Below are 114,058 nucleotides of genomic sequence, written 5' to 3'. Positions count from 1 at the left end.
CTGGGGCACCAGCACGACCTCGGCACCCAGGGCTTCCAGCATCCGTGCCCGCTGGGGACTGTTCCCGGACGACATCGTGACCACGAGCGGATGCCCCAGCGCCGCGCAGGTCACGGCGAGGCCGGCGCCCATGTTGCCGCTGGTCATCTCCACGACGGAGGCTCCCGGGGCCAGCCGTCCGTCCTCACGCGCGGCGAGGATGATGGCGCGGGCCGCCCGATCCTTGACGCTCCCGCCCGGCTGCATGAACTCGGCCTTCGCCAGGATGCGGCCGGGTCCACGGTAGGCGCGATCGAGCGCGAGCAACGGCGTGTTGCCGATCAGGCCAAGGGCGGACGGCGTGACCTTCGCGGCCGAGGATGCAGCCGAGGATGCTTGGCGTGGCGACGATGGATGCATCGCGCGATTTTAGCAGGTCATCGTTCCGCCGGGAGGGGCGCGGTTCCGCCCAGGCCCGGGAGCCGACCAAGTTCTGACCTCGTCGCCTCATCCTATGCGCCGGCGGTGCCGGACCTTCGGCATAACCCGCCCAGTCGCCTGCCCTGCGAGAGGGGGCCACCGCCACGACCGGCCGCGCGGGATATCCTACGCACTCCCCTTCAACCGCCGCGCCGCGCCGAACCGGTTGAGGAAGCGCGGCTCCTTCTCCGGCGCGACCCGGACCACCAGATGCAGCGTCCCCGACGCGTCCTCGCGCCGGTCCAACACCTCGGCGTTCTCGTAGAGCCAGTGCAGCTCCGCGCCCTGCGCCGGCTCGAGGATCACCGCGAAGCTCGTGCGGGCAGCCGCGATCCGCGCCTCGATCCGGCTCATCAGCCGGTCGATGCCCTCGCCGGTCAGCGCCGAGAGCAGCACGGGCTTGGGCGCATCCTTCACCCCGTTCGGCCGGCTCAGGTTGAGCAGGCGCTCGCGCTCGGCCTCGTCGAGGAGGTCGGCCTTGTTCCAGACCTCGATGATCCGGTCGGCGTCGGGCTCGATGCCGAGCTCAGCGAGCACCTGCGCCACGTCGGCGCCTTGCGCCTCCGCGTCCTCGTGGGCGATGTCGCGGACGTGGAGCAGGATGTCGGCCTCGATCACGTCCTCCAGCGTCGCCCGGAAGGCGGCGATCAGCATCGTCGGCAGGTCGGAGATGAAGCCGACCGTGTCGGACAGGATCGCGGTCTCGCCGTGCGGCAGCTTGATGGCGCGGGCGGTCGGGTCGAGGGTCGCGAACAGCATGTTCTCCGCCAGGACCTCGGCCCGGGTCAGGCGGTTGAACAGGGTCGACTTGCCCGCATTGGTGTAGCCGACCAGCGCCACGATCGGGTACGGCACCCGGCGCCGGGAGCGGCGGTGCAGGCCGCGGGTGCGGGTGACGGTCTCGAGCTCGCGCTCGATCCGGGTCATGCGCTCCTGGATCATCCGCCGGTCGGCCTCGATCTGGGTCTCGCCCGGGCCGCCGAGGAAGCCGAAGCCGCCGCGCTGGCGCTCGAGGTGGGTCCAGGACCGCACCAGCCGGCTGCGCTGGTAGGCGAGATGGGCGTGCTCGACCTGCAGCGTGCCCTCGCGGGTCGAGGCGCGGCGCCCGAAGATCTCCAGGATCAGCCCGGTGCGGTCGATGACCTTGACGCCCCAGGCCTTCTCCAGGTTGCGCTGCTGCACCGGCGAGAGCGCGCAATCCATCACCACGAGGCGGATGCCGTCGGCTTCGATCCGCCCGGCGATCTCCTCGACCCGGCCCTTGCCGAGATAGGTCGAGGGCCGGATCTGCTGGACGGTGACGAGCAGCCTGTCGGCCACGTCGAGCTCGATCGCGGCGGCGAGGCCCACCGCCTCGTCGAGGCGGGCGAGCGGCGGGCGGGGTTCGCCGCCGGCATCGCGCCGGGTCTGATAGGGGCCGATCACCAGCGTGCGGGTCTCGGCCGCGATCGCGGCCTCCGGCTCGGCCTGGCGCTGCAGGCGGATCTCGCCCGGTATCCGCGGTTCCATCGTGTCTCCGGCTGCTCCCGTATCGTCGGTCGGGAGTCCATCGGACAGAGGTTGGACGAGGGCTCGAGAGAATCAAGCGGCCGGGTACGCCCGCGGGCCGGGATTCGGCGGCTTCGCCGTCAAAAGACACGCTGCAAAAGACACGCTGCAAAAATCAGGCAGCCGGAAGGCGCACCGGCAAAAAACAGGCCGCAATCGTGCGGCCTGGACACTGGCATGGGCGCGCCTGCGGGGCCCGGGTCGTGGGTCCCGTCTCCTGGGCGCAGGTGCTTCTCGCGCCGGTCCCGCGAAGACGGGATCAGGCCTTCTCGGCCCCCTCCTCGCCCTGCTCGAACAACTGCACGGGATGGCCCGGCATGATCGTCGAGATCGCGTGCTTGTAGACGAGCTGCGAGTGGCCGTCGCGCCGCAGCAGCACGCAAAAGTTGTCGAACCAGGTCACGACACCCTGCAACTTCACGCCGTTGACCAGGAAGATCGTCAGCGGAATCTTGTTCTTGCGAACGTGATTGAGGAAGGTGTCCTGCAGATTCTGAGCGCGTTCGCCCGCCATTCTTCTTGTCCTTTGAACCCGCTGCCAGTCCTGTCGACGGGTCGGTCCGTGTTGTCGTGTTGCGGGAGGCGCGGCGCGCCGCCCCGGGAACCGGCCGCCCCATTACACGGTGAAGCTCGTCCGGGCGCAAGTGCAGACTGGCCGCAGGGGAAATCCCCGGGCCGCCGAACCTGCCGCATCCGGCCGTGCCCGCGATCCTGTCGCGCTCCGGCCACAGGCCGCCCTAGCAGAAAGACCCGAGCTTGGCACTCACAAATGTGCGGCCAAGCGGATCCAAGGCGGGCCCGGTTCCAAGCGGATCCCGATCTCCTGCGTCGCCGTCAGGCGCCGATGCCGAGCGACTTGAGCTTCCGGTGCAGGGCCGAGCGCTCCATGCCGATGAACTCGGCGGTGCGGGAGATGTTGCCGGAGAAGCGGGCGATCTGCGCCACAAGGTACTCGCGCTCGAAGATCTCGCGCGCCTCGCGGAGCGCCAGGCTCATCAGCTTCTCGCCGCCGGCGCCGCTCGGGGTGGTCGGCACGAGCGCCCCGACCTCGCTCGGCAGCATCTCGGTCGTCACCTCGGTCTCGGGGTCCCCTTGCGTCAGGATCATCAGCCGCTCGACGTTGTTGCGTAGCTGGCGGACGTTGCCGGGCCAGTCGTGCGACTGCAGCACCGCCATGGCGTCGGCGGCGATGCGCCGCTGCGGCAGGCCGGTGGCGGCCGAGATCTGCTCCATGAAGAACGCGATCAGCTCCGGCACGTCCTCGCGCCGCTCGGCGAGCGAGGGGATCCGGATCGGCACCACGCTGAGGCGGTGAAAGAGGTCCTCGCGGAAGCGGCCGCCCGCGATCTCCTCGGCGAGGTCGCGGGAGGAGGACGAGATGATCCGCACATCGACATGGACCCGGGTGGTGCCGCCGACGCGCTGGAAGTTCTGGTCGACGAGGACCCGCAGGATGCGGTTCTGGGTCTCGCGGGGCATGTCCGCGACCTCGTCGATGTAGAGGCTGCCGCCATGGGCCTCCTCGAGCGCCCCGACCCGGCGCGGCCTGCCGTCCTGGGCCTCGACCCCGAACAACTCGGCCTCCATCGTCTCCGGGGTGATCGTGGCGGCGTTGATCACCACGAAGGGCCCGTTCGCCCGCGACGAGGCGGCGTGGATGGTGCGGGCCGAGAGCTCCTTGCCGGAGCCCGGCGCGCCCGAGATCATCACCCGGGCGTTGGTGGGGGCGACGCGCTCGACGGTCTGGCGCAGCTGGTTGGCCGCCACCGAGGCGCCGACGATGCGGCTCGCCTGGCCGGAGCGCGCCTTGAGGTCGCGCACCTCGCGCTTGAGGCGCGAGGCCTCCAGCGCCCGCTCGGCGACCAGGATCAGCCGGTCGGCCTTGAACGGCTTCTCGATGAAGTCGTAGGCGCCCGCCTTGATCGCCGAGACCGCGGTCTCGATGTTGCCGTGGCCCGAGATCATCACCACCGGCAGGTCCGGGGCCTGGGCCTTGATCACGTCGAGCACCTGCAGCCCGTCGAGGCGCGAGCCCTGGAGCCAGATGTCGAGGAAGACGAGGTGCGGGCGGCGCGCCTCGATCGCCGCCAGCGCCTCGTCGGAGGAGCCGGCGGTGCGGGTGCGGTGGCCCTCGTCGTCGAGGATGCCGGCGACGAGCTCGCGGATGTCGGCCTCGTCATCGACGATCAGAATGTCGGCGCTCATGGCTCAGGGCCTCCCCGCGATGCGGGTGGCGGTCCTGACGGCTCCGCAGCACCCCGTGCTGTGACGAAATCGGCTGTATCGACGATGGCTGCGACGAAGGCGGCCGGATGGACGGCGCCGCTCCCGGCAAGGACGGTCCCGCGTCACGCGGCGGGCTCCGGGGACGTTTCCGGCGTCTGGGCCGGCCGCGCGGGCCTGCCCGATCCGGCCGCCGCCGGCTCGTCGCGTCGCACTTCCCTGAGGACCCGCATCCGCACCTGCCCGCCGCGCCCGCGCGGGTTGTCGTTCAGCTCGATGCCGCCGCCGTGCTCTTCCAAGACCTTGCTCACGATCGCCAATCCGAGGCCCGTGCCCCCCTCGCGGGTGGTCATATAGGGTTCGAGTAGCCGCTGGCGCCCTTCCTGGGGGAATCCCTTGCCGGTATCGGTGATCTCGATCACCGCGGCCTCGCCCTCCTCGTAGAGGCGCACCGCGATCAGGCTCTCGCCCCGGACGTCCTCCGGCACCGCCTGCACCGCCTCGACGGCGTTCTTGAGGATGTTGGTGATCGCCTGCGACAGGAGCCGGGTGTCGAAGGCGGCGCTGACCCGGGCCGCCCCCTCCTCCAGCGTGAAGGTCACGTCGGGATGGGCCACCCGCATCATGAACAGGTTCTGCTTCACGATCTCGGTCAGGTCGTTGCGGGCGATCGCGGGCTTCGGCATCCTGGCGAAGGACGAGAACTCGTCCACCATCCGCTTGATGTCGTCGACCTGGCGCACGATCGTGGCGACGCACTGCTCGAACACCTCCTTGTCGGTGGTGATCACCTTGCCGTACTTGCGCCGGATGCGCTCGGCCGAGAGCTGGATCGGGGTCAGCGGGTTCTTGATCTCGTGGGCGATGCGGCGGGCGACGTCGGCCCAGGCCGAGGTGCGCTGCGCCGTGACGAGGTCGGTGATGTCGTCGAGGGTGACGACGTAGCCGCGGTCGCCGTCCTGCGACTGCTCGCTCGTCGTGCGCACGTCGATGGTGCGCTCGCGCCCGTTGCGGGCGATCTGGATCTGCTGCTGGGTCGGGCGGGCGCGGGAATCCCCCGGCAGCCCGCCGAGCTCCGGCATCACCGCCTCCAGGGGCTGGCCGACGAGGTCGGCGACGCTGCGCCCGAGCATCCGCTCGGCGGACGGGTTCGCGATGGTGATGACCCCGCGTCCGTCGACGCCGATCACCCCGGCCGGCACCCCGGCCAGCACCGCCTCGGTGAAGCGGCGGCGGCTGTCGATCTGCTCGCTCTGCTCGATCAGGGTGGCGCGCTGGCGGCTGAGCTCCTGCGTCATCTTGTTGAAGCTCTCGCCCAGGTGCTGCAGGTCGCCTTCCGTCTTCCGGAACGGGACCTGGGCGTAGTAATTGCCGGACGCCACCTGGTCGGCGGCGTTGATCAGCCGGCGGATCGGCGCCACGAAGCGGTTGGCGAAGTTGAGCCCGAACCACACCGCCGAGAGCAGCGCGATCAGCGCGATCAGCGCGAACATCGTCGCGAAGGCGATCTGCACGCTGCGCCGCCCGGCATCGATGGTCAGGAACTCGGTCGCGGCGGCCCGCGACACGCCCGGGAACTCGACCGCGAGCCGCGTCACCTCGCGCTCGACCAGCAGGAAGGCGTCGTCATAGGCCGGCAGCTTCATCAGCGTGCCGAACACCCGCCCCTCCCGCGGCAGCAGGCACGTGGCGTCGGCGGATTTCGCCGCCTCCTCGAAGTCGCTGGCCGAGGGGAGCGGAGGGTCCTTGAGGATGTCGATATTGGCCCGCGCCACGGTCTCGGTGGGCGAGCGCATGATCCGGGCGATCGGCAAGCCGAGCGAGGCGGCCCGGGCGGTGAGGAAGTTCTCGAACCAGGCCCGCTCGACGTCGAAGGCAGGGCGTGCCCGGGTGAGGTCGTCGGAGAGGATGCGGGCCTCGCGGGCGATGCTCTGGCACTGGTTGGTCAGGTAGGCGTCGGCGACGTCGACCGACATCAGCACGACGTTGCGCATCCGGTCCGAGAACCAGGGCGACAGGCCGCGCTCCAGGGTGATCGACGCCACCACGGCGAGCAGCACCGTCGGCAGGGTCGCGATGAGGCTGAACAGGCCGACGATGCGGGTGTGGAGCCGGGCGGCGGCCGCGTTGGTCTGCCGGGCGCGCAGGAAGACCCGCGCCTCCCAGGCGATGACCACGACGAGCAGCAGCACCAGGGCGACGTTGCTCAACAGCAGCGCCACCACCACCGTATGGGTCGGCGCGATCGCGGTCGCGCCGACCAGGATCAGGAAGGTGGCGAGCGCCAGCGCCAGGGCGACGATGACCGCCACGGCACCGAACCAGCCCGGACCCCGCGGCGCGGCGTCCTGGACGACCCTGGACGGGATCGGCCTGGACGGGTGGCCGGCCGCGCCGGAGGAGGGCGCCGAAGCCCGGGGGCGACGTGTGAACAGCATCCGTGGTGCAAGGCCACTACAGTGTGGCGAAATTAATACGGATGCCGGCGCGGCGGCAATCGGAGCCGGCGGCTCGCGCCGGGTCGATCCTTAGGGTGATCCTCGGATCGAACCTCGGAATCGCCCCTCAGGCGGCCTGGTTCGAGCGCGGGCGGCGGACCACCGGCTTCTGGCCGAGGCCGATGCTCTTGGCGAGCTCGGAGCGCTGGGCGGCGTAGTTGGCGGCGACCATCGGGTAGTCCGGCGGCAGGCCCCACTTCTGGCGGTAGGCTTCCGGGGTGAGCCCGCGCCCGGCCAGGTGACGCTTCAGCGTCCGGTACCGGCGCCCGTCCTCCAGGCTGATCAGGTAGTCGGGCGTGACGGTCTTCTTGATCGGCACCGGCGGGGTCAGCCGCTCGGGCTCGGCCGGGGTGGCCGAGCCGAGCCGGGCCACCGCCTCGTGGACGCTGCGGATCAGGCTCGACAGCTCGCCCACGGGCACGCTGTTGTTCGACACGTAGGCCGACACAATATCGGACACCAGGCCGATCATCTGAGGCGTTTCGACGTGGTCAGCTGAGCTCATTGCGGTCCTCGAGAAGTGCGGCCCCCGTCCGAGGTGATGGATGTTACGCCAGTCTCCGTCAACTGCAAGGTGTCTCGATCAACACAAGAGACGGCACTGCATTAGCTCTGTCTTTTTTCCCAAGGTCATCCGCATCGGCCGGTGCAGTGAACCGTTCTTCACGGCGGCCCACCCGGCGGGACGCGACCATGCGGAAAAAACTCTTATTCGTCATGGGTTTGTCGAGGCGGGTAGGTCCGCATGGCGGGGCGGTCGCCGGACGGGTGGGCCGTCCAAGTCATCAATTAATAATTGATAAAAACTACGATCCGACACCTTGCGGGCCGACCGATCCACCCGCAGAGGTCCAATCCAGACATCCGCTCTCCCGCCGTCGCGACGGGGCTTGATCGGTCGAGATCGTACCGCGGCGCCGGAAGATCGGCAGAACTCCCCATGACCCGCAATCGCGCGATGTCTTCACACGATCAGGCGGAATACTTCGACGGAGAGGAATGCCGTTCCGACTTCGGGTTGCGTGATACGACGGCAGAAGCAACCAAGCTTCATTGTGCGGCGCCGCTGCGGAAACGCGGATGGAACAATGTCGGCGTCGATTCGGCGTGGTCTCCCGGCGTTTCGGGAGGCGGAGAGGCGCGACGCGCGCGAGGCCAAAACGGGCCAGGCCGGCCCGTTCGCCGTCCGGTCTTGCCGGATTATCCCGCCCCGCACCCTCGCATGCGCGACGAGGCACCCGAATGCGTCGGAATGCCACAGGAGGACGGGCCCGTTGTCCACGGGCGCGTCGGTCTCAGCGCGGGGTGCGGAAGACCTGGAGGTCGAGGTCGCGGACCTTCTTGCGCAGGGTGTTGCGGTTCACGCCGAGCAGCTCGGCGGCGCGGATCTGGTTGCCGCGGGTCGCCGCGAGCGCCGCGCCGATCAGCGGGCCCTCGATCTCGCGCAGGATGCGGTGGTAGAGGCCGGGCGGCGGCAGGGTATCCCGGTAGCCGGAGAAATACTCCGACAGGTGCCGCTCCACCGCCGCCGACAGGCCCTCGGATTCCGTCCCGCCCTTGCGGGTTCCTCCTTGCGCCGGCGTGGCGAGCGGCAGGGTGTCGAGCTCGGCCTCGATCACCGGGCCGGTGATCGTCTCCTGCGGGTAGAGGGCCGCGAGGCGCCGCACCAGGTTCTCGAGCTCGCGCACGTTGCCGGGCCAGCGGTAGCGCTTGAGCTTCTCCATCGCGTCGCCGTCGAGCTGCTTGCGCGTCAGGCCCTCGCGCTCGACCAGCACGAAGAAGTGGCGCACCAGGTCGGGCACGTCCTCCGAGCGCTCGCGCAGGGCCGGCAGGCGCAACGGCACGACGTTGAGTCGGAAGAACAGGTCCTCGCGGAAGATGCCCTGCTGGATCGAGACCCGCAGGTCCTTGTTGGTCGCCGCGATGATGCGGACGTTGGTCTTGATCGGCACGCGGCCGCCGACGGTGGTGTACTCGCCTTGCTGCAGCACCCGCAGGAGCCGGGTCTGGGCCTCCATCGGCATGTCGCCGATCTCGTCGAGGAACAGCGTTCCGCCCTCGGCCTGCTCGAAGCGGCCGGCCGAGCGCGCGGTGGCGCCCGTGAAGGCGCCCTTCTCGTGGCCGAACAGCTCGGATTCGATCAGGTCGCGGGGGATCGCCGCCATGTTGACCGGCACGAACGGCCCCGACCGGCGCCGGCCGTAATCGTGCAGCGCGCGGGCCACCAGCTCCTTGCCGGTGCCGGATTCGCCCGTGATCATCACGGTGAGATCCGTCGGCATCAGGCGGGCGAGCGAGCGGTAGATCTCCTGCATCGCCGGCGAGCGGCCGACGAGCGGGATGTCCTCGTTCTCGGGCGCGGCGCCGGGGGCCGCGTTGCCGCGAGGGCGCGACAGGGCGCGGCCGACGATCGCGGTCAGCTCCTTCAGGTCGAAGGGCTTCGGCAGGTACTCGTAGGCGCCCCGCTCGGAGGCGCGGATCGCTGTCATGAAGGTGTTCTGCGCGCTCATCACGATGATCGGCAGGTCCGGCCGCACCCGCTTGATGCGAGGCAGGAGGTCGAAGGCGTTCTCGTCCGGCATCACCACGTCGGTGATGACGAGATCGCCCTCGCCCTGCGCCACCCAGCGCCACAGGGTGGCGGCGTTGCCGGTCGAGCGGACCTCGTAGCCGGCGCGCGACAGCGCCTGGTTGAGCACGGTGCGGATGGCGGCGTCGTCGTCCGCCACGATGATGTGTCCGTTCGGCATGCGCTCACTCGGTCTCGACGGAGGATTCGCGCCCGTCGCGGGCGTGCGACATCGGCAGGAGGACGCGGAAGGTGGTACGGCGGGGGGCGGGGTCGCACTCGACGATGCCGCCGTGGTCGCCGACGATCTTGGCCACCAGCGCGAGGCCGAGGCCCGACCCTTGCGCCTTGGTGGTGACGAAGGGATCGAACAGGTCCGGCAGGAGCTCGGCCGAGACGCCCGGGCCGTTGTCGCGCACCGCGACCTCGATCGGCAGGCTGACCCGCTCGCGCGAGCCCGGCACCTGGAGGCGAAGCCCGGTGCGGAAAGCGGTCGACAGGATGATCTCGCCGTCGACCGCGTCGGCGCCGATCGCCTCGGCGGCGTTCTTGACCAGGTTGAGGATGACCTGGATCAGCTGGTCGCGGTTGCCGAGTACCGGCGGCAGCGACGGATCGTAGTTCTCGACGAAGCGGATGTGCCGGGCGAAGCCCGACTGGGCCGAGCGCTTCACCTGGTCGAGGACGCCGTGGACGTTGACCGGGCCACGCTCGACCGGGCGCTCGTCGCCGAACAGCTCCATCCGCTCGACGATGCGCACGATCCGGTCGGATTCGTCGCAGATCAGCCGGGTCAGCAGCCGGTCGTCCTCGGCGGCGGACTGCTCGAGGAGCTGGGCCGCGCCGCGGATGCCGGCGAGCGGGTTCTTGATCTCGTGGGCGAGCATCGCGCCGAGCGCCACCATCGAGCGGGCGGCGCCGCGATGGGTGAGCTGGCGGTTCATCTTGTCGGCGATGGTGCGCTCCTGGAGCATCAGCACCACGAGGTCGTCGTCGAGATGGGTCGCGAACACGTCGACGCTGCGCTCGACGCCGGTGCGCGGCGAGGCCAGCTCGACCCGGTACTCGCTGACGCTGGCCCGGCGCCGCCGCACCTCGTTCACCAGGGCGATGATCGGCGAGGAGAACGGGATGATGTCGCGCAGGCGCTGGCGCTGCATCATCCGGCGCGAGTAGTCGAAGAAGTGCTCCGCCGCCATGTTGACCTGGAGGATGCGCTCGTCCGGGCCGATGGTCAGGACGGGCAGCGGCAGGGCGTTGATGATCATCTCGCTCGTCGGGGCGTTCATGGCCGACATTCTCCCGGTGCGGGCGCGGGAGGCAGGGGGTGCGGGCGCATCGCTCATCCTCATGCGGCCTGATCCTCAGGCCGTGCGGCCGGGGCCTCGAAGGCGCGCCGCAACAGCCGCGCGGCCTCCTCCGGGTCGGTGGTGGTGACGAGCCGGGTCCGCTCGGACGGGATGAGCCCGCCGGCATGGTCGGCATAGGCTGCCAGGTGCTTGCGGGCGTGGCGCACGCCCATCCGGGCGCCGTAGAGCCTCAGCAGGCCGTCGTAATGCTCGGCCGCCAGCTCCGCCCGCGTGGCGGCGTCCGGCTCCCCGGGCACCTCGCCGGCGAGCCCCGCCGCGACCGCGCCGACGAGCCAGGGCCGTCCGACCGCCGCCCGCCCGATCATCACCGCGTCGGCCCCGGAGGCGTCGAGGCAGGCCCGGGCATCCTTGAGGCTCGCGACGTCGCCGTTGGCGACGACCGGGATCGTCACGGCCTCGCGCACGGCCCGGATCGCCGCCCAGTCGGCACGGCCGGTGTAGAATTGCTGCCTCGTGCGGCCATGCACCGTGACGGCGGCGTAGCCGAGCCGCTCGGCGCGCCTGGCGAGGTCCGGGGCGTTGCGGGTGGCGTCGTCCCAGCCGAGCCGCATCTTGACGGTGACCGGCACCGACACCGCCTCCCGCACCGCGGCGAGCAGGCGCTCGGCATGGTCGAGGTCGCGCATCAGGGCCGAGCCGGCCTGGCCGCCGGTCACGGCCTTGGCCGGGCAGCCCATGTTGACGTCGATCACGTCGGCGCCGTTCGCCTCGGCGAGGCGCGCGCCCTCCGCCATCCAGCGCGGGTCGCAGCCGGCGAGCTGCACCACGTGGGGCAGCACGCCTTCCCCCTCGGCTCGCAGCCGTGCCTCCTCGGTGCCGCGGGCGAAATCCTCCGCCGCCACCATCTCGGATACGGTCGCGGTGGCGCCGAGCCGGCGGGCGATGCGGCGCATGTGCAGGTCGGTCACGCCCGAAAGGGGCGCGAGCAGCGCCCCGTGCACGCCCGAAAGGGGCGCGAGCAGCGCCCCGTGCACGCCGGAGAGCGGCGCCAGCAGCGCCCCTCCTGCCAGCAGCGGCGCGGCGGACTTCCGTTCCGTTGGCAGCGCTGCCGGCACGGCCCCCGGCGCCTTGGCGCTCAAATAATGGTCAGTCGTCATTGTGCACAGCAAATAGCCAAAACCCGGTCATACGCAAGCGCGTTCGGGCTTCGCTCCCCGAATTGCCCACGAATTGGCTGATGGGTGGGCCTGTCCCGGACCGGTGGCCCGTGCACGGTGGCGTTCCGTGTCGGCTCTAGCCTGGGCGGGGCAGGATAGCGGGGCATCGCGGCGGAATGGAAGCGACGGGGGCCGGGCTTTGCTGCGATGCGGGATGGCTGCTGAAGCCGAGCCGCAGCAAGGCGAATGTCGACCACTCGCGCCGTCGGTGGGGGACGTCATGGGGTCCGGGAGTTGCGGAGAATTCGTCGTCTCTCGCTCTGATTCTCAAAGGAGAGCGCCTTTCCCTCTCCCGTGTGGGAGACGGGTCAGGGGTGAGGGTGGCACGCTTCAATGCGGAGCTGGGAGCGTCGTGCTGGTAGCGCGATGTCCAGTGCTTGATTCTGAACCGTCCCGCCCTCACGCGATCTTCGATCGCCCCTACCCCTCGCCCGCGCGGGAGAGAGGATGGAGAGAGGATCCTGCGCCTTTCTCGTATCGTGAGAATGTGAGACGGATTCGGCATCATGCACCCTGCGCAACCCGGGATCCCGAGCATCGCGGCGGCAAGCGCCGGCGGGTCCGGAAGAACCTGCCCGCATCTCCTTCCCGCGCGGCACCGCCCTTCCCCTGGTGCATTTGCCTCGTCGGGCCGCCGCCGCTAAGGAGCGGGCATTCCGGGAGCGACCTCTTTGACACTTCCTCAGATCGCCGCGGTCGTCGTCGCCGCGGGGCGCGGCATCCGCGTCGGCGGCGACACGCCCAAGCAGTATCGCCGCGTCGGCGGCCAGGCGGTCCTGACCCGGACCTTGGCGGCGCTGGCCGCCCATCCGGGCGTCGCGCGGATCCAGGTGGTGATCGCCGCGGACGCCGCCTCCTTCTACGACGAGTGCCTCGGCGACCTCGCGTCGGAGGCGCGGCAAAAACTCGCCCGGCCGGTCGAGGGCGGCGCCACCCGGCAGGCCTCCGTCCGGGCCGGGCTCACGGCCCTGGCCCGGGACGGTGATCCCGACCTGGTGCTGGTGCACGACGCCGCCCGCCCCTTCGTCGACGACGCGCTGATCGACCGGGCGATCGCGGCGGCCCAAAGCCACGGCGCCGCCGTGCCGGGGGTGCCGGTGAGCGACACGATCAAGGTGGTCGAGCCGGACGGCCGGGTGCGCGAGACCCCGGAGCGGGAATCCTTGCGCGCGGTGCAGACCCCGCAGGCGTTCCGCTTCTCTCTTCTCCACGAGGCGCATGGGCGGGCCGCGGCGGAAGGACTCGACGGCTTCACCGATGACGGCGCGCTCGCCGAATGGGCCGGCCTGCCGGTGGCGGTCTTTCCCGGAGACCTGCGCAACCGCAAGATCACCCAGGCCGCCGACCTCGTCGAGGCCGACCGCGCCTTCTCGCCGGAGCTTCTCTCCGAGTCGGGGTCCGCCCCCGCCGCCCAGGATGATGCCATGACCCTTCTGACCCGCCTCGGCACCGGCTTCGACGTGCACGCCTTCACGGAGGGCGACCACGTGTGGCTCGGCGGCGTGCGCATCCCGGCCGATCGCGGCGTGCTCGCCCATTCGGACGGCGACGTGGTGCTGCACGCGCTCACCGACGCGATCCTGGGCGCGCTCGCCGACGGCGATATCGGCGTGCACTTCCCGCCGAGCGACCCGCGCTGGCGCGGCGCCTCCTCTGACCAGTTCCTGGCCGACGCGGTGCGGCGGGTGACCGAGCGCGGCGGGGTGATCGACCACCTCGACATCACGGTCCTGGCCGAGGCGCCCCGCATCGGCGCCCATCGCGAGGCGATCCGGAGCCGGATCGCCGAGATCGCCGGCGTGCCGCTCTCGGCGGTCTCGATCAAGGCGACCACGACGGAGAAGCTCGGCTTCGTCGGCCGGGCCGAGGGCCTCGCCGCCCAGGCCGCGGCCACGATCCGGCTTCCCGAGGAGGCGCGCGCATGATCGGCGATCCCGCCCTCATCACCCGGGCGAGCGTGCTGATCGCCGCCTATCGCGAGCGCCAGGCCCGCCTCGTCACGGCCGAATCCTGCACCGGCGGCCTCGTCGCCGCCCTGCTCACCGAGGTGGCGGGCTCCTCGCTGGTGGTGGAGCGCGGCTTCGTCACCTACTCGAACGAGGCCAAGGCCGAGATCCTCGGCGTCGACTTCAACCTCATCTCGGCCCACGGCGCGGTGAGCGAGCCGGTGGCCCGGGCGATGGCCGAAGGCGCCCTCGCCCATTCCCGCGCCGACGTGGCCTTGGCCATCACCGGCATCGCGGGCCCCGGCGGCGCCACGCCGACGAAGCCCGTGGGCCTCGTCCATTTCGGACTCGTCGCCGCCGGCCGGGCGACCCGGCACATCGAGCGCCGCTACGGCGATCTCGGCCGCTCCGAGGTCCGCCGCTGCGCCGTCGAGGACGCGCTCGGCTTCCTGGAGATGGGGTTGGAGAAGGTGTGAGGGTCCGCGCCCCTCACAAATCCAGCATCCAGGTCTCCCCCACCAGGTCCTGCCCGAAGGAGCGGTGCGGCGCCGAGTCGACCAGGCGGAAGCCCGCATCGCGGTAGATCCGCCGAGCGGCTCCCAGCACGTCGTTGGTCCAGAGCGTCAGCTGACGGTAGCCGCGCGCGCGGGCGCCGGCGATGCAGGCCGCGGTGAGCCGCCGGCCGAGGCCCTGGCCCCGGGCGGAGGGCTCGACGTAGAGCAGGCGCAGCTTTCCCACCGTCTCGGAGGCGGGCGCCAGGAACACGCTGCCCAAGATCTCTCCCCTGAAGATCTCTCTGCCCAAGATCTCTCCCTTCAAGATCTCGGCACCTTGCTCGCCCCCCGGCTCGGCGATCCAGGCCCCGGCCCGGGCCGGGTCGAAGTCGCGCACGAACCCGGCCAGGATCTCCGCCACCAGGGCTTCGAAGGTGAGGTCGAAGCCGTACTCGGCGGCGTAGAGCACGCCCTGGCGGTGGGTGATCCAGCCGATGTCGCCGGGCCGCAGGTCGCGCAGCAGGATCGCGCCCGCCTCCCCCAGGCTCTCCGACGGATCGCCGAGCAGGCGGCGCACCCGCGCCATCGCGCCGACGAGGGCCGCCCGATCCGTCGCCGGGAGCCGCGCGAGCAGCGCCTCGACTTCCGCCCGTGAGGCCTCGTCGAGCGGCGCGAAGGCCGCCTGCCCCTCGGGCGTCAGGGCGAGGACCTGGCGCCGCCCGTCGCCCGCGGAGGTCCGGCGGGTCAGAAGGCCCTGGTCCTCGAAGCGCTTGAGCAGGCGGCTGAGATAGCCGGCATCGAGGCCGAGATCCTGGCCGAGGATCGAGGCGGTCAGCCCGTCGCGAAGGGCGAGCTCGTAGAGCACCCGCGCCTCGGTGAGCGAGAAGGCGCTGCGGTGCAGCCCCTCCTCCAGGAGTCCGATCTGCCGGGTGTAGAACCGGCCGAAGGCCCGCACCGCCGCGACCATCGCCGCATCGACCTCACCGTCGCGCATCATCGGCTTAGCCCCTGTCCACCTGTGGCAGGATCGCCGAAATAGTTGACTCCGTCAATGATCGCTGCCACCTCCCGCCAGCAGCGTCGCCACGAGGTCGTGCACCTGCCTGATCCGGAAGGGCTTGCGCAGGAAGGCGGCCTGGCCGGTCGCGCGCTCCCGCACGGTGTCTTCCGGCATCGAGCTCATCAGCACGACCGGGATCCCGCGCGTCTCCGGATCGGCCGCGAGGGCGGCCAGCATCGCCGGCCCGTCCATCACCGGCATCATGAAGTCGAGGAAGATCAGGTCGGGCCGGCCGGCTTCGACGCGGGCGAGGCCTTGCCGCCCGTTGGCGGCGGTGACCACCGTGTGGCCGTCGTCGGAGAGGACGGCGTCCAGCAACTCGGCGATGCCGAACTCGTCGTCCACGATGAGCACCGTCGCCACAGGCCTACTCTCCGCCGTGGTCCGCGGCGTCGCGATCGGCCAGGATCGCCTCGGCCCGTTCGGGGCCGTCGTCGATCGACAGGCCGCCCGGCCGGATGTCGAAGACGCGCATCCGGGGATCGATCCGGGCGTCCCGGGCCTTCGCGACGGCGATCAGGCGGTGGACGCCGGAGCGCAGGGCGCAGGAGCGCATCAGCACCACGTTCTCGGCGACGCTGGAGGTCTGCCGCAGGGAGGGCTCGCCGGAGGGTGCGTCGAGGAAGGTGCCGCGCAGGTCGGTCTCCCGGGTGTACATCGCCGTCACGCCCAGCGCCCTGAACTCCGCCGTGAGGGCGGCGAAGATACGGACGATCCGGTCCTGATCCCCTGCGATCCGGCACATCGCGTCCAGACCGTCGATGAACACGCGCCGGACCCCCCGGTTCCGGATCGTCCCCAGCAGATCGGTGCAGATCTCGTCGATCAGCCCCTCGGTCGCGGGCTGCCACATCACCCCGACCCGGCCGTCCTCGATCAGGCCGGCGACGGGCAGGTCGAGCGCCCGCGCCTTCGCGCGGATCGCCGCCTCGCTCTCGTAGAAGCCGCAGAGCAGGCCCGGCGCCTCCGGGTCGGCGCCGAGGAATTGCAGGCCGAGCGTGGTCTTGCCGATGCCGGAGGGACCGCCGACGAGGGTGGTGGAGTGGTTCGGCAGGCCGCCGCCCAGCATCGCGTCGAGGGCGGGCGACCCGGTGGTGAGCGGCGCCCCCTCGACGTGGTCGCGCCGGCTCGGCAGCCGGAGGCGCGCCTCGATGCGCGGAAACACCCGGATGCCGTCATCGGTGATGCGGAAGCTGTGGCGCCCGCGCAGGAAGCCGCTGCCGCGGAACTTGCGCACCTCCAGCTCGCGCTCGGCCCGCCATCCGCTGAGCCGGCTCGACAGGGCGATGAGGCCGTCGACCATCGTGTGCTCGGCCGCCACCATGTCGGCCCCGGCCGAGGCGCTGGTGAGGAGGAGGGCGGTGGCGCCGGTCGCGGCGGCCTGGGTCTGCAATTCGTGGATGAAGGTCTTGAACTCGAGGGTCGAGGCGGCGGTCTCCTCCGCCGCCACCAGGCCGTCGAGGACGAGCAGGCTCGCCTCGCGGATGGCGGTCTCCCGGCGCAGCAGGGTCAGGAGCCCGGCGAGCCCCTCGTCCTGCAGGGTGCGGAAGGCGCTCAAGTACGTGATCCGGTCGGGGATCAGCTCAGGGACGAAGAAGCCGAGGGGCGCGATGTGGCCGAGCATCCGCGAATGGCTCTCGGCCAGCAGCGTGACGTAGAGCGCCCGGTGCTCGGGCGAGGCACCCGCAGAGGATCCGGCGGAGGATCCGGCATGCGTGTAGCAGGCGTGGTTGCCGAAGATGGTTTTGCCCGAGCCCGGCGTGCCCTGGACGATGTAGACGCCGCCGCGAAACAGCCCGCCGCCGAGGATCTCGTCGAGGCCGGCGATGCCGGTCGGAACCCGCTCCAGCTCACCGTAGGCACCCGCCTGTCCCATGCTGGGTTCCGCCCCCGTCATCCTGTGCTCTCGGTTGCTGCGATCGTCGGCTCGTCGATCGTCTACGCGTGAAGGGGAAGCGTTACCGTGAAGGTCGCGCCTTCGCCAGGGCGACTGTCGAGCGCGACGCCGCCGCCCATCGCCTCGGCGAGGCGGCGCACCAGCCACAGGCCGACCCCGAAGCCGACCGGTGCGGTGCTCGGATCGCCCACGGCGCGCTCGAAGCGCTCGAAGATGCGGGCCTGGTCGGTCTCGGCGATGCCGATGCCGCGATCGCTCACCCGAATCCGCGCCGTCCCCGCCTCCCGGGTCGCCGAGACCGCGATCGCGCCGCCATCGCCGTACTTGATCGCGTTGGTGACGAGGTTGTCGAGGATCTGATCGAGGGCGAGGCGCTCGCAGGACAGCACCAGGTCGTCCGGTACCGCGACCGTGACCGTGCTGCCGGCATGGGCCGCCATCGGGCTCAAGGACGCCACCACCTCCTCCACCACCTCGGCGAGGGGCACCGGGGCGGCGAGCAGCGCGAGCTGCCCGGTCTGCGCCCGGGAGACGTCGAGGAGGGTCGTGGCGCGGCGGACGTAGCGCTCGACGAGCCAGCGCAGCTGCGCCAGCCCCTGCGCCACCCGGCCCTCCGGCGCCTCGCGCGCGGCGGCGCCGGTCAGGCGCTCGACCTGGCCGAGGATCGGGGTCATCGGGTTGCGCAATTCGTGCGCGACGCCGGCCAGGAACGCGTCGCGCTCGGCCAAGGCCCGGCGCAGGGCGGCGACTTCCCGGCGTAAGGCGGCAGTCTCGTCGCCGAGGTCCGCCGAGCCGTCGAGGCCCGCCGGACCGGCGGGCGGGATCGCGTCGATCCTCGCCTCCGGTCCGCTCATGCGCCCGACCGCCCGCGCCCGGCGCGGGTCCGGCGGTGCAGCGTCGGCGACGCGGGAGGTGAGGTCTGTGTCACCGGGAGACCATAACAAATCATATCTCGGCAGGCGAGCACCGACCGCCCGGCCGCAAACCTCATCCCGTACCGGGTGGCTGCGAGCAAAAGTCGCGGTCGGGCGCTCTCCTAGCGCCGCGGTGCCTCGACCGGGACCACCCGGGCGCCGCCGACCGGCCGCTGGCCACCATTGATGACGTAGAGCACCGGATCGGCCTTCGGCTGGGCCGGGATGCCGGAGACGGTCGGGATGCCGTAGGTGCCCTCGCCCCAGGCGGAGGGGACGAGCTCGCTCGGGCGCGGCAGCTTGAAGTAGGGTTCGGCGACGAGGCCCGGCTCGAGGACGCCGGCTCCACCGTAGAGGCCGAGGGGGGCCGCGAAGGTGGTGCCGCCATAGGCCGCGAACCGCCGACCGTGGAATCCTCCGCCCCGGCCGTGCCGCCCGCGGACATCGTAGATGGCGGCGCGACCGTGATGGGCCGGCGCGACGTGGGCACGCCCGCCCTGCCCCGGGGTTCCGGGGCCGCGCAGCGGCTGCGCCTCGGCGCCGGCGCCCACCAGGGTGACGGCGAGGGTGAGGACGATCAGGTCGCGACGCATCGTGTGTCTTCCCGGCTCCCGGCACTCGCAGGGGTCAATGCCGGGGCGCCATCCTCGTTCCCGTCGGGGGGCCGCGCCAGCCGTGGCAGAGTGCGGATATGCTGGGTCGAGGCTCAGTCGGCTGTCCTGTCGCGACCAGCCCGCTCTACAAATCCTCCCGTCAGTCAGGTGCCGGCGTGGTGCTCTGGGGTCAACGATCAGGCAAACTGATCGGCTCCAAATATGCGACGGTGTGCAGGCAGCTCCCAGACCGTCTCGATGAACGCTAATTTTGCCGCTCTCTCCGAATCGAGCGCTGCAGATCGGGCCGCATCACAGGTGAACCAAGCATCCACCTCGACGATATCGCCATCAAAATGATCGACGGGTATGATTTTGCGCAATGCAAGCCCGAAACGGTTCAGCAGCCGCACGAGATCGTGCAAAAGTTTCTGTCCTTCATAGATAGGATAGAGATGTGCTTCTAGTTTGATGCCAAGGCAGTTAAATAGGGTGTCTCCAAATCCTTCAAGAACTTCGTACTCAAACCCCTGGACGTCGATTTTGATAGCGTCGGGTAGGGGTACCTCGCCGCGACCGACGAGGGAATCATAGCGCACACAATCAACCTGGACCGTGTGAGTGATTCGAAATGCTGGCTCGATCGAATAGCGCCAGAGCAAGCTGCTGTTTGGTGTGAGCAACGATGTGCATCCGAGGCTCTTGGCGACGTTGAGCGTGCGCTGCTCTCGGCGGTTGCTCAGCGCCCGCTCGACGATCAATGCGCCCCTGACGCTGCCCATACGCTCCCGGATGGCGGCTGCTTCGGGCGGGTTCGGCTCGAATATGACTGGACGGATCCGGTCGAGATAGGGCTGCCATTCAGCGCCAATACCGCCTAACCCGCCGACATCGATCAGATTGATAGGTGCAAATTTCGGCTTGAGCGCCAGATCTGGCGGAAGATCGGGGAATGTGCGAGTGATTTTTCCCATCCACAGGTCTGCTACTGCGCCGATATCAATGACAACGGCACCGCTCTGCTTTAGCTTGTGTGCATAGATCTTTCCAAGTATTCCAGCCGCTACTAGAAACAGCTGCCCGCGCCGATCGATTGGTCGGTCAAGCTCAGCGCACAACTCGCGGAATCGATGCGGCCAGTGCGCGCCTTCGACCGAGCGGTCGCCGAGAGTCGCCCGGTGGCTTTGCTCGCCGGGCACCTTGAAGTGCTCGACCTCACCGATCCCGTAGGTGCGTTGAAGCGCCTCGGGGAGGTCATCGTGGCAGCTGATGAGCCCGATTTTGGCACGGCCGCGCAGAACGCGCGCCAGGGTTCCACTGAGCACCAAGTCGTAGTGCAATACCAGGCTATGCACCGAGGTTCGTGCAGCCCAGGCCGGGTCGTGGGTGGACAGTGCCAAGGCTTTCCGCATCGTGTTAACAACCCACGCGATGCCACGCCGCGAGCCGATCCCATATTCGTGGTCGATTGCCTCCGCGTAGATGCCGCCCAAGCAGTCTGCCGCAGGAATGGCGTCGTTAAATGCTTTTATCGCTCCCAAAAATTCATGATCATCGACTATGGATGGATTTTTGAACCAGATTTCTGTAAATTCTTTTCGATTTGCTCTATAATAATCGCGGTACTCGTTTTCATCCTCGTCGCTGACAATGGTGCACGATCCTTCTCCGTCACCGAGACGGAGGAGTAGATAGGGCGTGCCTGTGTCCAGGGCTCGGATGATTTCCTTTTCGACATCGACGATGCTGGCATTGGAAAACCGCCGCTTGATTTCTGCCAGCATTCGAATTGCCTCGTCATATCCAAAACGAGACAGCAAATTGATAAATTGGCTGTGTATTTGTGTTTCTGCTGCCATCTCTGGGAAACGAGAGCTCGTCTCTGTAATCAAATCAAACGCTGGATCCATTTCGCCAACGCGCGCGTGTTGTACGGCGGAAAAAAGCATCATCTCGCCGGAAAGTTTTCCGGCGCGACGCGCAGCATCTAGATGCGGAACGGCTTTTCCGGGAGAATTGCAATATATACTTACATTGTAGGACAGGTCTTTGATGCAATGGTCCCAAAAATCGGGATACGACATAAAACGTTCTGACACGCGCAAAAGAGACGCAAAATCGTTGCACTTGTGAATAAAATATGTAATCCGCAGAGGAACATGCCAGAAATCTTCGCTTTCAGAATTGGAATTTATGTAATCATATATTTTATTGTTGTCAGATTCATTTTCAGTCTGAAGAGCAAGCGACCATTGTTTGATGATTTCATCCGCAATCATCGCAATCCGTGCTCTCTGGGACGATACAGAAACACGGCTTATGCGAAGAATCTTCAGTTTGCAATCTCTTGCAAGCCATATTGTGAGCGGTCTCGCCCAACCATGCCTTCCGCTTCGTCAAGGCTATGGACGGGCAGGCTCCGATCTCCTGAAGCGCCACATGACCCTGGCGGCCGATCCACGCAAAGCAAAGCCGGCCATCGCCTTCGACGGAATCCCAAACGGCTTGGGTGGGGTGACGACGGCCTCCGCTTCGGGTTTCGGCATGGACCCGTCGGTCCGCGCCCTGGTTCCGGCGCGGCGGCGATCCTCCTGCGGCCATCGGCCGGAAGATCGCCGAGCTTGCCGCTGGCGAGCTGGGCCGAGGACGGGCGTGGTCGGAGGTTCGAGAATGGCGGCGTCAGAACCGCGGCGGTCCGTCACGCCGATCGGGATCAGGTTCGGCCCCCCGACGGAAGTCTCACGACCTAAGTCTCACGACGAATTGTCGGATGGGCCGCGGCGCAGGGCTGGCTTAACGATTCGTGTCAGCGGCGGATCACGCGCGAGCGGGTGGTTTCAATCCCCTCGCCCGGCGGAAGGCGCCGCCGGACACCCGGTTCACACTCCAACGCGGATTCCGACGCGGCGAAGATTCGCGCGGACGATGCGTGCCGTCCCTCAAGGAAACGCTCCCCAAGGAGGACACACCCTATGGCAAGCTCAGCCGCCCTCGGGCAAGCCGGCGATGCCGCGCGCCCGATGACGCGGGAGGAGAAGAAGGTCATCCTGGCCTCCTCCCTCGGCACCGTCTTCGAGTGGTACGACTTCTACCTCTACGGCTCGCTCGCCGGCATCATCGGCGCGCAGTTCTTCTCGTCCTACCCGCCGGCGACCCGGGACATCTTCGCGCTGCTCGCCTTCGCGGCGGGCTTCCTGGTGCGGCCGTTCGGCGCCCTGGTGTTCGGACGCGTCGGCGACATCGTCGGGCGCAAGTACACCTTCCTCGTCACCATCCTGCTGATGGGCCTGTCGACCTTCATCGTCGGCATCCTGCCCAACGCCGCGCAGATCGGCATCGCGGCGCCGATCATCCTGATCATCCTGCGCCTGGCGCAGGGCCTGGCGCTCGGCGGCGAGTACGGGGGTGCGGCGACCTACGTCGCCGAGCACGCGCCGATGGGCCGGCGCGGCTTCTACACCAGCTGGATCCAGACCACCGCGACGCTCGGCCTGTTCCTGTCGCTGATCGTGATCCTGACGGTGCGGACCGTCACCGGCGAGGCCGCCTTCGCCGAGTGGGGCTGGCGCATCCCGTTCCTGGTCTCGGTGCTGCTGCTCGGCATCTCGCTCTGGATCCGTCTGCAGCTCAACGAGTCGCCGGCCTTCCAGCGCATGAAGGAGGAGGGCAAGACCTCGAAGGCTCCGCTCACCGAGGCCTTCGGCCAGTGGCGCAACGCCAAGATCGCGCTGATCGCGCTGCTCGGCCTCGTCGCCGGCCAGGGCGTGGTCTGGTACACTGGCCAGTTCTACGCCCTGTTCTTCCTGCAATCGATCCTGAAGGTCGACGGCTACACGGCCAACCTCCTGATCGCCTGGGCGCTGCTCCTCGGCACCGGCTTCTTCGTGGTGTTCGGCTGGCTCTCGGACAAGATCGGCCGCAAGCCGATCATCCTGGCCGGCTGCCTGATCGCGGCGCTCAGCTTCTTCCCGGTGTTCAAGCAGATCACCACCCTGGCCAACCCCGCCCTCGAGAAGGCGATCGAGACCGTCAAGGTGACGGTGGTGGCCGATCCGGCCCAGTGCGGCAGCCTGTTCAACCCCGTCGGCACACGGGTGTTCTCGGCCCCCTGCGACCTCGCCCGCGACTACCTCGCCAAGTCCTCGGTGCGCTACAGCACCGAGGCCGCGCCCGCCGGCCAGCCGACCGTGGTGCGGGTCAACGGCACCGAGGTCCCCTTCGCGGCAGGATCCCCGGCGGCGGAGTTCAACAAGGCCGCGGCCTCCGCCCTCCAGGCGGCAGGCTACCCGAAGGCGGGCGATGCCCAGGTGGTCAAGATGTCGAACCCGTTCGACATCTTCCGGCCGCAGGTCGCCGGGGTGATCGGGCTCCTGTTCGTCCTCGTGCTCTTCGTCACGATGGTCTACGGCCCGATCGCCGCGGCCCTGGTCGAGCTGTTCCCGACCCGGATCCGCTACACCTCGATGTCCCTGCCCTACCACATCGGCAACGGCTGGTTCGGCGGCCTGCTCCCCGCCACCGCCTTCGCGATGGTGGCCCAGACCGGCGACATCTATTACGGCCTCTGGTACCCGATCGTCATCGCCCTGATGACCTTCGTGCTCGGCCTGCTCTTCGTGCCCGAGACCAAGGACCGGGACATCTTCGACGAGCGGGATACCGCGCACTGAGTTGAGGATGATGTGATCAAGAGGGGCGCCCGCGGCGGAAGCTGCGGGCGCCTCGTCTCGTTCGGGCCGACGCTGTTCTCATCCCGCTCCGTCATCACCTCAGTCGCGCTCCCGACGCGAGACTGAATTGATGACGAGGAGGGGAGCCAAGACCGTCGCGTGACGCCGGACTGGTGCCGAACCGGACCTCGTTGCCAAACAGCCCCCTTCTGCCGCACGAGAAAGGCCCGCCTCACCGAGACGGGCCCCGACGCTCACCGATGCCGGACGAGTCACCGGCAGGTCGTCACCCGGCGCACGATCCAGCCTTCGCCATCGACGAAGAGCTTCTTGCGGGAGGTGGAGCACTGGGCGTCGTCGGCCTCCGCGGCGGGCGCGGCGACGCTCGACGTCGCTGCGACGTCGCGGGTGGTGCCCGGTCCGGCCTTCGGCGCCTTGTCGACCGCGGGGGCGGCGCTCGCGCAGAGCGGGGCGCCGGCCGTGGCCAGGGCGGCCAGGAGCGCGAGCAGGGGCAGTCGGGCGCAGGGACGCGCACGCATGGTCGGTGATCCCATCGGTTGAATGCCGAGCGGCAACGTCCGGCGAAGTGGCTCTGGACCGCTCTCTCTTGCCATGGATAAGTCGCGAGCGCCCGAAGAGTTGCGCCGCCCAGGCGGGCCCATTGCGAAAACGGTAAACATGCCGACGCGCCGCCGCGGTGACATTCCGCACCACGGCGTGGGATTGCCGGAGTGGCCGCACCGAGGCTGTCCTTGATTGGTCCCGTATTCTGCCGGGACTGCAACGGACTTCAAACGGCCGAAATCCCGGCCGGTTCCTGCCGCAGCGTCGCGCAGATGATCCGGGCCCCGCGAGCCGGGCCTCGACTGCGCCCGATCGCGCCTCAGGCCGGCAGCGCCCGCCCCTGCCCCGCCCGGCGCTGCACCAGCCACAGGGTGATGGCGACGTTGAGGAGGTTCCAGCCGATCCCGTTGGCGAAGGCCGCCGCGTAGGAGCCGCTGAGGTCGAAGATCACGCCGGAGAGCCAGCCGCCGAGCGCCATGCCGAACAGCGTCGCCATGATGACCACGCCGACCCGGCCCCCGGCCTCGCTGGCGGGAAACAGCTCGCGCACGATGATCGCGTAGGCCGGCACGATGCCGCCCTGGAACAGGCCGAACAGGGCCGAGATCACGTAGAGCGAGGTCAGCCCGTCGAAGGCGAGGTAGAGGAGGAGCGCGACGCCCTGGAGCACCGAGCCGACGAGGAGCGTCGGCAGGCCGCCGATCCGGTCGGCGAGGAAGCCGGAGGCGACCCGGCTGACGATGCCGAAGCCGAGCATCAGGGACAGCATCTCGGCGCCGCGGGCGACACCGTAGCCGAGGTCGCCGCAATAGGCGACGATGTGGACCTGCGGCATCGACATCGCGACGCAGCAGGCGAGCCCCGCGACGACGAGCAGGCCCTGGAGGACGTTGGGCGGCAGGCCGAGCGTGCCGCCCGCCCCCGCGAGCCCGCCGCGCTCGACCGTCGCGACCGGCGGGCGCCGGCGCATCAGGAACGCCAGGGGCAGCATGGTGGCGAGGCAGAACAGGCCGATGCCCGCTTGCGTGGCGCGCCAGCCGTAAGCCGACACCGCGTGCTGGACCAGCGGCGGCCACAGGGTGCCGGCGAGGTAGTTGCCCGCGGCGCAGACCGAGACCGCGATGCCGCGCCGGCGCGCGAACCACAGCGAGATGTCGGCCATCAGCGGCCCGAAGGCGGCGCTGGAGCCGAGGAGCCCGATCAGGATCCCGTGGGCGAGGGCGAACTGCCACAGGCTGGTCGAGAGCGCGGTCGCGCCGTAGCCGAGGAAGAGGCAGACCCCGCCGAGCACCAGCGGTGCCAGGATGCCGAACCGGTCGGCGAGGCGTCCCATCAGCACGCCGCCGAAGGCGAAGCCGACCATGGTGAGGGTGTAGGGCAAGGATGCGGCGCCGCGGGCGGCGCCGAACTCCGCCTGCACGGCGGGCAGCACCACCACCACCGACCACATGCCGACGCCGCCGATGGTGGTCAGCAGCACGGAGACGGCGAGGCGGCGCCAGGCGGCGGCGGAATCGAGCCCGTCGGCGGGCAGCGGGCGGGTCACGGGCGGTTTCCTCGAATCCTTGGTTCCCACCGCTGTAGCAGCCGGGCCGGTGTCCGAGGAGCGTTTCCGGCGCAACCCCCTGCCTCGCTGTGCGACGAGACCCATCCGGATCCAGTTCTGCGCAGGGGTGTCCGGTGAAACGACGAGGTGCGGGGTCAGCCCTCCGCCACCGTCTCGGGGTATCTCGCCGCGAGGTCCCGGCGCATCGCCTCGGCCCAGTCCCGGCCGCGCTCCGCCCGCTTCGTCCGGATCGGCACCTCCGCCACCAGGCTCGCCGGCCGGCCGGAGAGGAGCAGCAGCCGGTCGGCCACCGCCAGGGCCTCGGGCACGTTGTGGGTCACCATCAGCACCGCCGCGCCGCGGGACGCCGCGCTGCCGAACACCGCGGCGCGCAGGGAGGAGGCCGCCGCGTCGTCGAGGGAGACGAAGGGCTCGTCGAGGACGAGGAGGCCCGGCGCCAGGGCGAGCGCCCGAGCGAGCGCGACCCGCCGGGCCATGCCGAGCGAGAGCGCCCGGGGATAGCGCCCGCGCCAGGGACTGAGGCCGAGCTCGTCGAAGAGCGCGTCGAGGGATTGCCCGCGCTCCGGCCTCGGCAGGGACAGGCGCACGTTCTCCTCGACCGTCCGCCAGGGCAGGAGCCGCGGCTCCTGGAACACCATGCCGATGCGCAGGGCCGGACGGGCGGTCAGCGTGCCCTCGAAATCGCGGTCGAGGCCGAGCAGGATGCGCAAGGTGGTGGTCTTGCCCGCCCCCGACGGGCCGATCAGGCACAGGGTCTCAGCCGTCCGGACCGAGACAGCGAGGTCGCGCACCGCCTCGACCGGCTCGGATCCGGCCGGACGGTAGACCTTGCGGCGGACCGTCAGGGTGAGGAGGGCGGAGTCTTCAGCGCCAGCGGCGGTCGACTTATCGCCAGCGGCGGGCATGGGCGTCGAGGGGCTGGAGCAGCAGGGCGTCGACCGCCAGCATCACGGCGCTGAACACGAGGCTGTAGCCGATCAGTGCCGCGACGTCGAAGAGCTGGAAGTAGTACGAGATGGCGTAGCCGACGCCGTTGGGCCGGCCGAGCAGCTCGACCACCAGCACGATCTTCCAGGCGAGCGAGACTCCTGAGCGCGCCGCCGCCACCGCGAAGGGTTCGAGCTGGGGCAGCAGCACGTGGCGGATCCAGGTGCGGCGGTCGTACCGGAAGGCCTCGGCCATCTCCTCGAGGCCCGGGTCGAGCCCGCGGGCGCCCTCGCGCAGGATCACCGCGACGTTCGGCATCTTGTTGAGGGCGACCGCCAGGATCGCCGCGGTCTCGGTCAGCCCGAGCCAGATATAGGCCAGCACGGTGATGATCAGCGCCGGGGTGTTGAGCAGCACCAGGAGCGGCGTATCGAGGAGCCGGTCGGCGGTCCGCGAGCGGCCGAGCGCGATGCCGAGCACCGCCCCCGTCGCCATGGCGAGGCAGAACGAGGCCGCGACCCGCCACAGCGTGATGCCGATGTTGCGCAGGAGGTCGCCGGAAGCGGCCTCCCGCACCACGAACGCCGCCACCGCCTCCGGCGACGGCAGGGTGCGGGGATCGGTGGTGCGGCTCGCCAGCCACCAGCAGGCGACGAGCAGGGCGACCGATCCGAGGCGGGCGAGGAGGGCCATCAGGCGATGGGCGCGCGGGGACCGCTCAGCCATTCGGCCCGCCGTCCCAGTACAGCCCCTCCGGCAGGGTCGTGGCCGCCCCGACCAGGCGCTCGCCGCCGAGCCGCGCCAGCACCGCGTAGAGGCGCTCGGCATCGGCCCGCTCGGCGGAGGCCTTCCGGCGCGGGATGCCCTCCAGGAAGGCGCGCTTGAGCGTGGCGTAGGTCGCCTCGTCCTCCGCCGCCATCAGGGGGCGCACGGGAGCCCAGGCCGCCTCCCCGGCCGCCAGCGCGCGCTTGGCCCGGGACGAGGCGCGGGCGAAGCCCGCGACGGTCTGCGGCGCGCGCTGCAGCAGCGCCTCGTCGAAGACGTAGCCGAGGAGCGCGATCGGGCCCTCGACCCCGAACGAAGCGGCGATGCCGTCGGCGCCGATCAGGCGGCGGAAGCCCCGCGCCTCGAGCCGCGCGCAGAAGGTCCAGTACAGCAGGCCTGCGTCGAGCTCGCCCGCTTCGAGCTTGCGCATCAGGAGCGGCGGCGCGCCGAAGACGGGCCTCGCCTCGCGCTCGAGGTCGAGCCCGTCCTGCTCGCGGGCGCGGGCGCGCAGGAGCAGCCAGTTCTTGTCGAGCGGTCCCCCCGCCACCCCGAGGCGCTTGCCCGCGAGGTCGGCGACGGAGCGCAAGGGGCTGTCGCCTGCAACCATCAGGGCGCCCTCGGTGGAGGAATAGGGCAGGAACTTCACCGCCCGCCCCTCCGCCCGCAGGCGCGCGGCCCAGAGCAGGTCGGACACGATGGTGTCGACCTGGCCCCCCTGGAAGGCGATGCGGGCGGCGTCGCTCCCGGCGAGGCGCACGCCCTCGAGCGACAGCCCTTCCGCCGCGTCGATCCCCTCCGCCTTGATGACCGCCGCCTCCCAGGCGACGGTCCCGAACGGCAGGAGCCCGATCTTCAGGGTGGCGGCCTGGGGCGAGGCCGGCTGCGCTCCGGCGGCACGGAGCTGCGCGATCGGCCACAGCCCGGCCGCCGCCATCAATCCGCGCCGTGAGAGCATGGGCGCCTCTCCCTGTTGCCCGGCTTATGCCCGGCCGGTTCATCCGGCCGTTGTCGCCCGGCCATGTCGCCCATGAGAGGTAGGCGGCGGGGCCGGCGGCGTCCACCGCTCACGCGCGGGGGTGCGAGGTCGCACCCTGGGCGGCCCCGCCGCCGCGGTCACTTGTACTATCGTCGGGCCGACTTCAGAGCCCATGGTCTTGCCGGGCGTGCTCGCCGGCGGAGACATTCTCGACAGCGCGTATCCGCGCGGGAGCAGGCCAGCCTCGCACATCGACGCGCGTCGCTCGAACCGCTCGACGGTGGCAGGTCAGAAGGCTGCGATGATCCGGACATGCTGGACGATCGTGTCATCGAATCTGTCGCTTGAAAGATGTGACGTCCGCAAACTGCTGTCGCTTCGCGCGCTTGGCCGAATGATGTCTGGACCAGGTGCGGGAGATGCGGCGCAGGCGGATGCAACACCGTGCGCCATCAGAAGGTTTGACAACTTCGTCTCCAGGATTTACCAGAACGTTATGATTTGGAGGCATTTATGTTGGCGCAGTCACGCAGAATTTGCCTGAACATGATCGTCAAAAACGAAGCCGACAAGATAGAAAAGTGCCTGCTTGCTGTCGCGGATTACCTCTCCTGCTGGGTCATCGCCGATACGGGTTCGACGGACGGCACTCAGGATATCATAAGTAATTTTTTTCGATCGCGTGCCATTGCCGGAGAATTGCACAGTTTTACATTCAAGACCTTCGACCAGGCCAGAAATGCAGCGCTCGACCTGGCCTCGAAATCGTGCCTCGAGTATGATTATCTTTTATTTATCGACGCGGATATGGAGCTTGTCGTCGACGACAAGGATTTCGCAAAAAAACTGAAAGCCGATGTCTATCAAGTCATACAAAAATCAGGCGTGGCCTATTGGAACAGCCGCTTGCTGCGGCGAGGCGCGGATGCGCGGTATGTTGGCGTCACCCATGAATACTTGAGTCTCAGAGAGGGGACGACCGAGCAATTGGAAGGGGTCAGCTTCATCGATCATGCGTCGGGCACGAATCGCTCGGGTAAGTTCGCACGCGATGCCGCCTTGCTCCGCGACGGGCTCGCGACCGAGGCCGACCCGTTCCTTCGCACGCGCTACACGTTCTACTTGGCCAACAGCCTGCGCGACAATGGCGATTATTCCGAAGCTCTGGCGCAATATGAAGCGCGCGCCGGCATGGGCTATTGGCACGAAGAGATCTTCATCAGCCTCCTGAACGCGGCGAAGCTAAAAGCACTCCTGAAATATCCCGCTGACGACGTCATCGAGACTTTCGAGGCAGCGGCCACCGCCTGTCCTTCACGTCTTGCCGAAGCGATGCACGACGCGGCCCGGTTCTGCCGCGACAACACCTTGTACGCGAGAGGCTACCAGCTCGCCCGCAAGGGCGAAAATGCCGCCATTCCGAAATCCGGGTTGTTCGTCTCGGAGTGGATCTATCGCTACGGCTTGCTCGATGAAATGGCAATCGCCGCCTGTTGGACCGACCGGCATGCCGAAGCGGTCATGCTGATCGATAAGATCCTGGGAATGGATGACATCCCGAGCGACTATGTCGGCAGGTTGAGGAGCAATCGGCAATTGTCGATTGAAAGAATTACTGAGATGCAAAATTCTCCTGACGGCAAGGGATCGGACGTCGCGAGTTTGCTGGAGCAGGCACGACGCAGCGAGAGCCTCGCGCTGCCAGACGAACAGGTCATCTCCGCCTACTTGCGCGTGGCCGAGGTGGATCCGACCTGCGCCGAAGCCTTCCACGATGCGTCCCGCTTCTGCCGTTACAAGAGGCTGCACGAGAGAGGGTATTACCTGGCGGATCGCGGCCTGCGGGCGGCAGAGTCCAGGAACAACGCAGGACATGACGACGCTTGGATCGACGATTATGGCCTGTTGGACGAACTCTCCGTGCACGCGTACTGGACCGGGCGCTACGACGAGGCGATTCGCGCCTGCAATCGTCTCTTGAGCGAGAGCAAGATCCCGGAGAGCATGATCGAGCGAGTTGCCAACAACCTTCGCTTCAGCTCGGAGGCTCTGGCAAAGGCGAAGAGGAAATCATTGCAAATTCCAAGAATATTTCACTTCATCATCGCGTCACACGATCCGCACGAGGCACCACGCTTCTCACTCATCAACTATCTGGCGGTGCGATCCGCTCTTGATCTGAACGAGGGCTTCAAGGCGAACATTCACTGCGCTCCGGAACCGCACGGCCCGTACTGGGACATGCTGAAGGGCAGCGTTGAAATCGTTCAAACAACATTGCCGAGCACGGTTTTCGACCGGCCGGTGGATCTCATCGCGCATCGCGTCGATGTACTGAGAATGCAAATACTTCTGGAGCATGGAGGGATCTATCTCGATTTCGACACGATCTGCCAGAAGTCGTTCGCGCCGCTGCTTGACGGCAGCGTCATCCTCGGACGCGAAGAAATCCCGGACGGAGCTGGCGGGCGCAGGCCGGTCGGCCTGTGCAACGCCACGATCATTGCGCCACCCGGCGCGGAATTCATGCAGTTATGGTATGACGAGTACCGGTCGTTCGTCGGCGGTCCGAGCGGCGACGCCTGGAACAAGTTCTCGGTCCAGGTACCCCTGGCCCTCGCGAACGCGAATCCCCATCTTGTCAAGATCGAGCCTGCCACGTCGTTTTTCTGGCCGAGCTGGGACGATCACGGCATCGAAGCGCTGTTCAAGCACGATTTGGAATTTCCCGACGCATTCTGTTTCCATTTGTGGCAGGTCAAATCCTCGAAATGGATCGAAGGGCTCGATCCCAAGACGATCGTCAGAGAAAACACGACCTATAACAGAATCGCTCGTCGCTTCTTGCCGCAACCGGCTGCCAGGGCCACGACCGACGTCTCGCCCGGTGACGCAGTCACGCAGCGCTTCGATGCTCAGCCCGAGCTCGATCCCATCATCAGCTCGGGCAAGCCGTGCTTCAATATCTGCTTCATGAGCTACAATGAGCACGACAGGATCTATGACGATAGTGTGCGGGTCCTGCGTGCATCTTTGCGCGATCTGGGCTACGGCTGCACCCTGACGGAAAACAAGCCCGCTCATGGTTCGGTCAACATCGTCGTGGGCAACCTTCTCTACCCGGTCCAGGACGACCGGCGCGTGGACCCCTTCCGTTCAGGGCCGTTCATCGTCTACCAGATGGAGCAGCTCGATATCATCCGGCACCGGCGAGAGGGCGAGAAGTATCTTGAATTTCTCGATTTGTCGTCTCATATTCTTGAGTATTCCCGCTCCGGCCTCGCCGTGCTCCGTTCAAGGCCGGACACGCCAAGCGTATCGTTTCTGCCGCCGGGATTTCACCGGTGCCTGGAGGTTGCTTACCCTGCGCCGGAGCAGGAGATCGACGTCCTGTTCTACGGATCGTATTCCGAGCGGCGCGTGCAGGTTCTGGAGGCCGTCCGGTCTCATGGCCTGAAAGCCGTTCATCTCTTCAACGTGTATGGCGAGCCGCTGTGGGACGCCATCCGGCGGTCGAAAATCATCCTGAACATCCATTCCACACCGGGATTCAGGACGCTGGAGACCGTCCGCATCGTTCCTCTCCTGGCCAACCGGTGCTTCGTCGTGTCGGAGGCGAGCGATGACAACCCGTTCGGGTCGGGTGTCGTCTTCTGTGCGCTCGAGGACATGGCGGAGGTCTGTCGTTCACATCTCTCGGCCGAAGCCCCGCTCATGCAATCCGTCGCCACGGAAGGCTATCTCGCCGTCCGCCGGACCGATTTTGCCACGCAGCTGCGCGACGTCTTGAAAAATCTCGACCTCGTGCAACTTGTCTTCCGGGAGTGAAGAGACCCGGCGACGCTGACGCCGCGACGGCAAGCGACGGCGATCGGGAGCGCCGCGAGGGACACGCACCAGGCTCTCAGGGAGATGGACGCCATGCCGAGGGACGAAGTCCTCAGCCCCGACGCGGTCGCCGCGCGCCTCGCCGACCTGCCGGCCTGGAAGGAGGCCGACGGCTGGATCACCCGCACCTACCGGACGAGCGGCTGGAAGGGCACCCTGATGGTGATCAACACCGTCGGGCACCTCGCCGAGGCGGCCTGGCACCATCCCGACCTCACCGCCTCCTATGCCTGGGTCGAGGTGCGGCTGACCACCCACTCGGCCAAGGGCCTGACCGAGAAGGACTTCGCCCTGGCGGGTAAGATCGAGGAGGTGGTCGGCTGGCAGCCGGGGCTCGAGGGCGGCGCGCTGGAGGGCACGCCCACGGATCCGCGCTTCGCCTACATCAAGTACGGGCGATAGGGCGGGATGCGCCATCACCCCCCGCCTGCCTTCACCCGCCGGCACTGCGTCTTGAGATAGGTCGTCTGCCCCACCCCGGCGCGGATCCCGGAGCGGGCAACGATCTCCTGCCAGCCGGTGGCACAGCCGATCTCGCTCGCGACCCGGGTCTTGAACACGTCGGTGGCGGTGGCCTCGTCGCAATCCTGCACCGGAACCGTGCCGGCGCAGACCAGCACCAGAGCCAGGAAGCCGTTCATCGCCCATCCCTCCGCGGATAAACCGGGAGGATGGTGCACGGCGCAGCCTCGCCAACCCGTACCCTCGTCCGGGCCGTCAGGCCGGAACCTCGACCACCAGCTCAGGATCGAAGGTCCGGCCCTCGACGGGGTTGGCGAGGCAGCGCGTGCCGTGGAGATGGAGGTCGTGGCCGGCATGGAAGTGGCCGGAGATCCAGAGGGCCGGCCGGTGGGCGGCCGGCAGGTCGGCGAGCAGCGTGGTGGCGTAGAAGGCCGGCACCCACCAGGGCACGCCGGGCGCATCGCGAAACCGGTCGGCGGCCTCGGGGATCGGCGGGTGGTGGGTGACCGCGACGGTCGGGCCCGGATGCACCTTAGCAAGCGCGTCCGTCATCGCCGCCCGGTCGGCGGCGTGGGCCGCCATCGCGGCCTCGGGCGTCCAGGGCGTGCCGTCGCCCTGGCGGATCGCCCGGTACTCGCGCGAGCCGGTCGCCGGATCGGTCATGCGGGCGGCGGCGACCGCGACCGGGTCGTCGGGCCGGTCCGGCGCATCCGCCGCGAGCCAGCGCCCGGCCAGCTGCCAATCGCTCCACAGGGTCGCGCCGACGAAGCGCACGCCGCCGATCACGCGGGTTCCGCCGCCGTCGAGCAGCATCACCCGCTCGCGGCCGGCCGCGCGGTTGATCGCCGCCACCTCCGCCCGGAGCGCCGCCAGCAGCTCCGAAGCGGTGCGGAGATCGCCCGACGGCGCGTAACGCTCGTGGTTGCCCGGCACCAGCACCACCGGCCGCTCGCCGGCGAGCTGCAGGAGCGCATGAAGCCCCCGCTCCGGCTCCCCCTCCCAGACGTCGCCGGCGCAGACCAGGAGATCGAAGGATTGCGTCGGGATCGGCACGGCGGCGAGGGGCCGGCGCTCGAGATGCAGGTCGGAGAGCGGGAAGAGGCGCATCGCTCGTGTCACGTCGCTCCGGTCGCTTCGATCCGAGCGCTTGGGTCAGGCGCCGAACAGCGACAGCACCACCGGCCGCCGGTCGAGGTTGTAGATCTGCGTCTCCCGGGCGGCCCTGGCGGCGCGCTCGGCGGCGTCGGCGAGCGCAGCGAGGCGGGCCGGCGGCTCGCCCTGGCGGCGCTCGATCTCGGCGGCCAGGCGGCGCTGCACCGTGTCGAGGGCGGTGGCGTAGAGCGCGTCGGCGTCGCGGCCGGCGAGGCGCTCGGCCAGCCGCAGGGCCCGGCGCCAGTCCGGCCGGTCGCCCTGGTCCAGCAGCGCCTCGACCTCGTCGACGACTCCGATCGTGTCGGGATCGAGGAGGTCGAGGGCGCGGGCGACCGAGCCTTCGCTCAAGGCCGCCGCCCGCTCGATCAGCTCGGGTGGGTGTCCCGCCTGCGCCGGCCAGAGGCTCCGCAGCACCCGGGCCACCTCCCCGGCCGGGAGAGGCTTCAGGGCGAGGCGGCGGCAGCGCGAGCGGATGGTCGGCAGCAGTCGGCCGGGGGCGTGGCTGACGATCAGGAACAGCGAGCGCGGCGGGGGCTCCTCGATGACCTTGAGGAGCGCGTTGGCGCTGGCGAGGTTCAATTCGTCGGCGCAGTCGACGACGCAGATCCGGTAGCCCGCATCCGCCGAGGTCGCGGCAAAGAGATGGAGCGCGCGCCGCGCCGCGTCGACGCCGATCTGGGTCGGGATCGTCTTCGAGCCCGGCGCCTTCTGGCGCCGCAGCAGCACGAGGTTGGGATGCGACAGGCCCGCGACCTGGCGCGCCACCGGGTGGCCGGGGGACAGGTCCAGGCTGTCCGGCACGCCCGCGCCATCACCGCGGGCGAGCAGGTGGCGGGCGACCCGGAACGCGAGCGTCGCCTTGCCGATGCCCTTCGGGCCTCCGAGGAGCCAGGCATGGTGCAGCCGCCCGGCGCCGATCGCCTCGCGGAAGGCGCGCTCCGCCGCCTCCTGGCCGAGGAGATCCTGCCGCTCGCGCGGGCGCGGCACGCCCGGGATCTCGCCCGGTTCGAGCTCGTCGTCACCCTTCTCAGGCGGCATCGGATGCCTCCCGGACGAGGTGCGGCAGCCGTGCGGCCACCGTGGAGCGCACCGCCTGCGCGACGCGGTCGGGCCCTCCTTGCGCGTCGACGATCGCGCAGCGCGCCGGCTCGGCCTCGGCGATGGCGAGGTAGGCCGCCCGCAGGCGCTCGTGGAAGCCCAGGGCCTCGGCCTCGAACCGGTCGGGGCCGCGGGCGGCGGCGCGGTCGCGCTGGCGGGCGCGGGCGAGGCCGATCTCCGGCGGCAGGTCGAGGATCAGGGTCAGGTCCGGCCGGGTCGCCCCCACCACCACCCGCTCCAGCGCCGCGAGCGTCTCAGGCTCGACCCCGCCCGCCGCGCCCTGATAGGCCCGGGTCGAGTCGCTGAAGCGGTCGCACAGCACGATGGCGCCCCGGGCGAGGCTCGGGCGGATCAGGGTCGCGAGGTGGTCGAGGCGGGCGGCGGCGAAGAGCAGAGCCTCGGCGAAGGGGCCGTGGGGCTTGGCGACGCCGGCCAGCACCGCGGCGCGGATCCGCTCGGCCCGCGGCGAGCCGCCGGGCTCGCGGGTGGTCACCACCTCGCGGGCCTCCGCCAGTCCGTCCGTGCCGGCGCGAAGCCAGGCCGCCAGACGGGCGATCTGGGTCGACTTGCCGGCGCCCTCGCCGCCCTCGAAGGTGATGAAGCAGCCGGGACGCCGGGGGGCGGCGCTCGCGGCCACCATGGAAGCGTCGCTCACGACTTGCTGGTGATCCGGCTGAGGGCCTGGCGGAACCAGCCGGTGCCGACCTCGAGCGCCGCGTCGAGGGCGCGCTGGGTCATGGTGCCGGCCGGCACCGACTCGGCGGTGTAGAGCGGCATGTCGAGCACCACCTGCTCGCCGCGGGTGACCTTGAGCCGGCCGACCTCGCGCCCCTCCTCCACCGGCGCGGTCAGCGGGCCCTGGTAGGTGGCGCGCGCCACCAGCCGGTCGCTGTTGCCCCGCGGCAGCAGGAGCCGCACCGGCTTCTTCGTGACGAGCGGCACCCGGCCCTTCTCGCCCCCGAAGGTCTCGGCCTCCGCCACGGCCTCGCCGGCGGCGAAGACCTGGCGCGCCTCGAAGGCGCGAAAGCCCCATTCGATCAGCTTGCGCGATTCCGCGGCGCGGTCGCGGGCGGTCTTGAGGCCGCTCACCACCAGGACCAGGCGCTGGCCGTTCTGCACCGCCGAGCCGGTCAGGCCGTAGCCGGATTCCTCGAGGTAGCCGGTCTTCAGCCCGTCGGCGCCGATATCGAGGGTGAGCAGCGGGTTGCGGTTCTGCTGGCGGATCTTGTTCCAGGTGAACTCGCGCTCGGCGAAGAGCTTGTAGTTCTCCGGATAGGCCTCGATCAGGTGGATGGCGAGCTTGGCGAGATCGCGGGCCGTCACCTTCTGGTCCGGGGCCGAGTAGCCGGTGGCGTTGCGGAAGGTCGAGCGCTCGAGGCCGATCTCCTTCGCGTGCCGGTTCATGATCTGGGAGAAATTGTCCTCGGTGCCGGCGACGCCCTCGGCGGCCGCGATCGCCGCGTCGTTGCCGGACTGCACGATGATGCCGCGGAGAAGATCGGGCAGCTTCACCTTGCTGTTGAGCTGGGCGAACATCGACGACCCGCCGCCCCCGGCGCCGCCGCGGCGCCAGGCGTTCTCGCTGATCGTGAACTCGGTGTCCGGGCCGAGCTTGCCCTTGCGCATCTCGTCGAAGAGCACCTCGACGGTCATCAGCTTGGCCATGCTGGCGGGCGAGAACGGCTCGTCCGCGCCCTTCTCGAACAGGACCGCGCCGGTATCGGCGTCGATCAGGATCGCGTGCGGCGCCAGGGTCTGGAAGCCTTGCGCGCGCGCATCGGAGACCGCCACGGCAGCCCCGAGAATGGCTGCCAGAGCTAGTCCCGCGGCGCGGCGCGCGAGCGCCCTGCCCGCTCCGGTGGTCGCTGTCACACGCATATCCCTACCGCTCGAAACCCCGGCCGACCGGGAGACCTGCCGCACTTTGCCGCCCTGCCGAAGGACACGCAACCGCGCCTGTGCCGCAGTGCGGGAGGCGGAACCGTTTCGGAGACGGGCCACGGCGGTTCGACCGCATGCTTGCGCGTCGCCGCCGATCCGGCAGAACCGAGGCGTCCGGCCGCCGCCATCGCCCATCCCACCCACGACCTCAGTCTGAGGTCGCGGGTGGGAGGTCGGAGACCTCCACAACACCGTGCCCGGAAGCCGGGCCGGCCCTCAATACATCCCCGCCACCTTCGACCGCGGCGGCATGCCGGGCTTGTGGCCGGTATTCTTGCTATCCTCCCTGTCGCCCTTCTGGGCGCCGGCGAGGCGGAGCGGCGGCGCGATCGGCAGCGGGCCGCTCTTCGCGATCACGGTCGTCTTCGGCGCGGCCCTGCCCCCGGCCGGCAGCGAGGCGGCGTGCATCGCCTGGGCCAGGGAGGCGCGATCCGTCGCCGGATGGCTTGCGAAGGCCAGGGCCTGGCTCGGCGGGGCCGGCCGGCGGGACGCGGCGGCGGAAGGCTGGGCCGAAGCCGGCTTGGCCGCGCGGGGCGCGGCGAGGCCAGGGTTCAGGCCCTCGACGGCGGCCATACGGACGGGCGCCGGGGCCGGCAGCCGGGCCGGCGCCGCGGGAGGCATGGACCGCGCCTCGGCCACCTGGACCGGCGCGCGCGGCGCGGCGCGCACCGGCGCCGGGCGGCGGATCTCCGGCTCGGCCTCGGCGACCTGCACCGGCGCGACGACCCGCGGCCTCTCGACGATCGGGCGCACCGGCTCCGGCTCGGGCTGGCGGAACGCGAAGGGCCTGGAATCGACCTTGGCGTCGTCGCCGGCATCCGCCACCATGATGTTGGCGCCGAAGGGCGAGCCGGCCGGCTGCCCGTCGGTGCGCAGGGTCGCCATCAGCTTGCGGTCGTCGCTGCCGCCGACCGAGGCCTTGCCGACATACTCGACCCGGACCTTCGTGGTGCCGCGACGGCGGAAATCGAGGGCCTCGGCCACCGCCTGCGACACGTCCATCAGCCGGTCGGCGTGATAGGGCCCGCGGTCGTTGACCCGCACCACCATCGAGTGGCCGTTCGCCATGTTGGTGACCCGGGCATAGCTCGGCAGCGGCAGGGTCGGATGCGCCGCCGCCACCGAGAAGCGGTCGAAGATCTCGCCGTTGGCGGTCTGGCGGCCGTGGAAGGCGGTGCCGTACCAGGAGGCCAGGCCCTCGCGCACGTAGCCGCGCGCGTCCTGGCGCGGCACGTAGGTGCGGCCGGCGACCACGTAGGGCTTGCCGGTCATCTGCCGGCCGCCGCCCTTCGGGATCTTGTCGTTCTCGCCGTAGAGCCGCGGGCTCGCGGCGACGCCGTATTTCGGATCGATCTCGCGGCCGCCGCTCCTCACTGCCAGCTGCTTGGGCGTCGGCCCGGCGCAATTGGCCGCCGCCAGCGCGATTCCCGCCACCGCGGCCCACCGCACGACCGGCATCGGCCGGAGGGACCCCCGCTCCGTCTCCGGACGCGGGCGACCGCTCTTCGAAGATCCCGCCATCGACCCCTCGGATCCCGTGCCGCCCGCGGCCGCCACCCGGCCCGGAGGGCTGGGAGGGCGGGCCCCGGGGCCGCACAGGGTTACGCTGCACTCGTCGAAGACCCTGCCGGCCGTGCGTAAATGAAAGCTCAACGGGTGCTCCCGCGCGAGTCCCCTCCACCGCCGTCCACAGGCACGTGCGCCGGCCTCGCACCGGGACGGCGGCGGAAACGCTCGCTGCGTACCCGGCGGGCGACAGGGGCGATCAGGGGCGATCGGGACTCGCGGGCGTTTCGTGACAGGCGCTTAACCCCGGATGACTTGGATTCCCGGACGGATCGGGCAGGCTCGATCCCGCGTGGGGCCGGCTGCCGTCGCGCGGCGGCCCGTGAGCGTGCCCCAACCCGGGAGGAACGCCATGCGACACGCCATGAGGAACGCCTTGTCGAGGCCGCTCGCCGCTCCGCTGCTCGCCGCCATGCTGGCCCAGCCCGTCCCCGCCCTCGCGCAGCAGGCCCCCGCCGATCCCGGAGCGGGCCCGGGCGTCCCGGCCGGCTGGTCGCAGGAGGTGCGGACGGTCGTCGCCCTCGCGGTGCCGGAGGAGAAGGCCCAGGCGCTGCTGCCGGCAGGCTGGACCGTCAACCCGGCCCAGCAGGGGCCGAGCCGGGGCGCCAACCTCTCGGTGGTCTTCCGCGAGCAGCTCGCGGCGACGGGGCCGGACGGCAAGCCCGCGGGCGGCGAGGAGCGGGCCGCCGTGCTGGCGGTGCCGGCCCGCCGCGGCGACGAGACCGGCTTCGTGATCGTGCACACCTTCGCCGATGCCCGGTCCGGGCCGGGCTACTACAAGGTCGGCGTGCCGGCGAGCGTCACGCTCGAGCGGCGCGGCAGCGCCACCGCGCTCGCGGGCCAGGCCGAGGAAGCCTGGAGCGTGACCGCCGAGAGCGGCGAGCGGCTGGGCTTACGGGTCGCCTATGCGCGCGGCACGCCGGCCCGGCTCCAGCCCACCGCCCTCAACCTCTCGGCCGCCGATCCACGGATCCGGCGGACCTACCGGGTCGACCAGGGCGTCGATCCGGTCCTGAGCCGGCCCGCCAGCATCGACCGGACCACCTCCCTCTCCTTCACCGCCTCGGGCGGCGCGCTCGCCCGGGTCTTCGACGGCCGGGAGCAGGTGGTCGCCGTCCTGTCCCTGCCCTGGTACGCGCGCCAGATGTCCGCGCCCGCCGCGATTGACTGAAACTCCGCGACCGAGCCTCGCGCGCCGCCGCCTATTCCGCCGGCTGCGGCGCGCCGGGCCCCGGCGCCGCCTTGCCGGGTCCCTTCCGGCCGGGCTCCTCCTTCTTCCGGCCGGCCACCAGCCGCTCGGCCGCGACGTAGAAGACCGGGGTGACGAACAGGGTGAGCAGGGTCGCCACCAGCAGGCCGCCGATCACCACCGTGCCCATCGAGATCCGGGCATTGGCGCTGGCGCCGCTGGCGATGGCGAGGGGCACCGAGCCGAGGATGAAGGCGAAGGAGGTCATCAGGATCGGCCGCAGCCGCAGCCGCACCGCGTCCTGTGCCGCCGTGACCGCGTCCTCGCCTTTGTCGCGCAGGTCGCGGGCGAAGGAGACGAGCAGGATCGCGTTCTTGGCGGCCAAGCCCACGAGGAGCAGCAGCCCGATCTGCCCGAAGATGTCGAGGGGCAGGTCGCGCAAGGCGAGCGCCCCCACGGCGCCGAACAGGGCGAGCGGCGTCACCAGAATCACCACGAAGGGCAGCCGCAGGCTCTCGTATTGTCCGGCGAGCAGCAGCACGATCATCACCACGCCGAGGCCGAAGATCAGCGGCGCCCAGCCGCCGGCGATCTTCTCCTGGTAGGCGACCTCGGTCCACTCCACCGCGTAGTCGGTCGGAAGCGCCGTCCCGGCCAGGCGCTCGACGGCGGCGATCGCCGCGCCCGAACTCGCCGTCTCGGCGGTGTCGAGGGCGATCTCGATCGCCGGATAGGTGTTGTAGGACAACACCGCCGTCGGCCCGCTGACGAAGCGCGGCGTGACGAGCGCGCCGATCTGCACCGGCTCGCCTCGGTTGTTCGGCACCGTCAGGCGCGACAGGTCCTCGATCGTCCGCCGTCCTTGCGACTCGCTCTGGACGTAGACCTGGTAGACGAAGCCGAACTTGTTGAACAGGTTGACGAACGACGAGCCGACATAGGTGCCGAGCGCGTCGAACAGCGATTGCAGGCTGACGCCGAACTGCTCGGCCTTGGCCCGGTCGATGTCGAGGCGCAGCTGCGGCACGCCGTAGCTCGTGGTGGCGGTGGCGCCGCCGATCTCGGGTAACTTCTTGAGTTGCGCGATGAAGCCCTCGGCGGTCTTGGCGAGCTTGAGCCCGCCCTCGCCGCTGCGGTCCTGCAATTCGAGGGTCAAGCCGCCGCGGGAGCCGAGGCCCGGCAGCGGCGAGGGATCGACGATGCGCAGGACCCCGTCCGGGTGGTTCTTGAACTGCTTGCGCAGCCGTCCGATCACGTCGTTGACCGTCTCCTCGCGCTGATCCCAGGGCTTCAGGGTCGGGATCTGGAAGCCGTAGAACGGCGCGGTGACGTCGGCCAGGATGCCGCGCCCGGCGACCCCGATCGTGCCGGCGACCGAGGGCTCGGCCAGGGCCGCGCGGCCGACCTCCTCCACCATCGCGGCGGTGCGGCTGACGGAGGCGCCCTTCGGCATCGCGATGTCGGCGAAGAAGTAGCCCTGGTCCTCCTGCGGCACGAAGGCGCTCGGGCGGCTCGTGACCATCCAGGCGGTCAGCCCGGCGAAGACCAGGAACACGAGCCCGGTGGCGACGAGGTGGTGCGACAGCCGCCCGGCCGAGCCGACCGCGAACCCGGTCGCCCGGTCGAGGGCGGCGTTGAACCAGCGCAACGGTGCCCGCCAGCGGCTCTGGTGTGCCTCCTTGTCGTGGGGCTTCAGCAGCAGGGCGCAGAGCGCCGGCGTGAGCGTGAGCGAGACGAGGGCCGAGATCAGCACCGAGATCGCGATGGTGAGGGCGAACTGGTTGTAGAGCTGGCCCGTCAGCCCCGGGATGAAGGCGACCGGCACGAACAGGGCGGCGAGCACCAGGGTGGTGGCGATGACCGGGCCCGCCACTTCGTTCACCGCCTCGCGGGCGGCCTCGCGGGGCTCCTGCCCCTCCTCCATCAGCCGCTCGGTGTTCTCGACCACGATGATCGCGTCGTCGACCACGAGCCCCACCGCCAGCACCAGGCCGAGCAGGCTCAAGGTATTGAACGAGAAGCCGAGCAGAGCCATCGGCCCGAAGGTGCCGACGAGGGCGACGGGGACCGCGATCGCCGGGATCAGGGTCGCGCGCCAGCTCTGGAGAAACAGGTAGGTGATGACGACGACCAGCACGATCGCCTCGATCAGGGTCTTGATCACCTCGTGGATCGACGCGGTGACGAACTCGGTGCGGTCGAGGGCGATCTTGTACTGGAGGCCCGGCGGGAAGCGCTTCGCCAGATCCTTCATCGTGGCGTGCACGCCCTTCATCACCTCGACGGCGTTGGCCTCCGGGTTCTGGTACAGGCCGAGCGAGGCGGCGGGCTTGTTGTCGTAGGTCGAGCGGCTGCCATACTGCTCCGAGCCGAGCTCGACCCGGCCGACGTCGCGGATGCGCACCACCGAACCGTCCGGGTTGGCCCGGATCACGATGTCGGCGAATTCCCGGACCTCGGTGAGGCGGCCCTTGGTGACGATCTGGAGTTCAAAGGCGGGGGCGTCGCGCACCGGCTCCTTGCCGAGGGACCCCACCGTGATCTGGGCGTTCTGCTGCTCCACGGCCTGGACGATCTGGCCCGGGCTCAATCCCAGCGATTCCATCCGGGCCGGGTCGAGCCAGACCCGCATCGCGTAGCGCTTGTTGGAGAAGTTGACGATGCGGCCCATGCCGGTGACCCGGCGCAGGGGCTTGATCACCTGGGTCTCGGCCCAGTTCGACAGGAAGAGTTCGTCGTAGCGGTTGTCGTCGCTGTAGAGCACCACGTTGCCGAGGCGCTGGCGGGACGATTTCACGATCTCGAGACCCTGATCGCGCACCGCCTGCGGCAGGCGCGCCTCGGCCCGCTGGGCCCGGGTCAGCACGTCGGCGGCGGCGGCGTTGAGGTCGGAGCCGACCTCGAAGGTCGCGTCCATGTTGACGCTGCCGTCGGCGTTGCTGGTCGAGCTGATGTAGATCAGGTCCTGGGCGCCGTTGATCTCCTGCTCGAGCGGGATCGCGATCGCCTCGTAGGCCTGCTGCGCGGTGGCGCCCGGATAGGTCGCCTGGATGTTGATGATCGGCGGCGCGATCTCGGGGAACTGGGCGATCGGCAGGGCGAAGCCGGCCACCGCCCCGATCAACGTGATGAGCACCGAGATCACGCCCGCCAGGACGGGCCGGTCGACGAAATAGGCGAACATCCCGCGTCCCGGTGGCCGCCGGGGAAGCCGCCGCGAGCCGGGGCTCCGGAAGCCGGCCCTGTCGGGGCCTGCGACGGTGTGGTGAAAAGCTCACGTGCAACGCCATCGCGTCCGAGAGAGTTCCCCCTGCGGGAGACCGGCTGCCGCCCTGCGCGGATCGGTTCCGGAGCCTGCCATCGGAGGAGACCAGCATCGTGCGCGCAGGGTTTCGCTACGGCCTCGTCGGGGTTGCCGGCATCGCGGCCGGGGCCGGTCTGTGGTGGACCCTCGGCCACCCGCTGCCTGACGGCGCCGCCGGCATCCTGCCCGGCCCGGTGGCGCAACTCCTGGCGCCGCAACCGCCGCCGACGCGCGAGCCCGAGGCCCCCGAATTCGACGTGGCCGTGGCGAAGGCCGCCTCCGAGACCGTGCCGGTCGCCTTCTCGTATACCGGCACGGTGATCTCGCCGAAGGACGCCGCGCTCCAGCCCCGGGTCACCGGCGTGGTGGTGGAGCGGCCCTTCGAGCCGGGCGGCCACGTCAAGCAGGGCCAGGTGCTGTTCCGCATCGATCCGCGGCCCTTCGAGGTGGCCCTGCGCACGGCGGAGGCGCAGCGCGAGCAGGCGGTGGCGCAACTCTCCTTCGCGGATGCCGAGGTCGACCGCACCCAGACGCTCGCCGACAAGGGCTACGCCTCCGAGCAGCGCTTCCAGCAGCTCGAGAGCAACCGGCAGGTCGCCCGCAGCCGGGTCCAGGAGGCCGAGGCCGCGATCGCGCGCCAGAAGCTCAACCTCGAATACGCGGTGATCCGCGCGCCCTTCGACGGGCGCTCCAGCCTCTCCGACGTCAATATCGGCGACCACGTCAACGAGAACGCGACCCAGCTCGTCAGCGTGGTCCAGGTCGACCCGATCGAGGTGCAGGTGGCACTCTCGGCCGAGGATTCGGAGGCGGTGCGCGCCGCCCTCAAGGAGGACCGCGCCGTCATCCAGACCCTCGACGCACAGGGCAAGCCAGAGCGCAAGGCGACGATCTACAAGCTCGACAACCGCTTCGATCCCCGCACCGCCCGCCGCCTGGTCCGGGCCTGGCTGCCCAACGCCGACGAGCGCTACCTGCCGGGGGAGTTCGTGCGCACCCGGGTGCAGGTCGGCACCGAGGAGCGCCTGCTGGTGCCGACCATCGCGCTGTCGTCCCAGCTCGACCAGCGCATCGTCTGGCGCGTGAGCGACGAGGGCAAGGTGTCGATGATTCCGGTCACGACCGGCGAGGAATTCGGCGACCGCACGGCGATCCTCAAGGGCCTCAAGGCCGGCGACCGGATCGCCACCGACCACCTCCAGCTCCTGCGCCAGGACCAGCGGGTCGGGATCAAGCGGGAGGCCGAGCCGGCGCGGCAGGCCGCGAACGAGCCCGGCGCCAGCGTGCGGTAACGCACCGGCAGTCACGCTCCGTCAGTGCTTGCCGGAAGGGAGACCGGGACGCTACGCTCAAGGATGCCACCCCGCCACGGCACGCGAGCGACGGGCCATGACCTCTCCCGAGACCGCGCCGGCCGAGACGGCGGCCTCCGACGCCGCACCCGGCGCCGATCTGCGCTTCTCGGTCGTCACAGCCGGGCGGGACGGGCTCGAGCTCGTGGTGGCGTTCGGGCCACGGGACTACGCGGTCCGGCTGACCCCCGCGGAGGCCGCCGAGCTCGGCCTGGCTCTCCTCGCCACCGCCTCGGTCGCGGCGGATGCCGCGCAGGACGTGCCGGCGGGCACGCGGGTGGAGAACTGCTTCTTCCCGGTCCTCGGCTGGACGGCCGGCGAGGTCACCCCGGGCGTGCCGGCCCTCGCCCTCCGGCTCGCCGAGGGCGCCGAGATCGCCTTCCAGTTCGACCGCGCCGGGGCCTGCGCCTGCGGCCGCGACCTCGCCCGCAGCGGCCGGGTTCCGTTTCGGGAACGCCTGCGGCGCGTCTTCCGTCGGCGCCCCGCCCCGCCCACCTCGCCCGGGGCCCGGAACTGAGGAGGCGCGACGCCGAGCCCGCCCCGCGCCTCTGCCGGACCACCGCACCGCCGGGCCGCACGGAAACGTGCGGGCCGGCGCCTGCCTCAGCCCTGGGTGCCGTAGCCGGAGATGGTGTCGCCGAAGGCGCCTGCGGCCCTCGTAGAGCCCGTATTGCAGGTAGTGCTGCATCGGGTCGAGGCCCGCGTCACGCCGAAGAAGGCGAGGTCGGCTGGACATGCCGCATCGTCGGTTCGTCTCGAGGCCGGGCGACAGGACGATCGTCTCATCAGGTGATCGTCGGATCCGTCAATCGACGGAGGCTCGTTCGAGTGCGACGCCTCGCAAGGAAGACTGGGCCGCGGCTTCGCGCCCGAAGAGGCTACCGGGCGCGTGCCGGCGCGCGCCACGCGAGATCGAGGGCGAGGCCCTGCGGCAGGGTGTCGAGGAGCGGCGTGACGGGCAAGCCCGCTTCGTTGAGGAGCCCGGCGCTCCAGTGATTGCAGACGTTGAGCAGGCTGAAGCGCCCCTCCGCTTCGTAGAACAGGCTCGGGCCGTAGAGGCCGGGCCCCGCCTCGACCGGGTGTCCGTCGCGCAGGGTGAAGGCGTGGCCGAGCGCGGTGGCGAGACGCCGGAAGCCGGCCCGCGACAGAGGCAGCGTCATGATCTCGGCCCCCGGGAAGGCCGTGCCGGGCTCGGCCGCGACCCCGACCACGTGCAGCACCGCTGGGCGGCCGCCCGGGGTGAACAGGGCCTTGAGCGCCAGGCGCCAGTCGAGGGCGTCGATCGTCGGCACCGCGCGGTAGAAGCCGGCATCGCCCCAGCCGATCTCGAGGGCCGGATAGGCGCCGAAGCGCTCAGTCACCTCCAGAAGCGTCCCGGACCCGATCTTGCCGGCCGCCCGGGAGAGGTCGTCGCGCGGCAGCAGCAGGCCGGAATGCCAGGCCCGGGCGACGAGCCGCACAATGACCGCCTCTTCGACCGCCTCTTCGACCGCCTCGTCGCCCGGGGCCGGCGGGTAGAGGGCCGGGTCGCCCGGCCGGGCGGTGAGCCAGGCCGCCGCGACCAGGGTGATGGCGGGAGCGACGACGAGGAGCGCCGTTCGCCGGGCGAAGCGGCGCAAGGCGGTTCAGGCCGCCACGGCGAGAAGCCGCAGGTCCTGGTCGGCCGCCAGCCGCTCCGAGGAGGCATCGAGGATCTCGATCGCCGCGACGTCCCCGGCGGCATCGTAGGCGACGACGATGCCCGGCCGTATCTCCCGGCTCTCCACCACCTCGGCATCGGTGAAGCGGACGGACAGCACGTCGGTCTCGGCGTCGTAGCGGCCCTTCACGGCGCGGGTCTCCGGGCGGGCCAGGTCGTGCGGGAGTCGTCGGGGACGGGCTTCGGGCTCATGCCTGTGCGGATATCCGGGCAAAGGGTGACGGATCGCCTCCGGGAGCGTGCCCGTCCAGTCACCCTGGATCGGGCGGTGCCGCAAGCATCCCTGCCCGGATTTTCTTGTTATCCCGCTCCCCGGGCGGCGCAGGAGCCGCCCGCAGGAGGGTACCGATGGCGAGCGAGCCCGACGCATCCATTCCGGCGAGCCGGACTGTCCACGACGTCGCGCTGCTGCGGGCGGAACCGGCGCAGCGGCTGCTGATCGCGCAGCTGCTCCAGCTCTACCTGCACGACTTCTCGCAGCGCCTGCCGCGGGACAGTCCCTGGGGCGAGGTGAGCGAGGCCGGGCTCTTCGCCTACCCGCCCGGCCTCGACGGCTACTGGCAGGAGCCCGACCGGATCCCGTACCTGATCCGGGCCGACGGGCGCGTCGCCGGGTTCGTGCTGCTGCACGCCTGGTCGGCTCTCGATCTGCCCGTCGACCACGCGGTCGCCGAGTTCTTCGTGATGCGCAAGTATCACCGCGTCGGCGTCGGCACCCGGGCGGCCCATCTCGCGATCCGGCGCCATCCGGGGCGCTGGGAGGCGGCGGTGAGCCGGTTCAACCCGGATGCCCTGCCGTTCTGGCGCCGGACCGTCGCCGCGCTGCCGCCGACCGACCTGGAGGAGCGGGCCGGCGACGGCGGACGCACGGTGCTGCGCTTCGTCGTCCCGGGCTGACGGGGTCAGCCCTGCAGCCGCGCCAGCGCCTCCCGCACCTTCTCGCGGCGGGCGATGGCCGCCTCGCGGCGCTCGCGCTGCTCCTCCACCACCTCCTCGGGGGCGCGGGCGAGGAAGTCGGCATTGCCGAGCTTGGCGTCGATCTTCCCGATCTCGCCGCCGAGCTTGGCGTCCTCCTTGGTCAGCCGCGCCACCTCGGCGGTCAGGTCGACCACGCCCTCGAGCGGCAGCGCCGCGACCTCGCCGCGCACGATCAGCTGCACGGCGTTGCGCGGGCTTCCCTCGGCGATCTCGATCGAGGCGATGCGGCCGAGGCGGCGCACGGTGTCGCCCCATCGCGACACGCGCTCGCGCACCGCCTCGCTCGGCGCCACCAGCACCAGCGGGATCTGGGCCCCGGCCGGCACGTTCGTCTCCGAGCGGGCCGAGCGGATCTCCGAGACGAGGTCGACGACCCAGCCGATCTCGGCCTCGGCCTCGGGCCGGGCGAGCGCGCCGAGATCCGGCCAGGACGCCAGCGCCAGCAGCCCGCGCTCGATTCCGGCCTCGCGCGCCTTCGTCGCCCACAATTCCTCGGTGAGGAACGGCATGAACGGGTGAAGCAGCACGCAGATCTGGTCGATCAGGGTCGCGATCGTCCGGCGCGTCTCCTCCTTCGCCGGGCCGTCCTCGCCCTGGAGCACGGGCTTGGCCAGCTCCAGGTACCAGTCGCAGAAGACGTTCCAGACGAAGCGGTAGGCGGCGTTGGCCGCATCGTTGAAGCGGTAGGCCTCGATGGCACCGGTCACCTCGGCGACGGCGCGAGCGGCCTCGCCGAGAGCCCAGGCGTTGAGGGTCTGGGTCACGCCCTCGGGCGCGAAGGCGGGATCGAGCCGGCAGCCGTTCATCTCGGCGAAGCGGGCGGCGTTCCAGAGCTTCGTGGCGAAGTTCCGGTATCCCTCGACGCGTTGCACCGAGAGCTTGATGTCGCGTCCCTGCGCCGCCATGGCCGCGAGGGTGAAGCGCAGGGCGTCGGCGCCGTAGCGGTCGACGAGGTCGAGGGGGTCGACCACGTTGCCCTTCGACTTCGACATCTTGGCGCCCTTCTCGTCGCGGACGAGGGCGTGGATGTAGACGGTCCGGAACGGCACCTCGTCCAGCGCGTGAAGGCCGAGCATCATCATCCTGGCAACCCAGAAGAAAATGATGTCGAAGCCCGTCACCAGGGCGGAGGTCGGGTAGTAGCGGGCGAGTTCCGGCGTCTCCTCCGGCCAGCCGAGCGTCGAGAACGGCCACAGCCCCGAGGAGAACCAGGTGTCGAGCACGTCCTCGTCGCGGCGCAAGGAAACCGGGCGGCCGTGCTTCGCCGCCGCCTGGGCCAGGGCCTCCTCCTCGCTGCCGGCGACGAAGCAGTTCCCGTCGGCGTCGTACCAGGCCGGGATCTGGTGACCCCACCACAGCTGGCGCGAGATGCACCACGGCTCGATGTTCTCGAGCCACTGGAAGTAGGTCTTCTCGTAGGTCTCGGGCACGAAGCGGGTGCGGCCGTCGCGCACCGCCTGCAGGGCCCGCTCGGCCAGCGGCTTGACGTTCACGTACCACTGATCGGTCAGGTAGGGCTCGATCACCACGCCCGAGCGGTCGCCATGCGGCACCGCGTGGGTGTTGGGCTCGATTCCCGCCAAGCGGCCGCGCTCCTCCATCAGGGCGACGACCTTCGCGCGAGCGGCGAAGCGGTCGAGGCCGTGCAGCGCCAGCGCCTCCGGCTCCGGGCTCGCCTCCGCCAGGAAGTCCGCGTTGCCCTCGAGGCTTATGCGGGCTTCCTCATCCAGGATGTTGATCTGGACGAGACCGTGCCGGCGGCCGACCTCGAAGTCGTTGAAGTCGTGCGCCGGGGTGATCTTGACCGCGCCGGTGCCCTTCTCGGGGTCGGAATACTCGTCGGCGACGATCGGGATCAGCCGGCCGACGAGCGGCAGGCGCAGGCGCTTGCCGACGAGCGCGCGGTAGCGCTCGTCCTCCGGGTGCACCGCGACGGCGGTGTCGCCCAGCATCGTCTCGGGCCGGGTCGTCGCGACGGTGATGGTCTCAGCCGTCTCGGTCCCGGCCTCGTCCACCACCGGATAGGCGAAGTGCCAGAGATGGCCCTTCACCTCGACCTGCTGCACCTCGAGGTCGGAGATCGCGGTCTGGAACTTCGGGTCCCAGTTCACCAGGCGCTTGTCGCGGTAGATCAGCCCCTGGGCGTGCAGGTCGACGAAGACCTTCAGGACGGCCTTCGACAGGCCCTCGTCCATGGTGAAGCGCTCCCGCGACCAGTCGCAGGAGGCGCCCAGGCGCTTGAGCTGGTTGACGATGGTGCCGCCCGATTCCGCCTTCCACTCCCAGACCCGGCGGACGAATTCCGACCGGCCGAGGGTGCGCCGGTCGGGCTGCTGCTGCTCGGCGAGGCGGCGCTCCACCACCATCTGGGTCGCGATGCCGGCATGGTCGGTGCCGGGCTGCCACAGCACGTCCTTGCCGCGCAGGCGCTCGAAGCGGGCGAGCACGTCCTGAAGCGTGTTGTTGAGGGCGTGGCCCATATGCAGCGAGCCCGTCACGTTCGGCGGCGGGATCATGATGCTGTAGGGCTCGGCACCGGCCCGGTCCGGGCGCCCGGCCCGGAAAGCCTGCGCCTCCTCCCACTCGGCGGCGATGCGCGCCTCGACGGCGGCGGGATCGAAGGTCTTGTCCATCATCGCGAAAGCGCCACTCGCACGCCGCTCGGGCGCACGTCCCCGGCGGGACGCGCGCCTCACGGGCGCCGGAACCAGAAACGAAAAAGGCCGGCCGCGCGAGCGGCCGGCCCCCGAGCCCGCTTTCAAGCGGACGCGGGCGGTTCCGTCAACTGGAGCCGTCGCGCGATCGGCGACCCGGGGATCACCGCCAGGGAATCACCGTCCTCTTGCGACGCGCTCGATCTCGGCCCGGACCAGGCGCTCGACCATGACCGGCAGGTTGTCGTCGAGCCAGGCCTTCAGCATCGGGCGCAGCATGTCCTGCACCAGGTCCTCGATGGTGCGGGCGTTGCGGGTCAGCACCGTGCTGGCCAGAAGGTCGAAGGCGTGGCCGACCGTGGCGTCCGTCGCCTGGGACAGGAGCCGGTCCTCCATCGCCGGGCGGGGCGGCTCCGGCGGCGCGGCAGGCGGCGGGGCGACGGCCTTCGGGGGCTCCGGCTCGATCTCGATCGCGTCGAAATCCATCGGCTCGTCGCGGAACGCGATCTCCGGCATCGGGTCGAACGTGTCGTCGAAGCTCGGCTCGGGCTCGGGCTTCGGGGGCGGCGCCTTGGCGACCGGCTCCTTGGCGACCGGCTCCGGCTTCGGGGCGGGCATGGGTGCGGGGGACATGGGTGCGGCGGGCTTGGGCGCGGGCTTGGCCACCATCGCGAGGTCGAGCACGTCGTCCTCCTCCGGCTCAGGCGTCGGCACCGCCACCGGCCGCGATCCGGCGGCAGGCGGCTCGGCCGGCTTCTGGTCGTCGGCGATGATGCGCCGGATGGAGGCGAGGATCTCCTCCATCGAGGGTTCCTGCGTCTTGTCCTGCGTCTTGGGGCTCGCGGCGCTCATCCGGCTCAACGCTCGAGTGCAGAGGATCGGGGGGTCGGGATACGCAGTATTCCACAGGGCCGGCCCCGCACAAGCGAGGCGGCCCGCGCAACTCACAGGAAGGCGGCGCGGGGCCTCCCCGCGCCCGCCACGGTCAGCGGCCGTCCGGCGTGCGCACGCCGTACCAGAGGTCCTTGACTTGGTCGTAATGCTGCTTGGCGCTGTACTGGGCCACCGGCACGGCGATGAAGCGGGTGGTGAGGCGGCCGACAGTCTGCACCACCTGGTAGGAGCCCACCACCCGGTCGCGCTGGGCGGCGATCAGGCTGACGCGGGCGGTCAGCAACTCCTGCTGGGCGTTCAGCACGTCGAGGGTCGTGCGCTGGCCGACCCGGGCCTCCTCGCGCACGCCGTTCAGCGCCACTTCGTTGGCCTGGACCTGGGCCTGCGAGGCGATGACGCGGGCCTTGGCCGCCTCGAGGGCGCCCCAGGCGGTGACGATGCCGGCGCGGACCTGGTCGCGGGTCAGCTCGGCCTGGAGCCGGGCCTGGCCGACCTGCTCCTTGGCCTGGCGGATCTGCGCGTACTCGGTGCCGCCCTGGTAGAGCGGGACCGTGAGCTGCCCGATGATCGAGCCCTGGAAGTAGCGGGTATTGGCGATCTGCTGGTCGAAGACCTGCGCGGCGTTGCCGCTCAACGAGACCGTCGGATAGAGGGCCGATTCGGCGATCTTGACCTGCGCCTCGGCCGCGTCGACCGAGTGGAGGGCTGAGAGGATCGCCGGGTGCTCGGTGAGGCCGATCTCGACCGCTGCCGTCAGGGTCCCGGGCACGTAGCGGTCGATCGGGCGGCCGGGGGCGAGCTGGCGCGGCTCGACGCCGATCACCTGCCGGTAGGTCGCGATGCTGGTGCGCAGGTTCGCCTCGGCCAGGCTGACCTGGGCCCGGGCGCCGGCGAGCCGCGCCTCGGCCTGGGCGACGTCGGTGCGCGTCACCTCGCCGACGTTGAAGCGGTCGCGGGTCTGGCGGAGCTGCTCCTCCAGCACCTCGACGTTGTTGCGGTTCAGCTCCAGCGTGGCGGTGTCCGCCAGCACGTTCATGTAGGCCTGCGCCGCCGAGAACAGCGTCTGCATCTCGGTGTTGCGCAGGGTCTCGCGCCCGCCCAGCACCTGCGACTCGGCCTGCCGGGTCTGGTTGTCGGTCCGGAAGCCGTTGAACAGGGTCTGGTTGACGGTGAGGCCGGCCGAGCCCGGGATCAGGGTCTGCGAGGCGTCGCCGCCGCCGATTTCCCCGCGCGCGGCGCCGAGGCGCCCCGACACGTTGCTGACGCCGACGCTGGCCGCCGCGCTCACGGTCGGACGATAGCCCGCCAGCGCCCGCGGCACGTTCTCGTCGTTGGCGCGCTGGCCGGCGCGCTGTGCGTTCAGCGTCGGGTTGCCCGCATAGGCCCGCGCGAGCGCGGTATCCAGGGTTTCCGCGACCGCGCCCTGGCCCGCCATGGCGAGCGCCATGGCGGCGAACCCGCCCAGCCGAAGCCCGCGGAACACCTGAGTTCCTGTGTCAGTCACGCCTGTCTACCCTGTGCGGCTAGCCCACAATCGACCGGCTCTGCACCGCGGGCGGCTGAGCCGGTTCGTCATATCGCTGTGCCCACCTCGAGCGTGACCTTAGCCGAGGGTGGTTCCGGGAGCACCGCCCCCGCACTGTGGATGACCGAGTTTGACCGGCGGTGCCGCATAAAAGCGACAGGTATCCTTGGGGAAATTCAGGGTCGCGGTTCGGCGATTCGCACGCATCCTCGCGCCGGGCCCCGGCGGAGCGCGTGCTCCCTGCAAGTGATTGGTGAACGAATGCATTCGCGCGTCGTTCTGCCCGCGGACGCGGCCTCGGCTGCCCGGCCTAAGCCCCGGGTCGGGGCGCCGAACTCGGGCCGCCGGAGAGGCTGGACGGTGGGCCTGCGCAATGGGCCAAGAAAAATCCGCGTCGAGGACCTTGGTCGGAGCCGTCGGCCGGCTACCCAGATCAGCGGAGGACCACCCTCCTTCGAAGGTGGTTCGATTCAGGCGCGGGACCGGCGACGGTGTCCCGCGCCGGAGCGTCAGAATGCGAAGCCGGCCTCGACCGCGAAGGCGCGCAGGGGCGGCAGGGTGGCGTCGAAGAGCGGACGCGAGCCGAAGGCGTCGCCGGAACGCACCCACAGGGTCGCCTTGGCCGGGCGGCCCTGGCCCTGGACGCAGGCGAGGCGCCCGCCATCGGCGAGCTGCTCCAGCAATCCTTGCGGGCGCTGCTCGACCTGGCCCTCGACCAGGATCGCGTCGTACGGCGCGTGGCCGGCCGCACCCTTCTCAAGCGGGCCGACCTCGACGGTGACGCCGTCACCGACCCGCTCGCGCGCCGCCGCGGCGAGGCCGGGGAGCGATTCGAGGGCCACGACCTCGACGCCGAGGCGGCGCAGGAGGGCGGCGCCGTAGCCGAGGCCGGTTCCGACCTCGAGGACGCGGTGGCCCGGCTTGAGGGCCAGCGCCTGGATCAGGCGCGCCAGCACCATCGGGGCCGGCATGTAGCGGGTCTCGCCGTCTTCCGTGCCGACCGCCTGGGGCTGGTCGATATAGGCGAAGGCTTCCCGGTCCGCCGGCATGAACCGCTCGCGGGGGACGGCGTCGAACGCGTCGAGGAGCGCGATGTCGGTTACGTCGAACGTCCGGAGCTGGCAATCGACCATGAGGCGGCGCGCTTGCGCGTAGTCGAGCATGAACGTCTCTGGAGAGCTTGAGCGACGGCCAAGCCGCGACGGTCAAGCCGCCGGGCGACGCGGTTGTGGTGGATCGCCGGCCAAAAGGCAAGGATCCGGGCAAGATGCCAGGAAAGCCCGGCCTTGCGCGAGCGACGGCCTGATCTGCATCCGGATCGCGCGACGACGGTCGGGATCCGAATTCCTCTTGGTCTTTCAAGAGGCCGGCGGAAAGCTCGGGGCCGTCGATCCTGGAGCGTCCGAGGCTGTTTCCGGCCGACGCCCCGACAATCGGAGCGCGACAATGGACGAGGTCCCGCCTCCTCCGCAAGGGCATTCTTGCAAGGGCATTCTTGCGCAAGGGCGATCTGGGGCGAGAGGCTGTTTCGGTCTGCGGACCTGGCCTCGTCGGGCGCATGGAAGGGGCGTGGCGCCCGCTCGATCCGCCGGTGCCTGACGGTCCTCCCGTCTCCCGCGGCGGGACGAGGGGGTGCGGCTCCGGTCCTTCGGTCCTGCCGAGGAGCACCTCGTCGGCTCTCGTCGTTGCACAAGAATGAGGCTGGAAGCCTCTTCTCTCGCCATCACCGCCGGATGCCGTCCGGCTGGCCGCCATCAGGGCTCGCATCAGGGGCCCGGCGCGCCTTTCCGTTCCGTCCCCCCGGCAGCGACGCGCCCTCAATGGCCGGGATCTGCATGAGCATGCCCGATCCGACGGGTAGCTTGATCTACAGTTCCGAAAGCATGGGAAAGCAAGATTCGGGCCGATGAGCGTGAGACAAGTTCGATGTTGCGTGGGTAAGCTGGCGGACTTAAGTCTGCTGCCGTTGCGGGACGTGTTGTCGACAGCGGGGGGAGCGGGCGTTGAACGGGTATGTGAGCGCTATGTTTGCTGCGTCGGACGAGAAACGGGCATCCTGTCTCGCCGATCTTCTGAGCCGGGACCGTAGTTGGATCGGTGGCCGCGCCAATCTCGATCGGGACATGCGGGCGGTCGAGATCGACGGCGAGATACCGGCCCTCGACATCTCGATCTATCTCAGGAACGAGGGGCGCCACCGCGAGGCCCTGACGATCCTGGAGAGAGTTCGCGCCAAGAATCCGCTGAACGACATCGCCTACTACCAGGCCGCGCTGAACAGCGCGATGATGGGGAACCTCACGAGCGCGGTTCAGTTCGGGCGTCGCGCCCTGCAGATCCAGCCCTCGAACGTCGAGTACCGCTCGCTGCTCGCCCGGGCCTTGTCGATCGCCGGGCAGACGGACGCGGCGCGCCGGCTGATGCTGACCTCGCACGAGACCAACCCGGACCATCGCAACCTCTTCGAGCGGATCGGCCAGTTCATCGACTATTGCGAGGCTCATCCGCTGCAGGGCGCCCGCGACACCCTCGACCGCTTCATCGAGGACGGGCTCTACCTGGAGGCCGACGCCGTTCGTCGCCACGTCCTCGAAGCGGTGGCTCAGGGCCGGCCGTTCTCGTTCGCGCGCTTGGGCGACGGCGAAGGCGCGTGGCTGTCGTTCAACGATTACGACGAGGGCCGCTACGCCGCACTCTATCGCGGTCACCGGATCGAGTTCCTGCGCGACTGGTTCGGCACGGACCGGCTGATCCACGCGGAGGACTTCTTCCGCTTCTCGATCGACCTGCAGACCGGGTTCGCCGGCCACGACCTCATCGGCATTCCTCCCAAGGCCCGCCTGGACCAGGAGCAGGGTTTCCTGAGCACGCGGGGGATCACGTCCTCGGTGAACGTCTTCCGGTTCCTCGAGAAGATGTCGGGGCCGGCCAGCACGCGGTTCACCTCGAACAGCATGAATCTCACCCTGAACGACACGCCGTTCTACCGCGACCTGATCTCGGCCGGGCGTCCGTTCGGGATCATCACGAGTCAGTCAGGTCTCGCGGACCTGCTTCGCGGCCGGGGCGTGACCGTGGATCACGCCTACGTGGTGCCGGGCGACAGCCGGAACTTCTCGCGCGGCGAAGGCTCGAACGAGCCGGTCTGCCAGTACCCGCACTTCCTCGAACAGGTCGACGCGCATCTCGGTGCCGAGAGCCAGGCAGGCCGGATCTGGCTCGTGGCGGCGGGTTACGTGGGCAAGCGGTACATCCAGACCGTCCGGAACCGCGGCGGCGTCGCCATCGATCTCGGCTCGCTCGCCGACCACTGGGCGCGCAACGGACTGCCGTGAGCGCGACGTCCGGAGGGATCGACGGTCCTCGGATCGGAGGGCGGCTCTGACGCCGCTCCGCGCGGCCGTCGGTTCCCATCGCGATGCGATCCCGGTGCCCCGCGACGCGCGGGGCACCCATCCCGATACCCTGCTGCCGTGTTCATGAGGTCGCGTCGATCGCCGGGCGCGGTGGGCCGGTGCCGGAGGCTCCGATCCGGCATGCACCCTGTCATGAACGGATTTGAAGATTGGGGGCTCTCGCGACCAGGGCCTCGATGAGTTCGGTCGCCGGAGAGAAGAGATGGAGGCCTCGCCCGGAATCGAACCGGGGTGCAAGGATTTGCAGTCCTCTGCGTAACCACTCCGCCACGAGGCCATCCGGGCCGGCCTGCAGCCGGCGATCGGGCACACCGGGCTTCGAAGCACCGTCTGCGCCGTCTCCCCGGCGTCGGGCGGACGACTCGGGGACGAGGGGTCATTAGCAGAGCCCGGCCCGGCTCCGCAACAGGGATCCGACGGCAAAACGGCGATGGCGGCCGCGAAATGAGCCGGCTGCCGAAAATCTCCACACGAACCAGAAACCCCTTGCGCACCCTGCCCGGCTTGGGTAGAGGTCCCGCCGCGATCCCCGATAGCTCAGTTGGTAGAGCAGGCGACTGTTAATCGCCTTGTCGCAGGTTCGAGTCCTGCTCGGGGAGCCACCTCTCCCGCACATCGTGAAACCGCTGCCGCGCTGGTCGATGCCAGCGCGATCACCCTCGCACGGTCGCCCGCCTGCTTTCATCCGAAAAAATCGACGGAACCTGTCGCCCGGTCCGGTGGTTTCTCGTTCAACTTGCTGCAACGCTTCGCTGCACGCCGCCGCGAAGCAGTCCAGCAGCCTTCGATACGGGAGTTACCAATGATCGGCTGGGCTATCACCTTCCTCGTCGTCGCCCTCGTCGCGGCTCTGCTGGGCTTCGGCGGCATCGCCGGCACCGCCATGGAAGCGGCCAAGATCGTGTTCTTCGTCGCGATCGTGCTGTTCGCCGTCTCGGCGATCTTCGGCCTGATGCGCGGCCGCTCGCCCCGAATCTGACGCAGCCGGCGGGCGGGCCCTGAGGCCCGCCTCCCAGGATCAGGGCGGCCCCTCGGGGCCGCCTTTTTGTTGGCCGGTTTTCTCGGCCTGTTTCTCCTGCCGCTCAGCCCTCGGCCGCGCGCCGCATCCCGTCGGCTGGCGCCAGCGCCGGCCTCGTCCGTGCCCGGCGTGGCACCAGCCGGTGCACCGTCGCGGAGGGGAGCGGACGCGACGCTGCGGCGCGGGCTGCGCGCAGGTCGGCGCAAAGGATGGCCGCGGCAAGGTAGCCGCAGGAGGAGACCTCGATCCTGTCGGGACGGATCGGCGATTCGAATCGAGCCGTGGCCTTCATTCGCCCCTCCCTGTCACTGCACTCTCTTACGCGTGGGCTCGCATGCGCCGCGCGCAGTCCCGTTCGGTTCCTGCGGCGGACGGGCGGGCCAGGCAGCCCTCGGAGTCTTACTGCCTGGCCCGTCGACCACGCCCGGCCGTGCAAGGGAGAGTGGACACGGCGGGTGCAGTGACGACGGTCTCGCAAGCGCTGTGCCAAGTGTGGTGCGAGGGGCGTCGCAGGGGCGGGATGCGCGACAGAGCATCGGGTCCGGCTTCTCCCGGGAATGGACGCTCTCGTTCTAGGCAGGCCCTGCCGCCCCCTCGACATCATTTGCTAAGCATCATGCCGCAGGCCGCGAACGGCCGGTGAGGTGGCCACGGGCTGGGCAGCGCAAGCGATGCGAAGAGAAGACGATCAGCCGGTCGAGCCGTGCCGCTCCGCTGAGGAACGGCATCCCGGCCGGGCGCGCGGCGGCGTCGCGTCCCAGGTGGAATCGCTGCTTTCGCGCCTGGACGGGTGGCGGCGGCGCCCGGAAATCGGGCACAATGCCCTCGACGGGCCATCGTGCCCCCCTCGGAGACATACAGGCATGTCGACTGGCCCCTTCGTCACGGTGGACTGGCTCGCAGAGCGGCTCGCGGCACCCGACATCGTCGTGGTCGACGGCTCCTGGTACCTGCCGGCGATGGGCCGGGACGCCGAGGCCGAGTTCCTGGCGGGGCACATCCCCGGGGCGATCCGCTTCGACATCGACGCGGTGCGCGACGAGGCGAGCGCCCTGCCCCACATGCTGCCCTCGCCCGAGGCCTTCGCCTCGCGGATGCGCCAGATGGGCATCGGCGACGGCATGACGGTGGTGGTCTATGACGGGATGGGCCTGTTCTCGGCCCCGCGGGTGCGCTGGACCCTGAAGGCGTTCGGCGCCCGCGACGTCGCGATCCTGGAGGGCGGCTTCCCGGCCTGGGTCGCGGGCGGGCACCCGGTCGAGGAGGGCGAGGCGCGCCCGCGCGACCGGCGCCACTTCACCGCCCGCCTCGACCACTCGGCGGTGGCGAATGTCGGCGACGTGCAGCGGGCCCTCGCGGGCCAGGCCCAGGTGGTCGATGCCCGCTCCCCCGCCCGCTTCGCCGGCGAGGAGCCCGAGCCGCGCCCCGGCGTACGACCCGGCCACATGCCCGGCGCCCTGAACCTGCACTACGCCGCCTTGCAGGAGAACGGCCGGCTGAAGGACGAGGCCGCGTTGCGCGAGGCCGTGGCCCGGGCCGGGATCGATCTCGACCGCCCGGTGGTCACCACCTGCGGCTCCGGCGTCACCGCGGCGATCGTGGGCGTCGCCCTCGAGAGCCTCGGCCGGCCGGCCCGCGCCCTCTACGACGGCTCGTGGTCGGAATGGGGCGCCCGGGAGGACCTGCCGGTCGTCACGGGGCGTTAGACCCGGCGGTGTCGACCGGCCTCGCCCGGCCTTTCGGCCGGGCGCTGCCCTCAATGCAGGATCTGGCTCAGGAAGAGCCGGGTCCGCTCGTGCGCCGGCGCGCGGAAGAACGCCTCGGGGGTGTTCGATTCGACGATCTGGCCCTCGTCCATGAAGATCACACGGTCGGCGACCTGGCGGGCGAAGCCCATCTCGTGGGTGACGCAGAGCATGGTCATGCCCTCGTCGGCGAGGCCCACCATCGTGTCGAGCACCTCCTTGACCATCTCGGGGTCGAGCGCCGAGGTCGGCTCGTCGAACAGCATGATCTTGGGCGCCATGCACAAGGAGCGGGCAATCGCGACGCGCTGCTGCTGGCCGCCCGAGAGCTGGCCCGGATACTTGTGCGCCTGGTTCGGGATCTTCACCCGGGTCAGGTACTTCATGGCGACCGCCTCGGCCTCGGCCTTCGGCATCTTCTTCACCCAGATCGGCGCCAGGGTGCAGTTCTCGAGCACGGTCAGGTGCGGGAACAGGTTGAAGTGCTGGAACACCATGCCGACCTCGCGGCGGATCTCGTCGATCCGCTTGAGGTCGCTGGTGAGCTCGATCCCGTCGACGACGATGCGGCCGGCCTGGTGCTCCTCCAGGCGGTTGATGCAGCGGATCAGGGTCGACTTGCCGGAGCCCGAGGGGCCGCAGATCACGATCCGCTCGCCCTTGCGCACGGCGAGGTCGACGTCGCGCAGGACGTGGAAGGCGCCGTACCACTTGTTGACCCGCTCCAGCGACACCGCGACCGGCGCGGTGGCGAGCCGGGCGGCCGAGGTGTTGCGGGGGGCGAGGTCCGGATCGGTCTCGGGGAGGGTCGGGATAGGAGAGGAAGCCATCGGGGATCTCACCGTGTCTGGCCGGCCGCGAGCCGCCGCTCGACGAAGCGGGCGTAGCGCGACATGCCGAAGCAGAAGACGAAGTAGAACAGGGCCGCGAAGGCGTAGCCGGTCATCACCACGGTCGGCGCCGCCCAGGCGGGATCGACCCGGGCCGATTCGATCGTGCGGATGAAGTCGAAGATGCCGACGATCGAGACGAGGCTGGTGTCCTTGAACAGGGCGATGAAGCTGTTGACGATGCCCGGGATCACGATGCGCAGGGCCTGGGGCAGGATGATCAGGCGCATTCGGTGCCACGGGCTCAGGCCGAGCGACATCGCCCCCTCGGTCTGCCCGCGAGGGATCGCCTGCAGGCCGCCGCGCACCACCTCGGCCATGTAGGCGGCGGAGAACAGCGCGATGCCGACGAGCGGCCGCGCCAGCCGGTCGACCGTGACGTCGCCGGGCAGGAACAGCGGCAGCATCACGTTGGCCATGAACAGCACGGTGATCAGCGGCACGCCGCGCCAGAACTCGATGAAGATGACGCAGAACAGCCGCACGATCGGCAGCCGCGAGCGCCGCCCCAGCGCCAGCAGGATGCCGAGCGGCAGCGAGGCGACGATGCCGACCAGCGAGACGATCAGCGTCACCAGCATGCCGCCCCACAGGGCCGTCGGCACGGCGGGCAGGCCGAGCGCCGGCACGCCGGCAAGGAGCCCGTAGGAGACGACCGGGAAGACGACGAAGAAGTAGAGCGCCCCCCACGCGCGCTTCGGCGCATCGAGCCACAGCAGCCACCCGACGCCGACCGCCATCAGGGCGAAGAAGACGTTCGGGCGCCAGCGCGCCTCGATCGGGTACGAGCCGTAGATGAAGTAGTTGATCTTGCTCGTCACGAAGGCCCAGCAGGCCCCGACCGGGCGGCCGATCACCTCGGGCCGGCAGGCGTCGCGGTTCTCGCCGGTCCAGACCGCGTCGAAGACGAGGAAGCGAAGCAGCGGCGGCACCACGAGGGCGACGACCGCGAGCGCCGCCAGGGTCATCACGGCGTTGGCCGGGCTGGAGAACAGGTTCTGGCGCAGCCAGGCGAGCGGCCCGCTCACCAGGGAGGGGGGCGGGGCGGCGGGCACCGCCTCGCGGCGGACGAAGGTGAGCGGCAGGGGCTGGGAGCCGGCGGTCATCGTGTCGGTCTCACCGCTCGATCAGCGCGACGCGCCGGTTGTAGAGGTTCATCACGCTCGCCGTGACGAGGCTGATCGTCAGGTAGACCGCCATGGTGATCGCCACCACCTCCACGGCCTGGCCGGTCTGGTTCAAGACCGTGCCCATGAAGACCTGGACCAGGTCCGGGTAGCCGATGGCGACGGCGAGCGACGAGTTCTTGGTCAGGTTGAGGTACTGGCTGGTCAGCGGCGGCACGATCACCCGCATCGCCTGCGGGATCACCACCAGCCGCATGGTCGGGCCGGGTTGCAGGCCCAAGGCGCGGGCCGCCTCGGTCTGGCCCCTGTTGACCGCCTGGATGCCGGCCCGCACCACCTCGGCGATGAAGGCGGCGGTGTAGACCGTAAGCCCGACCACCAGGGCGACGAATTCGGGATAGAGCTGCATCCCGCCGCGCAGGTTGAAGGTCCCCTTCACCGGAAAGTCGAGCGCCACCGGGGCGATGCCGAGCAGCGCCAGCACCCCGTAGGTCAGGAGCGGCAGGCCGAGGATGAGGCCCGAGGCCACCGCCAGAACCGGCAGGCGCCGGCCTGTCCGCGCCTGCTCGCGCTTGGCATGGGCCCGGAACACGAGGGTCCCGACGAGGCCGATGACCAGGGCGACGGGCAGGGCCCAGGCATCCGCCGCGAGCAGGGGTTTCGGCAGGTACAATCCGCGCTGGTTGAGGAAGACCGAGGTGCCCAGCGCGTAGGAATCGCGGGCAGCAGGCAGGCTCGCCAGGACCGCGACGTACCAGAACAGCAATTGCAGCAGCAGCGGGATGTTGCGCAGGACCTCGACGTAGACGGTGGCCAGTGTGCGCACGATCCAGTTCGGCGACAGCCGCGCCACGCCGACCGCGAAGCCGAGGATCGTCGCCAGCACGATGCCGATCACCGCCACCATCAGGGTGTTGGTGAGCCCGACCAGAAAGGCGGTGCCGTAGGTCGAGGTCGCGGCGGCGAAGGGGATCACCGTCTGGTTGACGTCGAACCCGGCGGTGTTGCCGAGGAAGCCGAAGCCCGAGGCGACGCGGGCATTGCGCAGGTTCTCGGCGGCGTTGCCGATCGCGATCCAGGCCACCGCCCCGACCGCGAGCAGCAGCAGGATCTGGTAGGCCGCCCCGCGGATGCGGGGATCGTAGAGGGGCGAGACCCGGGGCGGACCGGACGGCGCATCGGCCGGAAGCTGCGTCGGCAAGGGTGGCGTGCTCGCGTCTGTGGTTGCCGGAGGACGGCGCCCGGGAGGCCCGGGCGCCGCTCAGTCATGCGGTCAGCGGATCGGCGGGCCGTATTGCAGGCCGCCCTTCGACCACAGGGCGTTGAGGCCGCGCTGGATCTTCAGGGGCGAGCCCTGGCCGACGTTCTTCTCGAACACCTCGCCGTAATTGCCGACGAGCTTGATGATCCGGTAGGCCCAGTCGTTGGTGAGACCCAGGTCCGTGCCGTACTTGCCCTCGGTGCCGAGGATGCGCTTCACGTCCGGGTTGTCGGACGACTTCACCATCTGGTCGACGTTGGCTTGCGTGATGCCGGCTTCTTCCGCGTTCAGCATCGCGTAATGGGTCCAGCGGACGATGTCGGCCCACTGGGCGTCGCCCTGGCGCACCGCCGGCGCGAGGGGCTCCTTCGAGATGATCTCCGGCAGCACGATGTTGTCGTCCGGTGCCGAGGCGCGCAGGCGCTCGGCGTAGAGGCCCGAGGCATCGGTGGTGAAGGCGTCGCAGCGGCCGGAATCGTAGGCCTTGAAGGTCTCGTCGGCGCTGGCGAAGGCCACCACCTCGTACTTCATCTTGTTGGCCCGGAAGTAGTCGGCCAGGTTCAGCTCGGTCGTGGTGCCCTGCTGGGTGCAGACCGAGGCGCCGTCGAGCTGCTTGGCCGACGTGACGCCGAGCTTCTTCTTCACCATGAAGCCCTGGCCGTCGTAGAAGTTGACGGCCGGGAAGTCGAGCCCGAGCGTGGTGTCGCGCGACATCGACCAGGTGGTGTTGCGCGACAGGATGTCGACCTCGCCCGACTGGAGCGCCGTGAAGCGGTCCTTGGCCGAGAGCGGGATGAAGCGGACCTTCGTGACGTCGTTGAAGATCGCCGCCGACAGGGCCCGGCAGAAATCGACGTCGAGCCCGGTCCAGCGGCCCTGCGCGTCCGGCACGCCGAAGCCGGCCAGCCCCGGGTTCGAGCCGCAGGAGATGTAACCCTTCTGCTTGATGCTGTTCAGCGTTCCTTGCGCCTGGACGGCGCCCGCCAGCAGGGTGGCACCGAGCCCGAAGGCCAGGGCCGCGACGATGGTCTTCATGCGGTCTGCGTCTCCCGTTCCGGTTGCGGCACCCTGCGGCCGCCCCCCGTTTGCCCAAGCACGGACGCTGCCTAAGCAAGAGGCATTCCAAGCGAACGGCGCTGCCCGGTCAAGGGGTTGGCTCTGTAGACGAACAGCGTAGACGGCCGGCGCCGAGGTTGCGATGGGCGCAAGGCTCTCGCACGCCAGGCTTGACGCGGCCGGGCGGCCCGGGATGTGCTCCGCCCCGGCATCCTCACGCCCGATGTTGTCACGCCAGAGGCCCGATGAGTATCACCCCGCCCCGAGACAAGAGCCGCCTCGGCACCCGCACCCGCCTGGTCCATGCCGGCCGCGACCCGTCGCAGCAGCACGGTTTCGTCAACACACCGATCTATCGTGGCTCGACGGTGCTGTTTCCGAGCTACGACGCGATTCAGAACCGGCGGGCGGACTATACCTACGGCACCGCCGGCACGCCGACGGTCCGCGCCCTCGAGGCCGCCTGGACCGAGCTCGCGGGGGCCGCCGGCACGGTGCTCACGCCGTCGGGCCTCGCCGCCATCACGGTCGGGCTCCTCGCCTGCCTCAAGGCCGGCGACCACCTGCTGGTGACCGATTCCGCCTATCGTCCGACCCGGGTCTTCTGCGACGGGTTCCTGAAGCGCTTCGGGGTCGAGACCACCTATTACGAGCCGACGGTCGGGGCCGGCATCGCCGATCTGATGCGCGACAACACCGCGGCGGTGCTCACCGAGGCGCCGGGCTCGCAGAGCTTCGAGATGCAGGACATCCCGGCCATCGCCGAGGTGGCCCACGCCCGCGGCGCCTGCGTGCTGATGGACAACACCTGGGCGACGCCCCTGCTCTTCCCGCCGCACGAGCGCGGCGTCGACATCGCCATTGAGGCCGGCACCAAGTACCTGTCGGGCGGCTCGGACCTGCTGCTCGGCCTCACCTCGGCGAACGCCAAGTACTGGCCGGCCCTGCGGCGGACCTTCGACCAGTTCGCGATGTGCGCCGGCGCGGAGGACGTTTTCCTGGCGTTGCGCGGCCTGCGCACCCTGCCGTTGCGCCTGCGCGAGCACGGCGAGCAGGCGCTCACGCTCGCCCGCTGGTTCCAGGGCCGGCCGGAGGTCGCCCGCGTGCTGCACCCGGCCCTGCCGGAGGATCCCGGCCACGCGATCTGGTCCCGCGACTTCCTGGGCTCCTCGGGCCTGTTCTCGATCATCCTCAAGCCCTGCCCCGAATCCGCGGTGGCGGCGATGCTCGACGGGCTGGAGCTGTTCGGGATGGGCTTCTCCTGGGGCGGCTTCGAGAGCCTGGTGATCCCTTTCGACTGCGCGCCCTATCGCACCGCCAATCCCTGGGCTCCCGGCGGGCCGGGATTGCGGTTCCAGGTCGGGCTGGAGGATCTGGACGACCTGACGCGGGATCTCGAGGCCGGGTTCGCGCGGTTGCGCGCGGCGAGTTGAGCGCGGATTTCCGCTGACCTCGCGAGGTCGAGCACGCTTCCCCTCTCCCGTGCGGGAGAGGGGCCGGGGGTGAGGGTGATACAAGTCGTGCGGGAGAGGGAATCCCGCGGCTTCACGTCATCGCGGAGAGATGGAAGAGATCGTGCCTACGGCGCCAGCCACGTCGCTCCCTGCCCCTCCCCGTTCCAGGTGAACAACGCCCGCCGGTGCCCCGACCTGGCGAGATACAGGAATTCGAGCCGGGCGACGGTGAGAACCACCACGCGGAACTCCGAAAATCCCGCCGCCACCGCCCCTTCGTCCTGCGGCTGCACGGAGGCGCCGCCTGCCGGCAACGGCGTGCCAGGACCCGGTGCGGTGCCGTAGCAGACCCGGCTCATCGGCCGCGACGCGCCCCAGGCGGCACGGGCCACCTCGTCCCCGCCGTGCAGGCGGGCCCTGCCCTCGATCCGGACCTGGAGCTTGGCCTTGGCGTCGTAGGCGTGGAGCGCCGCCCGGGGATCGGCGGCGATCTCGGCGGCCTTGTCGGAGCGGGCGTCGCAATGGATGCGCAGCGTGCGGGCCGCCCGGTCGACTCCGCGCAAGACCACGGTGCGCAGGCGCGGGGCGCCGTCGCGGCCGAGCGTGGCCAGCGCGGGCGTATGGAAGCCGCTCTGGTGCGCCGCCCCCTCCTCCAGCCGGCGCCAGGCCTCGGCGAGGCAGCCCGCGAGGTCGTCGTAGAAGGAGGGCAGCTCGGTCATGGCGGCTGAAGGCCTCCGGTTCGTTCACCAATCTAGGGCACGGTCCGGGGAACCGGGATGCCCCAGTGAAGCTTGTCCCGGCGAAGCTTGTCCGTAAGACCGCTCTTCCCGAGGCTCGAACTCATGACGCTCCGCATGATGCTGGCCTGGTTGCCCCTGGCGGCCGCCCTCACGGCCCTGCCGGCGATGGCGGCCGACATGCCCGCCGGCTACGCGGCGCGTGGTGGGGCCGCGTTCTCCGCCGGCTGGCGGGCGCCGCCCCCGCCGCCTCCCGCCGTCGCGCTCGAGGCGGAGGTCCAGGCCGATGTGATCCTGGCCGAGCCGCCGCCCCGCCCGCTCCTCGGCTTCGGCTACGCGCCGGTCCTGCCCTATTACGGCGTCTCGACCGGCCCCTACGGCTACCCGCCGCGGCGCGAGCCCGGGATCGGCGTCGGGCTGTTCTGATCCGCGGGCTCGTCGCAGGCGGCGAGCCGCCCGGCCACCAGCGCCTGCATCGTGAAGAGGTGGCGGTCGCGGATGCCCATCGCCTCGCAGGCCGCCACGGTGTTGAGCAGGTACTCGGCGCTCGGGCCGATGGGGCCGCAGGCGGCCGCGATGTGCGCGGCGATCTCCGCGTCGGTGAGCCGGCCCGCGTAGCGCCCGCCCGTCCGGTCGGCCACGAAGGCCAGGGCCGGCACCGGCCCCTCCGCGGTCTCGGCGGCGAGCCAGCGGGCAACGTAGCCGCGCCCGCGCATCTCCCGGCGCCAGACCGGCCGTACGGCCGCCCGCAGGTCGTCGCCGGCGAGGCGGTAGGCGAGGCCGCGGCACTGCCCGCCGCGATCGAGGGCGAGCATCACGCCGGGCCGCTCCGGCGTGCCGCGAAAGCCGTGCTGCCACAGGCAGAACCGGCGGTGCCAGCCCCGCACTCTCGCCTCGCGGCGCTCCGAGAACGGGAATTCCGGCCGCCACATCAGGGCGCCGTAAGCGAACAGCCACAGGGTGCCGGGATCGCCCGGCTTCTCGGCCATGGCCGAGTCGAGGCGCGCATCGGCCTCCGCCTCGCCCATCAGCGCCATGCCGTAGCCGGGGCCGCGCCAATCGGCGGTCACCGCATGCGGATGGGCCCGGGCGATCAGTGCGGCATCGAGCGTGAGGGAGCGTTTCGGCATCGCAACCGTTAGTCCGGTGGGGTGCGGCAGCGCAGCTGTGAGCCGAATGCGTGCAATCGGTGCCGATCGCATGCGATCGGCTTTTCCGGCAAGCGTGGCCGCCCCATGTTAGTGCCGTGCTAAACAGCACAGGTCCAGGGTGATCCGGAATGGTGATCCGGGATCAGGTTGTCCGGGAATGGAGGGACGCGTCATGGCCATCACGGGTCGCTTCAACTTCCGCAAGACCCTCACCGGCAAGCTCGTGCTGCAGGTGGAGACCGAGCGCCGCTCCTGGTGGCCCTTCGCGCGCACCGCCTCGCCGGGCCATGTCTGGCGCGACGCCACGCCGAAGGACCTGACCGCGGTGGAGCTGCAGCAACTGCTGAACCTGCGCCGCAACCCCGGCTACATGCCGCGCAACCCGGTGATCTTCATGATGGGCCAGGGCCAGAAGGACGCCCCCTCCGCCGAGGTGGTGACGCTGGCCGCCCACCGTGCCGTGGGCCAGCAGCAGGCGGTGTGATCCGGATCGCCGGCGGCCGGCAAGCGGCACCGCCCACGCCCGGCCGCGTTGTCCCGGTTCAAGGGGCGGGTCGATGGACAACGGCCCCGCCGAACGGGAGAGCGAAGCATGGGCATGACCTCCGTGAACCAGGCCGTGATCGAGGCCCTGTCGGAGCAGATCGTCACGGCCTATTGCGACGCCGCCGGGCCCGCCGAGGAGCCGGCCCGCGCCCGGCTGATGGGCGAGATCATGCACGCCATCGAGGAGCCGGTGGGCACCCGCACCCTGGCCGAGCACGGCCCCGAACGGGTCAACGCCGTGCTCGCCGACTGGGAGGCGCAGGAGGGCCGCAGCTTCGGACTGCGCCTGATCGAGATCGATCCCGGCCGCACCGTCGTGACGATGGGATAAGGCTCAGGTCCGGCCGAGCTCGACCAGCAGGTCGGCGAGCGGCCCCGGCGCGCTCACCATCGCGTCGTGGCCGGTGGTGAGGTCGCGCCAGCCCCAGCCGGGCTGGCCCCGCACCCACGCCTTGACGCGATCGAGGGTGGGATAGGACGGCGCCGTGCAATCGACGTAGGTGCGCGGCAGGCCGTTGCCGACCGGGCCACGGATCGGCAGCGTGCTCTCGTAGGTGCTCAAGGGGTGCGGGGTCAGGCGCCGCTCCACCCACGCCGCATCCGCCGGGTCGAGCACCCCGAAGGCCGCGGCCGGCGGCGGCGGCAGGCTCAGGCCCCCGCTCGAGTCTTCCGCCGCGCGGCGGCGGGCCGCCACCACCTCGGGCGGCAGCCCGTCGAAGGGCGCGCGGCCCGGTTCCGCGATCAGGGCATCGAGGTAGACGAGGTGGCGCAGCCGCTCCGGCATCTGCTCGGCGACGCCGCTGATCGCCAGGCCCCCGAAGGAATGCCCGACCAGCACGACGTCGCTCAGCTCCTCGGCCACGATCGTCCCGGCGACGTCGCGCACGAAGGTGTCGAGGGTGATTCTCCCGGAGAGGAGATGCGCCCGCTCGCCGAGGCCGGTGCAGGTCGGGGTGAAGACCCGGTGGCCTTCCGCCCGCAGGATGTCCGCGACGCGCACCCAGCACCAGCCGCCGTGCCAGGCGCCGTGCACCAGCACGAAGGTCAGACCATCCGGCATCCCGCCCCTCCCGTCATTGCCGGGGGAGCCAAGCGCGAACCGATGCCGTGCGCAAGGCCTTCAGCTTCCGGCCTCGTCCCGGTCCTCGCGGTTCGCGTCGAACCCGGCGATCATCCGCTCGAGGGCCTGGAAGCTGCGGACCGCCTCCTGGGTGCGGCCGGCGGCGCATTTGCCCTCGGCCGAGCGGTACCACAGCAGCATGCTGTTGAAGGCGTGCTGGTGGGGCGCCGCGGCGACGCGGGCGCGCCGCGCGGTCTCGGCGTCGAACCACACCCGCACGGCATGGCCGGCATTGGTGCAGACATCCGCCGAGGGCGGCAGGGCGGCGCGGGAGACGGTGGGATCGCACAGCATGGCGAACCAGATCGCCCCGGCCGCGAGGCCGGAGGCGCCGACCATGCCGGCGGCGCCGCGCAGGCGCCGGCGCCAGTCGGGCCGCGCCGCTTCGGAGGCCGGCAGGACCTCGACCGCCTCGGGCCAGCAATGGGTGTAGTGCACCGAACCGTCGGTGTGGTGATGGGGCCACGGATGGGTCATCGAGCACCCCCTTCGGGCAGGGTGGGACTCCGGAGCCTCGCGTGGTCGGTCGACGATGCCGGATCGCACGGGGTCGGGTCGGCTTGGAAGGTCGCGGCAGGACGACAAAAGCCGCGGCCGATCGCCGAACGATCTGCGGCGGCATCGGGACCTCGCGAAGTAGCCGGAGGTTAGGCGCGGACCGTCGTCCCCGGCGTGCTCCAGCGCACATTCCGCACGCAGCGACTGGCGATTTTCCGGTCGGCATGCTCTGCCTGTCGCCAGGGGCGCGGCGACGGCGCCCGCGAGCGGGAGGATGACGATGCGCTGGCGCGATGCGGCGATGGCCGCTTTCTGTCTCGGGCTCCTCGCCGCTCCGGCCCGGGCGCAGGACACCCCCGAAGGGGCCCGCCACTGGGCGACCGCCTGGGCCGGCTCGGTCCAGGGCCCCTACCCGGTCGGCAACCCCTCGGCGCAGCCCGACCAGAGCTTCGCCTTCCCCGACCCGGCCGAGGGCGCCCGCGACCAGACCCTGCGGCTGGTGCTGCGGCCGGACGTCTGGGGCCGCGAGGCCCGCCTCAGGATCTCCAACGCCTTCGGCACCCGGCCGCTGACCCTCGACGGCGTCCATGCCGGGCTGCAGCTCGGCGGCGCGGCCCTGGTGCCGGGCACCAACCGCCCGGTACGCTTCGCCGGCCAGGACCGGGTCACGGTCCCGCCCGGGGGCGAGGCCTGGTCCGACCCGGTCGCCCTGCCCTTCGCGGCCGACCCGGACGCCCCGCTGCTGGCCGGGCGCAAGCTCGCGGTCTCGCTCCACGTCGTGGGGCTGAGCGGGCCGATGACCTGGCACGCCAAGGCGCTGCAGACCTCCTACAGTACGGCACCGGGCGCCGGCGCCCGGGGGGCCGACGAGGGAGAGGCCGCCTTCCCGTACTCCACCGCCTCATGGTTCTTCCTCGACGCCGTCGACATGGCGGTGAGCGCCCCGACCCCCGTCGTGGTCGCCTTCGGCGATTCGATCACCGACGGCACCGCCTCGACGATGAACGGCGACGACCGCTGGCCCGACGTGCTGGCGCGCCGCCTGCACGCGCGGTTCGGCAACCGCGTCGCGGTGGTCAATGCCGGCATCGGCGGCAACCAGGTGATCGGCCCGGCGCAGTACGGGCCTCAGAAACCCTTCCCGGGCGGGCCCTCGGCTTTGTCCCGGCTCGACCGTGACGTGATCGGGCTGTCGGGCGTCGCCAGCGTGATCTGGCTCGAAGGCATCAACGACTTCAGCCGCAACGGCGAGGCCTCGCTTCAGGCGGTGGAGGCCGGCATGCGCGAGGGCGTCGCCCGCCTGCGCGCCCGCATCCCCGGGGTGCGGGTGATCGGCGCCACCCTCACCTCGGCCAAGGGTAGCTCCAGCGCCGCCCACGGCCACCCCGAGCAGGACGAGAAGCGCCGCGGCCTCAACGCCTTCCTCCGCGACTCGGGCCTGTTCGACGCCGTAGTGGATTTCGATGCCGCGACCCTCGACCCGGCGACCGGGGGCTTGCGCCCCGAGATGGTTCCGGAGAGCACCACCGGCGGCAAGGGCGACCGGCTGCACCCGAACCGCGCGGGCTACGTGGCGATGGGAAGCGGGATCGATCTCGGGGTGGTGCTGCCGGGGCGGTGACGGAGGTGCCCGTTCCAGGAGGCGGGCGCGGCATCCAAGGGGGCTGCGTGACCCGTCCAGCGTGCAGCCTGCGACCTCGACCAGCCTACTGATCGGGTCTCCTCCGGCAGATGGATATGAAAGCTCCACACCGTCCTGTGCGACGCGTCTACGCCGCCCGTCTTCGTGATGCCCCCGCATCGTCCCACGGGCTGACGCGAAGACCCCTTAAGTCTCGGCCGGAGCGGAGAGCTTCAGTAGATTTTCTTCATATTTATCTCAAATAGGTCGGCCGGCATCACGCCATTTCAGCGTGCGTCTATGAAGCTGGCGCTCGGACTGGCAATCCTTAGTCGACATCCTGGTTCGATGGACTTTTCCACCAATCCAAGATGCGTATCCGTCTTTTTTCATCTTCTCAGAGGTTTACGATGTTTTTCTCATTTTTACGAGCGAGGGATTGCAATTCTCGGGGCTTCCTGCGTCTGGAACCGTGGTTTGGTTTGATTTCCTCTCGCGCGGAAGGATGAATTGGTGAGACAGATACTTCGAGAAGTAGGCGATGTTTCTGCTTCTAATCCGGAATTTATTCGTTGAGGAGGGACACATGGCTTGCCAAACGAGGAGCTTGTGCCAGTCCTCGATCGTGACCGATCCAAGATGGCTCGGCGGTGCATTCCATTGCCATGACTGGCCGCCGGCCCGGAGCGTTTGTGGAGCATGCTTCTTCTTGAGTGCGGCCTGCAGGGTGGGGACCTGACCCGGGTTGGATTCGTAGAACGCCATCAGGAGAATGCCGTCCGCTGGCAGGCCCAAGAGCTGCTGATGCTTGATCGCGGGCGTGATGACGTCCTGCTCCCAATATCGAACCTGGAAAGCCACGACGTCCGGATCGCGGAAGGCTCGTCGCACCGCTGGAAGAAGCCAAGCACGGTGGGTTTGATAGAAGGCACCGGAGACAGGGGCTTGCGCCCTGCAGGTCCCGTCCGTGTTCGCTCTAACGGGCGAATTCTTCTTCGGCGCGCTGACCAGCAGACGCATGATGCCGGTCTCGACGGCGTCCTGTGTCGCGCCCGACTGTGTCAGGCTGGCGCTCCTTCGAAAGGCTGCCCAGGCTGCCGGATCCGCTTCGAAGGCTTCTGCGAAGCGCCGTATCACCGCAGCCTTGGCGGCTGCATCCATCATGAGCGCGGAGAAGAACGCGCCGATCTCGGCTTGCGGCCAGTTTCCGAAGCCGAAGGTGAGCCCATCGAGGCAGGTCACGAGATCGTAATGCCGGTTCGACTGTGAGCCTGCATCGAACAGGAGGATTGCCTCCTGCGTCAGCGCCGCGAGCGGAACGGCTGGGACCATCGCGGCGTCATCGGTCGTGCCCGGTGCCGTGGCTGGCGGTACCCGGGCGGGATTGTGCCTCGGCGGTAGAAGGCCGGATCCGTCGAGCCACGGCTTCGTTGAGGTCTCGGCGCGGGCATGGTTGCAGAATGCGGCTGCAACAGCGCATGCGAGTACAATCGTGAAGGATGTCCGATTCATGCCTTCGGCCTCCGCGTGCAGTCACTGCTCGGCCTTGTGCCTGAATATCACCATATCATACTTCTCGCTGCAACAGGGTGCAGATCATTGCCGGACGAGTGTTCGGTGGTTCTGAAGGAAAATAAATTTGTCTCAAATATTAAAATTCACAATACTATTGATAAATAATAGAAGTAAGAACGTAAATTGACTGCGCAATCTAAAGTATTTGCCTAAGAGACAAGATTAAAATATAAATCAGCCATCGATAAGTTGATGCATCGATTGTATTGGATTGATTTTCGGCTTGAGCAAAGGGAGATTGCCGATGCAAGGCGCATCAGGCCCGCGCGCCAGCGCCGATGTGCCTGTGCTCTGGTCCGTGCAGGATGTCGGTGCTGCCCACGTGCTCGCCAGAGAAGTCCTGCTCTCGCTTCGGGGCTTCGTCCGGGCCTTCGGGTTCCAGGTATGGCGGACCGGTGGCGCGTCGGTCAGTCTCCCGGACCGTTGGCATCACGCATAAGGGACCGCAGCGCTGCGGCGACCTGCCACGATGACGGGTTGGGGGGCCCGCGAGCCGGATCGCCAGCGCGGGGGGCGCCGATCGCGGTGCATCGGTCAACGGCCATCCAGGGGGATGGCGGTCTCACGCCCGCGCGTACAACCGGTCCGCCCGGCTCTCGAACGCATCCGTGAACTTGCGGAATGCCCTGTCGAACATCTTGCCCATGAGCAAGCCCAGTGCCAGGCTCTTGAACTCGTAGGTGATGAAGAACTCGACCGTGCAGCCGCCGTTCGGCGCCTCGCGAAACGTCCAGCGGTTCTCGAGGTGGCGGAACGGGCCGTCGATGTACTCGGCCAGGATCTTCAGGTTCGGGCGGTCGAGGCGGACCCGGGTGGTGAAGTGCTCCGAGATCGCCTTGTAGCCGACTCCCATGTCGGCCACGAGGGTCTCGGTGCCGTCCTCGCCCTCCTGCCGGCGCAGCACCCGTAAGGAATCGCAGAGCGGCAGGAATTCGGGGTAGCGCTCGACATCGGCGACGAGGTCGAACATCTCCGTCGGGCTGTGGCGAACGGTGCGGGTGGTGCGGAAGCTCGGCATCGAGTCAGACGGTCCCCAGCCGGTCGAGCCGGGCCTGCTTGAGCCGGGCGAAATCCTCGCCGGCATGGTGGGAGGAGCGGGTGAGCGGCGTCGCCGAGACGAGCAGGAAGCCCTTGGCGTAGGCCGTGGTCTCGTAGGCCTTGAACGCGTCCGGCGTCACGAAGGACAGCACCGGGTGGTGCTTCTTCGTCGGCTGCAGGTACTGGCCGATGGTCAGGAAGTCGACCTCGGCCGAGCGCAGGTCGTCCATCAGCTGGAGCACCTCGTTGCGCTCCTCCCCGAGGCCCACCATGATCCCGGACTTGGTGAAGATGGTGGGGTCCAGCTCCTTCACCCGCTGCAGCAGGCGGATGGAATGGAAGTAGCGGGCGCCGGGGCGGACCGTCAGGTATTTCGACGGCACGGTCTCGAGGTTGTGGTTGAACACGTCGGGGCGCGCCGCCACCACGATTTCCAGGGCGCCGTCCTTGCGCAGGAAGTCGGGGGTCAGGATCTCGACCGTGGTGGTGGGGCTCAGGCGCCGGATCGCGCCGATCACCGCGGCGAAATGGGCCGCGCCCCCGTCCTTGAGGTCGTCGCGGTCGACCGAGGTGATGACGACGTGGTGAAGGCCGAGCTTGGCCACGGCCTCGGCCACCCGCTCGGGCTCGGCGGCGTCGAGGGCGTCCGGCATACCGGTGCGCACGTTGCAGAACGCGCAGGCCCGGGTGCAGGTATCCCCCATGATCATGAAGGTGGCGTGCTTCTTCTCCCAGCACTCGCCGATATTGGGGCAGCCCGCTTCCTCGCACACCGTCACGAGCTTGTTCTCGCGCACGATGGCGTTGGTCTCGGCCCATTTCGGCGAGCCCGGCGCCTTGACGCGGATCCAGTCCGGCTTGCGCAGGATCGGCTGGTCGGGCCGATGCGCCTTCTCCGGGTGGCGCGGGCGCTGGTCGTTGCGCAGGAGATCGAGGACGACGGCCATGGGATCCGGGACGGCAAGGGGTTTCGAGACGGAGAAGCGCCCGCGAACCCCTCGCGGCGCAACGGTGACTTAAGATGTCTGAGCCGCGGGGGCAAATGGGGCGTGACGCGCCGCCGCGCGGCGCGCCATGCATGTGTGCCTCCGCCGTTCTGCGAAGGCGTCCGGCGCACTCGCGCCGGCGCCCGGTCGGGCTTGCCGGTGCGCAGGACGCGATCGGTCAGGAAGGTCAGTAGCGCCGCTCGCCCCGGACCGCCCGCACCACCGCGATGATGATGACCGCCCCGATGGTGGCGGAGAACAGGTTGCGCCAGAATCCGAAGACCGGGATGTGGAGCTGCGCCGCCAGGAAGTTGCCGACCACGCCGCCGATGATGCCGAGCACGATGTTGCCGAGCAGGCCCATGTTGGAGTTCATGAAGCGCTCCGCCAGCCAGCCGGCCAGCGCCCCGATGACGATGGCCATCAGGAAGCCGACGCCCGGCTGCCCGAGCGCTCCGTACACGTGACCGTCCATGCTGTTCCCCTGTCTCGCCGCCATGCGCGGCTCAAGCTCCCTAGATGGGGGCAGCGTGGCCGCGTTGCACCAGGCCGCTGCGCGTCGATCGCCGTAAAACCTGACGATGCGGAACCCTGCCGCTGCATGCCCGTTCTGCGCACAGGCCCGCGCCGCCCCACGGGTGCAGGGCCCCCTCGGAGAGTTTACCCCCATGACGCTGAAGACCGCCCTCGCGACGGCCGCCCTCCTGCTCGCCTGCGGGTCGGCCCTGGCCCAGACCGCGACGCAGCCGGGCGCGACCGGCGCGATGACGACCCAGCAGGTCAAGACCGCCACGGTGCAGTTCATCACCCTCGAGCCTGCCGCGGCGGTGACCTCGCGCATCCTCGGCACCAAGGTCACCAATGCCCAGAACGAGTCCGTCGGCGACATCGCCGACCTCGTGATCGTCGACGGCAAGACCGTGCAGGCGGTGATCCTCGGCATCGGCGAGCGCTACGTCGCGGTCAGCCCCGACAGCGTGACCCTGGTCCGCGACGGCGACGGCTGGAAGGCGACCGTGAACGCCACCAAGGACGAGTTGAGCAAGGCCCCGGCCTTCGACTACAAGAAGAAGGGCTGAGGCTTTCGGCGCCCCGGCGCCCCGGGGCGCCTCTTTACGCGCTGGTGTTGCGCCGCTCGCGGAACACCAGGGCGAGGTTGCGCAGGTAGATCACCGTGCCGAGGCTCTGGCCGAGGATGAAGACCGGGTCGCGCCGGTAGAGCGCGTAGCCGAGAAGAACCGCCGAGCCGCCGAGGGACAGGAACCAGAACGAGAGCGGGATCACGCTGCGCCCCGCCCGCTCGCTGGCGATCCACTGGACCAGGAAGCGGGCGGTGAACAGCCCCTGCCCGACGAGGCCGACCATCAGCACGAGGTCGACCGGGCCGGTGAACAGCGACCAGAAATAGGCGCTGAGCCCGTGCATGATGTCGGCGACCATCCGGGCTACTCCGTTCCGGCCGGGGTGACCTGCCCGGCTGGAGCGACTTGCCCGCCTGGAGCGACTTGCCCGGCCGGGACGACCAACTCGACCTGCGGCACCCGGCGCCGGCGGCGGATCAGCCACCACACCCCGGCGAGATCGAGGATGCCGACCCAGAGCCGGTCGAACAGGCCGTAATTCGAGCGGCCGGTGAAGCGCGGCCGGTCGACCACGTCGGCATGGACGACGGAAAAGCCTTCGCGGGCGACGAGGGCCGGCATGAAGCGGTGGAGCGCGTCGAAGTAGGGCAGGCGCAGGTACACCGCCCGGCGGAAGACCTTGAGGCCGCAGCCGGTATCCCGCGTGGAATCCTTGAGGATGCGGCCGCGCACCCCGTTGGCGATGCGCGACTGGATCATCTTCAGCCGCCCGTCCTTGCGGCCGACCCGCTGGCCCTGGGCGAGGCCTGCCCCCGGCCCTGCGGCGGCGAGCGCCGCCGCCAGCGCCGGGATGAAGGCCGGGTCGTTCTGGCCGTCGCCGTCGAGCGTCGCCACCAGCTCGCCCCGCGCCGCCAGCACCCCGGTGCGCACCGCCGCGCTCTGGCCGCAGCTCTCGCGATGGCGCAGCACGCGCAGCTCCGGATGGCGCGACCGCAGTTCCGCCAGGGCCGTCGGGGTGGCATCGGTCGAGCCGTCGTCGACGTAGACGATCTCGAACGGGCTCAAAGAGGCGCAGGACGTCGCGATCTCGGCGACGAGGGGGGCGATGTTGCCGGCCTCGTTCTTCACCGGAACCACGACGCTGAGGCGGATTGCCGCCTGATCCGACATGACGTGTGCGCTCTCGTGCGGGTGGTGGGTCACGGCGTCACCGCATAGGCCGACAGGCCGACCGGCTTCCCGCCGTTGATGTTGAAGCCCGTCACGCGGCCGACCGGCTGCGGCGGTCTGCCGGCAGCTGACGCTGCCGCGAAGGCCCTGGCGAAGCGATCCTCGACATAGACGAGGCGGCAGCCGCCCTGCTTGAGGAAGGCGGCGGCCTCCTCGGCGGAATCGAGCATCGCGAGGTCGGTGCCGACGAGGAAGACCAGGCTTGGCTCGCGGTAGCCCAGCGTCGCGGCCCTCGGATTCGGGCAGGGCAGCGCGTCGCGCAACGCGGCGAGCCGCGGCGAGACCTTGAGGGCGGCGAGCGCCGGCTGGGTGAGCCCGAACACCGCCGGTCCGAGGAGTGCGCCGGCGAGCACCGCGACGGCGAGCGCGCGCTCGGGGAAGCCGTCCACGAAGGTGCGCCAGGCGAGGAACGCCACCGCGCTCGCCGCTACGAGCAGCGGCAGCCCCGCCCACGGGATCACCCCGTCGAGGCGCCAGGCGGCGACGCAGAGGCCGACCGTCAAACCGGCGGGGATGAACGGCACCAGCAGCGCCACGAGCCGCGCCCCCGGCCGGTCGCGATGGACCGCCCCGCGGGCGACCGCGGTCACCGCCAGGATCGCCAGGGCCGTGCAGAGCGGCAGCACGTAATGCGGCAGCTTGGTCGGCACCGCCTCGAAGACGAGCCAGGACGGCAGCACCCAGGCGATCAGGAAGGCGACCCCGTCCTCCCGGCGGTTCGCCCAGGCGAAGGGCAGCGCCATCGCGGCGAAGGCCGCCGCGGGCCAGAAGGTGGCGAAGATGACGACGAGGTAGGTGCCGGGCGGCGCCCAGTGCTGGGTCTGGGCGGTGCCGACCTTGCCGAGCATGTCGTGCCCCACCGCCTCGCCGTAGAAGGCGCCGCCGCTCTTGAGCGTGATGGCGACGAACCACGGCGCGACGAGGACCAGCACCAGGACGAGGCCGAGGCCCGGCCGGAGCGCCTTCAGCCAGGCGCCGGAGCGCGCGACGATCGAGAGGCACAGGGCCGCGAGGCCGGCGAACATCGGCACCATCGGCCCCTTGACCAGGATGCCGGTCGCAACCGCGAGCCAGAAGGTCAGGACCGTGAGGCTCGGCAGGCGGGCCGCGGCGGCCCGGGTCATCCAGGCCTGGGCCAGCGCCCCCATGGCAGCGATCGCGCAGGCGGTGAGGAGCGCGTCGGTCTTGGCGAGCCGCGCCTCGGCCGACAGCATGACGGAGGCGCCGACGAGGGCGGCGGCCAGCAGCGCCTGGCGCCGCGGCAGGAAGGCGAGCGCGGTCCAGTAGCTCAGGAGCACCGTGGCGAGGGCGCCGATCAGCGAGGGGATGCGGTAGAGCCAGATGATGGTGCGGGCGCCCGGCACGCCGAGGGCCTCGCCGGCGGCCACGACGGCGCTCTGGGCCCAGTAGATGCCGACCGGCTTCTTGTGCCGGGCCTCGCCCTGGAAGCGGATATCGACGAGGTCGCCCGATTCCAGCATCTGCTTCGAGGCCTGGGCGAAGCGCGGCTCGTCCCGGTCCATCGGCTGGAGAGAGGCGAAGCCCGGCAGGAAGCAGACCAGCGACAGCACGACGAGCAGCGCGCAGGCCGCCCCGTGGCTGCGCGCCCCGAGATCGAGGAGGCGCTCCGCGAGGAGACCCACGGAGGCGGCGCGGCCGGGGCGGCGCCCGGCGGCAAGGCTCGTCAATGCACTGCTCCGAACCGGGAAACCCGACGCCCGCGGCGCCGGCCGGGCCGCCCGACCGGCGCCGGTCGCGGCGGGCGCCCGTGTCGGTGATCCGCTTCGGAATGTCAATTTTCGCAGGCAGGCGGCGTGTCGACCTCGGCTCGACGGGGGCGAGCGGCCGAGCCCTCACGCCATCTCGAACAGGAACCCGTCCAAGGCCGGGATCGGCACCGACAGGCTCACGCCGCGCGAGGCTCGCGACAGGCGCCAGGGGCGCTCGCGGCCGGCGCGGACCGCCTCGGAGGGGCGCAGGCGGCGGGTGGCGCCGTCCTCGTCGATCTCGTCGATGGTGAGGAAGCCGTAGACGAGCAGGCGCGAGGCCAGGAGCTTGGTCTCCCGGTCGCCCGCCGCCACCGGCAGGGTGCCGGCCTCGTAGACCGTGTCCATCAGGCTGCGCTGGTCGCGCCGCGCGGCGGCGACGCGGGGGCTGGGGGCGAGTTCGTGGTCCAGCCCGTGGCCCACTCGGGCGGTCCGCTCCTTGCGCCGGAACGCCACCACGGTGCCGCCCTCGACGGTGCTCCTCTCGCCCGACAGGTTACGCATACGCCCGATACCCTTCGCGACCAAGCAGATTTCGCAAAAGTGGTTGCCGGTTTTGCGACAAAAATCTGCGACAAAACAAAAGCCTAAGCGGACGAAGCGTTGGCCTGCCAACGCAAGTCCGCTTAGCCGCCGGCCCCTCGGGGCCGCGGCGACGCGCAGGATTCGATGAATCGGCTTAACGCCCGATTGACCCTGTGACGGCGGGCCCCGTGCCGGATCGGTGCAGGCCTCCACCCTTTTCCCTGGCCCTCGCCCACCCCCACCGGCGCGTGTATGAGCGCGACGCACCGGCCCGCCCCGCGAGGAGTTCCGTGATGACCGAACCGGCCCCGTCCCGCCCGGCGCCCGCCCTGGCGGTGGAGGACCTGGCCTGCCGCTTCGGCCGGGTGCAGGCCCTCGATCGCGTCTCGCTCACCGTGCGCCCCGGCGAGGTGATGGCGCTCTTGGGGGATTCGGGCTGCGGCAAGAGCACGCTTCTGCGGGTGGTGGCCGGGCTCGAGGCGCCGGATGCCGGCACGGTGCGGCTCGACGGGCGCCTCGTCGCCGGCGAGGGCGCGGCCGTGCCGCCGGAGGCGCGCGGCGTCGGCCTGATGTTCCAGGACTACGCCCTGTTTCCTCACCTCACCGTGCGGGAGAACATCCGCTTCGGTCTGAAAGGCCAGCCGGTCGCCGCCCGCGAGGCGGCCGACGAGCTCCTGGAGCAGGTCGGCCTCGCGGGCCATGCCGGCTCCTATCCCCAGACCCTGTCGGGGGGCGAGCAGCAGCGCGTGGCGCTGGTGCGGGCGCTGGCGCCGGGGCCGCGGCTGCTGCTCCTCGACGAGCCCTTCTCCAATCTCGACCGGCGCATGCGCGACCGGGTGCGGGAGGACACCGTGGCGCTCCTGCGCCGCACCGGCACCACCGCCCTGATGGTGACGCACGATCCCGAGGAGGCGCTCGCGGTGGCGACCCGCATCGCCCTGATGCGCCGCGGCCGCATCGTCCAGGTCGCCACCGGCGAGGCCCTGTACCGCCGCCCCGAGAGCCTGTTCGCCGCCCGCTTCCTCGCCGACGCGGCCGAGATCCCGGCCCGGGTCGAGGCCGGGCGGGCCGAGACGCCCCTAGGCATCGTGCCGGCCCCCCACCTGCCCGAGGGTGCGGCGGTCCGGGTCTGCCTGCGGCCCGAGGCCCTGCGGGTCGGCCCCCCCGGCGAGGGCATGCCTGCGCAGGTCGCGCGCCGCACCTTCCTGGGCGCGGCGAGCCTCCTCCATCTCGGCGTGCCGGGCCTCTCAGGGCCGCTGCGGGCGCGCCTGCCCGGGCCGGGACCCTACGGGCCGGGCGACGCCGTCGGGCTGACGCTGGTGCCGGACGCCGTGCTGGTCCTGCCCGACGAGGAAGCGGCTTAGTCCGGAGACTTGCGTGATCTTACATTGAAACAACTAAAATCTAACGCGCTTGCTTTTGTTTCGGGTTTGCTTCTCAAGGAGGCGCCAATCTCGGGAGGCGCCCCTTGTCCCTGTCACGCACCGCGCTCGCGCTCTTCGGTCTCGTCGCCCTCGCGGCCCCCGCCCGGGCCGAGACTGAAGTGAACCTCTACACCACCCGCGAGCCCGGCCTGATCCGCCCGCTCCTCGACGCCTTCACCCAGGCGAGCGGCGTGAAGGTCAACACGGTGTTCGTCGACAAGGGTCTCGCCGAGCGCGTCGCGGCCGAGGGCGCCCGCTCCGCCGCCGACGTCGTGATGACGGTCGATATCGGCAACCTGATCGAGCTCGTCGACCGCGACCTCGCCCAGCCGGTGCGCTCGCCCACCCTCGAGGCGGCGATCCCCGCCAACCTTCGCGACCCGGAGGGGCGCTGGTTCGCCCTCTCGACCCGCGCCCGGGTGGCCTATGCCGATCCGGACCTGCGCGACCTCGCCGGGCTGACCTACGAGGACCTGGCAGACCCGAAGTGGAAGGGCAAGATCTGCCTGCGCTCCGGCCAGCACCCCTACAACACCGCGCTGATCGCCGCCCATCTGGTCAAGCACGGCGAGGCGAAGACCGAGGCCTGGCTGCGCGGGGTGAAGGACAACCTCGCCCGCAAGGCCGGCGGCGGCGACCGCGACGTCGCCCGCGACATCGTCGCCGATCTCTGCGACATCGGGCTCGGCAATTCCTACTATGTCGGCCTGATGCGCAGCGGCCGGGGCGGCCCGGAGCAGAAGAAGTGGGGCGAGGGCATCCAGGTGGTGCTGCCGACCTTCCAGGGCGGCGGCACCCACGTCAACGTCTCGGGTGCGGTGGTCGCCAAGTCCGCCCCGAACCGCGACAACGCCGTCAAGCTGCTCGAGTACCTCGCCTCCGACGACGCGCAGGCGCTCTACGCCAAGGCCGATTACGAGTACCCGGTGAAGCCCGGCGTCGCGGCCGACCCGCTGCTGACGGCCCTCGGCCCGCTCAAGGTCGACGCCACCCCGCTCGTCGAGATCGCCCGCAACCGCAAGGCGGCGAGCCTGCTCGTCGATAAGGTCGGGTTCGACCGCTAGTCCCGCCCGGGCCCGTCCCGTCATCGTCCAGGACAACGGAGCCGCCGTGGAGGGAGGAGCCTTCGTGCCGTCGGGTCCGCCGGCGGCCGTGCGCCGGGTGGCGGTGCCCGCCCGGTCCCGTCCCGCTGCGGCTGCGCAGTCGCGCGGCCCGTGGCTGCGGGCCTGGACGCTCGCCGCCGGGCTCACCGCCCTCCTGGTCCTGGCCCCGGTCGCGGCCTTGGGGCTGGAGGCGCTGCAGGGCTCCGGCGGGCTCTGGCCCCATCTCCTCGCCCATGTCCTGCCCCCGGCGCTCGTCGAGACCGGGTTCCTGCTCGCCGGGGTCGGGATCGTCGTCGTGGTGGTCGGCACCGGGGCGGCCTGGCTCGTCGCAGCCTACGAGTTCCGGGGCAGGCGCCTGCTCGACTGGGCGCTGCTGCTGCCCCTCGCCGTCCCCACCTACATCGCGGCCTATGCCTATCTCGACCTGCTGCACCCGGTCGGCCCGGTGCAGAGCGCGGTCCGCATCCTCCTCGGCTATGCCCGCCCGCGCGACCTGATCCTGCCGGACCTGCGCTCGCTGCCGGGTTGCATCCTGCTCCTCGGCTTCGTGCTCTACCCGTACGTCTACCTGCCGACCCGGGCGCTGTTCCTGATGCAGTCGGCGACCCTGGTCGAGGCCGGCCGCAGCCTCGGGGCCGGGCCGGCGGCGGTGTTTCTCCGGGTCGCCCTGCCCCTTGCCCGCCCGGCCATCGCGCTCGGCGCCAGCCTGGCTCTGCTCGAGGCGCTCAACGACATCGGGGCGGCGGAGTTCTTGGGGGTCCGTACCCTCACGGTCTCGATCTACGACACCTGGGTCAACCGCTCCGACCTGCCCGGCGCCGCCGGCCTGGCGCTGGTGATGCTCGCCGCCTGCCTCGGCCTGATCGCGGTCGAGCGCCGGGCCCGCCGCGGGCGGGGCTATGCCGGGGCGGCGCAGCGCCCGCGGCGGATGAGCCGCAAGCCCCTCGCCGGCCCGGCGGCGCTCATGGCCTTCGGTCTCGGCCTCGTGCCGGTCGCGCTCGGCTTCCTGGCGCCGGCGGGCTACCTCGCGGTCGAGGCGGGCAAGCGCCTGCACTTCGCCGGCCTGTCCGGGGCGATCCTGTCGGAGAGCCTCAACACCCTGCTCTATGCCGGCCTCGCGACGCTGGTGGCCACCACCCTCGGGCTCGTCGTGGCGGCGGGCCCGCGGCTGCTGGGCGGGCGCTGGCGCGGCGTGCTGCTGCGCTGCGCCACCTTCGGCTACGCGGTGCCGGGCGCGATCCTGGCGATCGGCCTCCTGCCGCCGCTCGCCGCCCTCGACGGCCTGCTCGACGGGGTGAGCCGGGCGCTGACGGGGATTCCGCTCGCCGCGATGGGCCTCGGCACCGGGGCGGCGCTCGTCTACGCCTACGTGGTGCGCTTCCTCGCCGTCACCGCCGGCAGCAGCGAGGCGGGGCTCGCCCGGGTGCCGCGCTCGCTCGGCGACGCGGCCCGGGTGCTCGGCCGCGGCCCGGCCGGCGCCTTGGCGCAGGTCCACCTGCCGCTGACCTGGCCGGCCCTGCTCGGCGGCGCCCTCCTGGTCTTCGTCGATTGCGTCAAGGAGCTGCCCGCGACCCTGATCCTGCGCCCGCTCAACGTCGAGACCCTGGCGACCCACCTCTACGGCGAGGCCGCCCGGGGCACCTACGAGGACGGTGCGGTCGCCGCCCTCCTGATCGTCGCGGTCGGGCTGCTGCCGGTCGCGCTGCTGCTGCGGGTCTCGACCCCGAAGGCGTGAGGATCAGGGCGTCCCGGCGCGGGGATGCTCCAGGAAGAACCGCAGCATCTCCGCGCTGGCATCGGGCCCCCGCGGCTCGGTGTAGGAGCCGTCCGGGCTGCCGCCGGACCAGGCGTGGCCGGCCCCGTGCAGCAGCCAGGATTCGACGATGCCCCGCCCCTCGGCGTCTGCGTGGACGCGGCGCGTATAGGCGATGCCGCCCGGCGCCTCGCCTCGCGTCACGGTCTCCCGCAGCGGCGCCCCCGGCATCGCCTGGGCGATCACCCGCTCGCCGTTGAGCGGATGCACGGTCTTGTCGCCGTCGCCGTGGAAGACGATGGTCGGTACCGCCGGGCCCTGCCGCGGCGGCGCCGCGCCACCCTGGCCCATCGCCGCGAAGGCCGACGGCAGGTCCCGGGCCGCGCCGCAAGCGAGGCCCGAATGGATGCCGGCCGCCGCGAACACGTCCGGGTAGGTCGCGGCCAGGATCGCCGCCGCCGCGCCGCCGGCGGAGAGCCCGGCGACGTAGACTCGGGTAGGATCAGCCCCGAACTCCTCCACCACGGCTCTCGCGATCCCGGCGATCAGCGCCGGCTCGCCGGCGCCGCGGCCCTGGTCGCCCGGCTGGAACCAGTTCCAGCATTTCTGCGCGTTGGCCGACCGTTCCTGGCGCGGATAGACGACGATCGCGCCTTGCGCCTCCGCGAGGTCGTTCATCCGCGTGCCCAGGGCAAAGTCGTCGGGGTCCTGGGTGCAGCCGTGCAGCATCACCACGACCGGCAAGGGCGTGCCGTGTCCCTCGTCCTCCCGGCCGCTCGGCACGTAGACCTTGTAGGTCCGGCTGCCCGCGGGGCTGGAAAAGCTCCGCTCCTCGAATCGCGCGCCCTCCGGCACCGGCACGGGCCGGCGGGACTTCAGGCTCTCGCCGAGACCACTCGCCAGGTTGGCTGCCAAACCGCCGGCCAGACCGCCGCCCAAGCCATCGAAGGCTCCCTCGCGCAGCAGGCCGCTCAACCCGCCCGACGGGCGGAACGTCTTCAGGGCCTCCGGCATTCCCCGCAGGGCCTCCGGCATTCCCCGCAGGGCGTCCAAGTTCTTCAGAGCCTCCGGCAAGCCCCGCAGGGCTTCGGACAGGTCCGGCGCGCCGGCCTCCCCCGGGACCGTCCAGGCGCCGCCCGGCTCGGCCGGGGCCACGAGGTCGGTGGCCGGCTCGGTTCCCCGCGGGGCGGGCCCGCGAGCGGGCTCGGCCGGCACTTGGCTCGGCACTTGGCCCGGCACTTGGCGGCCCTGGAGCAGCGCCACGGCCTCGGTCAGCCGGCCGGCGCGGGTGAGGCGGGTCACCTCGGCCATGTCGACGGTCGTGCCGAGCGTCCCGCCCGGGGGAAAATTCCTGAATGCGGTCATGAGTGTGGTCCTGTGCAAGATGGGGTCGGGTCGAGAGGTCGTCAGGCGATGCGGTCGGCGAGCGCCGCCTTCACGGCGGCGCTGGCGTGGAAGGCGCCCAGCACGTGGATCGACGCGATGGCCGCGCGGGCGAGCTCCGGCGTCACGTCGTCGGCGATGCTGGCCAGCCCGAGGACCTGGATGCGGAGCGGCGTCCCGGAATCCCGCGCCGCCTCCAGCTCCGCCCTCGTGATGTGCGTCAGGCCGAGGCTGAGCTGCCGGCGCGCCACCGACTGGCGCAGGGCCTCGTCCTGGCGGTCGAGCTGGTTGCGGACCGCCGTGCGGATGAAGTCGGCCCGGTTGGCGTAGAAGCCGTCCCGCACCATCAGGTCGATGCGGCCGAGATCGACGAAGCCGAGATTGACCGTGACCTTCTCGCTGTCCGGCATCTTCGGCCGCAGCTCGTGAACGTTCTCCGCCATCGCCATCTCCAGACCATCCAACCGGATGGTCTGGAGATGGGAAGGAGCGTCTACCTCCGCAAGAGGCATCGCGCGAGAGGCCTTGCGGGAACGATGGGGCATCCGTCCCGTTCAGCCTCGGGCCATGGCAGCGTCTTTCGATCCGGACCCTTCGGGGGTCCCTCGCCGGCGGCGGGCCATCCATCTGGCCTCGACGCATCGGCCTGCCGCGCGTAAGGCTTCGCCCCCCATGATTGGCCCCGCATGAGCAGACGACATCCGAGCCCGCCGGACCGGGGCGCCTCGCCTCGCCTCGCCGAGGACGAGCACACCCTGGCCGCCGGTCTCGCGGCGGGCACGGCCACGCGCGTGCTGGTGATGCGGCTGGTGATGCTGGGGGTACTGGCGGTCTCGGCCCATCTCAGCGACGGCGTGCTGCATGCCGGCAGCCACTGGTTCATCCTCAGCGGCTACGCGGCCTCGTCGCTCTGGCTCGCCGTCACGGCGCGGCGGCGCAACAGCGAGCGTCTGGCCTGGATCACGACGCTGCTCGACGCGGCGCTCGCGGCCTACATCGTGCTCGAATACATGATGGCGGCGGCCGAGGCCGCCGACGAGCCTGGCACGCTGGCGAGCCGGCTGCCGGCCTTCCTGCTGCTGCTCGAATCCGGCCTCACCTTGAGGCCGCGCCACACCGCGGCGTTCGTCGCTTTGGTCGCGGGGGTGTGGTCCGGGGCGCTCGGCCTCGGCCTGCTCGAACCCCGTCTCGGCCTGCCGCCGGCGGGACCGCACGTCTTCGGGCTCCTGTCCTTCCTGGTGGCGGGCGCCTTCGTGATCGAAGGCTCGCTGCGCCTGCGCCGGGGCGTGGCGACGATGCTGCGCCTGGAGCACGAGCGGGCGAGCCTGGCGCGCTTCGTGCCGGCGGGGATCGACCTGGTGCGGCGCGACGGGCCGACGGCGCTCCAGCCCCGCCACGCCTGCCTGCTCGCCCTCGACATCCGGGGCTTCTCCGCCCTGACCCGGCTTTGGGGCGAGGCCCGGGTGCTGGACTGGCTGCTGGCGGTCCGGGCGCTGGCCCACGCCGCGGTCACCGACTGGGGCGGCCTCGTCGACAAATATGTCGGCGACGGGGTGCTGGCCCAGTTCGTCGACGGCGCGCCGGCCGAGCAGGCGGCGGCGGCCCTGGCCTGCGTGCGGGAGATCGAGTCGCGGATGCACGGGATGAACGAGGCCCGCCGGCGGCAGGACCTGCCGCCCCTCGCCCTCACCGCCTCGCTCCATGCGGGCGAGGTGCTGGTGGGGGTGCTCGACGATGGGTTGCGGGCCGAGTTCACGGTGCTCGGCCCGGCGATGAACGCGCTCGCCCGGGTCGAGGCCCGGGCCAAGCGCGAGAACCTGTCCATCGCGGTCTCGAAGCGCGTGATGCGGCTCCTCGGCCCCGCCGCGCCGCCGGCCCGCCGCCTGCCCCGCCGCCCGGGCGAGGAGGATTGTCCGGACCTGTTCGGCCTGGATCCCGTCCCCTTGCCCGTAGCGGCTCCCGCCTCGTGAGCGGCGTTCAGATGACCGAATTGTCCAAGGCCGGGAGTCGCATGGTCGAGTTTCGCAGGATCGAGTTCCGCATGCCGCCCCGGACCCTGCGGACCGACGGGACGCCGCGCCGCGTCGGCGTCGAGATCGAGTTCATGGGCCCCTCGGCCCGGATCGCCGCCGCGGCGCTGGCCGCCGGCCTCGGCGGGCGCTTGGCCGAGGAGGACCCGCATGCCTTCCAGCTCGAGGGCACGGCGCTGGGCGACATCCGAGTCGAGCTCGACCTGCGCGCCGCCCATCCGCAGCGCCGTGCGCCGGTGCCAAGCGCAGGACAAGGCGCGGGACAAGGCGCAGGCCCCGGCCTGCCGGTCCGCGCCGCCGGGCGCTCGCTGGCGGCCCTCCTCGGTCCGGTGGTGCCGCGCGAGGTGATCACCGGCCCTCTCGCCTTCGACCGCCTGCCCGAAGTCGATCGCCTCGCCGCCCTGCTGCACGGCGCCGGCGGGCGGGGGCGTGGGGCGGTGCTCCTCGGCTCCCTCGGGCTCCACTTCAACGTCGAGCCGCCGGACCTCGACGCCGCCACCCTCACCGGCCTGCTCCGGGCCTATCTGCGGCGCGAGCCGGAGTTGCGCAAAGCCACGGCGGCGGGCGGGTTCCTCGCCGCCCGCGGCCTGCCGCCGCCCTTCCCCGCGGCTTACGTCGCGCAGGTGCTCGACCCAGGCTACCGGCCCGACCTCGACGCCCTCGCCCGCGACTACCTCGCCGCCAACCCGACCCGCCACCGCGGCCTCGACCTGCTGCCGCTCCTCGCCCATCGCGACGAGGCCGGGGTGCGGGCGGCCCTGCCGCCGGACGAGAAGGTGAGCCCGCGGCCGGTGCTGCATTACCGGATGCCCCAGGCCCATGTCGGGCTGGCGGGTTGGAGCCTGGCGCCGGCCTGGAATTTGTGGGTGGGGGTGGAGGAACTGGCGGAGGCGGAACGCTCCCAGGCGGCGAGGCCCGGTCCCGCTTGAGCGGATCGTGACCATAGCGTACAGCGTGACGGTGATGATTGAACGCCGCTCCCCCCACGCGACCGTCTGGTGGCGCTTCCTCTGAGGAAGCGGCCCGTCGTCATCCTTGTCACGACCGATGCCGCCGTCTGGTGGGCACGGTCGTTCTCGTTTTCCCGGCACCCTTCAGCGCGGCGGCTGTCCTCCGGAGAGCCCCGATGTCCATCGAAGCGCCGTCGACACCCGTCATCCTCACCGGCGACCGCACCACCGGTCCCCTGCATCTCGGCCATTACGCCGGCTCGCTGCGCAACCGCGTGGCGTTGCAGCACAGCCACCGCCAGTACCTGCTCCTCGCCGACGCGCAGGCGCTGACCGACAATGCCCACGACCCGGCCCGCATCGCCCGCAACGTGATCGAGGTCGCCACCGACTACCTCGCGGTCGGCCTCGATCCCGCGATCACCACGATCTGCGTCCAGTCGGCCCTGCCGGCGCTCGCCGAGCTGACCCTGCTCTACCTGAATTTCGTCACGGTGGCGCGGCTGGAGCGCAACCCGACGATCAAGGACGAGATCCAGGCCCGCGGCTTCGGCCGTGACATCCCGGCGGGCTTCCTGTGCTACCCGGCGGCCCAGGCCGCCGACATCACGGCATTCCGGGCGACCCTGGTGCCGGTGGGCGAGGACCAGGCGCCCCTGATCGAGCAGACCAACGAGATCGTCCGCCGCCTCAACCGTCAGGTTGCAGGAAAGCTCGGGCGCGATCTCCTGCCCGAGGCGCGGGCGTTGATCCCGGAGGTCGGGCGGCTGCCCGGCGTCGACGGCCGGGCGAAGATGAGCAAGTCGGGCGGCAACGCGCTGCCGCTCTCGGCCTCCGATGCCGAGATCGCCGCGGCGGTGCAGCGGATGTACACCGATCCCGGCCACCTGCGCGCCAGCGATCCGGGCCGGGTCGAGGGCAACGTGGTCTTCACCTATCTCGACGCCTTCGACCCCGATCCGGAGGAGGTCGCGGCGCTGAAAGCCCATTACCGGCGCGGCGGCCTCGGCGATTCCGTGCTCAAGGCCCGCCTCACGGGCGTGCTGCGCGACCTCCTCGGGCCGATCCGCGAGCGGCGGGCGGCGATCGCCCGCGACCCGGATCATGTGAGGGACGTGCTGCGGACCGGCACGGCGCGGGCCAGGACCGTCACCGCCGCCACTCGCGACGCGGTGCATGACGCCCTCGGGCTGTTCCGGCTCTGACCCTCCTATGCGCGGCTGCAAGCCGGTCCTTGCATCCGCGCGCATTTCAAACGCGACTCTGCGCGTCCATCTTGGCTCGCATGACACACGCCCTGCACTTCGGCCTCGACACGTTCGGGGATGTCACCGCCCGGAACGGCGAGCTCCTGCCCCACGGCCAGGTCATCCGCGACGTGGTCGCGGAAGGCATCCTGGCCGAGCAGGTCGGGCTCGACTTCTTCGGCATCGGCGAGCACCACCGCGAGGACTTCTCCGTCTCCTCGCCCGAGATGGTGCTGGCGGCGATCGCCGGGCGTACGGAGCGCATCCGTCTCGGCTCGGCCGTGACGGTGCTCAGCTCCGACGACCCGGTCCGGGTCTATCAGCGCTTCTCGACCTTGCAGGCGGTCTCGAACGGCCGCGCCGAAGTGATCCTCGGCCGCGGCTCGTTCACCGAGTCCTTCCCGCTCTTCGGCTACGCCCTCGACCAGTACGAGACCCTGTTCGAGGAGAAGCTGGAGCTGTTCGCCGCCCTGCTGGCCGGCGGGCCGGTGACCTGGCAGGGCACCACCCGGGCGCCGCTGGAAGCTCAGTCCGTCTTCCCGACCCCGGAGTCGCCGCCCACCACCTGGATCGGGGTCGGCGGCAGCCCGAACTCGGTGGTGCGGGCGGTCCATTACGACCTGCCCCTGATGCTCGCCATCATCGGCGGGGAGCCGCAGCGCTTCCGCCCCTACGTCGATCTCTACCACCGGGCCTGCGCCCAGCTCGGCCGGACCGTGCGGCCGATCGGCGTCCACTCCCCGGGCTATGTCGGCGAGACCGACGCCGGTGCCCGTGAGGAATTCTTCGCCGATTACAAGCGCATGCGCGACCGCATCGGCGCCGAGCGCGGCTGGCCGCCGATGACGCGCCAGGAATTCGACCGCGAGGCCGATCACGGTTCGCTCTATATCGGGAGCCCGGAGACGGTGGCGCGGAAGATCGCCGCGACGGTGAAGACCCTTGGCCTCGGCCGATTCCAGCTCAAGTACAGCGCCGGCCCGCTGCCGCACGACCGGCTGATGCGCTCGATCGAGCTCTACGGTACGCGGGTGGCGCCGCTGGTGCGGGAGATGCTGGGGTAGCCGTCCGGCCTCCGGCCGCGCCCGCGTCCGGACGGCCGACGACAGGAGACCTGCCATCTTCCACCTCATCTTCGCGGCGCCGTGCCTCTTGGTGATCGCCCGCTGGCTCGTGCCCCTCGGGCTGCCGCTCTGGGGCAAGGGCGCACTCGCCATGCTGCTCCTCCTCGCCTCGCAGTTCCACTTCTGGAACCGGCTCTCCTCCGGCTCGGTCTTCGCCCCCGAATTCCCGCGCGGGGTCGTGCTGCTGCTCAACTGGGCGTTCGGGGCGATCCTGCTCCTCGCCGTGCTGCAGATTCTCGTCGACCTCGGCGCCCTGACGGCGGCCCTGCTGCACCGGAGCATGGTGACCATCCCGGATGGGGTGCGGTTCGGGGCGGCCGGGCTCGCGGCTGTGCTCGCGGCCATCGGCGTCGCCAATGCCGTACGGGTGCCGCCGGTCCGGGACGTCGCGGTGGCCATCCCCGGCCTGCCGCCCGCCTTCGAGGGCTACCGGCTCCTCCAGCTCACCGACCTGCATCTGAGCCGCCTCTTCCCGGCGCCCTGGGCCCGCGCCGTGGTGGAGCGCGCCAACGCGGCCGGCGCCGACCTGATCGTGGTGACCGGCGACTTCATCGACGGCTCGGTCGCCATGCGCCGGGACGACGTCGCGCCCTTGCGCGACCTGCGGGCACCGGACGGGGTCTGGGCGATTCCCGGCAACCACGAGTACTTCTTCGATTACCCGGCCTGGATGCGTCACCTCGCCGGCCTTGGCCTGAAAATGCTGCCGAACGCCCACACCGTGCTCGCCCGGGGCGAAGGCCGCCTGGTGCTCGCCGGCGTCACCGACGCCTCGGCCCCGGCATCCGGCGAGGCCGGTCCCGACCTCGCCGCGGCACTCGCGGGCGCCCCGCCCGGCGCGCCGGTCGTGCTCCTCGACCACCAGCCTCGGGGCGCGAAACGGGCGGCGGCGCGGGGCGTCGCGCTCCAGCTCTCCGGCCATACCCATGGCGGCATGATCCTCGGTCTCGACCGGCTGGTGGCGCGGGGCAACAACGGCTTCGTCTCGGGCCGCTACGACGTCGGCGGCATGATCCTCTATGTCGGAAACGGCACCGGGATCTGGCCGGGCTTCGCGCTCCGGCTCGGCCGGCCCGCCGAGATGACGCGCTTCACCTTGCACGCCGCGCCCCGCGCCGACGAGCCGGGCTGACCGCCGGCATCCGGAACCCGCTCGGCGTCGCGTGCCCGAGCGGAGAGGGAATCCCGGACACGCGCCTCGGACAGCATCTCCGTCAGTCGCGGAGTCCGGACCGGACCCGCCCCCGGGATCCTCCCGTCCCGCATCGATGAACGCCGGCGCCTCGGCCGGCGCGAAGCGCGACCGACTTCACCACAAGGGTGGACGAGATCCACCGATGGGTGGAGGAAAAACTCATCCTTTTGCGTCTATGGGTCGGTCAGCTCCCCTCGTCTGCATGAGATGGCCGTCTCTAAAAATATAATAAAAGACGATATGAATAACAAATAGTGCTGATGCAATTTTGCAACTTGTGTCTTGGGCATTTTCTGGAAATATTACTGTCGGCCGAAGTGCCGACGTGACTGCAGGATTGCTGGTCGCAGCAGTCACGAGACCATGATGGGGGCCGCGATGATCCGCAGCAACACCCGCGCGCCCGATACGTGTTCGGCACGGCGGGTGAGGGCCGGTCTTCTCCACGACATCCGCGTGCGATGCGGGCGACCGCACCGCCTGTCGGCCGTGAGCGCGTCATGCGCCCCGCGCCGTCGCACGGACCGGGCATCGGCTCCCGCGCGGCGAGGGCGCGTCCGGGACCGCGATGCCCGGAGCCGGCCGGCCCGCTGACGGCATCTCCAACCCCGCGCGAGAAGCCCCCGAGGAGCCCCCGAGGAGCCCCGATGTCGATCGCCGAACTCGGCCGCATCCGCGCCCGCCTCGCCGCGCGGCCGCGGCCCGCCGACCTCGCGGCCCGGCGCGAGCGCCTCGACGGCCTCGGCGCGGAGTACGCCCTGCCGCCCGACGTGACGGTGGAGCGCGTGGTCGCGCGGGCCGTGCCCGCCGAATGGACGGGCACGGCCGCCGCGGATCCGGCGCGGGTGCTGCTCTTCCTGCACGGGGGCGGCTACATGGCCGGCTCGCTCGCCAGCCACCGCCACGTGGTGGCCCGGGCCGGGCGGGAGGCCGGCGCGCGGACGCTCGCCCTCGCCTATCGGCTCGCGCCCGAGCACCCCTTCCCGGCGGCGCTCGAGGACGCGCTCGCCGGGTACCGCTTCCTCCTCGACCAGGGGTTCGCGCCGGAGCGCATCGCGCTCGCCGGGGAGAGCGCGGGCGGCGGCCTCGCCATCGCGACGGTGCTGTCGCTGCGCGAGGCCGGTCTGCCGCCGCCGCGCTGCCTCTGGCTCTCCTCGCCCTGGGTCGATCTCACGCTTGCTGGCGGCACCCTGGCCAGCAAGGCCGCCCTCGACCCGCTCCTCAGCCGCGCCTACCTGGCGGAGCTCGTCGCCGCCTATCTCGCCGGAGCCGATCCGCGCTCAGCCCTCGTCTCTCCGCTCGACGGCGATCTCGCCGGCCTGCCGCCGATGCTGATCCAGGTCGGATCCGCCGAGGTCCTGCTCGATGACGCCCTCCGGCTGGCGGCGGCGGCCGGGGTGGCGGACGTGCCGGTGACGCTGCGGGTGTGGCCGCACATGATCCATGCCTGGCACCTCTTCCACCCGGAGCTGGAGGAAGGCCGCGCGTCCTTGAGCGAGGCGGGATCGTTCATCCGGTCCCACCTCGACGGCGCGGGGCCGCCATGATCGCCCACGCCGAAAGCTTGCCCGCACCGAAAGCTCGCCCGAGTCCGCCCGCGCATCAGCATCGACCGGAGTCCCTGCCATGACCGCACCGACGGTGAACAACTACTTCGACGTGTCGAGCTGGATGTACGGCAACGCCGACAACAACGACCAGCCGCCCATCCCGACCGGCCTCCAGCCCTTCGACTACGCGCCCGGGCGATTCGACAGCGGCCTGGACGACGAGACCGGGTTCCATGCCGCTGCCTTCGTCACCGGGGGCGACGACCCCACCGTCATCATCGGCTTCGAAGGCACCGATGCGAGCGGCCTCCTCCAGCGCCCGGACTTCCTGGCGGCCCAGATCGAGGCGGATCTCGCGCTCTTCTTCGGCTACCGGCCGGAGGCGCTCCAGCAGGCGGTCGGTTTCGCCGAGACGGTGGTCGAGGCCGCCCGGCAGAAGGGCATTCCCGAGAGCCGCGTCGTCGTCACCGGCCACTCGCTCGGCGCCGCGGAGGCGGCCTACGTCGCGACCCAGCTCGGCCTCGGAGGCACGACCTTCGCGGCACCCGGCCTCAACCAGGACTATATCGTCTTCCCGGGGAGCAACCTGACCAACTACGTCACCTACGGCGATCCGGTGGGCAATTACAGCGCGACGCCCAGGAACTACGAGGGTGCGTTCCTGTTCGACAGGGACATCCGCCGCGTCGGCGAACCGACCTACCTCGACATCACCGACGGCGTCCTCGGACCGGTGGAGCGCCGGCTGCTGATCACGGCGACCGAGAAGTTCGACGTCACCTCCGGCTCCTTCGATCCGGCCCTCGGCTTCGCGGAGGTGGGCGCCCTCGCCGCCACCTTCCATCCGCTGACCTTCTACGGCAGCCAGTTCTCGCCCTCCCTCAATACCGGGGCGCCGGTCCAGGTCGATGCCGGCCGGATCATCGACGGCACGGAATACTTGCGATTGTACGGCGATCTCGCCGACCGCAGCGGGCTGGTCAGCGACGCGTTCTACAATATCCGCTATGCCGACGTGCGGGCGGCGGGGGTCGATCCCGAGGCGCATTACGCCAAGGACGGCTGGCGGGAGGGCCGCGATCCGAACCCGTACTTCTCCACCCTCGGCTACCGCGCCGCCAACCCGAGTGTCGCCGCCGCCGGGACCGATCCGCTCGCCCAGTACCACGCCGAGGGGTGGCTGGCGGGCCGCGACCCGGGCGCGAATTTCGACACGAGGCTCTACCTCGAGCGCAATCCCGACGTGCGGGCGGCCGGCATCGACCCGCTGGCGCATTACCTCGATTACGGCCGCTACGAGGGCCGGGCGACCGAGTCGGCGATCGGCGAGGCCGCGGACCTCGCCGCCGGCCGCGGCTTCGACGCGGACTACTACCTGCTCGCCAATCCCGACGTCGCCGCGGCTGCCCTGAAGACGAGCGATTCCCTCGCCTACGCGAAGGCCCATTACGACACCTACGGGTGGCGCGAGGGGCGCGACGGCAACGCGCTCTTCGACACGGAAGGGTATCTGACGGCCTATGCCGACGTGAGGGAAGCGGGGATCGACCCCCTGGCGCATTACGCCAAGGACGGCTGGCGGGAGGGCCGCGATCCCTCGAAGGGCTTCGACACCGAGCTCTACCTGGCGCAGAACCCCGACGTGGCGCGGGCGGGCATCGATCCCCTGCTCCATTACCTGTCCTACGGGATCTACGAGGGCCGCGCGGCACCGGCGGATGGGGCGTTCAGCTGAGGCGATCCCCGGACCCGGTGTCCGGCCGTGGACCGAAGGCATCCGGCGATGTCCCGGTCCGGCGCCGTCGTTCGCTCACCGGGAGCGCATCCCGAACAGCCGCCTGCGGCGCAGCTGCGACGGCAGGTGCGGTATCGACGGCGACATATGCCAGGTCGCGCTCGCATCGAGATCGTCCCACGCGTCCGACGCCTCGGGATGCTCGATGCGGAATATCAGCTCCTCGGCGATGCGCTTCGGGTGTTCGAAGAAGGTGAGCCGCCGATGGCTGCCTTGGGTGTAGGTCAGACCCTGCGGATGATAGTAGCGCGACCGGTTGCCTTTGAGGGCGTCGATGAGCAGGTAGGTCGCGTTGACCTGCGGATCGGAGCTGAGGACGATCATCGACCGCCTCGGCGGAGCGAACAGGGCGGTATGAAGGGCCGATCCCAGGCCCGCGATGATCGTCCGGCGCCGGGCCAGCAGCCGGACCTGCTCGTCGAAGGTCAGCGTTTCCGGATAGACGACATCGACACCGGCCCGGCTCAGTGAATCGGCCATCTCGTCTTCGTTCTCGACGCGCTGGACGTAGTCGGCGAGCCGCGCCTTCGACAGGTAGACCGGCCGGGCCTCCGCATCGACCGGGACGCCGTCGAGCGAGGCGCGCCCGACCGCATCCCCGAGGGCGGCCATGACGGGATGAGCGGAGGCCATCTCCCGGAGCGCCGGTGCCGCGACGGTGAGGCGCCGGATCCGAACCGGACGGTCGAAGACCGTGAGATCCGCGAGACGCAGTCCGAGGCGATCGAGGATGTCGGTCACGAAGGGGCGGCCGGCCAGAAGCTCGTGCCCGCCGAAATAGCCGTGGCACAGGAGCTTCGGTCGATCGCCGCCTTCGTCGAGCATCGGCCAGAACCGGGCCAGCGTGTTGACGATGAAATGCCCGTAATGCGGATTGAGCTGGCCGAGATAGAGGTAGTGCTCCTCGGGCGCTTCCTCGATCGGGCCGGACAAGTCCGGTGGCCAGTCGGTCACCTGGTGCTGGAGCTGCCGCTCCGGCCCGAGAAAGTCCACGCTCTCCTCGACGATCCGGCGCTCGGCATCGAACACGCCCCAGGCTCCATCATGGACGAAGGGCAGGTAATGGGCGTTCTCCACCACGCGCAGGCGCGGTGGCTCCTGCGTGATCCGCACCTCGCCCGAGATGCCGAAGGTCCGTTTCAGCGATCGCCGCATGCCCGTCCGCTCTCCATGCCGCTCGCCGGCCGTGCGAATGTCGTTGTTGCGCTTCGAGGTCGGACGTCCAAGTCACGCGTGCAGGTCACGCGTGCAGGTCACGTGTCCAAGTCGTCGTTGGTCGGACCCGTCCGGCGCGCGACGATCGTGTAGCAGGGGCGCGGGGCGCCGAGATGGGTCTGGCGGTGGGCGTGCACGGCGGATTCCGCGAAGCCGAGGATCGCGAGGATTTCCTGCACGGTCTCGGGAGAGAGGCGCCACCACGTACCCCATCCCTCCGGCCGGTGCGCCCGCGGCACGAAGGAGGATTTCCTGCACGGTCTCGGGAGAGAGGCGCCACCACGTACCCCATCCCTCCGGCCGGTGCGCCCGCGGCACGAAGAAGGCCGGCAGACGCGAGGGCCGGGCGAGATCGCGCAGCCAGTGGCGGCGCGATGCCGTCGCGTCGGTGACGATCATCGTCTCGCGGGCGAAGCGCGCCGCGGCATGGAGGCCTCGGAACGGATCCCGCAGGCGGGGGAGCGCATGGTTCAGCACCACGATGTCGGTGGGGCCGATGAGATCCGGAATGGCATAAGCCGTCCCGCGCACCAGCCGGACCCGCGACGCGAGGGTGCGATGGCTGAACCAGTATGCCCGGCCGATCGCGTCGAGATGCTGGTCGAGCCGCTGGCGCGCCGAGGCACCGTCGCGCTGCGGGAAGGGCACGATGTCCCAGGAACCGCCGGCCGATCCGTCGAGACAGATCACCTCCGCCCCCTGCTTCTCCATCTCGAAGCCGAGGAAGCCGCTGTCACAGCCGACATGAAGCACACGCTTGCCGCGCATGGCGACGAAGCCGAGACAATCCTCGACGCCGCCACGCATGTCCCACTGACCGGGCATCGTCCCGTAGACGGGAAGATCGACCGTGTGGGTGAAGAAGCAGCCGTCCAGGCTTTCGATCCGCATGGGCGCGCAGAAGACGTCGCCCGGACGCGTGAGAGAGGCGTACGACATCACTTCCCATGCAGCGCGACGCGGGCAGACCCGCCGGCCGGATCGCGTGGATCCGCGCGATGGCGCTCGGCTTACAACACGAACTGCGGCTCGGAAATCAGGCTCTTGCGTCGGACGAGGCAGGTTCGACGAGGCAAGCGCGAAGTCCGCAAGCCCGGGGAGGAGGCGCGAGCGGCCGGGCCCGTTTGACGACCGGCGGGGACGGGCGACCTCACCCCGCACCTTCCCGTGCCCGCCGAAACCCGCTACGCCTCGCAACACCATGCCGACCCAAACCTCCACGACCGCCCCCTCGCCCGTCGCCGTCGCGGCCGGCTCCGTCCGCTTCGGCAACCACCTGCCGCTGAGCCTGATCGCCGGCCCCTGCGCCCTGGAGAGCCGCGGCCACGCCCTCGAGGTCGCCGCCGCCCTCAAGGAGATGACGGCCTCCCTCGGCATCGGACTCGTCTTCAAGTCCTCGTTCGACAAGGCCAACCGCACCTCGGCCGGGTCGAGCCGCGGCATCGGCCTGCCCCAGGCGCTGCCGATCTTCGCCGAGATCCGCGAGACGCTGGGCCTGCCGGTCGTCACCGACGTGCACGAGGCCGGCCACTGCGCCGCGGCCGCGGAGGCCGTCGACGTGCTGCAGATCCCGGCCTTCCTGTGCCGGCAGACCGACCTGCTGCTGGCGGCCGCCGCCACCGGCCGGGTGGTCAACGTCAAGAAGGGGCAGTTCCTCGCCCCCTGGGACATGGCCCACGTGGCGGCCAAGATCACCGGAGCCGGCAATCCCAACGTGCTCCTCACCGAGCGCGGCGCCTCCTTCGGCTACAACACGCTCGTGTCGGACATGCGCGCCCTGCCGATCATGGCGCAGGTGAGCGGCGGCCTGCCGGTGGTGTTCGACGCCACCCACTCGGTGCAGCAGCCCGGCGGCCAGGGCGCCACCTCCGGCGGCCAGCGCGAATTCGTGCCGGTGCTCGCCCGCGCCGCGGTGGCGGTGGGGGTCGCGGGCGTGTTCATCGAGACCCATCCCGATCCCGACCGGGCGCCTTCCGACGGGCCCAACATGGTGCCCTTGCGCCAGATGCCGGCCCTGCTCGCCGAACTGCAGGCCTTCGACCGTCTCGCCAAGGCGAGATCCGTGGAAAGGGCCGGCGGCTGACGGGGCGGCGGCGATGCAGGCCGCGCAGACATCGCAGCACGAGTCGCCCTCCCGCCTGATCGCGGTCCTGGCCGCCGGGGGCTTCGCCAGCACCTTCGCCGGACGGGTGGTCGAGCCGCTGGTCGGCGTGCTCGCCCGCGACCTCGCGAGCCCGCCCGCCACCGTGGCACTCCTCTCCACCGCCTTCGCGCTACCCTACGCGCTGATCCAGCCGGTGCTCGGGCCGGTCGGCGACGCGCTCGGCAAGGAGCGGGTGGTGGTGGCCTGCCTGTTCGTGCTGACCCTGGCGCTGGCGGCCTGCGCGTTCACCGGCGACATCGGCACGCTGTTCGGCCTGCGCATGGTCGCGGGCGCGGCGGCCGGCGGGGTGATCCCGCTCTCGCTCGCCATGATGGGCGACCGCATCCCGATGGAGCGGCGCCAGGTCGCGATCGGCCGCTTCCTCGTCGCGGTGATCCTCGGCCAGCTCTCCGGCTCCACCGTGGCCGGGCTGATCGAGGGCGCGATCGGCTGGCGCGGGGTGTTCTGGCTCGCCGCCGGCGTCGGGGCGGTCGGGCTCGCGGGCGTCGCCCTCGGCTTCGCCCGGCGCCTGCGCGCCGCGGGCGGCCGCTTCGCCCTCGCGCCGGCGCTGGCGCGCTACCGCACCATCCTGCGCAACCCCCGCGCCCGGGTGCTGTTTTGCGCCGTCTTCGTCGAGGCGATCGCGGTGTTCGGCATCTTCCCCCACCTCGCCCACCTGATCGAGGCGCGCGGCGAGGGTGGGCCCAAGGAGGCCGGGCTGGTGCTGGCGGGCTTCGCCGCCGGGGGGCTCGCCTATTCCCTCACCGTCGGGCTGCTGCTGCGCTTCCTCGGCCAGACCCGGATGCTGATGGCGGGCGGCGCGGTCTCGGGCGGTGCGCTGATGGTCGTCGGCCTTGCCGGCTCGTGGCAGGCCGACGCGGCGGCGCTCGTGGCGCTCGGCCTCGGCTTCTACATGCTGCACAACACCTTCCAGGTGCAGGTGACCGAGGTGGCGCCGGAGGCCCGGGCCTCGGCGGTGGCGCTCCACGCCTTCTCGTTCTTCTGCGGCCAGGCTCTCGGCGTCGCGGTGATGGGCTTCGGGCTCGAAGCCCTCGGCCAGCTGCCGGCGCTGGCTCTCTGCGCCGCCGCGATCCTGGTCCTTGGGCTCGTCACCGCGCGGCGCTTGGCCCGCGCTGGCTGACGATCCCGGCTGACGATCCGGCAGGGCGACAAGTTCAGCTGGAATTCAGGTGCCGGGCGCGAGGATCAGTGCCAGTCACGCCGCGCCGTCGCGGCTGCCGGGTTCATGATCCCGCGCGAGCCGGACGGGCTGACCCGGCGGAACGATTGCGGGAACTCTTCCCGGCCGAGGTCGTTATCCGGGTCATATGGCTTGAACGAAAGCAGGAGATCAACGATGCGCAAGCTGGCGATCATTCCGGCCCTCGCCGTCGCCCTTGGTGCCATGTCCACTGTCGCGCCCTCGCCGGCGCAGGCCCAGGGTTGGCGCGGTCACGGCTACGGCCATGGGGGGTACGGGCATGGCTATGGCCGCGGCTATGCCGGCCGGCCCTACGCCTACGGTGCGCGCCGCCGCGGCATCTCGCCGGGCGCCGCCGTCGGCCTCGGCATCGCGGGTGCGGCGGTCGGTGCGATCGGCGCCGCAGCCGCGGCCGATGCGGCTCGCCGCAACGGCTACGGCTATTACGGCGCTCCGGCCCCGGCCTACGGGTATGGCTACTGAGGCCTGAAGAAAATTCGTCACGGAGAAGGGCGGCCGGGGTGACCCGGCCGCCCTTCTTGCGTTGTCAGCCGCGCGCCCGGTAGGGCGGCACACCCTGGTCGGGCAGCCAGACCGAGGCCGGCGGCGTGCCGGTCTGCCAGAACACGTCGATCGGGATGCCGCCGCGGGGGTACCAGTAGCCGCCGATGCGGAGATACCGCGGCTCGAGCAGCGTCGTCAGTCGACGGCCGATGCCGACGGTGCAGTCCTCGTGGAAGGCGCCGTGATCGCGGAAGCTGTGCAGGTAGAGCTTCAGCGACTTCGACTCGACGAGCCACCGATCCGGCACGTAGTCGATTACCAGGATGGCGAAGTCGGGCTGGCCGGTGACCGGGCAGAGCGAGGTGAATTCCGGCGCGGTGAAGCGGGCGCAGTAATCGGTGTCCGGGTGCGGGTTCGGCACCCGGTCGAGCTGGGCCTCGTCCGGCGAGCGCGGCTGGGCGGTGGGCTGCCCGAGCTGTCGGGCGTGTTCAGTGATGTCTTGGGTCATTCCCGCCCTATAGACCCGCGTGGACCCTCGCGAAACCGCCCGCCCCGCGCAGGACGATCCCGGGCGCCCTCTCCCAACCTCGACGCTCTTCCCCAGTACCCACCCTTGGACGGCTTGCCGCAGGCGGCATCTTGGCCGATAAGCCGCGCGAACGCTCGAAGCCTGCCCGAGAGATCCTCTCATGACCGCGATCACCAACATCGCCGCCCGCCAGATCCTCGACAGCCGGGGCAACCCCACGGTCGAGGTCGACGTGCTCCTGGAGGACGGCTCCTTCGGCCGCGCCGCCGTCCCCTCCGGCGCCTCGACCGGCGCGCACGAGGCGGTGGAACTGCGCGACGGCGACAAGTCCCGCTACGGCGGCAAGGGCGTGCTGAAGGCGCTCGAGTCGGTCAACGGCGAGATCCTGGACGCCATCGGCGGCATGGACGCCGAGGAGCAGGCCGCCATCGACGAGGCGATGATCGAGCTCGACGGCACGCCGAACAAGGCCCGCCTCGGCGCCAACGCAATCCTGGGCGTCTCGCTCGCCGTCGCCAAGGCCGCCGCCGAGGCCTCCGGCCTGCCGCTCTACCGCTACGTCGGCGGCACACAGGCGCGGATCCTGCCGGTGCCGATGATGAACATCATCAACGGCGGCGCGCACGCCGACAACCCGATCGACTTCCAGGAATTCATGATCATGCCGGTGGGCGCCGACTCGCTCGCCGAGGCGGTGCGCTGGGGCGCCGAGGTGTTCCACACCCTCAAGGGCGCCCTGAAGAAGGCCGGCCACAACACCAACGTGGGCGACGAGGGCGGCTTCGCCCCCAACCTCCCCTCGGCCGAGGCGACGCTGGACTTCGTGATGGACTCGATCCGCGCCGCCGGCTTCGAGCCCGGCCGCGACATCGTGATCGCGCTCGACTGCGCCGCCACCGAGTTCTTCAAGAACGGCGCGTACGTCTACGAGGGCGAGGGCCAGACCCGCGACCCCGAGGCCCAGGCCGCCTACCTCGCCAAGCTGGTCGACGCCTACCCGATCCTGTCGATCGAGGACGGCATGTCCGAGGACGACTGGGCCGGCTGGAAGGCGCTCACCGACAGGGTCGGCGACCGCTGCCAGCTCGTCGGCGACGACCTGTTCGTGACGAACGTCGCGCGCCTGTCGGAGGGCATCGCCAAGGGCACGGCGAACTCGATCCTGGTGAAGGTCAACCAGATCGGCTCGCTCACCGAGACCCTGGCCGCCGTCGACATGGCCCACCGCGCCGGCTACACCGCGGTGATGTCGCACCGCTCCGGCGAGACCGAGGACGCCACCATCGCCGACCTCGCCGTCGCGACCAATTGCGGGCAGATCAAGACCGGCTCGCTCGCCCGCTCGGACAGACTGGCGAAGTACAACCAGCTTATCCGCATCGAGGAGGGTCTGGGTTCCCAGGCCCGCTACCTCGGCCGCGGGGCGCTGAAGGTCGGCTGATCGTCCCGGTGGAGGGGCTTGGGCGCCCCTCCCCGCTCACGACGACATCACGCTTTGCAGGCCGCCTCCGGGCGGCCTTTTCGTTGGGCGCGCAGGGCCCGTACAGGCGCGAACACCACGACGTTGCCGGCGAGCACCAGGGCGAAGCCGAGGGCGGCGAGCGGCGTCACCCGGTAGCCCTCGGCGAAGACCGAGATCGTGAGCGCCACGACCGGGAACAGCACGGTCATGTAGGCGGCCTTCTCGGGGCCGATCCGGTGCACCACCGTCAGGTAGGCGGTGAAGCCGATCACCGAGCCGGGGATCGCCAGGTAGAGGAGCGCGCCGACGTAAGGAGGCGACGGATCGAAGCCGAACGGGACCCCGCGCAAGAGCGCGACCGCCGCCACCAGGGCGGCGCCATAGAGCATCCCGTAGGCGTTCACCGTGGCGACCGGCAGACCGTGGCGCTGGTTGCGGGCCGAGACGAGGTTGCCGGCCGAGAAGAACCAGGTGCCGAGCAAGGCGAGGCCGAGGCCCAGGGCCGTGTCCTGGTTGAGCGCGGTGCCCAGGAGCGTGTCCCGGAACAGGCAGGCGATGCCGAGGAGGCCGATCACCGCTCCGGCCAGCACCCGCGGCGCCGGCCGGCGGCGGTGAAACAGGTAGGCATTGGCGACGTTGAAGATCGTGGCGGCCGAGAACACCACCGACACGATCCCGCTCGGGACCGAGCGCGTCGCCAGGTAGAAGCAGGCGAAGTTGCAGGAGAACAGGCAGAGTGCCTGCAGGAGCACGAAGGGCTGGTGCCGCCACGGGATCGGCTTGAGCCGCCCGGCGAGCCCGAGCGCGCAGACCAGGACGGCGCCGGCGAGTGCGAAGCGGTAGGCGATCGACGCCTCGAAGGCGACGAGGCCGAGCTGGTGCTTGATGGCGATCCAGGTCGTGCCCCAGATGAGCACGGTCAGGGCGTAGAGGAAGGCGGTCACGGCTTTTCGGGTTCCCGGGCGGGCTGGATCGAGAGTCCCGGATAGGCGGTCCTGTCCCCGCCGGCTTCCCTGTTCCGGTGGCGGTGTTGTCCATTCTTGGGGCTTTTCTCGGGGCTGTTCGCGCCGTCACGGCCTCGACCCGTTGCCGGAAGCGCCGAGCCACGCCTACGGTCGTGTCGCGACTGCCTCCCCCGGCGCAGATCCTCCTCCTGGCGCAGATCCTCCTCCTGGCGCAGATTCCTGGCGCGAGACCGTGACCGAGCCGAATCCCGACGTCCGCGACGCCCTCACCCGCACCGGCGCGGCGCTCCTGCGCAGCGCCGAGATCGGGCGCGGGCTGTCGCTGGCCGAGTGGCGGAACCGCGACAACCGCGCCCGCTACGACCGCCCGGACCACCATACCCTGAGCCTCTACCTCGAGGGCGGCGAGGGCGTGGTGCGCGAGGACGGCGCCGTGTCGGGCGGCGGGCCGGACAAGCTCTGCCTTCTGCCCGCCGGCCATGAAAGCCGGTGGCTGATCGGCGGTCCCTTGCGGATGGTTCACCTCTACGTCGCGCCGGAGACCCTGGCCTACCAGGCGGTGAGTGCCCTCGACGTCGATCCGCGCACCGTCTCGCTGCGCGAGCTGACCTTCGCGGAGGACCCCGCCACCGCGATGCTGATGCGCGGCGCCGTGCTGCCCCTCGACTGGGCGGCGGGCGCCGACCGGATGGCGCTCGGTGCCGCCTGCCACCTCCTGCTCCACGCCCTCCTGCGGCGCCATGCCGGTTCGGGCGGAACGCGGGCGGTGAAGGGCGGCCTGTCGCCGTCGGTCCGACGCCGGATCGCGGAGCTGATCGAGGCACGGCTCGGCGAGGCCCTGACCCTCGAGGTGCTGGCGGAGGAGGCGGGCCTCAGCACCTTCCACTTCGCCAAGATGTTCAAGGCCAGCTTCGGCCTGGCGCCGCACCGCTACGTGACCGAGCGGCGGATTGCCCGCGCCAAGGACCTGCTGGTGGAAGGACGCGCGAGCCTTGCCGAGATCGCGCTGACCTGCGGCTTCGCCTCGCAGAGCCACTTCACCCGCCGCTTCGCCCAGGCGACCGGCCTCACGCCGGCGGCGTGGCGGGGTGCCGCGTGAGGCTTTGAGCCTTCCTTAACCCTCCCGCCCCATCCTCTCCCGCATGGTAGTCCGTCGTCGCGCCCGTGCCGTCCTGTTGCCGCTCGGCCTCTACGCCGTGTCGATCCTCGTGGTCGGCTACTTCCTGCACGAGGCCGAGAGCGGAAGCCGCGGCCTCGAGGCCAAGCGGGCCCTGAAGATCCAGGCCTACAACCTGCAGCAGGAGCTCGACGCCACCAAGGCCGACCGGGCCGAGTGGGAGCGGCGCGTGGCCCTCCTGCGCAGCGACCAGATCGACCGCGACCTCCTGGAGGAGCGGGCCCGGGTGGTTCTCGGCCGCGTCCACCCCAACGACGTCGTCATCATCAACCCTTGAGGCCTGAAGGCTGCCGAGGCAGCGGCTTTCCGTCCCGAACCGCTCGATTTGCGCGACGTCCTGCCCTAAGAACTCTCCCACAAAGGTAGCAGCCGGGAGGGTGCCGATGGATGCCGCGAAAGAGGCGCGCCGCGGGAGCGACAAGACCCGCGAGAAGGCGGCCCCGCCGCCCTCGGCCTCGAACGTGCCGGCCTTCAGCCGGGACGAGGACCTGCACGCCTATCGCGAGATGCTGCTGATCCGCCGCTTCGAGGAGAAGGCCGGCCAGCTCTACGGCATGGGCCTGATCGGCGGCTTCTGCCACCTCTATATCGGCCAGGAAGCGGTGGTGATCGGGGTCCAGATGGCCTCGAAGGACGGCGACCAGGTCATCACCGGCTACCGCGACCACGGCCACATGCTGGCCTGCGGCATGGAGCCGAAGGGCGTGATGGCCGAGCTGACCGGCCGCAAGGGAGGCTATTCCCGCGGCAAGGGCGGCTCGATGCACATGTTCTCCCGCGAGAAGAACTTTTATGGCGGCCACGGCATCGTCGGGGCGCAGGTCTCGCTCGGCACCGGCATCGGCTTCGCCAACAAGTACCGCGGCGACGGCGCGGTCAGCCTGACCTACATGGGCGACGGCGCGGCCAACCAGGGCCAGGTCTACGAGAGCTTCAACATGGCGCAGCTGTGGAAGCTGCCCGTGGTCTACGTGATCGAGAACAACCGCTACGCCATGGGCACCTCGGTCTCGCGGGCCTCGGCCCAGACCGACTTCTCGAAGCGCGGCGTCTCCTTCGGCATCCCGGGCGAGCAGGTCGACGGCATGGACGTGCGCGCCGTGCGCGAGGCGGCGACCCGCGCCATCGCCCATGCCCGCGACGGCGAGGGTCCCTACATCCTCGAGATGCAGACCTACCGCTACCGCGGCCACTCGATGTCCGACCCGGCCAAGTACCGGACCAAGGACGAGGTCGCCCGCATGCGCGAGGAATCCGACCCGATCGAGCAGGTCCGCAAGCGCCTGCTCGGGCCCCACAAGGTGCCGGAGGACGAGATCAAGGCGGTCGACGCCAAGGTGCGGGAGATCGTGAACGAATCGGCGGACTTCGCCACCAGCGACCCCGAGCCGGATCCCTCCGAGCTCTGGACCGACATCCTGCTCTAGCGCGCTGCTCTGGCTCCCCCGGCTGTCCGCGGCGGCGCGGACGGCTTCGCCCCTGGCCGGCGCCCGACCCGGCGCGCCCCTCTCCCGGATCGACAGAGTCCCCCATGCCGACCGACATCCTGATGCCCGCCCTCTCGCCCACGATGGAGCAGGGCAAGCTCGCGAAGTGGCTCAAGAAGGAGGGCGACCCGGTCAAGGCCGGCGACATCCTGGCCGAGATCGAGACCGACAAGGCGACCATGGAGGTCGAGGCGGTCGACGAGGGCGTGCTCGCCAAGATCCTGGTCGCCGACGGCACCGACAACGTCGCGGTCAACACTCCCATCGCGGTGCTCGCCGAGGAGGGCGAGGACCCGAAGGGCGTCCAGGCCGGCGGCTCCAAGCCGAACGGCAAGGGTGAGGCCCAGAAGGCCCCCGCCCCCGACATGCAGGCCGAGGGCCAGGCCGAGCGCCCCGCCCCCGCCGCCAAGACCGGTGACGACAAGCCGGTCGAGAAGCCCGCTTCTCCCGCGGTGATCACCAACCGCAGCGACGACCGGGCGATGGCGGAGATCCCCGAGGGCACCGAGATGGTGACCCAGACCGTCCGCGAGGCCCTACGCGACGCGATGGCGGAGGAGATGCGCCGGGACGACAACGTGTTCGTGATGGGCGAGGAGGTCGCCGAGTACCAGGGCGCCTACAAGATCACGCAAGGGTTGCTGCAGGAATTCGGGCCTAAGCGCGTCGTCGACACCCCGATCACCGAGCACGGCTTCGCCGGCGTCGGCGTCGGCGCGGCGTTCACGGGGCTCAAGCCCATCGTCGAGTTCATGACCTTCAACTTCGCCATGCAGGCGATTGATCAGATTATCAACTCGGCGGCCAAGACCCTGTACATGTCCGGTGGCCAGCTCGGCTGCCCGATCGTGTTCCGCGGCCCCAACGGCGCGGCGGCCCGCGTCGCGGCCCAGCACAGCCACGACTACGCCGCCTGGTACTCCAACGTGCCGGGCCTCAAGGTCGTGATGCCCTACACCGCCTCCGACGCGAAGGGCCTCCTGAAGAGCGCCATCCGCGACCCGAACCCGGTGGTCTTCCTCGAGAACGAGATCCTGTACGGCCAGTCCTTCCCGGTGCCGAAGCTCGACGACTTCACGGTGCCGATCGGCAAGGCCAAGGTCCACCGCGAGGGCAAGGATGTGACGATCGTCTCGTTCGGCATCGGCATGACCTACGCCCTCAAGGCCGCCCACGAGCTCGCCGAGGCCGGGATCGACGCCGAGGTGATCGACCTGCGCACGATCCGGCCGATGGATTCCGAGACGGTGGTGGCGTCGGTGAAGAAGACCGGCCGCTGCGTCACCGTCGAGGAGGGTTTTCCGCAATCCGGCGTCGGCGCCGAGATCGCCGCGCGGCTGATGGTCGACGCCTTCGACTACCTCGACGCTCCGGTCCTGCGCATCACCGGCAAGGACGTGCCGATGCCCTACGCGGCGAACCTGGAAAAACTCGCCCTGCCGAATGTCGCCGAGGTGATCGAGGCGGCCAAGGCGGTCTGCTACCGGTGAGCGGCACGGGGATGGATGCCATGGCAGAGGACGAACCCCGCTTCGAGGCCCTCGACATCCCGCCCGATGCTCTGGAGCAGGGCGGCATCGAGGTGCTGCGCGCCGCCGTGGTCGACGGCGCAGTGAGCGTCGCGCTCCGCCGCTCCTTCGACGACCCGGCGACCTGGGGCCGGTTCCTCATCGACCTCGCCCGCCAGGCGGCGCAGGTCTATGCCCGCGAGACCGAGCTGTCCGAGGAGGAGGCCTTCGCGCGCATCCGCGCCGGGATGGAGGCCGAGAGCCTCGATCCCGAGAGCTTCAACTGAGGCCCCGATGGCCGGGGCCGCGCCGCGTTGGGCCACCTACGCCGATCTCGAGGCGGTGCCGGACCACCTCGTGGCCGAGATCGTCGACGGGGTGCTGGAGACGCACCCGCGGCCCCGGCCGCGGCACGGCGCCGCCGCTGTCGAGCTTGCCTCGGAACTAACCCCGCCGTTCCGGCGCGGCCGCGGCGGCCCGGGCGGCTGGATCTTTGTCATCGAGCCCGAGCTGCATCTCCGGCCGCACGTGATCGTTCCCGATCTCGCCGGCTGGCGCCGCGAGCGGCTGCCGGCCGAGCCGGAGACCACCTACATCGAGACCCCACCGGATTGGGTCTGCGAGATCCTGTCCCCCTCCACCGCCCGGCTCGACCGCGGGCCGAAGCGGCGGATCTACGCCGAGGCCGGCGTGAGCCATCTCTGGCTTCTCGATCCCACGGACGGCGTGCTCGAAGACTTCGCCCTCACGGGCGGCCGCTGGCTGCTGCTCGGCACCGTCGAGCGCGGCGAGGCGGTGGCGCTGCCGCCCTTCGACGCCGTCTCTTTTCCGTTCGACGACCTGTTTCCCTTCGATTCTCCGCCTTTCGACGATCCGGCCGCCCCTCCTCCCGCCGAGACCTGAATCCATGCCGATCAACGTCCTGATGCCCGCCCTCTCGCCCACGATGGAGAAGGGCAACCTCGCCAAGTGGCTCAAGAAGGAGGGCGACGCCGTCAAGTCGGGCGACATCCTCGCCGAGATCGAGACCGACAAGGCGACCATGGAGGTCGAGGCGGTCGACGAGGGCGTGCTCGCCAAGATCGTGGTGCCAGAGGGCACTGCCGACGTGCCGGTCAACGACCTGATCGCGCTCATCGCCGAGGAGGGTGAGGATCCGGGGAGCGTGCAGGCCGGCGGCAACGGGCAGGGCAAGAAGGCCGAGGCTCCCGCGAAGGCCGAGAAGCCCGAGGCCGGCAAGGTTGCGGATGGGAAGCCGCAGGTGCCCGCCGGCAACGAGACGCCCGGCGGCGGCACGATGTCGTACGAGCGGGTCGACACGGCGCCGGAGGGCGCGAAACCGGCGGCGGGCGACAAAGCGACCGGCAAGCCGAACGGCGCGGCCGCGCAGGCATCCGGCGGGCGCCTGTTCGCCTCGCCTCTCGCCCGCCGCATCGCCAAGCAGGAGGGCCTCGACCTCGCCGCGGTGACCGGCTCGGGCCCGCACGGCCGGATCATCGAGCGCGACGTCCGCGCCGCCCTCGAAGGCGGGACGGCCAGGCCGGCGCCGCAGGCCGCCAAGGAGGCCCCCGCCTCCGCCGCGAAGCCCGACCCGGCGCAGCCTCCGAAGCCCACTCCTGCCGCTCCGCCGGCCGGCCTCACGGCCAAGCAGGTGATGGGAATGTTCGAGCCGGGCTCCTACGAGGAGGTGCCCCTCGACGGCATGCGCAAGACCATCGCCAAGCGCCTGGTCGAATCGAAGCAGACCGTCCCGCATTTCTACCTCTCCCTCGACGTCGAGCTCGACGCGCTGCTGGCCTTGCGCGAGCAGGTCAATGCCGGGGCGACGAAGGACAAGGAGGGCATGCCGGCGTTCAAGCTCTCGGTCAACGATTTCGTCATCAAGGCGCTGGCGCTCGCCCTGCAGCGCGTGCCGGCGGCGAATGCCGTCTGGGCCGAGGACCGGATCCTGCGTTTCCGTCACTCGGATGTCGGCGTCGCGGTGGCGATCGACGGCGGGCTGTTCACTCCGGTGATCCGCCGCGCCGAGCAGAAGACCCTCTCGACCCTCTCGGCCGAGATGAAGGACCTCGCCGCCCGCGCCCGCACCAAGAAGCTGAAGCCCGAGGAGTACCAGGGCGGCACCACGGCCGTGTCGAATCTCGGCATGTTCGGCATCAAGTCGTTCGGCGCGGTGATCAACCCGCCCCACGGCACCATCCTGGCGGTCGGCGCCGGCGAAGCCCGGGTGGTGGCGAAGAGCGGCGCTCCGGCGGTGGTCCAGGCGATGACCGTCACCCTCTCCTGCGATCACCGGGTGGTCGACGGGGCGCTCGGCGCCGAGCTTCTCGCGGCCTTCAAGGGGCTGATCGAGAGCCCGATGAGCATGCTGGTCTGAGAACCGCCCCGCTCTCCCTGGAGACCTGAATGTCCGACACCTACGACGTCCTCATCATCGGCGCCGGCCCCGGCGGCTACGTGGCGGCGATCCGGGCCGCGCAGCTCGGCTTCAAGACGGCGGTGGTGGACCGCGAGCATCTGGGGGGCATCTGCCTCAACTGGGGCTGCATCCCCACCAAGGCCCTGCTGCGCTCGGCCGAGATCTACCATTACATGCAGCATGCCAAGGATTACGGCCTCTCGGCGGACAATGTCGGGTTCGACACGGCGGCGATCGTCAAGCGCTCGCGCGGCGTCTCGGGCCGGCTCAACGGCGGCGTCGGCATGCTGCTCAAGAAGAACAAGGTCGACGTGATCTGGGGCGAGGCCGCGATCGAGGCGGCACCGAAGGGAAACGAGGCCGGCCGGGTCGTCGTGCGGGAGACGAAGCGCGCCGAAGCGCCGAAGGGCGCCAAGGCCGCCGGCACCTATCAGGCCAAGCACATCATCGTGGCGACCGGCGCCCGGCCGCGGGCAATCCCGGGCATCGAGCCGGACAAGAAGCAGATCTGGACCTACTACGAGGCGATGGTCCCGGAGACGATGCCCAAGAGCCTTTTGGTGATGGGCTCGGGCGCGATCGGCATCGAGTTCGCCTCGTTCTACCGCACCATGGGGGCCGAGGTGACGGTGGTGGAACTCCTGCCGCAGATCCTGCCGGTGGAGGACCACGAGATCGCAGCCCACGCCCGCAAGCGCTTCGAGAAGCAGGGCATCAAGATCCTCACCGGCGCCAAGGTGACCAAGGTCGAGAAGAGCGGCGACGCGGTCACCGCCACGATCGAGGCCGAGGGCGGGAAGACGCAAACCATCACGGCCGAGAAGATGATCTCGGCGGTCGGCGTCGTCGGCAACATCGAGAATCTCGGCCTGGAAAAGCTGGGCGTCACGATCGAGCGCGGCATCGTCGCCACGGACGGGCTCGGGCGCACCACCATACCGGGGATCTACGCCATCGGCGACGTCGCCGGCCCGCCGATGCTGGCCCACAAGGCCGAGCACGAGGGCGTGATCTGCGTCGAGACCATCAAGGGCCTGCACACCCACCCGATGGACAAGGGCAAGATCCCGGGCTGCACCTATTGCCAGCCGCAGATCGCCTCGGTCGGCCTCACCGAGGCCAAGGCCAAGGAGCAGGGTTTCGACGTGCGGGTCGGCCGCTTCCCCTTCGCCGGCAACGGCAAGGCGATCGCGCTGGGCGAGCCCGACGGCTTGGTGAAGACGATCTTCGACCGCAAGACCGGCCAGCTGCTCGGCGCCCACATGGTCGGGGCCGAGGTGACGGAGCTGATCCAGGGCTACGTCGTCGCGATGACCCTCGAGACCACCGAGGAGGAGCTGATGCACACGGTCTTCCCGCACCCGACCCTGTCGGAGATGATGCACGAGAGCGTGCTCGACGCGTATGGGCGGGTGATCCACACGTAGGACGGAGTGAGACGAAAAACCTCGCTAGAACATCGACTTAGCTCTAAGATTCTAGCGAGGCAAAGCGACGGCCGTCAACCCTTTGCTGAAGGGGTTTATGGCGGTCCCGTACGCCTCGGTGTGACAGGATTGTGGCATGAAACTGCGTGCTGCCACCATGCCAGGACGTCTGGGTCCCGGGATCAGCCCTATGGAATTGGGCATGGGGCCGTCATCGTTCACCAATCAGTATGACGTTGGTATGACAAACTGATGATTACGTATAGTATTTTCGACGTTTCACATCTGGGGATCGCGGTATCAACCCTACAAAATACTTAAATATCGGGAACTCTCTCTTAGATCATCGGTGGATCAATTATTTGTTTAAAATCTAATGCTATATGTATTAGATATTGATGTGATTGCTGCAGTAAAAACAGCTCTGATCAGTATATAGTTTAGTGACCATTTGTTTTTTGAATTTAAAAGATTATAGCGTCGATTATAATTATAATGGTCGTCTATGACAATGTGTTTTCTAATTCGGTATCAATACAACAACTATGCACGTCCATATGAGGACACCTCGACGGCTGTGACAATCATTAATAATCTAAAAGCCTCAAAGCGGAAGGTCCGAGTGTCATTGCTATTATGGTGGGAAGGTCCTCGATCGTCATTACTATTAATGGCCGCAACGCAGGCCACTGGAATTAATTTTTTTTACCGTACCGCAGGCTAGTTTTATGGTAAAGATTTTTGGCTGAGGCCGAATATTCACAAATAAAGCACAAGATAGAATTCCGAATGAAAAGTAATCTGGAGCCCAAGGTTTCACACGCTGACTTGACATTATGCAATTCTCAACTTATATCATCCTGTTGCATGCGAAATTATAAGAAATTATTTAAAATTAACTCTTTACGTGTGGCATAAGATATGACATAAATCGGTGCGTTGGCGGGACGGAACAATCTATTCCCGGACAACATGGTCGGTCGCCGATCTCAGCAAAATTTTTGTTTCATTCAACTTTGCGATCGACGACCATTTATTGGATAAATTGTGATAAAGGATTAGTATTATATGTAAATCTATGTATTCACTAATAGCAACACCCCGCGCGTCGAGTTACAGCGCAAGGAAGATAACCAATCAGATTGTTATGATTAAAGGAAAAACACAAGATGAAAAGCTCAGAATTCTATAATCCCTATCTCAGCAAACGCGTGAAAAATGTGGAGTTATACGATGTATTCAATATAAGAAAAATCAAGACTCTCAAGGAGCTGAAAGATCTATGTTCTGAGCGACTCGAAAGATTTATTAGCGATCTCAAGAAAAAATTATTTGATCATAAAAATTATCAGTTTCTCAGCCTAAGTCAACTCGAGGAACAATTCAACTTGATCGTGACTCTTTCAGAAGGTTTGAAATTGATCAGGTCGTATAGAAAGTGCAAAGATTTCGTAAATATTAATACGAGTATCTACAGATGTCTTGAGCTTGCTAAACAACACTCATGTGATAAGCTGCCATTTGATTCTGCTTGCTTCTCTGTTATGCAAGCAGAATTTATTTCTTACTTCATGACTGGACGCTTGCTTATGCTATAACTAGCTTACATGAAAAAACAGAAGTCTGATATCGTCGGATCGCACGTTCGTCCATGTTCGTGCGATTATATTCCATCCCTGCATAAAACTGCTTAATACTTGTCCAATCATATTCACTGATGCTTGTGGCATGTTTGACAAATCATATTACGAGGATATAAGAAATGATGCGCGATCTACAATTGCTTATTGACCAGGGCTACAGCTTTACACCACTTGTCAAGGGAAGCAAAAGACCTGTATTGCCCAACTGGAACGAAAGAAATCTAACCTTCCATGATTTGCAATTTTATGGACCGTTTCCCCAAAACCATAACGTTGGACTATTGTTAGGAAATGTGTCTAATAAGCTTATTGACATTGACCTAGACCATGTTAATACTATAAATCTAGCTAAGCATTTCTTCCCTGATCCCAATGTCCTATTTGGGAGGGATGGTAAGCCTTGCAGTCACTACCTGTATCGTATCGAGTCTCAGGGTAGAACCATTCGGTTTAAACATCCGGAGACTGGGGCGAGCTTGATCGATCTTCTCGGCGATGGGACACAGGTCGTGTTTCCTGGGTCTGTCCATGTGAGTGGGGAGCAAGTCCGCTTCGAGAGGGGTCAGGATAGCTCCCCTACCCTAGTCTCCTACGATGCCCTGGTGCGTGCCTGTCGCCTCACGTCTGTCGCCGCCCTTCTGATCGAGCGTTGGGACGAGGGACAGCGGCATGCTCTCTCGCTGGCGTTTGCTGGCTTCTGCGCGGCAAACAAAGTGGAGCGGGAGGTTTGTGAGAGGATCGTTGAGGCAGTCTGTCATGAGGCCGGTGACGAGGAGCTGCAGGCTCGCTTGCGAGACATCGGGACCAGCTATGACAGGTTGTCTGCAGGGAGCCCGGTTGCTGGCACAGGACCGCTTATCAGCCTCCTCGATGATAAGACAGTTCGACAGATCCGAGCTTGGCTTTGCGATCGTGAGCAGTCCTCGCAAGCTGTCGCCTCACTGCCCGCTAAGACCTGCTCTGTGATGGATCTCGCGACAGATGCGTCGGCGGCTGAAGCGTTCTCCCGTGCAGTAGCTGAGCAGCTAATCTTCTGCACAGATGATCAAGCATTTTATATGAACACCAGTGGAGTTTATAGACAGGTGCCGAGAGAAACTGTTAATGGCTTGATCCTGCAATTTGGGAAATCAGCTGCAGATAGTGCGAGATCGATCGATGATTATAGGGTGATCAAAGCATTATCGATGTTGCCAAAGATCAAAGCAATTGTGGAGTTGTCAAAGACTCATCTCGCAGTCAGGGCCTCCGAGTTCGATAGCGACGATAATCTTGTTGGATGCGATAACGGTATTCTCGATCTGCGCAATAGTTCGGTATCTCAAGCGCCATCCCGAGTGACAAAGAAATTAGGAGTTAGGTTCGATCCATCTGCAGAGTGCCCCCGATTTGAAGCTTTCATACGGGCAATCTTCGAGTCAAATAACGACAAGATCAGTTTTGTTCAGAGAGCGATCGGCTACACGCTGACAGGCTCTACAAAAGAACAGTGTCTATTTGCGGCTGTAGGTCAAGGCGCGAATGGCAAATCAACTTTGATGAACGTCATCGCAGCATTGATGGGAGACTATGGCAAGTCAACTCCAATGCACGCACTTATGGTCTCGAAATTCGGAAATGATAGAACCGATGATCTTGCTGCGCTGAAAGGTATCCGGTTCGTCTCGGCAATGGAAGGAGAAGCTGGTCAGAGGCTAGCTGTAGCAAAGATCAAGGCGATGACGGGCGGTGACATCATTAGCTGCAGACCACTCTACGGTAATCTATTTACTTATAAGCCGAGCTTCAAGCTGTGGTTAGCAACGAATGACCTACCGCATATATCTGGTTCTGATAATGCGATCTGGAGGCGAATTCACATTATTGATTTTCCTGTCACAATCCCGACGAATGAGCAAGACCGTGACCTGCTCGATAAACTGACTGTTGAAATGCCTGGCATTTTGAATTGGGCATTGGAGGGACTACGTGAATACAATGAGATCGGACTTCGCCCACCTGAGTCGGTTCTTAAAGCAACCAAAGCCTATCGAGCCAATAATGATACCGTTGCACAGTTTGTTGATGCAGCATGCGAGATCGATCCTCATTCGAAGACGATGATGAAGCCGCTTTATGACGCCTACGTGTCATGGTGCGATAATAGTAGTATTGACCCGGTAAGCAATGCTCAATTCGGGAAAGAGCTGACTCGTTTGAATTTTGCATCCTGTAGATTCAAGCAAGGGAATGGTCGCGTCGGTATACGGCTCGCATAGTTACCACTTACCAATAATGGGAAAGGGCTTACACCCTTTCCTCGCTCCGCTCGCGCTGCTTGTCTTAAGGGTGGAGGGTGGAAGTGATATACCCATCTTTTCTATTATAATAATTATTTAAATTGAAAAATTAGGTATCTACATCCACCCTCCCCCTCGGAAAGAGGAAAGAATTGAATGGGATGAGGAGCAGATTCATGCATCACTGATGCAATTTGAGTTTATCACCTTGATATATGGTATTTACTTTCTGTGAGGAGCGTATTATATTAAGAAATACTGATTGGGAAACAAGCGAAAGCCGTTGTTATTGATTGATATGCCGAGTATTATCAAATAATAATCCCTAGAATTCAAGTGTGTACCATTCATTTCAAATCCCCAGTGACTTAATATCACAAAATCTAACAATGAGAGGTAATAATATGAGTATTATTAATAGCACTATCAAAGATGATTTGCGCAGTGACATATCAGAAATATATTACTATGCGATTTGTCATTTCGAACATCAAAGACATCTTATGTGCTCCATTGATCAGGATGATACGGAGTACGTGTCCTTGATAGATGAATATCAAAAGAAAATTAATAATATTGATCTGTTTATTGTCGACAATGCATTCGTCGATGAGCAGGCATATTGCAGACTATTTGACGATGTAAATACAATCATTGATCATATTCATGGGACGTATAACCTTCAAAGTAAATTCTTTATGGACTTCATGGTGTATATAAGAGAGAATCGACATATACTGGTATGCAATTGGTCAGCCCCCATCGGAGTGGTCCGCCCTGAAGTATGGCTTTGAGCCGACGGAG

97 protein-coding genes and 2 tRNA genes (1 of these 99 cut by a window edge) are annotated in these 114,058 nt (G+C 69.4%); 42 read left to right on the top strand and 57 right to left on the bottom strand.

Annotated features, from left to right (window positions below; translation table 11 throughout):
• The 9 genes from MFF64_RS18620 to dusB form a co-directional block, all read right to left on the bottom strand.
• Window positions 1-399 carry the start of a PLP-dependent cysteine synthase family protein gene (locus MFF64_RS18620; RefSeq protein WP_238191906.1) on the bottom strand. 579 nt of this gene lie to the left of the window's left edge, so 399 of the gene's 978 nt are visible here — the first part of the coding sequence; its start codon is at window positions 397-399; the stop codon falls past the left edge of the window.
• A 186-nt stretch (window positions 400-585) separates the two neighbouring features.
• Entirely contained in the window at window positions 586-1,968 is a 1,383-nt protein-coding gene (gene hflX, locus MFF64_RS18615) for a GTPase HflX (protein WP_238191904.1), read from the bottom strand.
• A gap of 298 nt (window positions 1,969-2,266) precedes the next feature.
• Window positions 2,267-2,521 (bottom strand): RNA chaperone Hfq, encoded by a 255-nt coding sequence (hfq, locus tag MFF64_RS18610; protein WP_048429571.1) that lies wholly within the window; start codon window positions 2,519-2,521, stop codon window positions 2,267-2,269.
• Window positions 2,522-2,841: 320 nt separating this feature from the next.
• Window positions 2,842-4,212 (bottom strand): nitrogen assimilation response regulator NtrX, encoded by a 1,371-nt coding sequence (gene ntrX / locus MFF64_RS18605; protein WP_099903435.1) that lies wholly within the window; start codon window positions 4,210-4,212, stop codon window positions 2,842-2,844.
• Window positions 4,213-4,355: 143 nt separating this feature from the next.
• Entirely contained in the window at window positions 4,356-6,668 is a 2,313-nt protein-coding gene (locus MFF64_RS18600) for a sensor histidine kinase NtrY-like (protein ID WP_238191895.1), read from the bottom strand.
• Window positions 6,669-6,795: 127 nt separating this feature from the next.
• Window positions 6,796-7,233, bottom strand: a complete 438-nt coding sequence (locus tag MFF64_RS18595; RefSeq protein WP_238191893.1) for a Ros/MucR family transcriptional regulator — start codon at window positions 7,231-7,233, stop codon at window positions 6,796-6,798.
• Between the two features lie 790 nt (window positions 7,234-8,023).
• On the bottom strand, window positions 8,024-9,478 hold the full coding sequence (ntrC, locus tag MFF64_RS18590) for a nitrogen regulation protein NR(I) (RefSeq protein ID WP_099904604.1): 1,455 nt from the start codon (window positions 9,476-9,478) through the stop codon (window positions 8,024-8,026).
• A 4-nt stretch (window positions 9,479-9,482) separates the two neighbouring features.
• Window positions 9,483-10,649 carry a two-component system sensor histidine kinase NtrB gene (locus tag MFF64_RS18585; protein ID WP_425324383.1) on the bottom strand — a complete coding sequence of 389 codons (1,167 nt, stop codon included), beginning with the start codon at window positions 10,647-10,649 and terminating at the stop codon, window positions 9,483-9,485.
• A complete protein-coding gene (dusB, locus tag MFF64_RS18580) occupies window positions 10,646-11,764 on the bottom strand; it encodes a tRNA dihydrouridine synthase DusB (RefSeq protein WP_099904608.1) in 1,119 nt (372 codons plus the stop codon). Before dusB ends, MFF64_RS18585 begins: the two co-directional genes overlap by 4 nt.
• A gap of 731 nt (window positions 11,765-12,495) precedes the next feature.
• Here dusB and MFF64_RS18575 point away from each other — a divergent pair.
• Together MFF64_RS18575 and MFF64_RS18570 are read left to right on the top strand one after the other, a co-directional pair.
• Complete coding sequence (locus tag MFF64_RS18575; RefSeq protein ID WP_238191891.1) at window positions 12,496-13,749, top strand: bifunctional 2-C-methyl-D-erythritol 4-phosphate cytidylyltransferase/2-C-methyl-D-erythritol 2,4-cyclodiphosphate synthase; 1,254 nt, start codon at window positions 12,496-12,498, stop codon at window positions 13,747-13,749.
• Window positions 13,746-14,246, top strand: coding sequence for a CinA family protein (locus MFF64_RS18570; protein WP_099902820.1), 501 nt, complete (start codon window positions 13,746-13,748; stop codon window positions 14,244-14,246). Before MFF64_RS18575 ends, MFF64_RS18570 begins: the two co-directional genes overlap by 4 nt.
• Before the next feature lie 13 nt (window positions 14,247-14,259).
• Here the strand turns inward: MFF64_RS18570 and MFF64_RS18565 are convergent, their stop codons facing one another.
• The 6 genes from MFF64_RS18565 to MFF64_RS18540 form a co-directional block, all read right to left on the bottom strand.
• Entirely contained in the window at window positions 14,260-15,261 is a 1,002-nt protein-coding gene (locus tag MFF64_RS18565; protein ID WP_238191889.1) for a GNAT family N-acetyltransferase, read from the bottom strand.
• A 51-nt stretch (window positions 15,262-15,312) separates the two neighbouring features.
• Window positions 15,313-15,687 (bottom strand): response regulator, encoded by a 375-nt coding sequence (locus tag MFF64_RS18560; protein ID WP_238191887.1) that lies wholly within the window; start codon window positions 15,685-15,687, stop codon window positions 15,313-15,315.
• 4 nt (window positions 15,688-15,691) lie between these two features.
• Window positions 15,692-17,200: an RAD55 family ATPase gene (locus MFF64_RS18555; RefSeq protein WP_238191885.1), complete on the bottom strand. Its 1,509-nt coding sequence runs from the start codon at window positions 17,198-17,200 to the stop codon at window positions 15,692-15,694.
• A 62-nt stretch (window positions 17,201-17,262) separates the two neighbouring features.
• The gene (locus MFF64_RS18550; protein WP_099903182.1) at window positions 17,263-18,075 is read right to left on the bottom strand and encodes a sensor histidine kinase; all 813 of its coding nucleotides are present in this window, start codon (window positions 18,073-18,075) and stop codon (window positions 17,263-17,265) included.
• 182 nt (window positions 18,076-18,257) lie between these two features.
• Window positions 18,258-18,728, bottom strand: a complete 471-nt coding sequence (locus MFF64_RS18545) for a hypothetical protein (RefSeq protein WP_099903180.1) — start codon at window positions 18,726-18,728, stop codon at window positions 18,258-18,260.
• A 197-nt stretch (window positions 18,729-18,925) separates the two neighbouring features.
• Entirely contained in the window at window positions 18,926-21,007 is a 2,082-nt protein-coding gene (locus MFF64_RS18540; protein ID WP_238191883.1) for an FkbM family methyltransferase, read from the bottom strand.
• A 741-nt stretch (window positions 21,008-21,748) separates the two neighbouring features.
• On the opposite strand from MFF64_RS18540, the gene MFF64_RS18535 reads away from it, so the two are divergent.
• Window positions 21,749-23,398, top strand: a complete 1,650-nt coding sequence (locus MFF64_RS18535) for an MFS transporter (RefSeq protein WP_238191930.1) — start codon at window positions 21,749-21,751, stop codon at window positions 23,396-23,398.
• A 272-nt stretch (window positions 23,399-23,670) separates the two neighbouring features.
• Here MFF64_RS18535 and MFF64_RS18530 read toward each other — a convergent pair whose 3' ends face one another.
• The 5 genes from MFF64_RS18530 to MFF64_RS18510 form a co-directional block, all read right to left on the bottom strand.
• On the bottom strand, window positions 23,671-23,937 hold the full coding sequence (locus tag MFF64_RS18530; protein ID WP_099904307.1) for a hypothetical protein: 267 nt from the start codon (window positions 23,935-23,937) through the stop codon (window positions 23,671-23,673).
• A gap of 344 nt (window positions 23,938-24,281) precedes the next feature.
• The gene (locus MFF64_RS18525) at window positions 24,282-25,508 is read right to left on the bottom strand and encodes an MFS transporter (RefSeq protein ID WP_238191881.1); all 1,227 of its coding nucleotides are present in this window, start codon (window positions 25,506-25,508) and stop codon (window positions 24,282-24,284) included.
• Between the two features lie 155 nt (window positions 25,509-25,663).
• Window positions 25,664-26,434 (bottom strand): ATP-binding cassette domain-containing protein, encoded by a 771-nt coding sequence (locus tag MFF64_RS18520; RefSeq protein WP_099904303.1) that lies wholly within the window; start codon window positions 26,432-26,434, stop codon window positions 25,664-25,666.
• Window positions 26,415-27,149, bottom strand: coding sequence for an ABC transporter permease (locus MFF64_RS18515; protein ID WP_099904301.1), 735 nt, complete (start codon window positions 27,147-27,149; stop codon window positions 26,415-26,417). The genes MFF64_RS18520 and MFF64_RS18515 overlap by 20 nt, the downstream gene beginning before the upstream one ends.
• A gap of 25 nt (window positions 27,150-27,174) precedes the next feature.
• Window positions 27,175-28,176, bottom strand: coding sequence for an ABC transporter substrate-binding protein (locus tag MFF64_RS18510; protein WP_238191879.1), 1,002 nt, complete (start codon window positions 28,174-28,176; stop codon window positions 27,175-27,177).
• A gap of 567 nt (window positions 28,177-28,743) precedes the next feature.
• Here MFF64_RS18510 and MFF64_RS18505 point away from each other — a divergent pair.
• Together MFF64_RS18505 and MFF64_RS18500 are read left to right on the top strand one after the other, a co-directional pair.
• Window positions 28,744-32,025: a glycosyltransferase gene (locus tag MFF64_RS18505; protein ID WP_238191877.1), complete on the top strand. Its 3,282-nt coding sequence runs from the start codon at window positions 28,744-28,746 to the stop codon at window positions 32,023-32,025.
• A gap of 93 nt (window positions 32,026-32,118) precedes the next feature.
• On the top strand, window positions 32,119-32,487 hold the full coding sequence (locus MFF64_RS18500) for a 4a-hydroxytetrahydrobiopterin dehydratase (protein WP_099903749.1): 369 nt from the start codon (window positions 32,119-32,121) through the stop codon (window positions 32,485-32,487).
• A gap of 14 nt (window positions 32,488-32,501) precedes the next feature.
• Here MFF64_RS18500 and MFF64_RS18495 read toward each other — a convergent pair whose 3' ends face one another.
• The 6 genes from MFF64_RS18495 to MFF64_RS18470 all read right to left on the bottom strand — a co-directional run bounded on the left by MFF64_RS18495 (window position 32,502) and on the right by MFF64_RS18470 (window position 38,196).
• Complete coding sequence (locus MFF64_RS18495; RefSeq protein ID WP_099903743.1) at window positions 32,502-32,726, bottom strand: hypothetical protein; 225 nt, start codon at window positions 32,724-32,726, stop codon at window positions 32,502-32,504.
• Window positions 32,727-32,802: 76 nt separating this feature from the next.
• Entirely contained in the window at window positions 32,803-33,654 is an 852-nt protein-coding gene (locus tag MFF64_RS18490; RefSeq protein ID WP_099903745.1) for a metallophosphoesterase, read from the bottom strand.
• A gap of 45 nt (window positions 33,655-33,699) precedes the next feature.
• Window positions 33,700-34,737 (bottom strand): DNA polymerase III subunit delta', encoded by a 1,038-nt coding sequence (locus tag MFF64_RS18485; protein ID WP_099903747.1) that lies wholly within the window; start codon window positions 34,735-34,737, stop codon window positions 33,700-33,702.
• Complete coding sequence (gene tmk / locus MFF64_RS18480) at window positions 34,727-35,437, bottom strand: dTMP kinase (protein ID WP_238191928.1); 711 nt, start codon at window positions 35,435-35,437, stop codon at window positions 34,727-34,729. Before tmk ends, MFF64_RS18485 begins: the two co-directional genes overlap by 11 nt.
• 11 nt (window positions 35,438-35,448) lie before the next feature.
• On the bottom strand, window positions 35,449-36,675 hold the full coding sequence (locus MFF64_RS18475; RefSeq protein WP_165795626.1) for a D-alanyl-D-alanine carboxypeptidase family protein: 1,227 nt from the start codon (window positions 36,673-36,675) through the stop codon (window positions 35,449-35,451).
• Between the two features lie 279 nt (window positions 36,676-36,954).
• Window positions 36,955-38,196, bottom strand: coding sequence for a septal ring lytic transglycosylase RlpA family protein (locus MFF64_RS18470; protein ID WP_238191875.1), 1,242 nt, complete (start codon window positions 38,194-38,196; stop codon window positions 36,955-36,957).
• Window positions 38,197-38,656: 460 nt separating this feature from the next.
• On the opposite strand from MFF64_RS18470, the gene MFF64_RS18465 reads away from it, so the two are divergent.
• On the top strand, window positions 38,657-39,475 hold the full coding sequence (locus MFF64_RS18465; protein ID WP_133123021.1) for a hypothetical protein: 819 nt from the start codon (window positions 38,657-38,659) through the stop codon (window positions 39,473-39,475).
• 31 nt (window positions 39,476-39,506) lie between these two features.
• Here MFF64_RS18465 and MFF64_RS18460 read toward each other — a convergent pair whose 3' ends face one another.
• A complete protein-coding gene (locus MFF64_RS18460; RefSeq protein WP_099899737.1) occupies window positions 39,507-42,677 on the bottom strand; it encodes an efflux RND transporter permease subunit in 3,171 nt (1,056 codons plus the stop codon).
• 194 nt (window positions 42,678-42,871) lie between these two features.
• Between MFF64_RS18460 and MFF64_RS18455 the strand changes: the two genes are divergently transcribed.
• Window positions 42,872-44,089, top strand: coding sequence for an efflux RND transporter periplasmic adaptor subunit (locus MFF64_RS18455; protein ID WP_099899734.1), 1,218 nt, complete (start codon window positions 42,872-42,874; stop codon window positions 44,087-44,089).
• 97 nt (window positions 44,090-44,186) lie between these two features.
• On the top strand, window positions 44,187-44,666 hold the full coding sequence (locus MFF64_RS18450) for a hypothetical protein (RefSeq protein ID WP_238191873.1): 480 nt from the start codon (window positions 44,187-44,189) through the stop codon (window positions 44,664-44,666).
• 361 nt (window positions 44,667-45,027) lie between these two features.
• Here the strand turns inward: MFF64_RS18450 and MFF64_RS18445 are convergent, their stop codons facing one another.
• Window positions 45,028-45,768 carry a DUF2459 domain-containing protein gene (locus MFF64_RS18445; RefSeq protein ID WP_099899730.1) on the bottom strand — a complete coding sequence of 247 codons (741 nt, stop codon included), beginning with the start codon at window positions 45,766-45,768 and terminating at the stop codon, window positions 45,028-45,030.
• Window positions 45,769-45,774: 6 nt separating this feature from the next.
• On the bottom strand, window positions 45,775-45,978 hold the full coding sequence (locus MFF64_RS18440) for a DUF2283 domain-containing protein (RefSeq protein ID WP_099899728.1): 204 nt from the start codon (window positions 45,976-45,978) through the stop codon (window positions 45,775-45,777).
• Window positions 45,979-46,196: 218 nt separating this feature from the next.
• On the opposite strand from MFF64_RS18440, the gene MFF64_RS18435 reads away from it, so the two are divergent.
• Window positions 46,197-46,745: a GNAT family N-acetyltransferase gene (locus MFF64_RS18435; protein ID WP_238191871.1), complete on the top strand. Its 549-nt coding sequence runs from the start codon at window positions 46,197-46,199 to the stop codon at window positions 46,743-46,745.
• Between the two features lie 5 nt (window positions 46,746-46,750).
• On the opposite strand, the gene MFF64_RS18430 is transcribed toward MFF64_RS18435, so the two are convergent.
• The 4 genes from MFF64_RS18430 to MFF64_RS18415 form a co-directional block, all read right to left on the bottom strand.
• Window positions 46,751-49,462 (bottom strand): valine--tRNA ligase, encoded by a 2,712-nt coding sequence (locus MFF64_RS18430; RefSeq protein WP_238191869.1) that lies wholly within the window; start codon window positions 49,460-49,462, stop codon window positions 46,751-46,753.
• A gap of 195 nt (window positions 49,463-49,657) precedes the next feature.
• Window positions 49,658-50,332 carry a PopZ family protein gene (locus MFF64_RS18425; protein ID WP_238191858.1) on the bottom strand — a complete coding sequence of 225 codons (675 nt, stop codon included), beginning with the start codon at window positions 50,330-50,332 and terminating at the stop codon, window positions 49,658-49,660.
• 133 nt (window positions 50,333-50,465) lie between these two features.
• Window positions 50,466-51,821: a TolC family outer membrane protein gene (locus MFF64_RS18420; RefSeq protein ID WP_207768195.1), complete on the bottom strand. Its 1,356-nt coding sequence runs from the start codon at window positions 51,819-51,821 to the stop codon at window positions 50,466-50,468.
• Window positions 51,822-52,408: 587 nt separating this feature from the next.
• Complete coding sequence (locus tag MFF64_RS18415) at window positions 52,409-53,062, bottom strand: protein-L-isoaspartate O-methyltransferase family protein (RefSeq protein ID WP_099906083.1); 654 nt, start codon at window positions 53,060-53,062, stop codon at window positions 52,409-52,411.
• A 960-nt stretch (window positions 53,063-54,022) separates the two neighbouring features.
• On the opposite strand from MFF64_RS18415, the gene MFF64_RS18410 reads away from it, so the two are divergent.
• Window positions 54,023-55,234: a tetratricopeptide repeat protein gene (locus MFF64_RS18410; protein ID WP_238191855.1), complete on the top strand. Its 1,212-nt coding sequence runs from the start codon at window positions 54,023-54,025 to the stop codon at window positions 55,232-55,234.
• Between the two features lie 284 nt (window positions 55,235-55,518).
• Here MFF64_RS18410 and MFF64_RS18405 read toward each other — a convergent pair.
• Window positions 55,519-55,592 (bottom strand) — tRNA-Cys (locus tag MFF64_RS18405).
• Window positions 55,593-55,841: 249 nt separating this feature from the next.
• Here MFF64_RS18405 and MFF64_RS18400 point away from each other — a divergent pair.
• The 3 genes from MFF64_RS18400 to sseA all read left to right on the top strand — a co-directional run bounded on the left by MFF64_RS18400 (window position 55,842) and on the right by sseA (window position 58,039).
• Window positions 55,842-55,917, top strand: a tRNA-Asn gene (locus MFF64_RS18400).
• A gap of 200 nt (window positions 55,918-56,117) precedes the next feature.
• The gene (locus MFF64_RS18395; protein ID WP_048431004.1) at window positions 56,118-56,294 is read left to right on the top strand and encodes a DUF1328 domain-containing protein; all 177 of its coding nucleotides are present in this window, start codon (window positions 56,118-56,120) and stop codon (window positions 56,292-56,294) included.
• Window positions 56,295-57,196: 902 nt separating this feature from the next.
• Entirely contained in the window at window positions 57,197-58,039 is an 843-nt protein-coding gene (gene sseA, locus MFF64_RS18390; protein ID WP_099904054.1) for a 3-mercaptopyruvate sulfurtransferase, read from the top strand.
• A 50-nt stretch (window positions 58,040-58,089) separates the two neighbouring features.
• On the opposite strand, the gene MFF64_RS18385 is transcribed toward sseA, so the two are convergent.
• From MFF64_RS18385 to MFF64_RS18370, 4 genes are all read right to left on the bottom strand, one after another.
• Complete coding sequence (locus tag MFF64_RS18385) at window positions 58,090-58,908, bottom strand: amino acid ABC transporter ATP-binding protein (protein ID WP_238191853.1); 819 nt, start codon at window positions 58,906-58,908, stop codon at window positions 58,090-58,092.
• Between the two features lie 8 nt (window positions 58,909-58,916).
• On the bottom strand, window positions 58,917-60,074 hold the full coding sequence (locus tag MFF64_RS18380; protein WP_099904317.1) for an amino acid ABC transporter permease: 1,158 nt from the start codon (window positions 60,072-60,074) through the stop codon (window positions 58,917-58,919).
• A gap of 10 nt (window positions 60,075-60,084) precedes the next feature.
• On the bottom strand, window positions 60,085-61,296 hold the full coding sequence (locus MFF64_RS18375) for an amino acid ABC transporter permease (protein WP_238191852.1): 1,212 nt from the start codon (window positions 61,294-61,296) through the stop codon (window positions 60,085-60,087).
• A 72-nt stretch (window positions 61,297-61,368) separates the two neighbouring features.
• Window positions 61,369-62,391, bottom strand: coding sequence for an amino acid ABC transporter substrate-binding protein (locus MFF64_RS18370; protein WP_099904319.1), 1,023 nt, complete (start codon window positions 62,389-62,391; stop codon window positions 61,369-61,371).
• A gap of 266 nt (window positions 62,392-62,657) precedes the next feature.
• Here MFF64_RS18370 and metC point away from each other — a divergent pair, with 266 nt between their 5' ends.
• A complete protein-coding gene (gene metC, locus MFF64_RS18365) occupies window positions 62,658-63,845 on the top strand; it encodes a cystathionine beta-lyase (RefSeq protein WP_238191850.1) in 1,188 nt (395 codons plus the stop codon).
• A gap of 146 nt (window positions 63,846-63,991) precedes the next feature.
• On the opposite strand, the gene MFF64_RS18360 is transcribed toward metC, so the two are convergent.
• Window positions 63,992-64,585 carry a pyridoxamine 5'-phosphate oxidase family protein gene (locus MFF64_RS18360; RefSeq protein WP_099902203.1) on the bottom strand — a complete coding sequence of 198 codons (594 nt, stop codon included), beginning with the start codon at window positions 64,583-64,585 and terminating at the stop codon, window positions 63,992-63,994.
• A gap of 123 nt (window positions 64,586-64,708) precedes the next feature.
• On the opposite strand from MFF64_RS18360, the gene MFF64_RS18355 reads away from it, so the two are divergent.
• The gene (locus MFF64_RS18355; protein WP_099902205.1) at window positions 64,709-65,029 is read left to right on the top strand and encodes a hypothetical protein; all 321 of its coding nucleotides are present in this window, start codon (window positions 64,709-64,711) and stop codon (window positions 65,027-65,029) included.
• On the opposite strand, the gene MFF64_RS18350 is transcribed toward MFF64_RS18355, so the two are convergent.
• Window positions 64,984-65,733: a gamma-glutamylcyclotransferase gene (locus MFF64_RS18350; protein WP_238191848.1), complete on the bottom strand. Its 750-nt coding sequence runs from the start codon at window positions 65,731-65,733 to the stop codon at window positions 64,984-64,986. The genes MFF64_RS18355 and MFF64_RS18350 overlap by 46 nt on opposite strands.
• A gap of 193 nt (window positions 65,734-65,926) precedes the next feature.
• Here MFF64_RS18350 and MFF64_RS18345 point away from each other — a divergent pair, with 193 nt between their 5' ends.
• Both MFF64_RS18345 and MFF64_RS18340 read left to right on the top strand, forming a co-directional pair.
• The gene (locus tag MFF64_RS18345) at window positions 65,927-66,238 is read left to right on the top strand and encodes a hypothetical protein (RefSeq protein ID WP_099902401.1); all 312 of its coding nucleotides are present in this window, start codon (window positions 65,927-65,929) and stop codon (window positions 66,236-66,238) included.
• A gap of 108 nt (window positions 66,239-66,346) precedes the next feature.
• Window positions 66,347-66,631: a hypothetical protein gene (locus tag MFF64_RS18340; RefSeq protein WP_099902404.1), complete on the top strand. Its 285-nt coding sequence runs from the start codon at window positions 66,347-66,349 to the stop codon at window positions 66,629-66,631.
• A 3-nt stretch (window positions 66,632-66,634) separates the two neighbouring features.
• Here MFF64_RS18340 and MFF64_RS18335 read toward each other — a convergent pair whose 3' ends face one another.
• Complete coding sequence (locus tag MFF64_RS18335) at window positions 66,635-67,360, bottom strand: alpha/beta fold hydrolase (protein WP_099902406.1); 726 nt, start codon at window positions 67,358-67,360, stop codon at window positions 66,635-66,637.
• Between the two features lie 60 nt (window positions 67,361-67,420).
• A complete protein-coding gene (locus tag MFF64_RS18330) occupies window positions 67,421-67,897 on the bottom strand; it encodes a hypothetical protein (protein ID WP_207768072.1) in 477 nt (158 codons plus the stop codon).
• Between the two features lie 301 nt (window positions 67,898-68,198).
• Here MFF64_RS18330 and MFF64_RS18325 point away from each other — a divergent pair, with 301 nt between their 5' ends.
• Window positions 68,199-69,539 carry a GDSL-type esterase/lipase family protein gene (locus MFF64_RS18325; protein ID WP_238191846.1) on the top strand — a complete coding sequence of 447 codons (1,341 nt, stop codon included), beginning with the start codon at window positions 68,199-68,201 and terminating at the stop codon, window positions 69,537-69,539.
• Between the two features lie 405 nt (window positions 69,540-69,944).
• Here the strand turns inward: MFF64_RS18325 and MFF64_RS18320 are convergent, their stop codons facing one another.
• From MFF64_RS18320 to MFF64_RS18305, 4 genes are all read right to left on the bottom strand, one after another.
• A complete protein-coding gene (locus MFF64_RS18320) occupies window positions 69,945-71,051 on the bottom strand; it encodes a hypothetical protein (RefSeq protein WP_238191844.1) in 1,107 nt (368 codons plus the stop codon).
• A gap of 625 nt (window positions 71,052-71,676) precedes the next feature.
• Window positions 71,677-72,132: a type II toxin-antitoxin system RatA family toxin gene (locus tag MFF64_RS18315; protein ID WP_048450163.1), complete on the bottom strand. Its 456-nt coding sequence runs from the start codon at window positions 72,130-72,132 to the stop codon at window positions 71,677-71,679.
• 4 nt (window positions 72,133-72,136) lie between these two features.
• Window positions 72,137-73,099, bottom strand: a complete 963-nt coding sequence (gene lipA / locus MFF64_RS18310; RefSeq protein ID WP_099902627.1) for a lipoyl synthase — start codon at window positions 73,097-73,099, stop codon at window positions 72,137-72,139.
• A gap of 226 nt (window positions 73,100-73,325) precedes the next feature.
• On the bottom strand, window positions 73,326-73,613 hold the full coding sequence (locus MFF64_RS18305; protein ID WP_099902625.1) for a GlsB/YeaQ/YmgE family stress response membrane protein: 288 nt from the start codon (window positions 73,611-73,613) through the stop codon (window positions 73,326-73,328).
• 193 nt (window positions 73,614-73,806) lie between these two features.
• Here MFF64_RS18305 and MFF64_RS18300 point away from each other — a divergent pair, with 193 nt between their 5' ends.
• Window positions 73,807-74,217 carry a PRC-barrel domain-containing protein gene (locus MFF64_RS18300; protein WP_099902623.1) on the top strand — a complete coding sequence of 137 codons (411 nt, stop codon included), beginning with the start codon at window positions 73,807-73,809 and terminating at the stop codon, window positions 74,215-74,217.
• 34 nt (window positions 74,218-74,251) lie between these two features.
• Here the strand turns inward: MFF64_RS18300 and MFF64_RS18295 are convergent, their stop codons facing one another.
• From MFF64_RS18295 to MFF64_RS18280, 4 genes are all read right to left on the bottom strand, one after another.
• Complete coding sequence (locus tag MFF64_RS18295) at window positions 74,252-74,578, bottom strand: lipid-A-disaccharide synthase N-terminal domain-containing protein (protein WP_099902620.1); 327 nt, start codon at window positions 74,576-74,578, stop codon at window positions 74,252-74,254.
• Between the two features lie 5 nt (window positions 74,579-74,583).
• Window positions 74,584-75,390, bottom strand: coding sequence for a glycosyltransferase (locus tag MFF64_RS18290; protein WP_238191842.1), 807 nt, complete (start codon window positions 75,388-75,390; stop codon window positions 74,584-74,586).
• 29 nt (window positions 75,391-75,419) lie between these two features.
• Window positions 75,420-77,138: an ArnT family glycosyltransferase gene (locus MFF64_RS18285; protein WP_238191840.1), complete on the bottom strand. Its 1,719-nt coding sequence runs from the start codon at window positions 77,136-77,138 to the stop codon at window positions 75,420-75,422.
• A gap of 165 nt (window positions 77,139-77,303) precedes the next feature.
• Window positions 77,304-77,720 (bottom strand): hypothetical protein, encoded by a 417-nt coding sequence (locus tag MFF64_RS18280; protein WP_099902414.1) that lies wholly within the window; start codon window positions 77,718-77,720, stop codon window positions 77,304-77,306.
• A gap of 314 nt (window positions 77,721-78,034) precedes the next feature.
• Between MFF64_RS18280 and MFF64_RS18275 the strand changes: the two genes are divergently transcribed.
• The 3 genes from MFF64_RS18275 to MFF64_RS18265 all read left to right on the top strand — a co-directional run bounded on the left by MFF64_RS18275 (window position 78,035) and on the right by MFF64_RS18265 (window position 82,003).
• Window positions 78,035-79,105 (top strand): ABC transporter ATP-binding protein, encoded by a 1,071-nt coding sequence (locus MFF64_RS18275; protein WP_238191838.1) that lies wholly within the window; start codon window positions 78,035-78,037, stop codon window positions 79,103-79,105.
• Window positions 79,106-79,215: 110 nt separating this feature from the next.
• A complete protein-coding gene (locus MFF64_RS18270) occupies window positions 79,216-80,229 on the top strand; it encodes an extracellular solute-binding protein (protein WP_438823084.1) in 1,014 nt (337 codons plus the stop codon).
• A 154-nt stretch (window positions 80,230-80,383) separates the two neighbouring features.
• Window positions 80,384-82,003, top strand: a complete 1,620-nt coding sequence (locus MFF64_RS18265; protein ID WP_238191926.1) for an ABC transporter permease — start codon at window positions 80,384-80,386, stop codon at window positions 82,001-82,003.
• Between the two features lie 3 nt (window positions 82,004-82,006).
• Here MFF64_RS18265 and MFF64_RS18260 read toward each other — a convergent pair whose 3' ends face one another.
• Both MFF64_RS18260 and MFF64_RS18255 read right to left on the bottom strand, forming a co-directional pair.
• Window positions 82,007-83,386, bottom strand: coding sequence for an extracellular catalytic domain type 1 short-chain-length polyhydroxyalkanoate depolymerase (locus MFF64_RS18260; protein ID WP_099907566.1), 1,380 nt, complete (start codon window positions 83,384-83,386; stop codon window positions 82,007-82,009).
• Between the two features lie 41 nt (window positions 83,387-83,427).
• The gene (locus MFF64_RS18255; protein ID WP_099907574.1) at window positions 83,428-83,847 is read right to left on the bottom strand and encodes a ribbon-helix-helix domain-containing protein; all 420 of its coding nucleotides are present in this window, start codon (window positions 83,845-83,847) and stop codon (window positions 83,428-83,430) included.
• 243 nt (window positions 83,848-84,090) lie between these two features.
• Between MFF64_RS18255 and MFF64_RS18250 the strand changes: the two genes are divergently transcribed.
• The 7 genes from MFF64_RS18250 to MFF64_RS18220 all read left to right on the top strand — a co-directional run bounded on the left by MFF64_RS18250 (window position 84,091) and on the right by MFF64_RS18220 (window position 93,235).
• Complete coding sequence (locus MFF64_RS18250; RefSeq protein WP_099907564.1) at window positions 84,091-85,374, top strand: adenylate/guanylate cyclase domain-containing protein; 1,284 nt, start codon at window positions 84,091-84,093, stop codon at window positions 85,372-85,374.
• 11 nt (window positions 85,375-85,385) lie between these two features.
• Entirely contained in the window at window positions 85,386-86,363 is a 978-nt protein-coding gene (locus tag MFF64_RS18245; RefSeq protein ID WP_238191835.1) for an amidoligase family protein, read from the top strand.
• A gap of 197 nt (window positions 86,364-86,560) precedes the next feature.
• Window positions 86,561-87,589: a tryptophan--tRNA ligase gene (gene trpS / locus MFF64_RS18240; protein ID WP_099907562.1), complete on the top strand. Its 1,029-nt coding sequence runs from the start codon at window positions 86,561-86,563 to the stop codon at window positions 87,587-87,589.
• An 80-nt stretch (window positions 87,590-87,669) separates the two neighbouring features.
• A complete protein-coding gene (locus MFF64_RS18235; RefSeq protein WP_099907560.1) occupies window positions 87,670-88,695 on the top strand; it encodes an LLM class flavin-dependent oxidoreductase in 1,026 nt (341 codons plus the stop codon).
• 55 nt (window positions 88,696-88,750) lie between these two features.
• Window positions 88,751-89,887 carry a metallophosphoesterase gene (locus MFF64_RS18230; protein ID WP_238191924.1) on the top strand — a complete coding sequence of 379 codons (1,137 nt, stop codon included), beginning with the start codon at window positions 88,751-88,753 and terminating at the stop codon, window positions 89,885-89,887.
• A gap of 710 nt (window positions 89,888-90,597) precedes the next feature.
• Window positions 90,598-91,497 carry an alpha/beta hydrolase gene (locus MFF64_RS18225; protein ID WP_099900748.1) on the top strand — a complete coding sequence of 300 codons (900 nt, stop codon included), beginning with the start codon at window positions 90,598-90,600 and terminating at the stop codon, window positions 91,495-91,497.
• Window positions 91,498-91,576: 79 nt separating this feature from the next.
• Window positions 91,577-93,235 carry a lipase family protein gene (locus MFF64_RS18220; RefSeq protein WP_238191832.1) on the top strand — a complete coding sequence of 553 codons (1,659 nt, stop codon included), beginning with the start codon at window positions 91,577-91,579 and terminating at the stop codon, window positions 93,233-93,235.
• 75 nt (window positions 93,236-93,310) lie between these two features.
• Here the strand turns inward: MFF64_RS18220 and MFF64_RS18215 are convergent, their stop codons facing one another.
• Window positions 93,311-94,450 carry a glycosyltransferase family 61 protein gene (locus MFF64_RS18215; protein ID WP_238191830.1) on the bottom strand — a complete coding sequence of 380 codons (1,140 nt, stop codon included), beginning with the start codon at window positions 94,448-94,450 and terminating at the stop codon, window positions 93,311-93,313.
• A gap of 72 nt (window positions 94,451-94,522) precedes the next feature.
• A complete protein-coding gene (locus MFF64_RS18210) occupies window positions 94,523-95,449 on the bottom strand; it encodes a class I SAM-dependent methyltransferase (RefSeq protein ID WP_238191828.1) in 927 nt (308 codons plus the stop codon).
• A 262-nt stretch (window positions 95,450-95,711) separates the two neighbouring features.
• Here MFF64_RS18210 and kdsA point away from each other — a divergent pair, with 262 nt between their 5' ends.
• Window positions 95,712-96,593, top strand: a complete 882-nt coding sequence (gene kdsA, locus MFF64_RS18205) for a 3-deoxy-8-phosphooctulonate synthase (RefSeq protein ID WP_099905274.1) — start codon at window positions 95,712-95,714, stop codon at window positions 96,591-96,593.
• Between the two features lie 13 nt (window positions 96,594-96,606).
• Complete coding sequence (locus MFF64_RS18200; protein ID WP_099905272.1) at window positions 96,607-97,794, top strand: MFS transporter; 1,188 nt, start codon at window positions 96,607-96,609, stop codon at window positions 97,792-97,794.
• A gap of 65 nt (window positions 97,795-97,859) precedes the next feature.
• Here MFF64_RS18200 and MFF64_RS18195 read toward each other — a convergent pair whose 3' ends face one another.
• Window positions 97,860-98,030, bottom strand: coding sequence for a hypothetical protein (locus MFF64_RS18195; protein ID WP_165795797.1), 171 nt, complete (start codon window positions 98,028-98,030; stop codon window positions 97,860-97,862).
• Between MFF64_RS18195 and MFF64_RS18190 the strand changes: the two genes are divergently transcribed.
• On the top strand, window positions 98,011-98,337 hold the full coding sequence (locus tag MFF64_RS18190; protein ID WP_099905270.1) for a hypothetical protein: 327 nt from the start codon (window positions 98,011-98,013) through the stop codon (window positions 98,335-98,337). The genes MFF64_RS18195 and MFF64_RS18190 overlap by 20 nt on opposite strands.
• Before the next feature lie 64 nt (window positions 98,338-98,401).
• On the opposite strand, the gene queF is transcribed toward MFF64_RS18190, so the two are convergent.
• The gene (gene queF / locus MFF64_RS18185) at window positions 98,402-98,866 is read right to left on the bottom strand and encodes a preQ(1) synthase (protein WP_099905269.1); all 465 of its coding nucleotides are present in this window, start codon (window positions 98,864-98,866) and stop codon (window positions 98,402-98,404) included.
• 181 nt (window positions 98,867-99,047) lie between these two features.
• Here queF and eno point away from each other — a divergent pair, with 181 nt between their 5' ends.
• Window positions 99,048-100,328, top strand: coding sequence for a phosphopyruvate hydratase (gene eno, locus MFF64_RS18180; protein WP_099905267.1), 1,281 nt, complete (start codon window positions 99,048-99,050; stop codon window positions 100,326-100,328).
• Between the two features lie 47 nt (window positions 100,329-100,375).
• Here eno and MFF64_RS18175 read toward each other — a convergent pair whose 3' ends face one another.
• On the bottom strand, window positions 100,376-101,293 hold the full coding sequence (locus MFF64_RS18175) for a DMT family transporter (RefSeq protein WP_238191826.1): 918 nt from the start codon (window positions 101,291-101,293) through the stop codon (window positions 100,376-100,378).
• A 253-nt stretch (window positions 101,294-101,546) separates the two neighbouring features.
• Here MFF64_RS18175 and MFF64_RS18170 point away from each other — a divergent pair, with 253 nt between their 5' ends.
• The 9 genes from MFF64_RS18170 (at window position 101,547) to MFF64_RS18130 (ending at window position 113,233) form a co-directional block, all read left to right on the top strand.
• Window positions 101,547-102,413, top strand: coding sequence for a helix-turn-helix transcriptional regulator (locus MFF64_RS18170; protein WP_238191824.1), 867 nt, complete (start codon window positions 101,547-101,549; stop codon window positions 102,411-102,413).
• 43 nt (window positions 102,414-102,456) lie between these two features.
• Window positions 102,457-102,768: an FtsB family cell division protein gene (locus tag MFF64_RS18165; RefSeq protein ID WP_099903903.1), complete on the top strand. Its 312-nt coding sequence runs from the start codon at window positions 102,457-102,459 to the stop codon at window positions 102,766-102,768.
• A 106-nt stretch (window positions 102,769-102,874) separates the two neighbouring features.
• On the top strand, window positions 102,875-103,918 hold the full coding sequence (gene pdhA, locus MFF64_RS18160) for a pyruvate dehydrogenase (acetyl-transferring) E1 component subunit alpha (protein WP_099903901.1): 1,044 nt from the start codon (window positions 102,875-102,877) through the stop codon (window positions 103,916-103,918).
• A gap of 104 nt (window positions 103,919-104,022) precedes the next feature.
• Entirely contained in the window at window positions 104,023-105,468 is a 1,446-nt protein-coding gene (locus MFF64_RS18155) for a pyruvate dehydrogenase complex E1 component subunit beta (RefSeq protein WP_238191822.1), read from the top strand.
• A 20-nt stretch (window positions 105,469-105,488) separates the two neighbouring features.
• Entirely contained in the window at window positions 105,489-105,773 is a 285-nt protein-coding gene (locus tag MFF64_RS18150) for a DUF5076 domain-containing protein (RefSeq protein ID WP_099904470.1), read from the top strand.
• A gap of 7 nt (window positions 105,774-105,780) precedes the next feature.
• Window positions 105,781-106,389: a Uma2 family endonuclease gene (locus MFF64_RS18145; RefSeq protein WP_099904464.1), complete on the top strand. Its 609-nt coding sequence runs from the start codon at window positions 105,781-105,783 to the stop codon at window positions 106,387-106,389.
• Window positions 106,390-106,393: 4 nt separating this feature from the next.
• Window positions 106,394-107,863, top strand: coding sequence for a pyruvate dehydrogenase complex dihydrolipoamide acetyltransferase (locus tag MFF64_RS18140; RefSeq protein WP_099904466.1), 1,470 nt, complete (start codon window positions 106,394-106,396; stop codon window positions 107,861-107,863).
• A gap of 29 nt (window positions 107,864-107,892) precedes the next feature.
• Window positions 107,893-109,332, top strand: coding sequence for a dihydrolipoyl dehydrogenase (gene lpdA, locus MFF64_RS18135; RefSeq protein ID WP_238191820.1), 1,440 nt, complete (start codon window positions 107,893-107,895; stop codon window positions 109,330-109,332).
• 1,762 nt (window positions 109,333-111,094) lie between these two features.
• Window positions 111,095-113,233 carry a phage/plasmid primase, P4 family gene (locus MFF64_RS18130; RefSeq protein ID WP_238191818.1) on the top strand — a complete coding sequence of 713 codons (2,139 nt, stop codon included), beginning with the start codon at window positions 111,095-111,097 and terminating at the stop codon, window positions 113,231-113,233.
• Window positions 113,234-114,058 lie beyond the last annotated feature (825 nt).

Origin of the sequence: Methylobacterium frigidaeris, from assembly GCF_022179185.1 — a bacterium.
GTDB lineage: Bacteria > Pseudomonadota > Alphaproteobacteria > Rhizobiales > Beijerinckiaceae > Methylobacterium > Methylobacterium frigidaeris.
The sequence above is the reverse complement of the archived record's forward strand: the minus strand, read 5'-3'. Positions and strand labels throughout refer to the sequence as shown.

Bases quoted from the DNA above. Each gene is read 5' to 3' on its own strand.
- MFF64_RS18325 (WP_238191846.1), top strand. From the start codon at position 68,199: ATGCGCTGGCGCGATGCGGCGATGGCCGCTTTCTGTCTCGGGCTCCTC.
- MFF64_RS18195 (WP_165795797.1), bottom strand. From the start codon at position 98,030: ATGATCGCCAGCTTGCGCATCGTTGATCTCCTGCTTTCGTTCAAGCCA.
- MFF64_RS18510 (WP_238191879.1), bottom strand. From the start codon at position 28,176: ATGCTCTCACGGCGCGGATTGATGGCGGCGGCCGGGCTGTGGCCGATC.
- tmk (WP_238191928.1), bottom strand. From the start codon at position 35,437: ATGGTGGCCGCGAGCGCCGCCCCCCGGCGTCCCGGCTGCTTCATCACC.
- pdhA (WP_099903901.1), top strand. From the start codon at position 102,875: ATGGATGCCGCGAAAGAGGCGCGCCGCGGGAGCGACAAGACCCGCGAG.
- MFF64_RS18500 (WP_099903749.1), top strand. From the start codon at position 32,119: ATGCCGAGGGACGAAGTCCTCAGCCCCGACGCGGTCGCCGCGCGCCTC.
- MFF64_RS18380 (WP_099904317.1), bottom strand. From the start codon at position 60,074: ATGACCGCCGGCTCCCAGCCCCTGCCGCTCACCTTCGTCCGCCGCGAG.
- MFF64_RS18360 (WP_099902203.1), bottom strand. From the start codon at position 64,585: ATGACCGAGCTGCCCTCCTTCTACGACGACCTCGCGGGCTGCCTCGCC.
- ntrX (WP_099903435.1), bottom strand. From the start codon at position 4,212: ATGAGCGCCGACATTCTGATCGTCGATGACGAGGCCGACATCCGCGAG.
- MFF64_RS18295 (WP_099902620.1), bottom strand. From the start codon at position 74,578: ATGGTCGCCGACATCATGCACGGGCTCAGCGCCTATTTCTGGTCGCTG.
- MFF64_RS18430 (WP_238191869.1), bottom strand. From the start codon at position 49,462: ATGATGGACAAGACCTTCGATCCCGCCGCCGTCGAGGCGCGCATCGCC.
- MFF64_RS18505 (WP_238191877.1), top strand. From the start codon at position 28,744: ATGATCGTCAAAAACGAAGCCGACAAGATAGAAAAGTGCCTGCTTGCT.
- dusB (WP_099904608.1), bottom strand. From the start codon at position 11,764: ATGACGACTGACCATTATTTGAGCGCCAAGGCGCCGGGGGCCGTGCCG.
- hflX (WP_238191904.1), bottom strand. From the start codon at position 1,968: ATGGAACCGCGGATACCGGGCGAGATCCGCCTGCAGCGCCAGGCCGAG.
- ntrC (WP_099904604.1), bottom strand. From the start codon at position 9,478: ATGCCGAACGGACACATCATCGTGGCGGACGACGACGCCGCCATCCGC.
- MFF64_RS18540 (WP_238191883.1), bottom strand. From the start codon at position 21,007: ATGATTGCGGATGAAATCATCAAACAATGGTCGCTTGCTCTTCAGACT.
- MFF64_RS18545 (WP_099903180.1), bottom strand. From the start codon at position 18,728: ATGCGTCGCGACCTGATCGTCCTCACCCTCGCCGTCACCCTGGTGGGC.
- MFF64_RS18145 (WP_099904464.1), top strand. From the start codon at position 105,781: ATGGCCGGGGCCGCGCCGCGTTGGGCCACCTACGCCGATCTCGAGGCG.
- MFF64_RS18130 (WP_238191818.1), top strand. From the start codon at position 111,095: ATGATGCGCGATCTACAATTGCTTATTGACCAGGGCTACAGCTTTACA.
- MFF64_RS18595 (WP_238191893.1), bottom strand. From the start codon at position 7,233: ATGAGCTCAGCTGACCACGTCGAAACGCCTCAGATGATCGGCCTGGTG.
- MFF64_RS18280 (WP_099902414.1), bottom strand. From the start codon at position 77,720: ATGCGTAACCTGTCGGGCGAGAGGAGCACCGTCGAGGGCGGCACCGTG.
- MFF64_RS18150 (WP_099904470.1), top strand. From the start codon at position 105,489: ATGGCAGAGGACGAACCCCGCTTCGAGGCCCTCGACATCCCGCCCGAT.
- MFF64_RS18245 (WP_238191835.1), top strand. From the start codon at position 85,386: ATGACCGAATTGTCCAAGGCCGGGAGTCGCATGGTCGAGTTTCGCAGG.
- MFF64_RS18305 (WP_099902625.1), bottom strand. From the start codon at position 73,613: ATGGACGGTCACGTGTACGGAGCGCTCGGGCAGCCGGGCGTCGGCTTC.
- MFF64_RS18165 (WP_099903903.1), top strand. From the start codon at position 102,457: ATGGTAGTCCGTCGTCGCGCCCGTGCCGTCCTGTTGCCGCTCGGCCTC.
- MFF64_RS18410 (WP_238191855.1), top strand. From the start codon at position 54,023: ATGCGGGCGGTCGAGATCGACGGCGAGATACCGGCCCTCGACATCTCG.
- lpdA (WP_238191820.1), top strand. From the start codon at position 107,893: ATGTCCGACACCTACGACGTCCTCATCATCGGCGCCGGCCCCGGCGGC.
- MFF64_RS18335 (WP_099902406.1), bottom strand. From the start codon at position 67,360: ATGCCGGATGGTCTGACCTTCGTGCTGGTGCACGGCGCCTGGCACGGC.
- hfq (WP_048429571.1), bottom strand. From the start codon at position 2,521: ATGGCGGGCGAACGCGCTCAGAATCTGCAGGACACCTTCCTCAATCAC.
- MFF64_RS18465 (WP_133123021.1), top strand. From the start codon at position 38,657: ATGCGACACGCCATGAGGAACGCCTTGTCGAGGCCGCTCGCCGCTCCG.
- MFF64_RS18450 (WP_238191873.1), top strand. From the start codon at position 44,187: ATGACCTCTCCCGAGACCGCGCCGGCCGAGACGGCGGCCTCCGACGCC.
- MFF64_RS18520 (WP_099904303.1), bottom strand. From the start codon at position 26,434: ATGCCCGCCGCTGGCGATAAGTCGACCGCCGCTGGCGCTGAAGACTCC.
- MFF64_RS18425 (WP_238191858.1), bottom strand. From the start codon at position 50,332: ATGAGCGCCGCGAGCCCCAAGACGCAGGACAAGACGCAGGAACCCTCG.
- MFF64_RS18565 (WP_238191889.1), bottom strand. From the start codon at position 15,261: ATGATGCGCGACGGTGAGGTCGATGCGGCGATGGTCGCGGCGGTGCGG.
- eno (WP_099905267.1), top strand. From the start codon at position 99,048: ATGACCGCGATCACCAACATCGCCGCCCGCCAGATCCTCGACAGCCGG.
- MFF64_RS18415 (WP_099906083.1), bottom strand. From the start codon at position 53,062: ATGCTCGACTACGCGCAAGCGCGCCGCCTCATGGTCGATTGCCAGCTC.
- MFF64_RS18235 (WP_099907560.1), top strand. From the start codon at position 87,670: ATGACACACGCCCTGCACTTCGGCCTCGACACGTTCGGGGATGTCACC.
- MFF64_RS18260 (WP_099907566.1), bottom strand. From the start codon at position 83,386: ATGACCGCATTCAGGAATTTTCCCCCGGGCGGGACGCTCGGCACGACC.
- MFF64_RS18515 (WP_099904301.1), bottom strand. From the start codon at position 27,149: ATGGCCCTCCTCGCCCGCCTCGGATCGGTCGCCCTGCTCGTCGCCTGC.
- MFF64_RS18485 (WP_099903747.1), bottom strand. From the start codon at position 34,737: ATGCCGCCTGAGAAGGGTGACGACGAGCTCGAACCGGGCGAGATCCCG.
- MFF64_RS18495 (WP_099903743.1), bottom strand. From the start codon at position 32,726: ATGAACGGCTTCCTGGCTCTGGTGCTGGTCTGCGCCGGCACGGTTCCG.
- MFF64_RS18200 (WP_099905272.1), top strand. From the start codon at position 96,607: ATGCAGGCCGCGCAGACATCGCAGCACGAGTCGCCCTCCCGCCTGATC.
- queF (WP_099905269.1), bottom strand. From the start codon at position 98,866: ATGACCCAAGACATCACTGAACACGCCCGACAGCTCGGGCAGCCCACC.
- MFF64_RS18355 (WP_099902205.1), top strand. From the start codon at position 64,709: ATGACGCTCCGCATGATGCTGGCCTGGTTGCCCCTGGCGGCCGCCCTC.
- MFF64_RS18320 (WP_238191844.1), bottom strand. From the start codon at position 71,051: ATGAATCGGACATCCTTCACGATTGTACTCGCATGCGCTGTTGCAGCC.
- kdsA (WP_099905274.1), top strand. From the start codon at position 95,712: ATGCCGACCCAAACCTCCACGACCGCCCCCTCGCCCGTCGCCGTCGCG.
- MFF64_RS18490 (WP_099903745.1), bottom strand. From the start codon at position 33,654: ATGCGCCTCTTCCCGCTCTCCGACCTGCATCTCGAGCGCCGGCCCCTC.
- MFF64_RS18155 (WP_238191822.1), top strand. From the start codon at position 104,023: ATGCCGACCGACATCCTGATGCCCGCCCTCTCGCCCACGATGGAGCAG.
- MFF64_RS18435 (WP_238191871.1), top strand. From the start codon at position 46,197: ATGGCGAGCGAGCCCGACGCATCCATTCCGGCGAGCCGGACTGTCCAC.
- MFF64_RS18530 (WP_099904307.1), bottom strand. From the start codon at position 23,937: ATGCGTGCGCGTCCCTGCGCCCGACTGCCCCTGCTCGCGCTCCTGGCC.
- MFF64_RS18570 (WP_099902820.1), top strand. From the start codon at position 13,746: ATGATCGGCGATCCCGCCCTCATCACCCGGGCGAGCGTGCTGATCGCC.
- MFF64_RS18225 (WP_099900748.1), top strand. From the start codon at position 90,598: ATGTCGATCGCCGAACTCGGCCGCATCCGCGCCCGCCTCGCCGCGCGG.
- lipA (WP_099902627.1), bottom strand. From the start codon at position 73,099: ATGGCCGTCGTCCTCGATCTCCTGCGCAACGACCAGCGCCCGCGCCAC.
- MFF64_RS18395 (WP_048431004.1), top strand. From the start codon at position 56,118: ATGATCGGCTGGGCTATCACCTTCCTCGTCGTCGCCCTCGTCGCGGCT.
- MFF64_RS18300 (WP_099902623.1), top strand. From the start codon at position 73,807: ATGACGCTGAAGACCGCCCTCGCGACGGCCGCCCTCCTGCTCGCCTGC.
- MFF64_RS18140 (WP_099904466.1), top strand. From the start codon at position 106,394: ATGCCGATCAACGTCCTGATGCCCGCCCTCTCGCCCACGATGGAGAAG.
- MFF64_RS18250 (WP_099907564.1), top strand. From the start codon at position 84,091: ATGAGCAGACGACATCCGAGCCCGCCGGACCGGGGCGCCTCGCCTCGC.
- MFF64_RS18315 (WP_048450163.1), bottom strand. From the start codon at position 72,132: ATGCCGAGCTTCCGCACCACCCGCACCGTTCGCCACAGCCCGACGGAG.
- metC (WP_238191850.1), top strand. From the start codon at position 62,658: ATGAGTATCACCCCGCCCCGAGACAAGAGCCGCCTCGGCACCCGCACC.
- MFF64_RS18340 (WP_099902404.1), top strand. From the start codon at position 66,347: ATGGGCATGACCTCCGTGAACCAGGCCGTGATCGAGGCCCTGTCGGAG.
- MFF64_RS18600 (WP_238191895.1), bottom strand. From the start codon at position 6,668: ATGCTGTTCACACGTCGCCCCCGGGCTTCGGCGCCCTCCTCCGGCGCG.
- MFF64_RS18535 (WP_238191930.1), top strand. From the start codon at position 21,749: ATGACGCGGGAGGAGAAGAAGGTCATCCTGGCCTCCTCCCTCGGCACC.
- MFF64_RS18255 (WP_099907574.1), bottom strand. From the start codon at position 83,847: ATGGCGGAGAACGTTCACGAGCTGCGGCCGAAGATGCCGGACAGCGAG.
- MFF64_RS18330 (WP_207768072.1), bottom strand. From the start codon at position 67,897: ATGACCCATCCGTGGCCCCATCACCACACCGACGGTTCGGTGCACTAC.
- MFF64_RS18470 (WP_238191875.1), bottom strand. From the start codon at position 38,196: ATGCCGGTCGTGCGGTGGGCCGCGGTGGCGGGAATCGCGCTGGCGGCG.
- MFF64_RS18550 (WP_099903182.1), bottom strand. From the start codon at position 18,075: ATGAGCGGACCGGAGGCGAGGATCGACGCGATCCCGCCCGCCGGTCCG.
- MFF64_RS18460 (WP_099899737.1), bottom strand. From the start codon at position 42,677: ATGTTCGCCTATTTCGTCGACCGGCCCGTCCTGGCGGGCGTGATCTCG.
- MFF64_RS18190 (WP_099905270.1), top strand. From the start codon at position 98,011: ATGCGCAAGCTGGCGATCATTCCGGCCCTCGCCGTCGCCCTTGGTGCC.
- MFF64_RS18370 (WP_099904319.1), bottom strand. From the start codon at position 62,391: ATGAAGACCATCGTCGCGGCCCTGGCCTTCGGGCTCGGTGCCACCCTG.
- MFF64_RS18290 (WP_238191842.1), bottom strand. From the start codon at position 75,390: ATGTCGGATCAGGCGGCAATCCGCCTCAGCGTCGTGGTTCCGGTGAAG.
- trpS (WP_099907562.1), top strand. From the start codon at position 86,561: ATGTCCATCGAAGCGCCGTCGACACCCGTCATCCTCACCGGCGACCGC.
- MFF64_RS18475 (WP_165795626.1), bottom strand. From the start codon at position 36,675: ATGCGTGTGACAGCGACCACCGGAGCGGGCAGGGCGCTCGCGCGCCGC.
- MFF64_RS18215 (WP_238191830.1), bottom strand. From the start codon at position 94,450: ATGCGGCGATCGCTGAAACGGACCTTCGGCATCTCGGGCGAGGTGCGG.
- MFF64_RS18555 (WP_238191885.1), bottom strand. From the start codon at position 17,200: ATGGGACAGGCGGGTGCCTACGGTGAGCTGGAGCGGGTTCCGACCGGC.
- MFF64_RS18385 (WP_238191853.1), bottom strand. From the start codon at position 58,908: ATGGCTTCCTCTCCTATCCCGACCCTCCCCGAGACCGATCCGGACCTC.
- MFF64_RS18585 (WP_425324383.1), bottom strand. From the start codon at position 10,649: ATGAGGATGAGCGATGCGCCCGCACCCCCTGCCTCCCGCGCCCGCACC.
- MFF64_RS18345 (WP_099902401.1), top strand. From the start codon at position 65,927: ATGGCCATCACGGGTCGCTTCAACTTCCGCAAGACCCTCACCGGCAAG.
- MFF64_RS18220 (WP_238191832.1), top strand. From the start codon at position 91,577: ATGACCGCACCGACGGTGAACAACTACTTCGACGTGTCGAGCTGGATG.
- MFF64_RS18275 (WP_238191838.1), top strand. From the start codon at position 78,035: ATGACCGAACCGGCCCCGTCCCGCCCGGCGCCCGCCCTGGCGGTGGAG.
- MFF64_RS18350 (WP_238191848.1), bottom strand. From the start codon at position 65,733: ATGCCGAAACGCTCCCTCACGCTCGATGCCGCACTGATCGCCCGGGCC.
- MFF64_RS18420 (WP_207768195.1), bottom strand. From the start codon at position 51,821: ATGGCGCTCGCCATGGCGGGCCAGGGCGCGGTCGCGGAAACCCTGGAT.
- sseA (WP_099904054.1), top strand. From the start codon at position 57,197: ATGTCGACTGGCCCCTTCGTCACGGTGGACTGGCTCGCAGAGCGGCTC.
- MFF64_RS18210 (WP_238191828.1), bottom strand. From the start codon at position 95,449: ATGTCGTACGCCTCTCTCACGCGTCCGGGCGACGTCTTCTGCGCGCCC.